The organism is Marinobacter sp. EN3, from assembly GCF_000475315.1.
GTDB classification, from domain to species: domain Bacteria; phylum Pseudomonadota; class Gammaproteobacteria; order Pseudomonadales; family Oleiphilaceae; genus Marinobacter; species Marinobacter nauticus.
On the sequence record NZ_AXCC01000001.1, the window covers coordinates 57672 to 171219 of the forward strand.

114 protein-coding genes and 2 tRNA genes (1 of these 116 running past the window's edge) are annotated in these 113548 nt (G+C 56.4%); 66 read left to right on the plus strand and 50 right to left on the minus strand.

Features of this window, described 5'->3' with window-relative positions; genetic code table 11:
- Together Q675_RS19785 and Q675_RS19790 are read right to left on the minus strand one after the other, a co-directional pair.
- On the minus strand, positions 1-519 hold the 5' portion of the coding sequence (locus Q675_RS19785; protein ID WP_022992373.1) for an alpha-ketoacid dehydrogenase subunit beta. The gene continues 459 nt to the left of window position 1, outside the view; 519 of the gene's 978 nt are visible here — the first part of the coding sequence; the start codon lies at positions 517-519; the stop codon falls past the left edge of the window.
- 1 nt (position 520) lies between these two features.
- Positions 521-1705, minus strand: a complete 1185-nt coding sequence (locus Q675_RS19790; RefSeq protein ID WP_023010242.1) for a thiamine pyrophosphate-dependent dehydrogenase E1 component subunit alpha — start codon at positions 1703-1705, stop codon at positions 521-523.
- A gap of 275 nt (positions 1706-1980) precedes the next feature.
- Here Q675_RS19790 and Q675_RS19795 point away from each other — a divergent pair, with 275 nt between their 5' ends.
- The gene (locus Q675_RS19795; RefSeq protein WP_011784875.1) at positions 1981-3444 is read left to right on the plus strand and encodes a malate:quinone oxidoreductase; all 1464 of its coding nucleotides are present in this window, start codon (positions 1981-1983) and stop codon (positions 3442-3444) included.
- 29 nt (positions 3445-3473) lie between these two features.
- Positions 3474-3935 (plus strand): methyltransferase family protein, encoded by a 462-nt coding sequence (locus Q675_RS19800; RefSeq protein ID WP_023010243.1) that lies wholly within the window; start codon positions 3474-3476, stop codon positions 3933-3935.
- Here Q675_RS19800 and Q675_RS19805 read toward each other — a convergent pair.
- Together Q675_RS19805 and ycaC are read right to left on the minus strand one after the other, a co-directional pair.
- Positions 3932-4846: a pirin family protein gene (locus tag Q675_RS19805; RefSeq protein WP_023010244.1), complete on the minus strand. Its 915-nt coding sequence runs from the start codon at positions 4844-4846 to the stop codon at positions 3932-3934. The two genes, Q675_RS19800 and Q675_RS19805, sit on opposite strands and share 4 nt — an antisense overlap.
- Positions 4847-4972: 126 nt before the next feature.
- Complete coding sequence (gene ycaC / locus Q675_RS19810; RefSeq protein WP_023010245.1) at positions 4973-5593, minus strand: isochorismate family cysteine hydrolase YcaC; 621 nt, start codon at positions 5591-5593, stop codon at positions 4973-4975.
- Between the two features lie 166 nt (positions 5594-5759).
- Between ycaC and Q675_RS19815 the strand changes: the two genes are divergently transcribed.
- The gene (locus tag Q675_RS19815) at positions 5760-6677 is read left to right on the plus strand and encodes a LysR substrate-binding domain-containing protein (protein WP_023010246.1); all 918 of its coding nucleotides are present in this window, start codon (positions 5760-5762) and stop codon (positions 6675-6677) included.
- A gap of 178 nt (positions 6678-6855) precedes the next feature.
- The gene (locus Q675_RS19820; RefSeq protein ID WP_023010247.1) at positions 6856-7161 is read left to right on the plus strand and encodes a hypothetical protein; all 306 of its coding nucleotides are present in this window, start codon (positions 6856-6858) and stop codon (positions 7159-7161) included.
- Between the two features lie 27 nt (positions 7162-7188).
- Here the strand turns inward: Q675_RS19820 and Q675_RS38510 are convergent, their stop codons facing one another.
- Positions 7189-7320 carry a hypothetical protein gene (locus Q675_RS38510; protein WP_264673076.1) on the minus strand — a complete coding sequence of 44 codons (132 nt, stop codon included), beginning with the start codon at positions 7318-7320 and terminating at the stop codon, positions 7189-7191.
- A 432-nt stretch (positions 7321-7752) separates the two neighbouring features.
- Positions 7753-8235 (minus strand): Lrp/AsnC family transcriptional regulator, encoded by a 483-nt coding sequence (locus Q675_RS19825; protein WP_023010248.1) that lies wholly within the window; start codon positions 8233-8235, stop codon positions 7753-7755.
- 136 nt (positions 8236-8371) lie between these two features.
- On the opposite strand from Q675_RS19825, the gene Q675_RS19830 reads away from it, so the two are divergent.
- Together Q675_RS19830 and Q675_RS19835 are read left to right on the plus strand one after the other, a co-directional pair.
- Positions 8372-8998 (plus strand): LysE family translocator, encoded by a 627-nt coding sequence (locus tag Q675_RS19830; RefSeq protein ID WP_023010249.1) that lies wholly within the window; start codon positions 8372-8374, stop codon positions 8996-8998.
- A 147-nt stretch (positions 8999-9145) separates the two neighbouring features.
- Positions 9146-9640, plus strand: coding sequence for an NUDIX hydrolase (locus Q675_RS19835; protein WP_051995569.1), 495 nt, complete (start codon positions 9146-9148; stop codon positions 9638-9640).
- Between the two features lie 95 nt (positions 9641-9735).
- On the opposite strand, the gene Q675_RS19840 is transcribed toward Q675_RS19835, so the two are convergent.
- From Q675_RS19840 to Q675_RS19860, 5 genes are all read right to left on the minus strand, one after another.
- Entirely contained in the window at positions 9736-10488 is a 753-nt protein-coding gene (locus Q675_RS19840) for a VIT1/CCC1 transporter family protein (protein WP_023010251.1), read from the minus strand.
- Between the two features lie 75 nt (positions 10489-10563).
- The gene (locus tag Q675_RS19845) at positions 10564-12783 is read right to left on the minus strand and encodes a PepSY domain-containing protein (protein WP_023010252.1); all 2220 of its coding nucleotides are present in this window, start codon (positions 12781-12783) and stop codon (positions 10564-10566) included.
- A 22-nt stretch (positions 12784-12805) separates the two neighbouring features.
- Positions 12806-13279 (minus strand): DUF2271 domain-containing protein, encoded by a 474-nt coding sequence (locus Q675_RS19850; protein ID WP_011784788.1) that lies wholly within the window; start codon positions 13277-13279, stop codon positions 12806-12808.
- A 54-nt stretch (positions 13280-13333) separates the two neighbouring features.
- Complete coding sequence (locus Q675_RS19855) at positions 13334-13714, minus strand: PepSY domain-containing protein (protein WP_011784787.1); 381 nt, start codon at positions 13712-13714, stop codon at positions 13334-13336.
- A gap of 76 nt (positions 13715-13790) precedes the next feature.
- Positions 13791-15212 carry a ferric reductase-like transmembrane domain-containing protein gene (locus Q675_RS19860; RefSeq protein WP_227499476.1) on the minus strand — a complete coding sequence of 474 codons (1422 nt, stop codon included), beginning with the start codon at positions 15210-15212 and terminating at the stop codon, positions 13791-13793.
- 62 nt (positions 15213-15274) lie between these two features.
- Between Q675_RS19860 and Q675_RS19865 the strand changes: the two genes are divergently transcribed.
- From Q675_RS19865 to Q675_RS19880, 4 genes are all read left to right on the plus strand, one after another.
- Positions 15275-15940 carry a response regulator transcription factor gene (locus Q675_RS19865; RefSeq protein ID WP_023010253.1) on the plus strand — a complete coding sequence of 222 codons (666 nt, stop codon included), beginning with the start codon at positions 15275-15277 and terminating at the stop codon, positions 15938-15940.
- Entirely contained in the window at positions 15930-17255 is a 1326-nt protein-coding gene (locus Q675_RS19870) for a sensor histidine kinase (protein ID WP_023010254.1), read from the plus strand. Before Q675_RS19865 ends, Q675_RS19870 begins: the two co-directional genes overlap by 11 nt.
- Positions 17246-18397, plus strand: coding sequence for a helix-turn-helix domain-containing protein (locus tag Q675_RS19875; protein ID WP_023010255.1), 1152 nt, complete (start codon positions 17246-17248; stop codon positions 18395-18397). The genes Q675_RS19870 and Q675_RS19875 overlap by 10 nt, the downstream gene beginning before the upstream one ends.
- 204 nt (positions 18398-18601) lie before the next feature.
- The gene (locus tag Q675_RS19880; RefSeq protein WP_023010256.1) at positions 18602-19183 is read left to right on the plus strand and encodes a DUF6448 family protein; all 582 of its coding nucleotides are present in this window, start codon (positions 18602-18604) and stop codon (positions 19181-19183) included.
- Positions 19184-19269: 86 nt separating this feature from the next.
- On the opposite strand, the gene Q675_RS19885 is transcribed toward Q675_RS19880, so the two are convergent.
- Positions 19270-20094: a MipA/OmpV family protein gene (locus Q675_RS19885; RefSeq protein ID WP_023010257.1), complete on the minus strand. Its 825-nt coding sequence runs from the start codon at positions 20092-20094 to the stop codon at positions 19270-19272.
- Between the two features lie 205 nt (positions 20095-20299).
- Here Q675_RS19885 and Q675_RS19890 point away from each other — a divergent pair, with 205 nt between their 5' ends.
- Positions 20300-21511, plus strand: coding sequence for an MFS transporter (locus Q675_RS19890; RefSeq protein ID WP_023010258.1), 1212 nt, complete (start codon positions 20300-20302; stop codon positions 21509-21511).
- A gap of 25 nt (positions 21512-21536) precedes the next feature.
- Here the strand turns inward: Q675_RS19890 and Q675_RS19895 are convergent, their stop codons facing one another.
- Complete coding sequence (locus Q675_RS19895; RefSeq protein ID WP_022991266.1) at positions 21537-22064, minus strand: hypothetical protein; 528 nt, start codon at positions 22062-22064, stop codon at positions 21537-21539.
- 171 nt (positions 22065-22235) lie between these two features.
- Here Q675_RS19895 and nhaD point away from each other — a divergent pair, with 171 nt between their 5' ends.
- On the plus strand, positions 22236-23489 hold the full coding sequence (gene nhaD, locus Q675_RS19900; protein WP_022991265.1) for a sodium:proton antiporter NhaD: 1254 nt from the start codon (positions 22236-22238) through the stop codon (positions 23487-23489).
- 49 nt (positions 23490-23538) lie between these two features.
- On the opposite strand, the gene Q675_RS19905 is transcribed toward nhaD, so the two are convergent.
- Positions 23539-24078 carry a porin family protein gene (locus Q675_RS19905; protein ID WP_022991264.1) on the minus strand — a complete coding sequence of 180 codons (540 nt, stop codon included), beginning with the start codon at positions 24076-24078 and terminating at the stop codon, positions 23539-23541.
- A 251-nt stretch (positions 24079-24329) separates the two neighbouring features.
- On the opposite strand from Q675_RS19905, the gene Q675_RS19910 reads away from it, so the two are divergent.
- Complete coding sequence (locus tag Q675_RS19910) at positions 24330-25748, plus strand: TrkH family potassium uptake protein (RefSeq protein ID WP_011784915.1); 1419 nt, start codon at positions 24330-24332, stop codon at positions 25746-25748.
- Here the strand turns inward: Q675_RS19910 and glgP (Q675_RS19915) are convergent, their stop codons facing one another.
- The 6 genes from glgP (Q675_RS19915) to glgC all read right to left on the minus strand — a co-directional run bounded on the left by glgP (Q675_RS19915) (position 25749) and on the right by glgC (position 33982).
- Positions 25749-28253, minus strand: coding sequence for an alpha-glucan family phosphorylase (gene glgP, locus Q675_RS19915; protein WP_023010259.1), 2505 nt, complete (start codon positions 28251-28253; stop codon positions 25749-25751). It abuts the gene before it with no gap.
- 13 nt (positions 28254-28266) lie between these two features.
- Entirely contained in the window at positions 28267-29037 is a 771-nt protein-coding gene (locus Q675_RS19920; protein ID WP_023010260.1) for an SDR family NAD(P)-dependent oxidoreductase, read from the minus strand.
- Between the two features lie 40 nt (positions 29038-29077).
- Positions 29078-29440 carry a PilZ domain-containing protein gene (locus tag Q675_RS19925; RefSeq protein ID WP_023010261.1) on the minus strand — a complete coding sequence of 121 codons (363 nt, stop codon included), beginning with the start codon at positions 29438-29440 and terminating at the stop codon, positions 29078-29080.
- Positions 29441-29545: 105 nt separating this feature from the next.
- Positions 29546-31018 carry a 4-alpha-glucanotransferase gene (malQ, locus tag Q675_RS19930; RefSeq protein ID WP_023010262.1) on the minus strand — a complete coding sequence of 491 codons (1473 nt, stop codon included), beginning with the start codon at positions 31016-31018 and terminating at the stop codon, positions 29546-29548.
- A complete protein-coding gene (locus tag Q675_RS19935; RefSeq protein ID WP_023010263.1) occupies positions 31015-32727 on the minus strand; it encodes a glycoside hydrolase family 57 protein in 1713 nt (570 codons plus the stop codon). Before Q675_RS19935 ends, malQ begins: the two co-directional genes overlap by 4 nt.
- On the minus strand, positions 32717-33982 hold the full coding sequence (gene glgC / locus Q675_RS19940; protein WP_023010264.1) for a glucose-1-phosphate adenylyltransferase: 1266 nt from the start codon (positions 33980-33982) through the stop codon (positions 32717-32719). Before glgC ends, Q675_RS19935 begins: the two co-directional genes overlap by 11 nt.
- A 177-nt stretch (positions 33983-34159) precedes the next feature.
- On the opposite strand from glgC, the gene glgB reads away from it, so the two are divergent.
- From glgB to glgP (Q675_RS19955), 3 genes are read left to right on the plus strand one after another with little or no spacing between them, the layout of a single operon-like run.
- Complete coding sequence (gene glgB / locus Q675_RS19945) at positions 34160-36055, plus strand: 1,4-alpha-glucan branching protein GlgB (protein ID WP_023010265.1); 1896 nt, start codon at positions 34160-34162, stop codon at positions 36053-36055.
- A complete protein-coding gene (gene glgA, locus Q675_RS19950; RefSeq protein WP_023010266.1) occupies positions 36052-37518 on the plus strand; it encodes a glycogen synthase GlgA in 1467 nt (488 codons plus the stop codon). The genes glgB and glgA overlap by 4 nt, the downstream gene beginning before the upstream one ends.
- A 32-nt stretch (positions 37519-37550) precedes the next feature.
- Positions 37551-40103 carry an alpha-glucan family phosphorylase gene (glgP, locus tag Q675_RS19955; protein ID WP_023010267.1) on the plus strand — a complete coding sequence of 851 codons (2553 nt, stop codon included), beginning with the start codon at positions 37551-37553 and terminating at the stop codon, positions 40101-40103.
- A 3-nt stretch (positions 40104-40106) separates the two neighbouring features.
- Here the strand turns inward: glgP (Q675_RS19955) and Q675_RS19960 are convergent, their stop codons facing one another.
- On the minus strand, positions 40107-41312 hold the full coding sequence (locus Q675_RS19960) for a 1-acyl-sn-glycerol-3-phosphate acyltransferase (RefSeq protein ID WP_023010268.1): 1206 nt from the start codon (positions 41310-41312) through the stop codon (positions 40107-40109).
- A 173-nt stretch (positions 41313-41485) separates the two neighbouring features.
- Here Q675_RS19960 and recQ point away from each other — a divergent pair, with 173 nt between their 5' ends.
- Positions 41486-43357 (plus strand): DNA helicase RecQ, encoded by a 1872-nt coding sequence (gene recQ, locus Q675_RS19965; protein WP_023010269.1) that lies wholly within the window; start codon positions 41486-41488, stop codon positions 43355-43357.
- On the opposite strand, the gene Q675_RS19970 is transcribed toward recQ, so the two are convergent.
- Positions 43341-43895, minus strand: coding sequence for a YiiD C-terminal domain-containing protein (locus Q675_RS19970; protein ID WP_023010197.1), 555 nt, complete (start codon positions 43893-43895; stop codon positions 43341-43343). The two genes, recQ and Q675_RS19970, sit on opposite strands and share 17 nt — an antisense overlap.
- 198 nt (positions 43896-44093) lie before the next feature.
- Between Q675_RS19970 and Q675_RS19975 the strand changes: the two genes are divergently transcribed.
- The gene (locus Q675_RS19975; RefSeq protein ID WP_022991251.1) at positions 44094-45002 is read left to right on the plus strand and encodes a transporter substrate-binding domain-containing protein; all 909 of its coding nucleotides are present in this window, start codon (positions 44094-44096) and stop codon (positions 45000-45002) included.
- A gap of 24 nt (positions 45003-45026) precedes the next feature.
- Here Q675_RS19975 and Q675_RS19980 read toward each other — a convergent pair whose 3' ends face one another.
- On the minus strand, positions 45027-46913 hold the full coding sequence (locus tag Q675_RS19980) for a methyl-accepting chemotaxis protein (protein WP_031210916.1): 1887 nt from the start codon (positions 46911-46913) through the stop codon (positions 45027-45029).
- Positions 46914-47069: 156 nt separating this feature from the next.
- Here Q675_RS19980 and Q675_RS19985 point away from each other — a divergent pair, with 156 nt between their 5' ends.
- The 3 genes from Q675_RS19985 (at position 47070) to Q675_RS19995 (ending at position 49828) form a co-directional block, all read left to right on the plus strand.
- Complete coding sequence (locus Q675_RS19985; RefSeq protein ID WP_011784929.1) at positions 47070-48590, plus strand: bifunctional GNAT family N-acetyltransferase/carbon-nitrogen hydrolase family protein; 1521 nt, start codon at positions 47070-47072, stop codon at positions 48588-48590.
- A gap of 160 nt (positions 48591-48750) precedes the next feature.
- Complete coding sequence (locus tag Q675_RS19990; RefSeq protein WP_014421463.1) at positions 48751-49149, plus strand: hypothetical protein; 399 nt, start codon at positions 48751-48753, stop codon at positions 49147-49149.
- A 46-nt stretch (positions 49150-49195) separates the two neighbouring features.
- Positions 49196-49828: a helix-hairpin-helix domain-containing protein gene (locus Q675_RS19995; RefSeq protein ID WP_023010270.1), complete on the plus strand. Its 633-nt coding sequence runs from the start codon at positions 49196-49198 to the stop codon at positions 49826-49828.
- A gap of 49 nt (positions 49829-49877) precedes the next feature.
- On the opposite strand, the gene senB is transcribed toward Q675_RS19995, so the two are convergent.
- A complete protein-coding gene (gene senB / locus Q675_RS20000; protein ID WP_031210917.1) occupies positions 49878-50843 on the minus strand; it encodes a selenoneine biosynthesis selenosugar synthase SenB in 966 nt (321 codons plus the stop codon).
- 167 nt (positions 50844-51010) lie between these two features.
- On the opposite strand from senB, the gene Q675_RS20005 reads away from it, so the two are divergent.
- From Q675_RS20005 to Q675_RS20020, 4 genes are all read left to right on the plus strand, one after another.
- Complete coding sequence (locus Q675_RS20005; protein WP_014421460.1) at positions 51011-51892, plus strand: putative selenate ABC transporter substrate-binding protein; 882 nt, start codon at positions 51011-51013, stop codon at positions 51890-51892.
- A complete protein-coding gene (locus Q675_RS20010) occupies positions 51892-52542 on the plus strand; it encodes an ATP-binding cassette domain-containing protein (RefSeq protein ID WP_014421459.1) in 651 nt (216 codons plus the stop codon). The genes Q675_RS20005 and Q675_RS20010 overlap by 1 nt, the downstream gene beginning before the upstream one ends.
- Before the next feature lie 18 nt (positions 52543-52560).
- Positions 52561-54027 carry a PhnE/PtxC family ABC transporter permease gene (locus Q675_RS20015; protein WP_014421458.1) on the plus strand — a complete coding sequence of 489 codons (1467 nt, stop codon included), beginning with the start codon at positions 52561-52563 and terminating at the stop codon, positions 54025-54027.
- A gap of 165 nt (positions 54028-54192) precedes the next feature.
- Positions 54193-54771 carry a hypothetical protein gene (locus Q675_RS20020; protein ID WP_227499478.1) on the plus strand — a complete coding sequence of 193 codons (579 nt, stop codon included), beginning with the start codon at positions 54193-54195 and terminating at the stop codon, positions 54769-54771.
- Here Q675_RS20020 and Q675_RS20025 read toward each other — a convergent pair.
- Together Q675_RS20025 and Q675_RS20030 are read right to left on the minus strand one after the other, a co-directional pair.
- Positions 54764-55060 (minus strand): hypothetical protein, encoded by a 297-nt coding sequence (locus Q675_RS20025; RefSeq protein ID WP_022991245.1) that lies wholly within the window; start codon positions 55058-55060, stop codon positions 54764-54766. The two genes, Q675_RS20020 and Q675_RS20025, sit on opposite strands and share 8 nt — an antisense overlap.
- Before the next feature lie 40 nt (positions 55061-55100).
- On the minus strand, positions 55101-55583 hold the full coding sequence (locus Q675_RS20030) for a hypothetical protein (protein WP_023010273.1): 483 nt from the start codon (positions 55581-55583) through the stop codon (positions 55101-55103).
- A gap of 100 nt (positions 55584-55683) precedes the next feature.
- Here Q675_RS20030 and Q675_RS20035 point away from each other — a divergent pair, with 100 nt between their 5' ends.
- The 3 genes from Q675_RS20035 to Q675_RS20045 are packed head-to-tail and all read left to right on the plus strand — an operon-like array spanning position 55684 to position 57890.
- On the plus strand, positions 55684-56604 hold the full coding sequence (locus Q675_RS20035; RefSeq protein ID WP_023010274.1) for an ABC transporter ATP-binding protein: 921 nt from the start codon (positions 55684-55686) through the stop codon (positions 56602-56604).
- Positions 56605-56637: 33 nt separating this feature from the next.
- Positions 56638-57399: an ABC transporter permease gene (locus Q675_RS20040; protein ID WP_022991243.1), complete on the plus strand. Its 762-nt coding sequence runs from the start codon at positions 56638-56640 to the stop codon at positions 57397-57399.
- Complete coding sequence (locus Q675_RS20045; RefSeq protein WP_022991242.1) at positions 57396-57890, plus strand: DUF192 domain-containing protein; 495 nt, start codon at positions 57396-57398, stop codon at positions 57888-57890. The genes Q675_RS20040 and Q675_RS20045 overlap by 4 nt, the downstream gene beginning before the upstream one ends.
- Here Q675_RS20045 and Q675_RS20050 read toward each other — a convergent pair whose 3' ends face one another.
- On the minus strand, positions 57891-58682 hold the full coding sequence (locus Q675_RS20050; RefSeq protein WP_022991241.1) for an enoyl-CoA hydratase: 792 nt from the start codon (positions 58680-58682) through the stop codon (positions 57891-57893).
- A 148-nt stretch (positions 58683-58830) separates the two neighbouring features.
- Here Q675_RS20050 and Q675_RS38260 point away from each other — a divergent pair, with 148 nt between their 5' ends.
- Entirely contained in the window at positions 58831-58980 is a 150-nt protein-coding gene (locus Q675_RS38260) for a hypothetical protein (protein ID WP_014421453.1), read from the plus strand.
- A 196-nt stretch (positions 58981-59176) separates the two neighbouring features.
- Entirely contained in the window at positions 59177-59911 is a 735-nt protein-coding gene (locus Q675_RS20055; RefSeq protein ID WP_023010275.1) for a THxN family PEP-CTERM protein, read from the plus strand.
- A 107-nt stretch (positions 59912-60018) separates the two neighbouring features.
- On the opposite strand, the gene Q675_RS20060 is transcribed toward Q675_RS20055, so the two are convergent.
- Together Q675_RS20060 and Q675_RS20065 are read right to left on the minus strand one after the other, a co-directional pair.
- Positions 60019-60105, minus strand: a tRNA-Leu gene (locus tag Q675_RS20060).
- Positions 60106-60194: 89 nt separating this feature from the next.
- The gene (locus Q675_RS20065; RefSeq protein ID WP_031210921.1) at positions 60195-60824 is read right to left on the minus strand and encodes a class I SAM-dependent methyltransferase; all 630 of its coding nucleotides are present in this window, start codon (positions 60822-60824) and stop codon (positions 60195-60197) included.
- Between the two features lie 184 nt (positions 60825-61008).
- On the opposite strand from Q675_RS20065, the gene Q675_RS20070 reads away from it, so the two are divergent.
- The 4 genes from Q675_RS20070 to cydC are packed head-to-tail and all read left to right on the plus strand — an operon-like array spanning position 61009 to position 66738.
- Positions 61009-62448, plus strand: a complete 1440-nt coding sequence (locus Q675_RS20070; RefSeq protein WP_023010277.1) for a cytochrome ubiquinol oxidase subunit I — start codon at positions 61009-61011, stop codon at positions 62446-62448.
- A 2-nt stretch (positions 62449-62450) separates the two neighbouring features.
- Positions 62451-63452: a cytochrome d ubiquinol oxidase subunit II gene (cydB, locus tag Q675_RS20075; RefSeq protein WP_014421447.1), complete on the plus strand. Its 1002-nt coding sequence runs from the start codon at positions 62451-62453 to the stop codon at positions 63450-63452.
- Positions 63453-65126, plus strand: a complete 1674-nt coding sequence (gene cydD, locus Q675_RS20080; RefSeq protein ID WP_023010278.1) for a thiol reductant ABC exporter subunit CydD — start codon at positions 63453-63455, stop codon at positions 65124-65126.
- Positions 65119-66738, plus strand: a complete 1620-nt coding sequence (cydC, locus tag Q675_RS20085) for a thiol reductant ABC exporter subunit CydC (protein ID WP_023010279.1) — start codon at positions 65119-65121, stop codon at positions 66736-66738. Before cydD ends, cydC begins: the two co-directional genes overlap by 8 nt.
- Here cydC and Q675_RS20090 read toward each other — a convergent pair whose 3' ends face one another.
- Positions 66739-67980 carry a saccharopine dehydrogenase family protein gene (locus Q675_RS20090; RefSeq protein ID WP_023010280.1) on the minus strand — a complete coding sequence of 414 codons (1242 nt, stop codon included), beginning with the start codon at positions 67978-67980 and terminating at the stop codon, positions 66739-66741. It lies immediately after the preceding gene.
- 158 nt (positions 67981-68138) lie between these two features.
- Between Q675_RS20090 and Q675_RS20095 the strand changes: the two genes are divergently transcribed.
- Complete coding sequence (locus Q675_RS20095; RefSeq protein ID WP_023010281.1) at positions 68139-68468, plus strand: hypothetical protein; 330 nt, start codon at positions 68139-68141, stop codon at positions 68466-68468.
- 24 nt (positions 68469-68492) lie between these two features.
- Positions 68493-68948: a hypothetical protein gene (locus tag Q675_RS20100; protein WP_023010282.1), complete on the plus strand. Its 456-nt coding sequence runs from the start codon at positions 68493-68495 to the stop codon at positions 68946-68948.
- A gap of 30 nt (positions 68949-68978) precedes the next feature.
- Here Q675_RS20100 and Q675_RS20105 read toward each other — a convergent pair whose 3' ends face one another.
- Both Q675_RS20105 and Q675_RS20110 read right to left on the minus strand, forming a co-directional pair.
- Positions 68979-69920, minus strand: coding sequence for an electron transfer flavoprotein subunit alpha/FixB family protein (locus Q675_RS20105; protein WP_023010283.1), 942 nt, complete (start codon positions 69918-69920; stop codon positions 68979-68981).
- Positions 69921-70670, minus strand: a complete 750-nt coding sequence (locus tag Q675_RS20110) for an electron transfer flavoprotein subunit beta/FixA family protein (RefSeq protein ID WP_011784958.1) — start codon at positions 70668-70670, stop codon at positions 69921-69923.
- A gap of 318 nt (positions 70671-70988) precedes the next feature.
- Between Q675_RS20110 and Q675_RS20115 the strand changes: the two genes are divergently transcribed.
- A complete protein-coding gene (locus Q675_RS20115) occupies positions 70989-72641 on the plus strand; it encodes an electron transfer flavoprotein-ubiquinone oxidoreductase (protein WP_023010284.1) in 1653 nt (550 codons plus the stop codon).
- Positions 72642-72763: 122 nt separating this feature from the next.
- Here the strand turns inward: Q675_RS20115 and Q675_RS20120 are convergent, their stop codons facing one another.
- The 7 genes from Q675_RS20120 to Q675_RS20150 all read right to left on the minus strand — a co-directional run bounded on the left by Q675_RS20120 (position 72764) and on the right by Q675_RS20150 (position 78254).
- Positions 72764-73225, minus strand: a complete 462-nt coding sequence (locus tag Q675_RS20120) for an FKBP-type peptidyl-prolyl cis-trans isomerase (RefSeq protein ID WP_011784960.1) — start codon at positions 73223-73225, stop codon at positions 72764-72766.
- Between the two features lie 201 nt (positions 73226-73426).
- On the minus strand, positions 73427-73993 hold the full coding sequence (locus Q675_RS20125; RefSeq protein WP_031210922.1) for a DUF1285 domain-containing protein: 567 nt from the start codon (positions 73991-73993) through the stop codon (positions 73427-73429).
- A gap of 14 nt (positions 73994-74007) precedes the next feature.
- The gene (locus tag Q675_RS20130; RefSeq protein ID WP_023010286.1) at positions 74008-74904 is read right to left on the minus strand and encodes a radical SAM protein; all 897 of its coding nucleotides are present in this window, start codon (positions 74902-74904) and stop codon (positions 74008-74010) included.
- 41 nt (positions 74905-74945) lie between these two features.
- Positions 74946-75395 carry a SixA phosphatase family protein gene (locus tag Q675_RS20135; RefSeq protein WP_023010287.1) on the minus strand — a complete coding sequence of 150 codons (450 nt, stop codon included), beginning with the start codon at positions 75393-75395 and terminating at the stop codon, positions 74946-74948.
- A gap of 30 nt (positions 75396-75425) precedes the next feature.
- Positions 75426-76487 (minus strand): NAD(P)H-dependent glycerol-3-phosphate dehydrogenase, encoded by a 1062-nt coding sequence (locus tag Q675_RS20140; protein ID WP_023010288.1) that lies wholly within the window; start codon positions 76485-76487, stop codon positions 75426-75428.
- Between the two features lie 52 nt (positions 76488-76539).
- Entirely contained in the window at positions 76540-77031 is a 492-nt protein-coding gene (locus Q675_RS20145; protein WP_011784965.1) for an STAS domain-containing protein, read from the minus strand.
- A gap of 14 nt (positions 77032-77045) precedes the next feature.
- The gene (locus tag Q675_RS20150) at positions 77046-78254 is read right to left on the minus strand and encodes a PP2C family protein-serine/threonine phosphatase (protein WP_023010289.1); all 1209 of its coding nucleotides are present in this window, start codon (positions 78252-78254) and stop codon (positions 77046-77048) included.
- A gap of 112 nt (positions 78255-78366) precedes the next feature.
- Here Q675_RS20150 and Q675_RS20155 point away from each other — a divergent pair, with 112 nt between their 5' ends.
- Positions 78367-79851 (plus strand): HD domain-containing protein, encoded by a 1485-nt coding sequence (locus Q675_RS20155; protein ID WP_023010290.1) that lies wholly within the window; start codon positions 78367-78369, stop codon positions 79849-79851.
- A 6-nt stretch (positions 79852-79857) separates the two neighbouring features.
- Here Q675_RS20155 and Q675_RS20160 read toward each other — a convergent pair whose 3' ends face one another.
- Positions 79858-80883: an NAD(P)/FAD-dependent oxidoreductase gene (locus tag Q675_RS20160; protein WP_023010291.1), complete on the minus strand. Its 1026-nt coding sequence runs from the start codon at positions 80881-80883 to the stop codon at positions 79858-79860.
- Positions 80884-80891: 8 nt separating this feature from the next.
- On the opposite strand from Q675_RS20160, the gene Q675_RS20165 reads away from it, so the two are divergent.
- From Q675_RS20165 to Q675_RS20210, 10 genes are all read left to right on the plus strand, one after another.
- Positions 80892-81848, plus strand: coding sequence for an acyl-CoA desaturase (locus Q675_RS20165; protein WP_023010292.1), 957 nt, complete (start codon positions 80892-80894; stop codon positions 81846-81848).
- Positions 81845-82315, plus strand: a complete 471-nt coding sequence (locus tag Q675_RS20170; RefSeq protein ID WP_023010293.1) for a nuclear transport factor 2 family protein — start codon at positions 81845-81847, stop codon at positions 82313-82315. Before Q675_RS20165 ends, Q675_RS20170 begins: the two co-directional genes overlap by 4 nt.
- The gene (locus tag Q675_RS20175) at positions 82312-83094 is read left to right on the plus strand and encodes an SDR family NAD(P)-dependent oxidoreductase (RefSeq protein ID WP_023010294.1); all 783 of its coding nucleotides are present in this window, start codon (positions 82312-82314) and stop codon (positions 83092-83094) included. The genes Q675_RS20170 and Q675_RS20175 overlap by 4 nt, the downstream gene beginning before the upstream one ends.
- A 25-nt stretch (positions 83095-83119) precedes the next feature.
- Positions 83120-84385: an NAD(P)/FAD-dependent oxidoreductase gene (locus Q675_RS20180; RefSeq protein ID WP_023010295.1), complete on the plus strand. Its 1266-nt coding sequence runs from the start codon at positions 83120-83122 to the stop codon at positions 84383-84385.
- Positions 84386-84387: 2 nt separating this feature from the next.
- Positions 84388-85290, plus strand: a complete 903-nt coding sequence (locus tag Q675_RS20185) for a DUF1365 domain-containing protein (RefSeq protein WP_023010296.1) — start codon at positions 84388-84390, stop codon at positions 85288-85290.
- Positions 85278-86552: an SAM-dependent methyltransferase gene (locus Q675_RS20190; RefSeq protein WP_023010297.1), complete on the plus strand. Its 1275-nt coding sequence runs from the start codon at positions 85278-85280 to the stop codon at positions 86550-86552. Before Q675_RS20185 ends, Q675_RS20190 begins: the two co-directional genes overlap by 13 nt.
- Complete coding sequence (locus Q675_RS20195; RefSeq protein ID WP_023010298.1) at positions 86549-87073, plus strand: DUF2878 domain-containing protein; 525 nt, start codon at positions 86549-86551, stop codon at positions 87071-87073. Before Q675_RS20190 ends, Q675_RS20195 begins: the two co-directional genes overlap by 4 nt.
- Complete coding sequence (locus tag Q675_RS20200; RefSeq protein WP_023010299.1) at positions 87070-87810, plus strand: hypothetical protein; 741 nt, start codon at positions 87070-87072, stop codon at positions 87808-87810. Before Q675_RS20195 ends, Q675_RS20200 begins: the two co-directional genes overlap by 4 nt.
- 78 nt (positions 87811-87888) lie before the next feature.
- Positions 87889-88701 (plus strand): exodeoxyribonuclease III, encoded by an 813-nt coding sequence (gene xthA, locus Q675_RS20205; protein WP_023010300.1) that lies wholly within the window; start codon positions 87889-87891, stop codon positions 88699-88701.
- An 18-nt stretch (positions 88702-88719) separates the two neighbouring features.
- On the plus strand, positions 88720-89349 hold the full coding sequence (locus tag Q675_RS20210) for a TetR/AcrR family transcriptional regulator (protein ID WP_023010301.1): 630 nt from the start codon (positions 88720-88722) through the stop codon (positions 89347-89349).
- Positions 89350-89352: 3 nt separating this feature from the next.
- On the opposite strand, the gene Q675_RS20215 is transcribed toward Q675_RS20210, so the two are convergent.
- Entirely contained in the window at positions 89353-89772 is a 420-nt protein-coding gene (locus Q675_RS20215) for a phasin family protein (protein ID WP_011784979.1), read from the minus strand.
- A 343-nt stretch (positions 89773-90115) separates the two neighbouring features.
- Between Q675_RS20215 and Q675_RS20220 the strand changes: the two genes are divergently transcribed.
- Genes Q675_RS20220 through Q675_RS20250 form a run of 7 tightly spaced genes read left to right on the plus strand, consistent with a single transcriptional unit; the run spans position 90116 to position 94947 of the window.
- Positions 90116-90553, plus strand: a complete 438-nt coding sequence (locus Q675_RS20220) for a YeeE/YedE family protein (protein WP_023010302.1) — start codon at positions 90116-90118, stop codon at positions 90551-90553.
- Between the two features lie 3 nt (positions 90554-90556).
- The gene (locus Q675_RS20225) at positions 90557-91012 is read left to right on the plus strand and encodes a YeeE/YedE family protein (RefSeq protein ID WP_031210549.1); all 456 of its coding nucleotides are present in this window, start codon (positions 90557-90559) and stop codon (positions 91010-91012) included.
- Positions 90993-91421: a TIGR01244 family sulfur transferase gene (locus Q675_RS20230; RefSeq protein ID WP_014421421.1), complete on the plus strand. Its 429-nt coding sequence runs from the start codon at positions 90993-90995 to the stop codon at positions 91419-91421. Before Q675_RS20225 ends, Q675_RS20230 begins: the two co-directional genes overlap by 20 nt.
- A gap of 23 nt (positions 91422-91444) precedes the next feature.
- Positions 91445-92557, plus strand: a complete 1113-nt coding sequence (hemH, locus tag Q675_RS20235) for a ferrochelatase (protein ID WP_023010303.1) — start codon at positions 91445-91447, stop codon at positions 92555-92557.
- Between the two features lie 19 nt (positions 92558-92576).
- Positions 92577-93317 (plus strand): 5-oxoprolinase subunit PxpA, encoded by a 741-nt coding sequence (locus tag Q675_RS20240; RefSeq protein WP_023010304.1) that lies wholly within the window; start codon positions 92577-92579, stop codon positions 93315-93317.
- On the plus strand, positions 93314-93997 hold the full coding sequence (gene pxpB / locus Q675_RS20245; protein WP_023010305.1) for a 5-oxoprolinase subunit PxpB: 684 nt from the start codon (positions 93314-93316) through the stop codon (positions 93995-93997). Before Q675_RS20240 ends, pxpB begins: the two co-directional genes overlap by 4 nt.
- Positions 93994-94947 (plus strand): biotin-dependent carboxyltransferase family protein, encoded by a 954-nt coding sequence (locus tag Q675_RS20250; RefSeq protein WP_023010306.1) that lies wholly within the window; start codon positions 93994-93996, stop codon positions 94945-94947. The genes pxpB and Q675_RS20250 overlap by 4 nt, the downstream gene beginning before the upstream one ends.
- 281 nt (positions 94948-95228) lie before the next feature.
- Here Q675_RS20250 and Q675_RS20255 read toward each other — a convergent pair.
- A tRNA-Ser gene (locus Q675_RS20255) sits at positions 95229-95319 on the minus strand.
- Between the two features lie 263 nt (positions 95320-95582).
- Between Q675_RS20255 and Q675_RS20260 the strand changes: the two genes are divergently transcribed.
- The 5 genes from Q675_RS20260 (at position 95583) to Q675_RS20280 (ending at position 97775) form a co-directional block, all read left to right on the plus strand.
- Positions 95583-96284 (plus strand): Bax inhibitor-1/YccA family protein, encoded by a 702-nt coding sequence (locus tag Q675_RS20260; protein ID WP_022991209.1) that lies wholly within the window; start codon positions 95583-95585, stop codon positions 96282-96284.
- 100 nt (positions 96285-96384) lie between these two features.
- Positions 96385-96795, plus strand: coding sequence for a sulfurtransferase complex subunit TusD (gene tusD / locus Q675_RS20265; protein ID WP_014421414.1), 411 nt, complete (start codon positions 96385-96387; stop codon positions 96793-96795).
- 2 nt (positions 96796-96797) lie between these two features.
- The gene (locus tag Q675_RS20270; RefSeq protein WP_022991208.1) at positions 96798-97148 is read left to right on the plus strand and encodes a DsrE family protein; all 351 of its coding nucleotides are present in this window, start codon (positions 96798-96800) and stop codon (positions 97146-97148) included.
- Between the two features lie 9 nt (positions 97149-97157).
- Positions 97158-97445: a sulfurtransferase complex subunit TusB gene (gene tusB / locus Q675_RS20275; RefSeq protein WP_022991207.1), complete on the plus strand. Its 288-nt coding sequence runs from the start codon at positions 97158-97160 to the stop codon at positions 97443-97445.
- Positions 97446-97448: 3 nt separating this feature from the next.
- The gene (locus tag Q675_RS20280; protein ID WP_031210926.1) at positions 97449-97775 is read left to right on the plus strand and encodes a TusE/DsrC/DsvC family sulfur relay protein; all 327 of its coding nucleotides are present in this window, start codon (positions 97449-97451) and stop codon (positions 97773-97775) included.
- Positions 97776-97798: 23 nt separating this feature from the next.
- Here Q675_RS20280 and Q675_RS20285 read toward each other — a convergent pair whose 3' ends face one another.
- From Q675_RS20285 to nfuA, 3 genes are all read right to left on the minus strand, one after another.
- The gene (locus tag Q675_RS20285; protein WP_022991205.1) at positions 97799-98158 is read right to left on the minus strand and encodes a hypothetical protein; all 360 of its coding nucleotides are present in this window, start codon (positions 98156-98158) and stop codon (positions 97799-97801) included.
- A gap of 21 nt (positions 98159-98179) precedes the next feature.
- Entirely contained in the window at positions 98180-99391 is a 1212-nt protein-coding gene (locus Q675_RS20290; RefSeq protein ID WP_200861785.1) for a DUF445 domain-containing protein, read from the minus strand.
- Between the two features lie 183 nt (positions 99392-99574).
- Positions 99575-100162 (minus strand): Fe-S biogenesis protein NfuA, encoded by a 588-nt coding sequence (gene nfuA / locus Q675_RS20295; RefSeq protein ID WP_011785011.1) that lies wholly within the window; start codon positions 100160-100162, stop codon positions 99575-99577.
- Positions 100163-100400: 238 nt separating this feature from the next.
- Here nfuA and metH point away from each other — a divergent pair, with 238 nt between their 5' ends.
- From metH to Q675_RS20315, 4 genes are all read left to right on the plus strand, one after another.
- Positions 100401-104099 (plus strand): methionine synthase, encoded by a 3699-nt coding sequence (gene metH / locus Q675_RS20300; RefSeq protein ID WP_023010308.1) that lies wholly within the window; start codon positions 100401-100403, stop codon positions 104097-104099.
- A gap of 15 nt (positions 104100-104114) precedes the next feature.
- Positions 104115-104348 carry a DUF2970 domain-containing protein gene (locus tag Q675_RS20305; protein WP_022991201.1) on the plus strand — a complete coding sequence of 78 codons (234 nt, stop codon included), beginning with the start codon at positions 104115-104117 and terminating at the stop codon, positions 104346-104348.
- A gap of 351 nt (positions 104349-104699) precedes the next feature.
- Complete coding sequence (locus tag Q675_RS20310) at positions 104700-106352, plus strand: nitrite/sulfite reductase (protein ID WP_023010309.1); 1653 nt, start codon at positions 104700-104702, stop codon at positions 106350-106352.
- The gene (locus Q675_RS20315; protein ID WP_022991198.1) at positions 106345-106851 is read left to right on the plus strand and encodes a DUF934 domain-containing protein; all 507 of its coding nucleotides are present in this window, start codon (positions 106345-106347) and stop codon (positions 106849-106851) included. The genes Q675_RS20310 and Q675_RS20315 overlap by 8 nt, the downstream gene beginning before the upstream one ends.
- Positions 106852-106900: 49 nt before the next feature.
- Here the strand turns inward: Q675_RS20315 and sohB are convergent, their stop codons facing one another.
- Positions 106901-107962, minus strand: coding sequence for a protease SohB (gene sohB / locus Q675_RS20320; protein ID WP_023010310.1), 1062 nt, complete (start codon positions 107960-107962; stop codon positions 106901-106903).
- Between the two features lie 232 nt (positions 107963-108194).
- Between sohB and Q675_RS20325 the strand changes: the two genes are divergently transcribed.
- A complete protein-coding gene (locus Q675_RS20325; RefSeq protein WP_011785017.1) occupies positions 108195-108509 on the plus strand; it encodes an SCP2 sterol-binding domain-containing protein in 315 nt (104 codons plus the stop codon).
- Positions 108510-108593: 84 nt separating this feature from the next.
- Here Q675_RS20325 and Q675_RS20330 read toward each other — a convergent pair whose 3' ends face one another.
- From Q675_RS20330 to Q675_RS37775, 4 genes are all read right to left on the minus strand, one after another.
- Positions 108594-110300 carry a hypothetical protein gene (locus Q675_RS20330; RefSeq protein WP_023010311.1) on the minus strand — a complete coding sequence of 569 codons (1707 nt, stop codon included), beginning with the start codon at positions 110298-110300 and terminating at the stop codon, positions 108594-108596.
- Positions 110301-110510: 210 nt separating this feature from the next.
- A complete protein-coding gene (dnaQ, locus tag Q675_RS20335) occupies positions 110511-111221 on the minus strand; it encodes a DNA polymerase III subunit epsilon (protein WP_023010312.1) in 711 nt (236 codons plus the stop codon).
- A gap of 53 nt (positions 111222-111274) precedes the next feature.
- Positions 111275-111718, minus strand: a complete 444-nt coding sequence (rnhA, locus tag Q675_RS20340; protein ID WP_011785020.1) for a ribonuclease HI — start codon at positions 111716-111718, stop codon at positions 111275-111277.
- Positions 111718-112527, minus strand: coding sequence for a class I SAM-dependent methyltransferase (locus Q675_RS37775; protein ID WP_081698823.1), 810 nt, complete (start codon positions 112525-112527; stop codon positions 111718-111720). The genes rnhA and Q675_RS37775 overlap by 1 nt, the downstream gene beginning before the upstream one ends.
- A gap of 122 nt (positions 112528-112649) precedes the next feature.
- Between Q675_RS37775 and gloB the strand changes: the two genes are divergently transcribed.
- Positions 112650-113441 carry a hydroxyacylglutathione hydrolase gene (gene gloB, locus Q675_RS20350; RefSeq protein ID WP_031210927.1) on the plus strand — a complete coding sequence of 264 codons (792 nt, stop codon included), beginning with the start codon at positions 112650-112652 and terminating at the stop codon, positions 113439-113441.
- The last annotated feature ends 107 nt before the right edge of the window (positions 113442-113548 follow it).

Here is a 113548-nt window from a genome sequence, read left to right on the forward strand (position 1 = left end):
TTCAAAGAACAGTACCGGGTTGGGGTCGTGGATGGCAGCCAACAGCAAGCCCTTGGCCTGATGGGGGTTGCGGGGCACCACGATTTTGAGGCCCGGGGTATGGGCAAAATAAGCTTCCGGAGATTGCGAATGGTAAAGGCCGCCGGCAATGCCACCACCGTAGGGTGCACGAATGGTCAGACCACCAACGTTAAAGAGGTTGCCGGAGCGATAGCGGTATTTCGCCGATTCGTTCACGATCTGATCGAAGGCCGGGAAGATGTAGTCGGCAAACTGGATTTCCGCCACCGGCACAGAGCCCTGGGCGGCCAGACCGTTGGCAAAACCGATGATGCCCTGTTCCACCAGCGGTGTGTTGAAACAGCGGGACTTGCCGTATTTCTGTTGAAGATTACTGGTAGCGCGGAACACGCCGCCAAAAACGCCCACGTCCTCGCCGAAACACAACACTTTGTCATCGGCCGCCATGGCGGTATCCAGGGCATTGTTGATGGCCTGGAGCATATTCATCTTGGTCATCTCACGCTCCTCCCTTAACGTGTTCGGCGCTCTTTGGGTACTCATCCGGATATCGACGTATGTGAGCCTTCAGTTTCTCAAACTGCTCGGCCAGCATGGGAGGTACTTCGTTGTAGACATCGGTAACCAGAGTTCCGAGGGCTGGTGGCGGACGCTTCTGCGCCCGCTTCATGGTTTCCAGCACTTCCCGGCGCATGTTTTCCTGGAACTGTTTTTCGTCGTCCTCACTCCACCATTTCTTGCTTTCCAGCCACAGGCGCATGCGCAGGATCGGGTCTTTCTCGCGCCATACCGCTTCCTCGTCTTTGCTGCGATAACCGGACGGGTCGTCGGAGGAGGAGTGGGCCGCAAGGCGGTAGCTCATGGCCTCGATCAATACCGGGCGATTGTGTTTGACGGCCAGCTCCCGGGCTGCTCTGGTGGCTTCATACATGGCCAGTACGTCGTTACCGTCTACCCGGATAACGTCCATCTTGTAGCCATAGGCTCTGGGTGCTACGCCGTCGGCTGCGAACTGTTCGGCTGCGGGGGTGGAAATGGCATAACCGTTGTTCCGGCACAGGAAGATGACGGGTACGCGATGGACTGCAGCCATGTTCAGGGCCGCGTGAAAGTCACCCTCGGACGCGGCGCCTTCGCCAAAATAGGTGATGGTGCAGTGGCCGTCTCCCGCCAGCTTCTGGCCATAGGCATAGCCGGTGGCCTGGGGAATCTGGGTGGCCAGGGGCGAAGAGATGGTCATGTAATTCAGCTTTTTCGAGCCGTAGTGCACGGGCATTTGCCGGCCCTTACCGTAATCAAGCTCATTGCCGAAAAGCTGGTTCATGAATTCGTCGATGGAAAAACCGCGGTAGGCGAGGGCGCCTTGCTCCCGGTACTGCGCCATGATCATGTCGTTATCATCCAGCGCGGCGGCGCTGCCGATCACGGCGGCTTCTTCACCGGTACACTGCATGTAGAAGCTCAGACGCCCCTGGCGCTGGGCAGCAAGCATACGCTCATCGAGAATCCGGGTGGTGACCATGGCCCGGTAGATGCGAAGGGCTTTCTCTTTTTCAAGATCCGGCGCTTTGGCGCTCTTATAGAGCTTGCCATCCTGCTTCAGGAGCTTGAACGTGGGAATACGGAATTCCGCACCATCGGTGAACGAGGGGGAATACACAACTTTCGATTTTGTTGTTGTCATAGTCCTCTTCCTGGGGTATTGGCCTGAGGAAACAAAACACGCCTTGTGGGCGTGTCGTTAATGTCATTGTAGACAACCTGGGGAAATCTGATGTGGATCATTCCAGGCTTACCTTTACCTTAACGTAAACTGCATCCATCGGGTAGACCCAGAATGCGGATTTTTATTTAACTGAGCCAAACCGATGAATTTTCCGTGTTGGCCGCAAGCATGCTAACGTCAATACAGGTACTCTATTGAATAGCTTCATTAAACGGACTCTGGTGGGCAGGCATATGAATGTGATCGTGATCGGCGCAGGGATAATGGGAACCACTTTTGCCACCCTGGCGAAGGAACTGGCGCCCGAACTGGATATCACCATTCTGGAGCGACTGGACAGCCCGGGCGCAGGCAACTCCTGGTCTTTCAACAATGCCGGCACGGGCCACGAGGCCAACTGCGAGCTTAACTATACGCCGGTGGATGGCGAGGTAATCTCGGTGGAGAAAGCCTTGAAAATCCATGCCCAGTTCAACGTTGCCAAGCAGTTCTGGGCCTACCTTGTTCGAAAAGGTGCGATAAAAGAGCCCACTAGCTTCATCAACCAGACCCGCCATTGCACCCTGGTCTCCGAGCCGTCCATCGAGGAACTCAAGCTACGCTTCAAGGAAATGTCCGCCCACCACTTTTTTGAGCACATGCGCTTTTCCGAGGAATTTGACGAGATCAAGAGCTGGATTCCCTACACCATGGACGGCCGTCCCCATCACGAGAAAATGGCAGCGACCGTTGTGGAAACGGGAACCGATGTGAATTTTGGTTCCCTGACTGAACAGATGGCGGAATATGCGACGAAGCAGTTGGGCGTAAAAGTCGAGTATGGCGTCCATGTAAAGCGGGTGCACCGAAACCCAGCGGGGAGCTGGTTGGTAGAAACGCAAACCCGGGGCGCTGCCGTTCAGCATCGGGCCGACATACTGTTTGTTGGCGCGGGCGGGGGTGCCTTCCCCATTCTCAAGAAAAGTCATTTACCGTTTGCCCGGAGGTTCACCGGTTTTCCGGTGGGCGGGCGTTTTCTGCAGGCGGAAATTACCGAAGAGCAGGCCCGTCAATACCGCGCAAAAACCTACGGCAAGGCGGAAGTTGGTGCACCTCCAATGTCTGTACCGCATCTGGACCTGCGGGTGGCTGATGGCAGGCATTATTTGCTGTTCGGCCCATTTGCCTCATTCAAGCCCGTTCTGGAAAAAGGGCGCGGATTCATTGATTATCTGAAGGCCATGCGCCTGCACGATATCCCCGGGTTGCTGAGCGTCGCGATAGAGCATTTCGCTCTCGTGAAATATCTGGTTTCTGAGACCTTCAAAGGCGAGAAAAGCATGCTGGAGTCGCTGGAGAAATTTGCTCCGGGCCTGAGCTCCAGGTTTGACTGGAAGCCTATTGAGGCTGGCCAGCGGGTACAGATCATCAAGGATGGGGATCTGCAGATGGGTACAGAGATTATCGTTTCGAAGGATAAAACCTACGGCACAATACTTGGGGCGTCGCCTGGCGCCTCGGTGTCACCTGAGGTGATGCTGCGTGCCCTGGAGCAATTGTTCCCGGCGGTATTTGCTGGAGAATCCGCCAGATCCAAGCTGAAAGAGATGTTCCCTGAGGACAATCTGGATACACTGATCAGCAATCCGGAGCGGTATCGCGAGATTCGGGACGCCGTAAACTCAGCCTTGGGCATCCAGTCAGAGATACCAGCGTAGCCAGGCGTTCTCAGGGACGAACACAAATAGTGAAAGCACTTGAACTCAAGGTTCCACCCGTTGTTCTGGTTATCCTTTTCGGGGCGGCCATGTGGGCTATTTCGAGGCTGTTGCCGTCTGGCTATTTTACCGTTCCGGGCAGGCTGATTCTGTGCACCCTCATGGTCCTGGCTGGCGCAGGTATTGCCCTGGCCGGCGTTCTGGCATTTCGTGCAGGAGGCACCACCGTGGATCCTCGTACGCCCCATCAGTCTGCCAGCCTGGTGGTTGACGGGGTTTACCGTTACACCAGAAACCCCATGTACCTCGGCTTTCTGCTGATGCTGATTGCCTGGAGCCTGTACCTGGGCAGTGTATTTGCCGCTCTGTTACTGCCACTGTTCATGCTGTACATGAATCGCTTCCAGATCAAACCCGAGGAACGACACATGCGGGCGTTATTCGGTGACGACTACACCCGGTACGCCTCACGGGTTGGGCGATGGTTCTAGCCAGGTAACGGGATATAGTCTTCTTTATCGCCAGGCACGATGGGAAAACGCCGGTTCTGCCAGTCATCCTTGGCCTGTTCGATACGCTCCTTACGGCTGGACACAAAATTCCATTCAATAAACCGTCGCCCCAGTGGTTCGCCGCCAACAAGGGCGAGCCGGGTATCTTCAATCGCCTCAACCGTAACGCCCTCGTGAGCCGCCAAAACGGCCATGGAATATTCAGGCACCTCCGTTCCGCCTGCCCGCAGCTTTCCTTTGGCAACGTACAACCCTCGTTCCTCGGCATCAGGCAGAGTAAGCTTTTGCCCCTGTTTCAGCCATGCCTCAATGTATAGGGTATCGGCAAAGGTCTTGACCGGCGACGCGGCACCGAAAGCGGTTCCCATCATTACCCGTACCTGAACGCCATCCACGGAAACTGATGGCACTGTGTCGCCGGGATAGTGATAGAACGCCGGTTCTGTTTCTTCGTCTGCCTCGGGCAGCGCCAGCCACAATTGCAATCCGTGGAGCGTGTGGTCGGAGGCTGTGATTTCCGGGCGCTCCCGCTCCGAATGAACAATCCCGCGCCCGGCCACCATCAGGTTGATATCCCCGGGGCGGATCGGTTGCTGGCTGCCCAGCGAATCACGGTGCAGGATTTCACCTTGAAACAGGTAGGTAACGGTCGCAATGCCAATATGGGGGTGAGGGCGCACGTTAATGCCATCCCCGGCCGCAAAATGGGCCGGCCCCATATGGTCAAAAAAGATCCACGGCCCGATCATTTTCTGGCCAACCACCGGCAGAACCCGCCTTACCGAAAAGCCCCCGAGGTCACGGTTTCTGGGCTGAAGGAGCTGAACTATGGCGCCACATTCTTCGGTGATGGGGCAATCCATTTCAGTGTCGGGCGCGAGATTGCTCATTGTCAGCTCCGGGTGCGGGTGCGAGTGAGAGGATCTGGTGTGTTTGAAGCTTGGTGCCAGTCTGAATGGGTGTCAAATGAGACGTCCCGCACCGGACCAGCTCCGGGTTGCGGGACGCCTTGGCTGTCAACCTTGCTGCGCACCGAAGCTCTGCATCAGATTGGCATAGTGAGGCAAGTGCTTGGCCAGAATACCACCGAAACCCTCAATGTCGTTGCGCCAGTCACGATGCAGCTCACAACCAACGCTGAACCAGTTCATCAACTGGGCGCCGGCTTGCTCCATACGGCTCCAGGCTGCATCTCGAGTGGTCTGATTGAACGTGCCGGAGGCATCCGTAACCACGAACACCTCAAACCCTTCTTCCAGCGCAGACAATGTTGGGAACGCGACGCACACATCGGTCACCACGCTCGCGATCAACAACTGTTTCTTCCCGGTGGCCTTCACGGCCTTTACGAAGTCTTCGTTGTCCCAGGCATTGATCTGACCAGGACGGGCGAAGTAGGGCGCATCCGGGAACATGTCTTTGAGCTCAGGAACCAGGGGTCCGTTAGGCCCATTTTCAAAGCTGGTGGTAAGAATGGTCGGGATGTTAAAGAACTTCGCGATGTCAGCCAGGGCAAGGACGTTGTTTTTGAAATCGTCCGGCGAGAAATCACGGACCAAGGACAGCAGCCCGGACTGATGGTCGACCATCAGCAGGGCCACATCATCTTTATTCAGCCGATTGTATTTAAATGCCATAGCTTTTTACTCCTTCTGATTAGCGGCTTAAATCACTGGAGGTGATGACCGGTTCACGCAATTCGATGCTTTTGTGAAACGATAGCTAAAGCATAGGTCCCGTTTTCTGGCCTGTGTAGGCCCCAAAATTTATACTCATCGTTCCATAATCAGAACGCTAACCACCATGCAGGACCTCAACGACCTCTATTACTTCGTTAAAGTCGTCGATCACGGCGGCTTCGCCCCCGCGGGCCGGGCGCTCGGCGTGCCAAAATCGAAATTGAGCCGGCGGATTGCCATGCTGGAAGATCGCCTGGATACCCGGCTGATCAATCGCTCCACGCGCCGATTCACCATTACCGAACTGGGCCAGGAATATTATCGCCATTGCGTGGCAATGCTTGTGGAAGCAGAGGCTGCGCAGGAGGTGATTGACCGGTCCAGGGCCGAGCCCCGGGGCGTAATCCGGATGAGCTGCCCGCCAGGGTTAATCTACTTTCACGTGGGACAACTGCTGGTTCGTTTTATGGCGAGGTATCCCGATGTGAAGGTGGAGATTGATGCCACCAGCCGACGGGTTGATGTTCTGAAAGAAGGGCTGGACCTGGCGCTGCGGGTCCGTTTTCCACCGCTGGAGGACAGCGGGCTGACCATGAAAGTGCTGTCAAAGAGCCCTCAGTTCCTGATGGCCTCAAAGGATTTTTTCGAACACCATCAGCAGCCTGAAACCCCGGACGATCTGGCCAACCTGCCCAGTCTGGATTTTGAGCCGTCCGATGGCAAACACATCTGGTGTCTGGATGGGCCGGATAAGGCCTCGGCACAGGTGCGCCACTCGCCCAGACTGGTGACGGATGATGTGTTCACCCTCCGGCAAGCGGCGTTGGAAGGCCTGGGCGTGGTGCGCATGCCGCTGATTGTTGGTGGGCGAGACCTGGTTGAGGGGCGATTGATCGACGTTCTGCCGGGCTGGAAGCCTCGGGGAGGCGTTCTGCATGCGGTTTTTCCCTCAAGGCGTGGCCTGATGCCGGCGGTGAGAGCTTTGCTGGACTTTCTGGGGGAATCCATGGAAGACGTGGATTGGGCAATGGCACAGGAGTAATAAGTATGCCAAAAGTTGGCTCGACTCATTGCTTGTGCCGCAACCTGGCATCGCTATAATTGACCGCCCCGAACCGTCGGGATCTTGTCCGCTAAATCGTCATGGTCTGACTATGTGCCGAAAACTGGCGTGGGGAGTTGCCCGCGCCAGTAACTGGCATACCATCTTTAGAGTAATTATGTACCGCGACTTCAAAACCACACTCGAACTCATTCTTGCTGTCCTTGAAAATGACAATCTCACCTCAGAACAGCTTCGTGAACGATTTGCCGGCATGCCTGACCGCACGTTCAAGCGCCACATGGCCACCGCCCGAAAACATGGAGCCCAAATGGAATGTGTCGCCGACAGTCGGGGACGCTACACGTGGATTTGCCGAAACCGCCGGCAGATTGAAACTCGGGTGAGAACCTGGGTGATATTCGAGCGGGAGCGAACACTCGTTGGTGAATCTCAGTTAGATCTGTTGCATCAGGCTTTGTAACAAGACAGCAGATCTATCTGCGCTATTTCACCTAAGCAGAGTCCAGTACAGCCAGAAGCTGGTCGATTTCATACTGACTGAAGATTTGAATTCCATGCTGGCGAAGTAGGGCGACCGTGCACCCAGCTCCGGCAAGGCACTTACCAGAATCTTTGCCAAAAGGTTTTCTCCCGATACCTGGGGCTAAAGTTGTTCGGAAGTCTGAACAGAAGGTGTGTTGAGTTGAAGCGCTTGTCTTCGGGACTAAATGCGAGCTTACCGAGATTCGATGAGGTAAGGTCAGCCCCCCCAAAAGTGACACGTACCGAAATCGCCACCAATGCTCCGGTTTTGCTAGGCTTTCAGAGAGCAGGGAGAAGATGCAATGGCCTTCCATAACCCGGATCCGAAAATGCGCGAAATAGAGCGTGATAATGCCAGGCTACGTGCCAGGTTCTTTGCTGAACTGTTTGGTGGCGCCTTGCGTGTATTTCGCAGGACTTTGTTGCGCCGTCGAGTTAGGCAACCGTGTGGCCCGTGTATGGAGGCTGATGGGGCATCCCATGATGCTTCTAATCAGCGAAATACAAACATCTGAATCTCGCGCAGGTATCACCTCGGCAAATGAATGAGCGGCAGTGGTGACTGGGGTTTGACGGTCTGGATCGCAAAGTTGCTACGAATGTCCCGGACCCCGGGCAACTTGAGCAAAGTATTGGTCAAGAATTCCTTATAGGCGCGGAGATCGGGCACCACGACGTGTAATAGAAAATCCGACTCCCCGGACACGAGATGGGCCATCACTACTTCTGGCAGAACGCTCACCGCCTCGCAAAAAGCCTCGGCCTCCTTCTCCTGGTGGCGTTCTACTTTTATATCAACGAATACGGTTAGCCCCAAGCCCACTTTTTCCTGATCCAGGATTGCGCGGTAGCCCTTGATCACCCCGGATTCCTCAAGTAAACGTACCCGCCGAGAGCAGGGTGACGGAGACAGGCCGATTCCCTCGGCCAAATCTGTGTTTGGCATACGGCCATCTGTTTGTAGTGTCTCAAGAAGCTTTCTGTCAAACCGGTCAAATCTAAAATCTGGCATAAGTATCACCTGAAGAGAGAAACGTTAGCGGATAACACCAATTTTCCGCTCCATCATAGGTTATAAAGCAATCGTTCACTACCGGGCGGCAGGTATACTCAAGGATTCACTCACTACCACCCGGGAGACGTAGCCAATGGCTGATTTTCTCGTGTTCCTGGCTGCGCTCGCGGCGATCTACCTTGCACCGGGGCCAGACATGATATTGGTGCTCGGCACCTCTGTGAGCGGCGGCACCAGAAAGGCCATGGCCGTCGCTCTCGGCCTTGCCATTGCCAGGGGATGCCATGTTCTGCTCGCCGCGGTGGGGCTTGCAACCTTGCTGGCCACGTATCCCTGGACCTACCATACGATACGAATACTGGGCGCAGCTTATCTGCTTTATCTGGGCTGGCAGTTTTTCCGGACAGCGCACACGCTCCAGAGCAACCCCCATTCAATCGCAGGTACTCAGCCGTCAGCGGGGTATCTGGCCAGTTTCCGGAGAGGGTTGGCAACTAACCTGTTTAATCCCAAATCTCTGATCTTCTGTTCGGTACTGCTTCCGCAGTTTATCCATTCGGAAGACTCTGGCATCGTGGGACAATTTGCCATTTTGGCCTTGATCCTGGTGCTCACAGGACTGGTCTTTGATTTTGCCTACGCTCTTCTGGGGCGATTACTCTGGGCGCTTACCAATAGCAATGCTCGATACCGTAGAGCTCAGAACAACCTATTTGGTTTTCTGCTTACAGGTATCGCGCTGAAGGTTGCTCTTGATTGACTTCGCCATCCGTTCAGTGCCCTAGAGGCTGACGAGTCGGTAAATCCTCCTGTATGCTGGATAACCAGAGGTTGTTTGCGGTTCATTCAAAGGGGTGGTCAAGCACGTTTGGCTATATTTGACGAACAACGGTGAGTTGAGTGTTTTATGGCGACGGCAACCGTAAGCGGGTTTCGAAGTGATAGATACAGGCACCCGGTGGCGGCAACCATTGCGGTGCTCTTCAGAAATGATGAAATCTTGTTGGTACGCCGCGCCAACCCGCCAGACGCAGGTCGCTGGGGGTTTCCGGGAGGGAAGATGGAGTTCGGGGAGACGGTTGAAGCCGCCGCTGTAAGAGAGTTGTACGAAGAGACAGGAGTTCGTGCTACCGCCAGCAAAGTTTTCAATGCCGTGAATGCGTACGACGTTGATGATGAGGGATATCTTCGATCCCATTTTGTCCTGATAGCGGTGCTGTGTTACTGGGATTCTGGTGAGCCAGTAGCTGCCGATGATGCGCTGGATGCGGCGTTCGTTCCGATGGTGGCGCTAGGCTCAAGCGACCTCGCTCTGAGTCTGGATGTTGAAGATATCGTTTGGGAGGCCTATGAGTTGGTGTTGGTGTCGGGGCAGAAGCGGAGCATTAGTAAATCGAGTTAAGGGGCTTTCTGGGTCTGGTGTTAATTCTTTTGTGATGCCATCCGTGACTGCGCATAATGTATATTATGTTAAATACGGTATTCACTGCTGAAGACCTAACCTCCCAATAACCTCTGCGCAAAATGCCCAGCACCAAATGCCAGCCCCGCAGCGGCCGTACCCATGCTCAATGTTCGGAGTCCTGATCGCACTACCGGTAAGCCATATACGATACTCTTAAGCATTCCGATACCGAGGAAGACGACTCCTGCCAATCCAAGACTGATCATGAACTGAATCCGACTCTCCAACCCCGGGATCGCATAAGGAAGCAACGGTAAAGCACCGACCGACAAAAATGCAGCGAACGTTGTCAGCGCAGCTCGACGTGGGCTAATTCCGGCACCCGAAAGTCCGTACTCTTCCCGCAACATGGTTGCCACCCAAACATCGGGATTACGACTAATGACATCTACAACTTGCTCCAGCAATTCACCGTCAAAGCCCTTCGCCTGAAAGAGCTGGCGAATTTCCTCGCGTTCACCTTCTGGCACAGCAGTTATATGTTCCCGTTCTGTGCGCTCAGCAAACTTGATTTGATTCAACTGCACCTGACCCGCTTCATAATTACTCACGGCCATGCTGAACCCGTCTGCAATCAGATTTGCAAAACCAAGCACCAGCGCGACCTGGGGCGAGAAGCCAGCACCGAAGGCCCCCGATACAACCGCAAACGTTGTGACGCAGCCATCGATGCCGCCAAGCACAGCATCTGGTAGCGTCGAGGCCTTAACGGGACCAGCAAGCCGTGCACGAACGGCATTAGGCTGGTGCTCGCTGAGCAGTCTTTCATTTTCTGTGGATGGCATCTTTCAGCTTCCTGTTCAGGACGCGATTTGGTGCTTTGGGATTATAGGCTCAGTTCGACTTTGTCACTTTATCTGTCAATATACATCTTCAAGATAACGTCCCTGGCCTCTCAGAGTTTCAATATCGATGTGCAAGGGTTTGAGAATGTCTTCTATAACCTGCCGCACAGCCGCCGCCATATCCCGGCCACCACAGACCAGTATCTGCGCACCGGTGTTAACCATCTGTCGCACGGCTAATTCATCCTGTTTGAGCTTATCCTGCACGTAGGCGCGCTCGTCTGTTCTTGAGAAGGCTGTGTTCAGCCCGCTCAGTCGATGATCCTCAAGATAGCGCCCAAGCTCAGGTTGGTAGAGAAAATCTGACCTGGCATCGCGACCGCCCCAGTACAGATACATAGGGTTGCATCTGGTATTGTTTCTGATGAAACCGGTTAACGGACCAATCCCGGCACCTGCACCGACAAGAATCACTGGTCGGTTATCGGTAGCTGGCCGAAAGCCTGGATTGGGGCGGATGAAGCCATCGATACAATCACCCGGCTTGAGGCCATGCAAATAACCGGAGCAAAGACCGCCGGCCTGCTTACGGACGCATATCTCAACAATTTCGTCATTTGCCGAGGACGCGAGCGAGTAGAACCGCGGGGGTTGACCGTGTGGGGGAATAACCCCCAAAAGGTCTCCCGCCTCGAACGGTGGCAGCGCTTTAAATCTTCTTGGAGAAGCCGTTAGCCATCCGCCCTGCTCCGCCGGTTTGAACCGGAAGATACTGGTGGGCGCCTGAACCGCAATCCCGTAATCCGCCCTTTCTACCAGTTCCAGTTTGACCGTTGCTGGCTGCAATGCACAGTAGTTCAAGAAAAGCGGAGTACCGATAACCTCACCAACCCGGTTTCCCCACTCACTGAATTGCGAGGCAGAACACCGATCAATCAGTTCAATGGCGTGCAAACGGCTGACGCCTTTACCGGCGAGCGCAGCATCCACCGACAAGGCAAACTGACAGAAGTTCGGAAACTGCCGGTCACCAAAACCCAGTACCGTGTATCGCAGGTTCTTCTCAGCCCGGAATTCTTTGAGCCTGGCCATAAACTGCCGGGCCGATGCGGGTGCATCACCATCGCCGTATGTCGAAGTCAGCACGAACAGCCTGGAAGCCTGCGGATACTGCTTAGCCAGGGCATTCATCTCGCTGCAATGCACGCGGAAACCGGCCTTATTCAGGCTGCTATGGAGTTCCCGGGCAAATCCCCAGGTGGCATTACCTTCGGAGCCGACCAGAATAATTGTATCCGCCTGAGCGGCATCGGCGTTGTCAGGAAGCTGCCCTGAAGACCGGCGACGCTGCCACCAGATGGTTGCACCTGTTATCGAGAGAGCTGGCACAGTCAGTGCCGCAGCGCCAAGAATCAGGCCAAGCCACCATAGGCCTTCACCGGTGTGCAAACGTACAATCCAGTCCTGTAATACGCCGCTGTCAGAGCGCGGCTGGAACTGCAGCAACTCGCCCGTAGCCTGGTCCACGAATCCGGAGCCGCCGGCGGTTGACAGCGAATAGACGTCCTGCGGATCACCGGGATAGGGAAACACCAGTTCCCGGAGTTCGCCAAGATCGAAATTGCCTAGCGCTTTTAAGGTGCCCACAGGCGATGGTTGCCCGCCCGAGACCTCAGCCGGAAACCCTGGCCCTGTGTCAGGCGCTTCCGGCAGCAAACCAAAGCGCTGTGCCGACATATAGCTACCGGTCAGTGCGGATAACAGTAGGCCGAGCACGGCAAACCGGGCCAGCTCGGCATGGATTCGTTTCCCGCCTGAGCCGGAAAGCGGTCTTAGTATATTCTTCCAACCCCCGGTACGCCGGGCTATCAACAATATTCCCGAAAGACACAGAAGTACCATCAAAGCAGCTAATACGCCGGCCAGCGCTCTACCGGCATCATCCAGCATAAACGCACGGTGCAGGTCCTTGACCCAGCCAAAAAATGCGGAAGGTTCGTAGGGTGCGGTGCCCTCACCTGTTACCGGATTCACCAGATCCGCACCGGCCTGGCCGTCACGGCTGTAATAGACAATGACCTTGCCAGAAGGCTCTCGCACGATCTGCTCAGTCCCGGGATAGTGAGCAACGACCCGGTCTGCCAGCTCGGCAATACTGACTTCACCGGAAGCCGGAATGACCGCTGACACTCTATCCAGCGTCGGAGCCAAAGCCAACACAGCTCCCGTGACCGAGAGAACGATCAGGAACACGCCTGCAAGCAAACCCGGTAAACTGTGGAACTTGCGCAACATAATAGTCGATGCTCCTGGTGAATTATTGAAGCTCGTAGGTCAGAGCGCGCACGTAACCACGTCCTGAAACCGGCTTTCCGGACCCTTCGGTGGTCAGGGGGGCTATCACATCGGCTCTGATATCGCGCATATCTTCAACAGCAGAGTCGACTCGAACCTCATAGCCGTTGTCGATCAGCGAATCATCGAGGTTCAGAGTCACTTTCAGCGTGCGGCCACTGGTAACACTGGCGCCAGTCAAGCCGTCATACTCTGCAGGATCAAGCCCACTGCCCCGGGCCCAGCCTCCCAGGTGTTTGTAGTATTTAGATTTCTTCCCGGAAACCCAAAGGGTACCCTGATACTCTCCGGCGGCATCGGTAAGATACAGCGCCAGATAGGCTCCATCGCCGCCGTAATTCTGTAGTTCCGTAGTGAAGGTCACGTCACGGGCCTGGGCGAATACCGGTAAAGCCAAGGCGGCGAAAAGGCTGCAAGTGAGAACAAACGTTTTCATAAATGGTCTCCAAAAACCTGATGAACGTTAAAGGAACAGGGCAAATTCGCTGAGTTACTCAACGGTAACCGTGGGACGCCCCTTGACGATGCCGTTGCGTGGCGCCTGACTTTTGGGATTGTCCTGTCCATTTTTCCTGTTGCCGCGGTCCCTCTCCTCATCGTCACTGTCTTCACGCTCCCATTTCATCATGGTCAATGAAGCGGGCGCGAAAGAGGCTTCTGCCCTGACCCCATCGGCATCGAGGCCCCGGACTTCATAACAACCGTCGTCAACCTTTATTCGGTGAACTGTCCAGCCTTCGGCTTCCAGCTTTTCACGCAGATTTTCACGGGGCTGCCAACTCGCCACCGGATCATCGCAGTCGTCATCGGCCACTGCGGTACCGCTCAGAAGTAACAAAGACAGGCTCAGAATAATGGGTTTGGTCTTCATGGTGTCTCTCCTGCTGGTTGTGTTAAATCCACTCTAAGGCGCTAACCTGACAACGACCTGAACAAACGAGGCCATTTCAGCGGAACTGAAAAGCTTCTTTATGGAAGCGAGTCAGGCGGAAGGGTGCTGCCCGCAAGCCGTTTCTAATGGCTTCCCCCAGCCCTGCCGGGCCGCAGAACCAGACCTCTGCGCCTGCTGCCGAGCGTCCGTTGGTAGACAACGTCTCGGCAGACAACCTCTGCCCCTTGCTGCTGTCATGAATCTCGAGGTGTATCCCGGGAAAGCCATCGCAAAGCGCCCGAAGTCGATCCACCATGGGATCCTGGCCGGCGTTGCGCGTGCAGTAATGCAGATCGGCTTCAGGCACGGTGGCGTCGGTGGCGCTGCTTAGAGCTTCGAGCCAGGCCAGAAACGGCGTGATCCCGATGCCACCGGCTATCCAGATCTGGTGGGATTTGCGGTTGCGGCGATCGAAGTTAAAACAGCCGTAAGGGCCTTCTATATTTACGGTTTGCCCCACGCTGATTTTTTGGCTCAGATTGCGGGTGAAGTCGCCGAGCGATTTAATGATGAACGTAACCGTGCCATTTTCCCTATCGGCACTGGCAATCGTGAACGGGTGCGCGCCCTCTAGTCGGTCGAAGGTCACAAAGGCGAATTGCCCCGCACGGTGACCGGGCCATGCCGGCCCCATGTGGCAGGTAACTTCGGTGACGTCCCGGTCTGGTGTTTTGATCGCGGTGACCATGCCGCGAACCTGGCGACGACGACCAACTCTGCCGGTCAGGGATAGCCCGCTGGCGATGCTGCCGCCAAAGAGCAAAATGGCCATCAGCACACCGATTGGCTGCTGCCACCATTGCAGCGGAGTAAGCCACGCCGCGTGGAAAGCGAGCAACAGATAAAGCACCGGCATGCCGCGATGCAAATAGCGCCAGTATTTGTAGGGGAACTTGCGCAACAAGGTGATCAGCAGCATGGCGAACAGCAGATAGATGGCGAACTCCCCTACCTCTTCCGCCGCATCGCGCATGGTGTCGATGAACCCGGAATAATCCTGATCGTGCAGCTTGCCGGCTTTTCCGAACACCGACTCTATTACATCGTCACCCATTTCAATCAGCCAATGGGCGGCGGCGAATACCACTGCCAGAATGCCCGCCCATTTGTGGGTGCGATAGATCTGATCCAACCCGCCCAGCGGTCTCTCCAACCAGGCTGGGCGCAGTGCCAACATCATGGCTAGTGACATCAGAGCAATGGATAACAGCCCACTGAGCAGCAGGCTCTGGTCATAGACTGCCCAGGGAGAACCGGCCCCAGGACCTGCAAAGAGGTTCCAGGCCCATAGGCCCAAAACCAACACAACGAAAGGAAAAATCATCCGCATCATCACATCTCCTGCGATCGGTACCTGGAATATTCCCCCGAAGGCTAGCGCCCAAACCTGACAGCCAGCTGAAGGTCGGTGAAGAGAGATCGAAGCGTTATTGACCATTCAGGCTGTTGTCAGGTTCGAGCTGTAGTATCTTGATTTCAGGGCTGGGTCAGAGGTGAACGATGCGGGTACTTTTGGTGGAGGATACGGCGGGATTGGGCGAGGCGGTCCGGGATCAGATTGCGGACGACGGCCACGCTGTGGACTGGGTGCAAACGCTGGGCTTTGCCGAGGCGAGTGTCAGGACCACACCCTACGACTTGATTCTGCTGGACCTGATGCTCCCCGACGGCCATGGCTTCGGCTTTTTGCGAACGATCCGGGCTACCGGAATAACAACACCGGTGATCATTCTGACCGCCAGGGATCAGGTGTCTGACCGGATTGAAGGATTGAATGCCGGTGCTGACGACTACCTGGTCAAACCCTTTGATCTTTCGGAGTTGTCGGCCCGCGTGGCCGCGGTGGCTCGCCGATATCGCGGCAATCCAAGCCCGATCATACAAGTGGGCGAGCTGATGATTGATCTTGGCGATCACCGCATCAGTCGCAACGGCCTGCCGGTAGAACTTACGGCACGGGAGTGGGCATTGTTTGAGGGCTTTATCCAGCGACCCGGAATGCTGTTATCGCGATCGCAACTGGAGGATCGTCTATACGCTTTCGGGGCCGAAATCGAAAGTAACACCATCGAAGTTTATGTCAGCCGTCTGCGTAAAAAGCTGGGGCGGGACGCTATCGTAACCGTCAGGGGAATGGGCTATCGCCTGGAAACACATGACCACTAGAACCAGCCTGCAAAAAACACTCGGTATCGGCCTGACACTCGGTGTCACCCTACTCTGGCTGTTGGGCGTGACCGCTTCGGGACTGGTGGCGCAGCACGAAATGAACGAGGTCTTCGACAGTGCCCTGGAAGAAACCGCCCAGAGAATACTGCCACTGGCGGTCACCGACATCCTGAACCGGGAGAACGGAGCGGGCAATCAAAAGGCCCCGGCCCTGAAAGACCATGACGAATATCTGACTTATCTGGTACGGGATGAATACGGAAATATTCTGCTCCAGTCCCACGATGCAGACTCTGGCGTGTTTAGCAGAACCCCCGCGGAAGGGTTTTCAGATACGCTGACCCACCGGCTATACGGCGTATCTGCAGTCAGCAATACCATCTATCTTGAAGTGGCCGAACCCCTGGCGCACCGGCGTGAATCCGCTCTGGAGGCGGGGTTAGCCTTACTGTTGCCTTTACTGGTGCTGATTCCAGTCAGCCTGTTGAGTGTCTGGTGGATTGTCCGGCTTTCCCTTCGCAAGGTGGTCGATTTTCAGCAAGACATTGAATCCCGAGGTGCAGGAGACCTTACCCCTGTTGCAGAGGGCCAGCTACCCAATGAATTTGAACCAATCGCTGTTGCCGTCAACCGGCTGCTTGAGCGATTACACCGTGCGCTTGAATCGGAACGGAGCTTTACGGCCAACAGTGCCCATGAACTGCGGACACCTCTCGCAACAGCACTGGCTAAAGTGCAGCGGCTTAAAACCAGAGTGCCCTATGATCACCTGAAGAACGATATTGCGGAAATTGAAGAAGCGTTACGCAGTCTGTCAGTGCTGTCCGGAAAACTGCTCGAATTGGCAAAAGCCGAAGGCGGCGGTGCACTTTCACAAAGCCAGAAGGATCTTGCCCCCATCCTCGCGATGATAGTCCGGGATTTTGAGGCCCATGCGCCCGGGCGATTTGTTTTATCGCTGCCGGAGAACGACGTGAACTCCTTTCTTGATCCGGACGCCTTCGCCATCCTGGTGCGTAACCTGATCGAGAATGCGCTTAAGCATGGCTCCCGTAGCGAGCCAGTGGAGATCAACCTGAACGATAATGGCGTTCTAAGAATCTCCAATGGTGGTGAAAGGGTGCCACCTGAACAGCTCGCTCTTTTAAGAAACCGGTTTGCAAGGGCCAAAACAGAGGCAGCAGGTTCTGGCCTGGGCCTCGCAATTGCCGATGCGATTGCTGAAGGTGCCGGCATGACCTTGCATCTCAGATCGCCGGCAACAGGACGGCAGGATGGTTTTGAAGCGGAGCTGAATCTGGCATGTATCTGACACTCACCGACATTGTGCTGCTGACGAGCATCATTCAATCACTGGCTCTTGCTGTTTTTCTCCTACTTCCATCCAACATTGGGCTGATTTCTAACCGGCTCCTGGTTGCCACTCTTGTTTTCTTCGCCGCCGGGCTGGGAGAGATCTTCCTCTATGGCAGCGGGCTTGCGCTCCAGCACCCAAACTTCGCCTACCTCGGAACACTCATCGGGCTTTTGCAAGCAGGCACGCTCTATCTATATGCGCAATCGCTGATGTATCAGAATTTCCAGTTGCGCGGGAAACATCTCGTGCACACGTTGCTATTCTGGGTTGTCGGTGCAATTTTCCTGGTTGAATATTATTTGCAGCCGAGCGAGACCAAAGTTCAGATTCTGCTTGAACGGGACCACCCGGGCGTACTTACCTCTCCCCTTCTTGCAGTCGCTATTCACGCGGTCTTTCTGGGCTACCTGTGCACGACGATTCGAGCGATCAACCGTTTCGGCCTTGGTATTCGACAGATTTTCTCGAGTATTGAAAACAAACAACTTGCCTGGTTACGGGCGCTTCTGATCGGCTATGCAGTGGCCTGGACCGTCAGCATGTTGTACTGCCTTACGGCGCATGTGTTCAGAAGCGCGCCCGGAACCGAGTGGGTGGCCGGCGCTGGCGCTGTAACGGGCTTCATTTTCATCAATTTTCTGATGATAAATTCTCTTCGCCAACCCGTTGTTTTCTCTGGATTGGCAGCAGACCAGGCCGCCTTGCTGGAAGAAGAGCCCGCACCGCAGTTTGATCACGCATTAAAGGTCAGGCTCGAACAGTTAGTGCACCAGGAAAAGCCTCACTTGCACCCCAACCTCACTCTGGAACAACTTTCACGGAAATTGGACGCCCCTTCAAGAGAGGTTTCACGAGCCATTAACCAAGGCTTTGGCTGCAATTTCTTTGAGTTCGTCAGTCGCTATCGCATCGACGAGGCGAAATCGCGACTGGCCGATGCAGCCAATCAGGAAAATATTCTGCAGATTATGTATGAATCTGGTTTCAACTCGAAGTCCGTATTCAATACTGCTTTCAAGAAAGAGACAGGATTTACCCCCAGTGAATATCGCCGACGAGCCCTGCAGGGCGATATTCGCCCCGAGCCTCAATCCTGAACCTGGCAATCAGACGTTCGAGTACGCTCCCACCCGATACTGAAACCTCTAACTAACTGAATCGTTTATTTTTATTTCTAAACCATGGAATTGGTTCGGTTTCGTACTTGCGAACGATTCTTTGGCCTGCCTTCCGTACTCTGGTTGCCAAGCGTCACCAAACCCGGTGCTCGTGAAGCTCAACGCAATATGAGGAGGTTATGTATGAAAACCAAATTAAGCAAAACCGCTGTTCCTGCAGTGGCCGCAGCAATCTTAAGCCTGATATTTGCCGGTAGCGCCCAAGCTCATTGTGATGCTCTGGACGGTCCCGTGATTACCGAAGCCCGTGCGGCGCTGGAGTCAGGCTATGTTAAACCCTTGCTCAAATGGGTGCCGGCAAAGGATGAGGCAGAAATCAAAAGGGTATTCGCCGATGTGCGCCAAGTCCGCGGGCAAAGCGAAACTGCGAAACACATTGCCGATCAGCATTTGTTCTCGACGCTCGTTGAGGTTCATCGTGCCTCCGAAGGCGCACCCTTTGCGGGCATAAAGCCTTCGGGACAGATTGATCCGGGTTTAATGGCGGCGGATGCAGCGTTGGAAAACGGGCAAATTGATCGCCTCGTGGCAAATATAACCCGCAAGATCGAGGATGGCATTCGTGAGCGTTATCATGAGGCTCAGCGTGCAAGGGCCATGGTTGATCAAAGCGTTGATATGGGGCGTGACTTTGTCGCTGACTACGTCAATTACATTCACTATATAGAGGGAGTGCATGGCGCCGCTGGAGCGCAGGGCCACTGATTTTTATTTGGGAGCAGATGCAAAGCAGGCTGACGGCCTGCTTTGCCGTGGTCTTCAGTGAGCATCCCTAGTCACGCCAGCCAAACCTAAAAAACATAAATGAAGCCAACGCCTACTTCCGCCTCGTAATCGTTCCTGGAGATCGGGCTGTCTGAAACGTCACTGCCGTAGATTTCGTAAAGAGCTTCGCCGAATACCTGCCAGTTCTCGCCCAAGTAATTTCGGTAGCTGACATTAACGCCCGTTGATCTATACCCACTATCAACATCAGTTTCCGGTAGCCCCGAATCAATGGATTGTTGTGTGGTTATGCCAAAGTCCCGGTTGGCGAGCTTGCTATCGTGGAAAGTCGCGGCAGCGCCCACTTCCCAGCCAGTACCATCAGCCTGGCACGCCAAACACGTTCCTGCACCGAAAATTCCGAGCGTACCAATTTCTCCTGTTGATACGCGTCCATCCAAAAAGTAACGCCAGTCCTCTGTAAGCGAGTAACGTGCTTCCAGCAATACCGCCACGCCGGAATCCGACTCGCCTAAACCATCCAGCCTTCCATCTTCTGAGTCACCCTCTTCCCGGCCTTCTTCATACCCTATAGATGTCTGAAATAACCAGGAATCCTTCACCAACGTTCGCCACCCAACGGCTTCGCCGGCCCAGAAAAAGATGTTTTCACCGGTTCGCCACTGAACACCACCTGCGGGGTCGGCCTCAAGCTCGAACTCATCCGAACCCTCGTAAGCCGTCTCATATTCAACGCTCAGCCCAAGACCAAATCCCCAGCCATCACCGTTGGTGAAATCGTCAATAGAAGGAAGTGGAACGAGAGGCGTTCTGCTCTCTGTTGCACCTACCGGTCCCAGGCATGAGAAAGCGCCAACAAATGTGGCGACTTTAAGGGCTGCCTTTTTCATGGTTTTTCCTCTGACAAACAGTCATCGGTAATACGACTTACTCATCACAATGGATGATTATTTCTCTCCGACGATAATGCTCTCGCTAACGCGCTTTCGGGACCTTTAGCGCTCACTCATTTTGCTCCTTTCTATTTCATTCCAGAGGAATAACCTTAGAATATAAAGCTCTCGCCATCGCCAGCCATTCAACCAAGGCAGCCCAATGACAACCAGTCCAGCCGTGTACCACCTGGAAAAGCGCAACGTTGCCATTCTGGTGATCTGTCAGGTGATGTTTATGATTGCTGCGATCACCGTAATGACCCTGAGCGGCGTGGTTGGGCAGCAACTGAGTCCCGATCCAGGTCTGGCGACACTGCCGATCGCCATCATGATGCTCGGCACAGTGTTTTCCACCCTGCCCGCTTCGTTGTTCATGAAAAAAGTTGGTCGCCGTCGCGGCTTTATTATGGGCGCAGCTATCGGGGGTGCCGGCGGTGGCGGGCTGAGTTTTCTCGGCATTGCCGTTCAGTCCTTCAGCGTATTCTGCCTGGGCAGTCTTTTACTTGGGTTATACCAAGGCTTTGCGATGTATTACCGGTTCGCGGCACTGGATGTGGCCAGCCCGTCGTTCCGTAGCCGTGCGATTTCCTTTGTTCTGGCGGGCGGTGTTGTCGCCGCGTTTCTCGGACCTTGGAATGCCAGTGCCATGGGCAACCTGGTTTCAGAGGTGCCATCCGGTGGTCCGTATCTGGTCATCGCGATTCTGGCTTTGGTCGCAATCGCACTGCTAAGCCAGCTCAAAGTGCCTTATGTCGGCGAACCCCATGAAGGTGAAAGTACCCGCTCCTTGAGCGCCATTGCCCGCAGTCCTGCTTTTACCGTGGCGGTGGCCTCGGGCGCCATTGGATACGCCATTATGGTTCTGGTGATGACGGCAACGCCACTGGCAATGCGTGGTCAGTCGTTCGGAATGGATCAGGTCGCCTTTATCATGCAGTGGCATGTTCTGGGCATGTACGCGCCCTCTTTTTTTACCGGCAGTCTGATTGCCCGGTTTGGTCTAGGGCGCATTCTGGTGACCGGCTGCCTGATTCTGGTGGGCACTGCGGTCACCACGATACTGGGCACATCGCTTGTCCACTTCTGGGTTGCGCTGGTTTTGTTGGGAGTAGGATGGAACTTCCTGTTTATTGGCGGCAGCACCCTGCTCTCAACCCTGCATACGGAGGCTGAGCGAGGCAAAGTTCAGGGTATAAACGACCTGGTGATTTTTGTTTTGGTCACCATCGGTTCGCTGATGTCTGGCACCTTGCTGCATCATCTGGGTTGGGAAACTATGAATCTGCTAATGCTGGCGCCCATCGGTTGCATCGCACTTTCAGTGCTTTGGATGCGCGCCAGCAGTAAACGTAATCTCGCTTCGGCCACTTAAGGCAGGGTTTGATTCGTTTTCGGCGTTACTGGTTTCCCTGGCGCTGATTCTGAAGCATTTGTTCCATCATCAACTGCATCTGGTCCATCCGTTGTTCCATGCGCTGCAGCCGCTGATCTTCGCTCATGGCCGGGTTACCTTGCCGCATTCCCTGTCCGCTGTTGCCAGGCCCCTGATTCTTCATCTGGCCCTGACCGGGGTTTCGGTTGCCCATGCCGGGGCCCTGGCCGTTCATTCCCATGCCTTGCCCCATCATTCCCGCGCCCTGGCCCATCATGCCTGGCCCCATTCCGGACTCTCGCATTATCTGCAGGTGTTCCTGCATGTGCTCCATATGTTCCTGCCGCAGGCGTTGGCGTTCTTCTCTGGTCGTCGCATTCTGCATCTGCTGCATGGTCTGGTTCATTCGATCCATGTTCTGCTGCATTTGCTGAATCCGTTCCTGGTTCATCATTCCTGCCTGACTGCCCTGCCCGGATCCACCCTGGGCAAAGGTAGCGAGTGGCAGCGAAATCAGGCTGGCACAGACCAGTGTTCTCAAACTGTGTTTCATGACTTTCTCTCCCCATTGTGACCTTTCCATCAATAACAGAAAGAGCGAATGCCCTTTTGATGTGCGTCAGATTTGAGTATAGCCAGTGCCCAGTAGTTTACTAACCTTGGAGGCTGCGACTAATGGGTTTAGAATCGCTGCCTTATCTCCCCAGGTGTTCAGGGTTCCAAAATGCCGATTCTTGAAGCTGTTCTGATTGCTGTTGCCATTTTGGCGCTGCTCGGCGTCATCTTTGAAGAAGTCATTCACGTCAACAAGGCGAAAACCACACTGTTCTTTGGTACGTTCAGCTGGGTTCTCCTGTTTCTGTTCAGTTCCGGTGTAGACGAAACCGCTGCAGTTTCCTCTGGCCTTTCGGAGAGCATTGCCGAGATCGCCGGGTTATGGCTGTTTCTGGTGGCGGCGATGACATTTGTGGCCTACCTGAACAAGAAAGGTATGATCGAAAACATGATCTACCTGATCATGCCTCGTCAGGTCACCGAGCGGCGATTACTGTTTCTGACCGGTCTGTTCTGCTTCGTATTTTCTTCCCTGGCCGATAACATCACAGCAACGCTGGTTTCGTGCTCTCTGATTCTCTCTTTAAACCTGGATCTTAAGAAGCGTTTGCAATTCATTGTTTTGGTTGTGTTTGCAGTGAACTCCGGCGGCGTTTCACTGATCACCGGCGATGTCACCACGCTGATGATCTTCCTGGCAGACAAAGTGGAAATCCTGACGCTGCTGACACTGGCCATTCCCGCTTCAATCACGGTGTTTTTGCTGGCCGTGCTTCTTTCTGGGGGTCTGTCCGGCACCGTTACCCTGAAAGCCAGTTCCAATGAAGTCCGAACCGTAGACGCGGTAATCGCGGGCCTGTTTCTGGTTACAATCATTGCCACCATTACTGGCAACGCGTTATTCAGTATTCCGCCAGTGCTGACCTTCCTTTTTGGTCTTTCCATCATGTTCCTGGTGTCCCGCTTCATGAGCGACGACTCGGATCTGGACCCGATTCTCGAATACATCCGGGTTATCGAGTTTGAAACCCTGCTGTTCTTCCTGGGGATCCTGCTTCTGGTGGGTATGCTAAAAGAAATTCATGCTCTGGATTCACTGGTGGCAATCTATGATGTCATGCCGCCGGTGTACGCCAACTATCTGATGGGCATTTTCTCCGCGGTCATCGATAACGTGCCTTTAACGGCCGCACTGCTGAAGTCCGGTATCGACATGAGCCCCGGGGAATGGATGGGGCTAACCTATGCCGTTGGCGTCGGTGGTTCGTTGCTGGTAATCGGTTCTGCGGCGGGAATTGTAGCCATGAGCAAAATTGAGGGGCTCACGTTTGTGGCTTACCTGAAGTACGCGCTACACCTTCTGGCCGCGTACACAGTGGGCTATGCCGGGGTGATTCTGCTTGGCTCTGTGATGAACGGCTAAAGTCGAAAGCCTGCGAGGTTCCGCCCCGCAGGCATTGGTTATCTCATCGTCAGAAGTTGACCTGAACGCCCAGGCCGATGCCATCTACGGTAATATCATCGTCATCGTAGTAACGCATGTATTCGAGGTTGCCTGACAGGTTCTTGGCGAACTTTACGTTCACGCCGGCACCGTACGAGAAATCGGAATCATCGTCTTCCACTGAGCCTGCCTCAGCTTCAATACGAGTGAAACCGAAAACAGCGTAGGGTGTTACCGGGCTCTCGTTCACCACGTTTACCGTGCCGTAACCACCGAAGAAGTTGTCGATTTTAACGTCAACGCCGGCAATCCGATCGTCATCCACACCAAAGCCCGCTCGGGCCTCAACACCGAAATAGTCCGTGGCCATAACGCCGACCTTGCCAGACAAGGTGCTGGTGTCGGCTTCTGCCAGGCCATCGAAATCGGTTTCCATGAAGGTGTAATTCAGGCCGGCGTAGAGCCCGCCAACACCGGATTTATACATATCCTGGGCAGAAGCAAGCCCAGTCAGGGCCAGCCCGGCAAAGGCAGTTGATGCAACAAGAACCTTTCTTGTGGTCTTCATAGTCTTTCTCCCTGTTCATACAGGCCTTCACGGCCTGACAGTAAACGTGCATCAGTCCGACGATTCCCGCCATAGGTGCGTTCCGTATTTACCCATTTTTTACGCCGATTTAATTCCGGGTTAATACTTCTGTCCGGGGCCTGTTTCCTTGCGGTTAAGCAAGCCCGCGGGTATGCTGACGCCGTCTTTTTGTCAGCTGGCTTGAGCGTGCCTTGAGAAACCTAGCCCCTGTCGTCTTCATTGTCAGCGTCATGTTTATACTTCTGAGTGTTTTCATGACGTTACCGGTACTGCTGTTGGCTGCCACCCCTTCCGGTGCACCCAATGCCATCGCGTTTGCCGAATCGGCGGCTATTGTTTGCGTGCTTGGTGTTCTGGGGCTGTTGCTGACCTACCGTGAACCCCGCGAACTGAAACCTCGCTATATGTTCGTGCTCACCGTCTCCAGCTGGTTTGTCATCGCCCTTCTATCTGCCCTTCCCTTTTACCTGAGCGATAACGACATCTCGGCGGCGGATGCGTTTTTTGAGGGCACTTCCGGTATCACCACCACGGGGGCTACTGTGTTCACCGGCCTGGACACGATGGACAAGGATCTGCTGCTCTGGCGCTCGATCCTTCAGTGGCTGGGCGGTATCGGGATTATCGGCATGTTCGTTGCCGTACTGCCTTTCCTGCGAGTGGGCGGGATGCGCCTGTTCGCTACCGAATCGTCTGAGTGGACGGAAAAGGCTCTGCCACGCATGAAGACTCTCAGCCGGGGCCTGCTGTTGGTGTATCTGGTGTTTTCCGTGGTTGCGGTTGTCACCTACTGGCTGTCCGGGATGTCTCTGTTTGACGCGTTCAACCATGGCCTGACCAGCATTGCCACAGGCGGCTTTTCAACCTCAGACCTGTCCATGGGTAAGTTCAGCGACCTTATCCTGCTGGAAGCCACCTTTTTCATGATCATCGGCAGCCTGCCGTTTTTCCTGTTTGTGCGGGAAATGCACGGCCAGCATGGGGTTCTGTTCCGTGATCAGCAGGTTCGTCTGTTCCTGGGGATTCTGTTCGCGGTGCCGGCCATGCTCACGCTCTATCGCTGGTGGGTATCCCCGGTACCCTTCGACCCGATTCACAATTACGCAGCCACACTTTTTAATGTGACTTCCGTTGTTACGACCACGGGCTACGCGTCTGAAGATTACTCCGCCTGGGGGCCCCTGGCCTTTGTGGTGTTCTTCTTCCTCATGTTTGTGGGCGGCTGCTCAGGCTCAACCGCCGGTGGCATGAAAATCTTCCGGTTCCAGCTATCGCTGATCATTCTGCGAGAGCAGTTAATGCGGCTGTTGCACCCACGGGCCGTATTTACCCGTAACTACAACGGCCGTGCCGTCAGCGACGAAATCATCTCCTCGATGATTGCCTATACCTTTATCTTCCTGTTGTGTCTGCTGGTGATCACCGTGTTGCTGGCATCCCTTCAGCTCGACTTTGTCACTGCCCTTTCTGGCGCCCTCACCTCACTGACCAACGTTGGTCCCGGCCTTGGCGATATCATTGGCCCCGCCGGGAACTTCTCGCCTCTGCCCGACGCCGCCAAGTGGATTCTGTCAGTGGGCATGCTGATGGGGCGTCTGGAAATCCTGAGCGTGGTGATCGTGCTCTCACCGGGCTTCTGGCGCGGCTGATCAGCGTAGCCAGAGAATGTGAGCGTCTTCCAGGGGCAGGTTTAGCCTGGGTTCATGAATGCGGATGCGCGGAGTGAAATGCTCTAGCGGGCGTGGTGGCACCGTGCAGTAATATCGGTACGTCTGTTCGGCTTCCTGTAGTGGCCCGCTGAACGCCATAGACTGCACCAGGCGTGGGCCGGAGTTTGAGGATTCTGCCACCAACTCTACGGCGACCAGTTCCGGGCTCAGGCCATCCAGATACACATCCAGATCGAAACGCAGTTTTTGGCCTTCCTCCCGGGCGTCCATTGCGCCAAACCTAAGGCGTGGCCAGTGTCGGGCTATGGTTTCTTTCACTGAAACTAGTTCGTCAGCACCTACTGCACTGCGCTCCGCGCCTTGGGCCACCATGGGCAGGTAGAAATCCGTGACATATTCCCGCACCATGCGGTTGGCCGAGTATCGTGCAGTTAATTCGTTCATGCTGGCTCGGATTCTGGCCAGCCAGTTGGCCGGTAATCCCTGTTCATTGCGCTGGTAGAACTCCGGTACAACCTGATTTTCCAGCAACTGATAGAGTTCTTCGGCATCCGCCTCGTCGTGTTTGTCAGTCTGGCTCAACTCCTCAAAGGTGGCGCCCGGCCGAATGGCCCAGCCCAGCTCCGGCTGCCAGGCTTCGGCCCACCAGCCATCGTATTGCGACAGGTTCAAACCACCATTAACCAGCACCTTCATGCCGCTGGTACCGCAGGCTTCCCAGGGATGGCGCGGGCAATTTAGCCACACATCCACGCCCTGAATCAGTTCACTGGCAACGGCCATATCGTAGTCTTCAATGAACACCACGCGCCCTTCCACCTCTGGCAGCCGTGTAAACTGCTTCCAACGCTTGATGATGGCCTTGCCTTCGCTGTCGTGGGGGTGGGCCTTGCCTGCTAATACAATCTGCAGGGGCCGGTCCCGGTTGCTGAGGAGCCGAATCAGTCGTTCCGGATCTGTCAGCAGCAAGTCCGGGCGTTTGTAATCGGTAAAGCGGCGGGCAAAACCTAGCGTCAGAGACTCAGTATCCAGAAGCAGACCACACGCCGCTTCCTCGCTGTTGCCGTAGTTGTGCTCACAATGCTGGCTCTGCAGTCGCGCTCGCAGGTAATACACCAATCGATGTCGCTGGTTTCTGCGCATCTGCCAGAGATCATGGTCAGTAGTCTCTTTCAGCGGGCAAAGGTCCGTCATAGGCTGTCGCCAGCGGTCCTTGCCACAGGCCGACGTCCATAATTCGTCCGCCTCCGGAGAATCCCAGCTTGGGGTATGCACGCCGTTGGTAACATATTCTGCTGGCACATCGGCCGCCGGCCAGCGCCCGAACCAGGGTTGGAAAATGGATTGAGTGACCTGTTTGTGAATCTGGCTGACACCGTTAAAACGCCCGCTCATACCCAGCGCAAGCCCCGACATGTTCAAATCGCTTGAACCACCATTGGCAACGGTCAGTATGGTCTCCAACGGCTGGCCGATTTCCTGCAACCAGGGCTCCAGGTACAATCGGGCAAGTTTCGCCGGGAACCGGTCAAAACCAGCAGCTACTGAAGTGTGGGTGGTAAAAAGGTTGGTGGCTCTGGTTGCCAGCCGCGCCACTTCAAAACTGGTCTCATTCTGCTGTTGCCAGTGCACCGCGCGCTCAACCAACGCCAATGCGCTGTGGCCTTCGTTAATGTGGCACAAAGCAGGTTTGCGCCCCAATTGTGCCAACAAGCGCCAGCCGCCAATTCCAAGCACCATTTCCTGTTGCAGGCGTTTTTCCGGATCGCCGCTGTATAGCTCGCTGGTAATACCCCTGTCGCCGGGCTCATTCCGGGGGTCATTACTGTCGAGCAGCAACAATTCACAGCGCCCCACCTGTCCTTTCCAGGCCCTCAGGCGAACCGTACGGCCGGGAAAAGGTACGTTTACCCTTGCCCATTCTCCGTTGCTGTCCCGTAACGGAGTAACCGGGAGCATGGTCGGATCGTTATACGGGTGAAACTCCAGCTGTTCCCCCTCAGCGTTCAGGGCCTGCCGGAAATAGCCCTGCTGGTAGAGCAAGCCCACGGCTGTGACCGGCACACCGAGATCGCTGGAAGCCTTCAGGAAATCCCCGGCCAGAACGCCCAGGCCGCCGCTGTATAACGGCAGGGATTCCGACACCCCATACTCCATGCAGAACCAGGCGACGCCAGTGGCCAGCTGGTTTCCGCAGTTTTCAGAATACCAGGTCGGGCACTGGTTGAATGCCTCATGGCGGTTCAGCTGCTGCTGGTATTGGGTCAGAAACTCCGGGTCTTCGGCCAGTTGTTGCAGCCGTTCTGCCGAGGCGCTGTTCAACACCAGCCAGGCATTATGCGTTGCCTCCCAGATTTCTTCATCCAGCTGTCGCCACAACTGATCACATCCATGGTGCCAGCTCCACTGCAAATCCAGTGCAATGGCCATCAGCCCTGACAGCTGTGCTGGCAGGGCCCTCATGGTATACGCGGCCAGAGTCATGGGGCGTCAGCCGTTAATGCGCGGTATAACCGCCGTCGATAACCAGTTCGCTCCCGGTCATGAATTTGGATTCATCGGATGCGAGGAAGACAATGCCCCAGGCAATGTCGTCCGGCTCACCCAGGTGGCCCAGAGGATGCATTGCCGCGGTTGCCTGTTTCGCTGCCTCAAGATCCTGCCCGGTGGTTTTCAGGTGGTTCTCGACCATCGGGGTCCAGATAAAACCGGGATGAACGGAATTCACCCGTATGTTATCCGGAGCATAGATCATCGCATCAGTCTTGGTCATCAGCCGGACCGCACCCTTGGATGCATGGTACGGAGGTGCGTCTGGCGCACCTACCAAGCCGTAAATGGACGACAGATTGATGATGCTGCCGCCACCGGCCTTTTTCATATGGGGAATGGCGTGCTTGGTGCAAAAGAACACCCCTTTTACGTTAACGGCCTGTACCTTGTCCCATTCTTCCTCGGTCACCTCGTGGGTTGGCTTGTTGGCGCCGGAAATGCCGGCATTGCTTACCACTACGTGTAGTGCTCCGAAGTGCCCGGCCACGCCATCCAGAGCCGATTTCACCTGCTGCTCATTGGTCACATCGCAATGCCAGTAACCAACCTTGAAGCCTTTGGCAGTGAGAGATTTGGCGAGGGCTTCACCTTCGCTATCCAGACAGTCGATTATGCCAACGGCTGCGCCCTCTTCTGCCATCCGTTCAACCGCCGCTTTGCCAATGCCCAGTGCGCCGCCAGTTACCGCAGCTACTTTTCCTTTAAGTCGTGCCATGACAGTTTTCCTTTCCAAAGTCCGTTTTATTCACTTGTGATCAGTGCATATGTTCGCGAAATCGCCCCGCCAGGAAGTCAGTCGACGCCTGTTCCTGCAAGTACGCAATCAGTTCAGCAATGGTAGGCCCGTCATTCTCAACACCCTCAAAGTCCACACCCAGACCGCCATCATCGGTCCGCACAACATGGGCGCTGAGGGTGCAGTGGCCCTTCTGGGAGCGCTCCGGAAACCGGAACGCAAGTTCAATGGTCTGGTTAAGCCGCACATCCGAATAATCAGTGGCGATGAAAAGGCCACGTCTGGATGCGTCCCGGATCATGCCTGTCGCTACTGGCATGCCGCGTTTATAAACGAGAATGGGCAACCCGCCTTCTACTCGTTGGCTCAGCCGATGCTCCATGCCGCTTCCTCCTGTGAGCTTGCCGAATGGATATCAGTACTCCCTCACTTTACACCTGATCAAATAGTGATCATCTTGATTCTGATCAAGAGGGTGACCACTCGGCTATCGACCGTATAGATTCACAATAGTTCGCAGCCCCGGTATGTCGATCCTGGCTCGATAATCCTCGGGCAAGGTCCATATCCAGTTCCCCTGAATCGTGCCGGGCGTGTTGAAGCGCGCCTCTGAGCCCAGGCCCAGAAGATCCTGTATTGGCACGATCACCAGTCGTGATACCGACCCCATGGCAGCCTGTATCACAGGCCATGGCAGATCCGGGCTGTTAATCCTCAGGTACCGGTTAACATGCTCCCTCGTTCGTTCATCCAGACTCTGATACCAGCCCAGCGTGGTGTCGTTGTCGTGGGTGCCGGTATAGACCAGATCCCATTCCTTGTGGTTATGCAAAAGATGGGGGTTGGTGGCGCTGCCATCAAAACCGAACTGCATCACCGTCATACCCGGCAGCCGGAAGCGGTGTCGGAGGGCCTCCACATCCTCTCCAATAATGCCCAGGTTTTCGGCAACCAGCGGCAAACGGGGCAAGGCCCGGAAGCAGGTTTCCAGGAAATCATCAGCCGGGCCCGGTACCCAGTAGCCGTGGGCCGGGCGCGGGTTGTCCGCCGGAATCTCCCAATACGCCTGCAGCCCCCGGAAATGATCAATTCTCAGCAAATCAAACCGTTCCTGCTGGCTTGCCAAGCGCTGCACCCACCAACGGTATCCATCCTCCGCCATTCGCTGCCAGTCGAATAGTGGGTTCCCCCAGTGCTGACCCTCCGGCGAGAAATAATCCGGTGGCACTCCGGCAATCACCCTTGGCTTGCCCTCACTATCCAGCTTGTAGAGATGGGGCGCCGCCCAGACATCGGCGCTGTCGTGGGCCACAAAAATGGGAATGTCGCCAAACAGCCAGATTCCCCGCTCGGCCGCATAATGGCGCAATGCTGTCCATTGTTCGAAAAACAGGTACTGCTCCAGGCATACCCGTTCCAGTGTACTTTGGTGGGATTCTCTCAGGGCTTCCAGGGCGGTCGGCTTGTGATCCCGCAGGTCGTCGGGCCAGTCCAGCCAGTTCACGCCTGGAAACGCCTCTCTGGCAGTCATGAACAGGGCAAAATCATCCAGCCACTGGTGGTGCTCCAGAAAATCCTGGTAGGCCTGTGGGTTGAAGACTTCAGTCTCACGATAGCGGCCGGCGTGGAATCGCTGGCTGGCATGTTCCAGGGCCTCGGTACGGGTGAACGTAGCGAGCTCCTGACTATCAAGCAGCCCGGGCGCCACCAGTTCCGCCAGATCGATCAGTACCGGACTGCCGGCATGGGCCGAGAGCGACTGATACGGCGAAAGGTCTGCATGAGTGGGGCCCAATGGCAGGGTTTGCCATACCGTGATGCCCGCCTCTGCAAGAACATCCACAAACTGCCTGGCGGCGGCGCCGAGCTTGCCAGAAGTACCGGGTAATGCAGTGGGGTGTAGCAATACACCGGCACGGCGCCGTGCTAAAACCGGATTGGGTGGCATATCCACAGTCATGAGCCGGCCTCATGTCCCGGCCTCATGGCGCCGCCCTTGGCGGGCTCCCCACCACCCTGGCTCAGGGGCTGGAACAGGCTGGACGGCGCCGGGTAGCCAATGCGTTCATACAGATTGGCCAGGTGCCGCCGATACAGCTGCTCAAAATCCCGAACCACAGACGCCGGGTTGTAATCGCCAAACCACCAGAACCAGTCCGAGCCTTCACACAAACCGAGTTGGTGTGTGGCCGCCGTTTTCTGGTCGGTGCTGAGGGAGCCATTATCCATTGCCCGGTCAAAATGCTGCTTGGCCTCACACAGCAAATCCCAGGCGCGGTTTTTGTCGGGGTCGCCAATCCAGGTGGAAAAGGTTCCATAAATCCAGCTTCCAGCCACCAGTTCCGGGAGTTGCACAGGCTCTGTGTAATGCTCTTCCTGAAGGGTCGAATAAGTGGTCAGCCGCAGTTTCGGGTGTTTCTCAAGTGTCCGGTACAGCTCGTCCAGAAAATGGAAGCCGTTCTCCGGGTAATACTCCCAGGCGTTCTCGCCGTCCAGAATTACCGAGATCACCGGGTTCTTGCCTTCTCTGGCAATGTTTTCCATGTGATGCACCAGGTCGCCAACCGCGTCCCTGGCGTGCCAGTCGGCATAGGTAAAACCAATCAGATCGGATAACCCATCGTCACGAAAAAAAGCCGTTACATTGGCATCAGTAAACCGGTACGGCTGATGGATGCTGGCACCTTCAGGCAAGGATTTGTTCGCCCTGGCCTTGTTGATGCAGTTATTGATGACTGAATCACCGGAAGCAGTCCAGCGAAAGCCCTGCTCGCCAAGCAACACCAGTGTGGCCTGGCTCAACCCGCCTTCAGAGGCCCAGCAACCCGCCGGTTCGGTGCCAAAAAATCGCTTGAAAGAGCGCCTGCCCTCGGCCAGATGCCAGATGGCCCGCTCTTTCCCGCCCGGATAGTGATCATGCTCCGGAAGCGCGATCTCCGGCATCGCTTCTCTGGCGGAACTGAAACTCAGCAACAAGGGCACGATGGGATGGGCCCAGGGGCTCATGGCCAGCTCCACCTGCCCGGTATGCGCGAGGTGCCGATAGCGCGGGCCAATGCTGGCCATCAATTCCGCAATAACCCCCAGCAATGCCTTACGGTCGTCCAGTGTGTACTGATGCGCCTTTTCCTGAAGGCTTTGCACCACACCATGCTTGCGACGCACGGTTTCTGCCATCCAACCCAGGTGATACCACACCAGCAGATCAGCGAGGAACTGGGTGGAAAGATAACGCTGTAGGTCTGGCCGGGTTCGGTACAGATGGGCCACTTCCGCCAACCGGTCATATGCGGGAAAACGTTTGATAATGCGTTCGGCATTGGCTCTCAGGCACTTTTCCATCAAATCCAGGAATGCCGGTGAGCCGGGTTCCGGCAGTGCCGGATTAACCAAAGCCGCAAGCAGAGGATCGCCGATGGTTTGCCCGCCATGGCGCCAGCGCTCGATGTGATACAGGTAGGTTTCAATCTGTTCCAGCAGCACGGGGGCAAAATTCACCACCGCCCGGGCATCCGGGTGGGCTTCCAGGTGGGCGGCCATGTCCACGTAGTCTTTAATGCAGTGGAGGTAGACCCAGGGAAAAAGAAACTGCCCGTTGCCGTGATCCTGATAGTCCGGTTGGTGCATGTGCCAGCACAGCACCACCGGCGTACGGTTGTCAGAGGCCATGGGGATAATCCTGCCCGAGCATCTCGGGGGTAACCAGCACTACACCTTTTGACGACACGTGAAAGCGTTTCTCGTCTGCCTTCCGGTCGAAGCCGATCCGGGTGCCTTCCGGAATACGGCATCCGCGATCAATCACTGCTTTTCGAATATGGCAATCCCGACCGATGTCTACATCCGGAAAAACCACCGTATCCTGGATATCGCTGAATGAATGCACCCTGACCTGGGAGAATAACAACGAGTGGCGAACGCGGGCGCCGGAAACGATGCAACCGCCGGCCACCATGGAATCCACCGCTGTGCCCCGGCGATTGTCGTCGTCGAAGACAAATTTGGCAGGAGGCAGCTGCTCCTGATAAGTCCAGATAGGCCAGTCCGAATCGTAAAGGTTCAGTTCCGGGCTGATGTCGATCAGCTCCAGATTTGCCTGCCACAGAGAGTCGATGGTGCCGACATCGCGCCAGTAAGCAACCTTGTTGTTGATCGGATCCCGGAATGGGAAAGCAGCAACCCGGTGGCGCTTGATTACCGAGGGAATAATATCCTTGCCGAAGTCGTGGGAGGAATTGCCGTCCATCTTATGATCCCGCAGCAGCTCGTCAAACAGAACCGCCGTGCTGAATACGTAAATACCCATCGAGACCAATGCTGTACCGGGTTTACCCGGCATGGCCTTGGGATTGGCCGGCTTTTCCTCGAATTCGGTAATGCGTAAATCTTCATCCACCGACATCACCCCGAACGCCGAAGCTTCTTCGACGGGCACCTCAATACAGCCCACGGTAATATCCGCCTCCTGTTCCACGTGGGCAGCCAGCATGGTGCCGTAATCCATTTTGTAGACATGGTCACCTGCCAGAATCAACACGTACTCCGGCTGGTGGCTGCGAATGATGTCCAGGTTCTGCAGTACGGCGTCTGCTGTGCCCTCGTACCAGGAGGTCTCAATGCGCTGCTGGGCTGGCAACAGTTCCACAAATTCGTCCAGTTCCCCCCGCAGGAATCCCCAGCCGCGCTGAATGTGACGGATCAGTGAGTGGGATTTGTACTGGGTAATGACGCCTACCTGGCCAATGCCGGAGTTGATGCAGTTGGACAACGGGAAATCGATAATCCTGAACTTACCCCCGAAGGGAACGGCGGGCTTGGCTCGCCATTTGGTGAGGTCGTGAAGCCGTGAGCCCCTGCCGCCAGCCAGCACCAGGGCCAGGGTTTGACGAGTAAGACGACTGACGAAACGCTTGGCGGTTTGCATAGCAGCTTCCCTGTTTAAACCGGATACGCGCCGACACAAATTTGACGTTTGCTCTTGCAGAAAAACACTATCATTGAATTATGACGTACAATTGTCTTAGGTCATATTTTGTACAAACGCAAAAACGATTGATGGTCTAACCTCTGGTTTCCACTTTTGTTCAGGAATCTGTGGTCTATGGAAAGCCCCGCCCTGAGTGAGTTCGACCTGCACCTGTTTGCCGAAGGCAGGCACTGGCATATCTACAATGTGCTGGGTGCCCACCTTGGGAATCAGCGAGGAATCGAAGGCGCGCGTTTTGCCGTTTGGGCACCCAACGCCCAGGCCGTGAGTGTGATCGGCGACTTCAACGACTGGGACAGCGGCCGTCATCCCATGGCGGTTAACAAAGATTATGGTGTCTGGTCGGTATTCATTGGGGGAGTAAAGCCGGGAGACCTTTACAAGTTTGCCATCACAACCCGAAACGGCCACGACATCACCAAAACCGATCCCTACGGTCAGGCCTTTGAGCACCGGCCTTCCAATGCCGCAGTGGTGACCGAGCGGGGGAAATACGCCTGGGGCGACGGCGACTGGCTTGAGGGCAGAAACCGGTTCGACTGGCAGCGGAGCCCTGTTTCTGTCTATGAGGTACACCCTGGCTCCTGGCGCCATCACGGTTCCGGGCGCTGGCTGACCTATCGGGAGCTGGCCGATCAGTTGGTGCCCTACGTGTTGGAAACCGGCTTTACGCATATTGAGCTACTCCCGATTACCGAGCACCCGCTGGACGAATCCTGGGGTTACCAGACTACCGGCTATTACGCCCCCACCAGCCGTTATGGCAGCCCGGATGATCTTCGATATCTGGTCGACCTGTGTCATCAGAACAACATCGGCGTGATTCTCGATTGGGTGCCGGGGCATTTCCCCGATGACGACTTCGCCCTCGCCGAATTTGATGGCACGGCACTCTATGAACATGAAGATCCCCGCCGCGGGCGTCACCAGGATTGGGGCACGCTCATCTACAACTACGGTCGCCACGAAGTCCGGAACTTTCTCATAGGCAGTGCGCTTTTCTGGCTGGATACCTTTCACATGGACGGGCTACGGGTGGATGCCGTTGCCTCCATGCTGTACCTGAACTACTCCCGGAATGAGGGTGAATGGCTGCCGAACGAACATGGCGGCCATGAGAATCTGGAGGCGATCCGTTTCCTCCAGGATCTGAACCGGGTGTGCCAGAGCAGGTTTCCGGGTGTACTGATGATGGCGGAAGAGTCCACGTCCTGGCCCAGGGTGACCCGGCCTCCGGAAATTGGCGGGCTCGGTTTCAACCTGAAATGGAACATGGGATGGATGCACGACACCCTGCATTACCTGCAACAGGATCCGGTGTATCGCCAGTATCACCATGACAAGCTCACCTTTGGTTTGCTTTACGCTTTTTCGGAAAATTTCGTGCTGCCGCTATCCCACGACGAAGTCGTACACGGCAAATCCAGCCTGATTCAGAAAATGCCGGGAGATGACTGGCAGCAGAGGGCCTCGCTGCGCCTGCTGTTCAGCTACATGTTTGCCTACCCCGGCGCGAAGCTGCTGTTCATGGGGGGTGAATTCGGCCAGCGCCAGGAGTGGAGCGAACGCCGTGAGCTGGACTGGTATCTATTGCAATACCCGGAGCACCAGGGGCTGCGAAAACTGATCCAGGACCTTAACGGCCTCTATCGGCTATACCCGGCCCTGTATCGAAAAAGTTTTACCGGTGAAGGATTCGAGTGGATTGACTGCCACGATTCCACCCAATCCGTGATCAGTTTTCTACGGATTGCCGGCTCACCGGAGCATGGGGCGCTGGTGGTTGTTGCCAACTTTACACCCGTGCCCAGGCATCACTACCGTATAGGCCTGCCTGGCGGAGGCAACTGGCAGGAAGTTTTTAATTCAGACTCCACCTGGTATGGCGGCAGCAACCTCGGCAACCCCCTGCCCTTGCAAGCTGAGCCCACACCCTGGATGGCCCGACCGTGCTCCCTGGAGTTAACACTCCCGCCCCTGGGGCTGGTTATGTTGAGGCCCGCGCCATGACCCGGGTGCTGTTTGCTACCAGTGAGGTTTTTCCTCTCGTGAAAACCGGGGGGCTGGCCGATGTTTCCGCCAGCCTTCCTGAGGCACTCTGCCGTCTGGGCTACGACTGTCAGGTTCTGCTACCCGGCTATCCTGCTGCACTGAAGGCAGCGCGAGAGGGTGGCGCCCGCAGGAAAACCCGGTTCCGGTATGGTCAGTATGATGTCTCCCTGTGGCAAACCCGTCTGCCGGGTACGGCGGTAACTCTGTGGTTGGTGGATTGCCCGGCTCTTTTCGATCGTGCTGGCGACAGCCCCTATCAGAATGAAAATGGTGAAGACTGGTGGGACAATGCTCACCGGTTTCACTTGTTCGGGCGAATTGGAGCTATGTTGGCACTTGGGCAACTGGGTCTGGCGTGGCGCCCGGACATCGTTCACTGCAACGACTGGCAATCCGCACTGATTCCGGTGTTCCTGGCGGACAGTCAGGATGCCCCGAAAACCGTGTTCACCATCCACAATCTTGCTTACCAGGGGCTGTTTTCCCATGAGACCTTTCGGGCCCTGGGCCTGCCCGATTCCCTGTGGCGCTACGAGTTCCTGGAATTCCACGGCCAACTTTCCTTTATCAAAGGTGGGCTGGTGTTCAGCGATGCCATCACCACCGTGAGCCCCAGCTACGCCGATGAAATCCAGACACCCTGGTTCGGTAATGGCCTGGACGGCTTGTTGCGCCACAAATCCGCCAGGCTGAAGGGCATTCTCAATGGCATTGATACCCGCCAATGGAACCCGGAAGACGACCCGCACCTGGAGTTTCACTACGGCGCGGACTACCCCGCCAACAAATCACAATGCCAGGCAAGGCTGCAGCAGGAACTCGGGCTGGAGGTTTGCGGGGCTCCATTGCTGGGGTTCGTCGGGCGCCTGGTGGAACAGAAAGGGCTCGACTGGCTGCTCGGGGTCATCAAGCCATTACTGGAACGAGGATGTCAGTTTGCCCTGCTCGGCTCCGGCGAACACCACTACCAGGAAAGCCTGAAAGCCATGGTTCGTGAATGGCCCGGGCAATGTTCACTCACGCTCGGTTACAACGAAGGCCTGGCACACCGGATAACCGCCGGGGCCGATATTTTCCTGATGCCTTCCCGGTTTGAACCCTGCGGCCTGAACCAGATGTACAGCCTGAGATACGGCACCGTACCTGTGGTGCACGGCGTCGGCGGCCTTAACGATACGGTGTTTGACCCCAATGAGGAAACACCGGAACAAGCCAATGGTTTTGTGTTTCGTGAGGCGACGCCAGACGCATTACATGCCGCCATTACCCGTGCGCTGGCAGCGCGGGAGGACCGGAAAACCTGGCGCAAATTGCAGGAAAACGGCATGAAAGGCGACTATTCCTGGAAGAACCGGGCCGGCGAATACGCGGCCCTTTACCGGAACCTCATTGCCGGCAACGACCGGATACATGAAGACTGACACGGTGCCCCTGGCCCAAGGAGGTCATCACCATGCACACCGCAACTGAATTCCGGCTGGAAGCCCGCCCCAGACTACCAGAAGCACTGGAACGACTTGATACGCTGGCCAATGACCTGTTCTACAGCTGGGATCATGGCGTGCGCAGCCTGTTCGCGCGGATTGATCTCCGTCTCTGGCAAAAAGTGGAGCACAACCCGAAACTGTTCCTGCGACGGGTGGCCCAGGCCCGGCTCGATCAGGCATCGGAAGACCGCGCCTTTCTCGCCGAATACCGTCGAGTATTATCCGCTTACGACGCTTATCTTGAATCCGAACCCGGCACCGAAGTGCTGGAGGCACTGAACCCTGAAGATAGCCTTGTCGCCTACTTTTGCGCCGAGTTCGGGTTTCACGAGAGTTTCCCGATCTACTCCGGGGGCCTTGGCATACTGGCTGGTGACCATTGCAAGGCGGCCAGTGACCTGGGGTTACCCTTTGTCGCCGTCGGGCTACTGTATCAGCAGGGTTATTTCATTCAGACCATTGATGCCCAGGGGCACCAGATTGCCCGTTATCAGTGCCACTCCAGCGATGAGCTGCCAATCACGCCGGTAGAGGTAGATGACAAGGCACTGACCGTCTCTGTGCCCTTCCCGGGGCGCGAAGTGCATGCACGGGTTTGGCTGGCCAGGGTCGGGCATATTTCCCTGTACCTGCTGGACACCAACACCGCGGAAAATACAGATGAAGACCGGGAACTTACCTTACAGCTTTATGGTGGCGACTCCGCTACCCGCATCAGCCAGGAAATGTTGCTTGGCATTGGGGGCACCCGGGCACTGGCCGCCCTGGGTATTCAGCCTACGGTGTGGCATATCAACGAGGGCCACGCAGCCTTCCAGATACTGGAACGTTGCCGTATGGCCATGGCCGAAGGGCTGTCTTTTGGTGCCGCCCTTGAGTCGGTAGCCGGATGCACCTTGTTTACCACCCATACTCCAGTGCCGGCGGGCCACGATATCTTCCCCCGCGACCTGGTGGAGCACTTCCTGTCGCCTTTCCTGGACCACTCCGGGCTGGAATTCGATGCCGTTTTCGGGCTCGGCAGCAAAAATGGTGATCAAAGCTTCAATATGACGAGTCTCGGCCTTCGGGGCTCCCGGTTTCATAACGGCGTAAGCCGGATTCACGGCGGTGTAGCCGCTCGGATGGAAGGCGATATCTGGCCACAGATACCGGCGGCCGAGAATCCCCTTGGCTATATCACCAATGGTGTTCACGTGCCAACGTTCCTGGCGCCGGAATGGGCAAGTCTGTTCGATATCCAGGCGCCGACCTGGAAAAGTGAACTGCGAAACCCGACGTTCTGGCAGTTCATCGACAAGATCCCGGACTACCATTACTGGAGCGTTCACAAGGCCCTGAAACAGCAGATGGCCGAGTTCATCGTGCGGCGCCTGAAACGCCAGCACAAGCGCAATGGCACGGGCCATTCAGTCACTGAGCGAATGGCCCGCAAGCTGGTGTCGCCGGAAAATGACGCGCTGGTGGTCGGCTTCGCCCGCCGCTTTGCTACCTATAAGCGAGCTACGCTGATTTTCTCCGATCTGGCCCGCCTGGAACGGCTGCTCACCAATCCGGAGCAGCCGGTTGTGCTGGTATTTGCCGGCAAGGCCCATCCCCAGGACAAACCCGGGCAACAACTGATCAAGGTCATACACGACCTCTCCATGCAGCCCAACCTGATGGGGCACATTATCCTGTTGGAGGATTATGATCAGGCCATGGCGCGCCGGTTATTGAGCGGTGTTGATGTCTGGCTCAACACGCCGGAATACCCCAAGGAAGCCAGCGGCACCTCTGGCGAAAAAGCGGCCGTTAATGGTGCCCTGAATCTGAGCGTGCTGGACGGCTGGTGGGGTGAAGGCTATGACGAAACCAATGGCTGGGCGATTACGCCGCGGGACATCGAACTGGATGTGGAGTTTCGCAACCGCGAGGAAGCCCGGGACCTGTTGGACCTGTTGGAGCAGGAAGTCATTCCGCTCTATTACAACCGAGCCTCTCAGGGCTACTCGCAGGGCTGGGTAACGCGCTCGAAAGCGTCCATGAAAACCATTACGCCCAGGTTCAACGCCCAGCGCATGGTGATGGACTATGTTCGCAACTATTATCAGCCAGCCACCCGGCAGGGCGCGCGGTTGAGAGACAACAATGCCGCACTGGCGCAGGAGCTGGCAGAGTGGAAAGCCCGGGTGCAAGAGGCCTGGAGCGGCGTGTCCATCCATGTGGACGGCTGCGTGTCAGATCGCTGTCACTGGGATGAATCCGTGGAGCTGAAAGTGTCGGTGGCTCTGAATGGTCTGGCGCCCGATGATGTACGGGTGGAATGCCTGGTTGAGCCTGAATGCACCGGCACTCACACTGGCCCCGGGCCAGACGCATTTGTGCTGGAAGCCAGCGGAGAGAAAGACGGTAAAACCCTGTTCAAAACCCGGGTCCAGCCTCCCTACCCGGGGTTACAAACGCTGCGATTGCGCATCTATCCGCACCACACGGCGTTATCCCACCCGCTGGAGATGGGGGCCATGCTCTGGGCATGACACTTAGTCGGTAGTCGGGTTCAGCGGTTGCTCGTGGTTATTCGCGGCCAGTGCGTTGACCACCGGGTTGGCATACATATCCAGCAAATAAGGGCGGATCGCCGGGTCACAGGCCTCCAGCCGGCGCTCCATTTCTGCCGTGGCAGCGTCCATATCGGCCGGAGACCAGGTCTCGGCGGTTACCACGCTCTCACTCACGCTGCCCGGAGTCTCATGGGCATCCGGGTGAACTCCCCGCATCTGGTACGCCACCAGATTGGAGGCGTGCAGGTGGTAATTGGCGTGCATTTCATGGTCAATGCGTGCGGCCAGTGCTTTCGGGTTGTCCGGTGAATCGGCAATCGGGGCCCCGAAATGGACATGAACGTGGCCTTTAAAGCCCGTCAGCCCTTTAACGATCTGGTCTGTGTCTTCGCCTTCCGTCTTCTGATAGGCGCCGGTCCGGCCCCGCACTTCCAGTTCTTTGGCCTTGTCGGCATCGCAGGGGTCGTATTCGTAGGCAATGGATACCGGCACGATGTGAAGGCGGTTCATGGCTTCATCGAACGCCAGCCCCGATTTTTTCCGGCTCATGTAGAACATCTTGATGATCGCCGGGTCGGTAGCGTCAATGCCGTCTTTCGCGCGGCCTTCGCGCTGAGCAATCCAGATGCTGTGATTGGTATCAATGCTGTGATTGATAAAGCCGGAAAGCGTGAGGTAGGCATCACGCATTTCCCTTGGGCTGGTCATGTTACGGCGCACCACAAAACTCTTGTTCAGCCGCATCATTTCCGCAAACACCCGATTGGAGAGCAGGTTGTCGCCAATGGCAATCCGGGTTGTGTGGAAGCCGTTCTGGAACAGCAGGTAGTTGACCACCATCGGGTCAAAAACAATGTCCCGGTGATTGGAAATAAACAGATGGGCGCTGTTCTTGCTGAGATTTTCCAGGCCACTGTGGGTGACGCGGGTGGTGGTATTTTCCACCAGTTCTCCGACGTATTTCGAAACCCCGGCCTGCATATCATCTACCCGGGTGTAATGCCCGAAATGGCTGACCAGCCAGCGGCGAATGAACATCCTCAGAACGCCCGGCGCCCATTTTGCAACGGTTGGCGACTTGAACCGCCCAACCATATCCAGGAATTCCCGGTCGTTAACCAACCTCTGGATGGTTGGCGCGGTTTCTTCATCCGAATAGGGACGGATTGCGTCAAATTCCTGCATGCAAGCCCTGTTGTTGTTCGCAGCGTTGATCACAGTGTACGAAAGGGGCGCTATTGTATCCTTTCTCTTGCCGGTTTGCCTCCACCCGAATGGCCAGTTGACCAAACATCCGGAAGGATCTGGTAGAATCGCGCTGCTTAATCACTCCGCCACGGGCCGACCACTGAATGTACATGGACCAGGACTTCGACCAACTCGCCACTGAACCACCCACCGCTGCGGGCCGAAATCCGGAGCAGGTTCTGCACGAGGTCTTTGGTTACGAGAGTTTTCGGCCCCTGCAGGGGGATATTGTCCGGGAAGTGGTCAACGGCGGTGATGCCCTTGTGTTGATGCCCACCGGGGGCGGTAAATCCCTGTGTTACCAGGTGCCCGCTCTGGTCCGGCCCGGCACCGCCATTGTGATCTCACCGCTGATCGCGCTTATGCAGGATCAGGTGGCGGCGCTACGCGAGCTTGGAGTGAGAGCGGCGTTCCTGAATTCCACCATGGATTTCGAACAGGCCCGTGCCACCGAATACGCCCTGGCGACCGGCGAGCTGGACCTGCTCTATTGCGCGCCGGAACGGCTGATTCAGCCGCGAACCATTGAGCTGCTGCATAACGCGTCCCTGTCGTTGTTTGCCATAGACGAGGCTCACTGCGTCTCCCAGTGGGGGCACGATTTCCGGTCCGACTACCTTCAACTGAGCATGCTGGCCCAGGAATTTCCCGGCATCCCCCGTATCGCACTGACAGCGACCGCTGATGAGCGCACGCGAAAAGAGATTGCTGAACGGCTGTCGCTGACAAACGCCCGGCATTTCATCAGTGGCTTTGATCGCCCGAACATTCAGTATCGGATTACACCAAAGACCAACGCAAACAAACAGTTGTTGGATTTTATTAAAGCAGAGCATGAAGGTGATTGCGGTATTGTCTATTGCTTGTCCCGAAACAAGGTCGATGCCACCGCCCGATTACTGAGCAGCAAGGGCTATACCGCACTGCCCTACCATGCCGGGCTGAGCGCCGAAGACCGCGCCCGCAATCAGGAGCGCTTTCTCAGGGAAGACGGCGTTATTGTGGTGGCAACCATTGCCTTTGGCATGGGCATCGATAAACCTGATGTGCGTTTTGTCGCCCATATGGACCTTCCCAAAAGCCTGGAAGCCTATTACCAGGAAACGGGCCGGGCGGGCCGGGATGGCAAGCCGTCCACCGCGTGGATGGTGTATGGCCTGCAGGATGTCATCAAACTCCGGCAGATGCTGGAGGCCTCTCAGGGTAACGATCAGTTCAAGCGGGTTGAGCGACAGAAACTGGATGCCATGCTTGGGCTGTGCGAAGTGACCCAGTGCCGGCGACAAGTTTTGTTGCATTATTTCGGAGACAATCTGGAGACTCCCTGCGGAAACTGCGATACCTGCCTGAACCCTCCGGAAACCTGGGATGGCACGGTGGCGGTGCAGAAGGCCCTCTCCTGCGTGTACCGCACCGGCCAGCGTTTTGGCGTTAACTACGTCATTGATGTACTTCGCGGGTCAGAGAATGAACGAATCCTGCAATCCGGCCACCAGGCGATCACCACCTATGGCATCGGTCAGGAACTGTCAGCGAACGAATGGAAGTCGGTATTCCGGCAACTGGTGGCGAACGGATACCTGCGGGCAGACCCTGAGGGCTATGGCGCGCTTCAGCTAACCGAGCGCTGCCGCCCCCTGCTCAAGGGCGCACAGGCGATTGAACTCCGGAAAGACCCGGTGGTCCGCAACACCGCTGGTGGTAAGTCATCAACGAGCCGCCGTAGCGGCCAGAACGTGCGGGACCAGATTACCGACCACGCCGGGTGGGATGCGTTGCGGGCCTGCCGCAAAGAGCTGGCGGACAAGCAGGGCGTGCCGCCCTACGTGATCTTCCACGACACAACCCTGTTCGACATGCTTGAACGCCGCCCTTCCACCCTGGAGGAGCTGGCCGAGGTCAGCGGCGTGGGCGCCGCCAAGCTGGAAAAGTATGGCGATGTTTTCCTGCAGGCGCTACGCTCTATCAATCCTGAGGCTTGAACCCCTTCTTGCGCACCCGGTAATGGGCGATGGAGGTGGCAACGTGGTTGCCTTCTTCATCTCTCAGAATGCCTTCCAGAGTAAATTTAGCCCTACCGGTGGCGTCTGCATCGGCAAGGATGGCAGCCACCGCCTCTGGTGGTAGTTCAAATTCCACGGTCACATCTGAATTGGCCGGCTGCAGAAACTCCAGAGTCATTTCCTTCAGAATTGGCGTATAGGCAGGGCCAAGGTCGAAGAGGGTCAACACCCCACCGGGAATCTCCGCCACCAGGAAATAGGCGCCAGCATACAGGCTACCAAAGTGGTTTTTATTGCCCTTGAGGCGCACGCGGGCTTTGACGTAGCCCGGGCGAAGCTCCTCAACGCTGAAGTGATTACGTGGCGCGAACGGTATCGCCATACCAATAATGCGGTTAACCGCAGCATAACTGCCGGTCTTCTTGAGCCATTCCAGCGGTTGCAGCAGCGTCGCCTTGGGGTCACTGGAGCTTACCCATTGGCCGGCGGTGCCAATCAGAGAATCAATAAGAGCCATAAAGCCATATCCTGAAGTACAGAAAAGGCGATCTTTACAGTCAGATACGGCTACTTCAAGAATCTTTTACAGTTTTTTTGAAACCTGTACGTTTCGAATAACGCTTTCTGATCTAAGCTGTAGCCAATGTCTGTAACGTTACCGTTGCTTGCAGCCGGATAACAGGGAAAGGGCACGCAGTTGTACACATTCAATAAAATGATAACGCGCCTCTGGCCAGTTCTGGCGCTTGCGGCGTGCATTCACGTTCAGCAAACGGCTGCGTCCGAATCCAAATCGGCTCCCACACGAGACTACATACTCTGGTACCGCAACTACGATAACCCGGCCATTCGCAATCTGGTTGAACTCGCATTGCGCAAAACCTCGGAGTACGGTGAGTTCCAGATTATCCGCAGCGAAGAAATAAGCCAGGGGCGCGCCCTTCGGGAATTGGCTAACCCTCGGAGCCGGATTCTGGATATTGCGAACGTGGCGACGTCAGAAGAGCGGGAAACATTTCTGAACGCCATTCCGGTACCTGTGGACGGCGGACTGCTCGGATTCAGGGTATGCCTAGTGTTGCCGGAACAGCTCAATCTGTTTGAGGGGGTATCCAGCCTGGACGACCTGCGCCAGCGAGATATCCGTATTGGCCAGGGCGCACACTGGCCAGACACCCCGATTCTCGAAGCTAACGGCATTACCGTGATCACCCACACCCGCTATGAAATACTCTTTGGTATGCTTCGCAATAAACGCTTCGACTGTTACGCCCGCGGTGTGAGCGAAGTGCTGTTCGACCTCGAACATAACAAAGCCGACGACCTGGTAATCGAGCCAAACATCCTGCTGGCCTACGCCATGCCATCCTACCTTTTTGTGGCCCCGGACGATCACGAAACCGCGCAACGCCTGCAACTGGGTCTGGAGCGAGCGATCCTGGACGGCAGCTTCGCGGTGTATCTGAAAAACTGGTTTGGCAGAGCGGTATCATCACTGGGCCTTGATCGGCGCACAGTAATCACGTTGGAGAATCCGTATCTTAGTGAAGAATCCAGATATGTCGGGCGTCGAACCCTGGAAAACCTGGAGCGCCGCGTTGAGCTACTGAGTGTCGGAGACTAGCGGGCCATCCCTGGCCGCCACGAATTACACCCGGAAACGGGTTACCTTGTCATTCAGCACACTGCCGATAGTCTCGATGTGGCCACTGTAAACATCGTTCTCGCTGGCCGCCTTGGCCGCTTCCTGGCCCTGGTCAGCAATGCGGGTGATGGACGCATTCAACTCTTCGGTCACCGATGTCTGCTCCTCGGAGGCCGTGGCGATCTGTGAGGTCATCTGACTGATGGCGGTAATCGCCTCCACAATCCGGTTCAGAGACTCCATCGCATCCTGCGCTTTCTCCATACTCACGTTGGATACCGCCGTAGAGGCTTTCATAACGTCTACCGCATCGTTGGCGCCTTTCTGCAGCCGCTCGATCATGTTGTTGATTTCTTCGGTGGAAGACTGGGTACGCTGAGCGAGATTCCGAACCTCATCAGCCACCACCGCAAATCCGCGTCCCGCATCCCCTGCCCGCGCCGCTTCAATGGCCGCGTTCAGTGCCAGCAGATTGGTTTGTTCCGCAATGCCCTGAATGACTTCAAGTACAGTCGTAATCGACGAAACATCCTTACCAAGGGTGTCGATAACCTCGGCGGCGGCGTTTATTTCACCCACCAGCTTCTGCACCGCATCCCGCGAGGCGGTGACGGTCTCCAGGGAACCCCGGCTTTCCTGGTCTGCATTCTCTGCAGCTTCCGCAGTTTGCTGGGCATTCTGGGCAATCTCACCCGCCGCCGCGGACATTTCGTTAATTGCCGTCGCGATCATGTCGATCTCATGCTGCTGGTTTTCAACACTGGAGCGACTGTCGCTGGACGTCTGTCGGAGCGACTTTACGTTCTCCTCCAGTTCGTCGCTGCCCTCTTTTACTTCTTTTACAACCTGCTGGATGTTCTCAACAAAGCTATTAAAGCTGCGCGCCAACTGCCCAAACTCATCAGACGCAGAGTCATCAAGACGCTTGGTAAGATCCGCATCTCCGGAAGCGATGCGAGACATGGCGCCATTAAGCCTGCGAACCGGCGCAAGAAGGAAGCTTATCGCAAAGTAGAGCAAGACAAGCGCAACAATCAGCCCTACCCCGGCGATGATCAGGCCCATAGTCCGAGCCTCGACGATGGGAGCACTGATCAGGTTTTCATTCACGAACGTAACCAGGTACCAGTCCACGGCCCGGGCTTCGCTGATGGGGTGAAAGCTGACACTCCACTCGGCACCCTCGCTCTCAAATCCCTGCAGAGAACCGTCCAGAACCGGCTGCTGACCGATCATGCCGCTGATGTTCTTGCCAACAATCTCGCTGTTGGGGTGAAACAGGACCGTGCCGGAATTGTTGATTAACGCCGCATAGCCCGTCTCTGCCAGGGTAATGGTCGATAGCATCTGATCGATTGTGTTGAGACTGATATCCATACCGGCCACGCCAACATAATTGCCCCGCTTGATTGGCGCCATGGCGGAAATAATGGTCTCGTCCGAGGTTGCATCCAGGTACGGATCGGTAAACGACGCCTGCCCCAAACGCTGGGCTTTCTGGTACCAGGGGCGTACCCGGGGGTCATAATCGGGTGGAAGCGTGGCTTCTACTTCGGCACTTCGCATCAGCATGCGGCCATCTTCGGTGCCGGCGTACACGTCCTTGATGTTGCCACCTTCGGTCATGGCTTCCATGAGAACGCGGGCGTTATCGTCGTTGCGAGTCCGTTCCAGCGCCTTCGCCGTCGCTTCCGCCATATCCAGGCGCGTATTGAGCCAATCGGCAATACTCGACGTACTCTGGGCCACTGCATCGCTCATCAGCGCGCTAACGTAGCGATCGGTCGTTGAGCGGAGCCGAATATCGTTGGAAATTGTCAGGGCGCCCATAATCAACACGATCAGGGAGCCAATTGCGATCAGCAATTTCTGGGCGAATGATAGGTTCAAGCTGACGGTCTCCAATCAGGGTCAAAAACAAATTGCATTTATCATTTAGTGTAGTCGAAACATACTTACTAACGGCAGATCCTGCGAAGTCTTGAACACTCTTTGCTAGAATGCTGAGATCACAGCACATTCGCCAGACACGACAGGGAGAACCCTATGGCCCATGAAGAGCTCCACCTGAATCTGCGTAACCTGACCCTTGATGACTACGGCCAGTTGCAAGAGTTGATGGATCGGGTTTACGACGACATTGGTGGCGCGTGGCCAAAAGAAACCATCAAGGCTCTGGTAGAACAGTTTCCGGATGGCCAGATCTGTATCGAAGACAACGGCCAGTTGGTGGCGGTGGCGCTCACGGTATGCGTGAAATACGAAAGATTCAGCAACCCTCACGCCTACGACGACCTGATTCTGCGTAACGAGAAAATCTGGCACAACCCCAACGGCGATTCGCTTTACGGCCTGGATGTGTTTATAGACCCCGAATACCGGGGCTATCGACTGGGGCGTCGCCTGTATGAAGCACGAAAAGAGCTCTGTCGTTCCATGAACCTGCGGGCCATCCTCGCCGGAGGGCGGATTCCCAGCTACTTCAAGTACGCCGAGCAATACACTCCGGAAGAATACATTCAGCGCGTTGATCGCAAGGAAATCTACGACCCGATCCTGACGTTCCAGCTTTCCAACGATTTCCAGGTTACCCGGCTGATGCACAAATACCTGCCGGAAGACCAGAAATCCCTCGGATATGCAACGTTGCTGGAGTGGAGAAACATTCTCTATACGCCTCCCTCATCGGTACTCAACGTCAAAAAAACCCAGGTGCGCATGGGGGCGGTGCAGTGGCAGATGCGGGAATTCACCTCGGTGGAGGAGGTGCTCAAGCAGGTTGAGTACTTCGTGGACGCACTGTCGGATTATAAAAGCGACTTTGCCCTGTTCCCGGAATTTTTCAACGCGCCGCTGATGGGGCTGACCGACCAGATGGATCAGACCCGTGCCATTCGGTTCCTCGCCGGCTTTACCGAACAGTTCCGCAACGAAATGTCGGAAATGGCCGTCAGTTACAACATCAACATTATCACCGGCTCCATGCCGCTGATTGAAGATGACCGGGTCTACAACGTCTCATACCTGTGCCACCGTGACGGTCGTGTAGACGAGCAGCGCAAGGTCCACATCACCCCTCACGAACGTCGCGACTGGGTTATTGAGGGTGGTGATAAATTCCAGGTATTCGATACCGATGCCGGCCGTGTCGCCATCATGATCTGCTACGACATTGAGTTTCCGGAACTGGGCCGTATCGCCGCCAGTCAGGATGTGGACATTATCTGTGTCCCCTTCTGGACCGATACCAAGAACGGCTATTTGCGCGTGCGCCATTGTGCCCAGGCCCGGGCCATAGAAAACGAGTGCTACGTGGTGATTACCGGCAGCGTGGGCAACCTGCCGAAAGTGGAAAACCTGGATGTTCAGTACGCCCAGTCTTCGGTATTCTCGCCGTCGGATTTCGCATTCCCTCATGATGCAGTGATGGCAGAAACCACACCGAACACCGAAATGATCATGTTTTCAGATATGGATCTGGAAAAGCTCAAACTGGTCAGAAACGAAGGTTCTGTCACCAATCTGAAAGATCGACGTGTTGACCTTTACGAGCTGAAAACCCGGTAATGGGCAGATTTGGCCCCGCACAGGGGGCCAAATCCTGATTATTTCCATGAACGGGCTGCGGTAGATAGCTGACGGCATTGCCAAAAGTTTCTGGCCCGTCTATTGTTTAATTAATGTTCAGTATATATCTGGCCGACCTCAATAGCAGAGCAAGCGTTCCATGAACGAAGAACTACCGGACCTGGTCGCGCGTTTCCGAATCCGACACGGCATTTTTCGCAAGGAAACCGTGGAAGCGCGACTTTATGAACTCGACAGTTACGGCTGCGTGATGAAAACGGACAAACTGTTTGAACCCGGGGATACCGTGGTTCTCGACCTTGTTATGGATATGCCGTTTGAAGAAATCCGTGCCGAAGGCCTGACCGGCCTGGTTACCGAAAAGAGAAAACACTGTAGCAACTTCTTCTACTCACTTGATTTTGTTGAGCTAAATGCTCGAGACGAATCGCCGCTCTCTGACAAACTGCGGCGCATAAGAGAAGTTGTTCTCAAGAAACAGAGCCTGAAATCCCGGCGTGGGTCGAGTCCCGCTTCCGGTATGCGACAAATGGCCTGATGCCCGTTCACTTCACCCGCACTTCCCTTCCGTAAGGAGACACTCCATGGCAAAGAAAGCCAAGCCAAGCGTTGATAAGATCGTCAAGAAAGTAAACAAAGAGTTCGAGAAAACATCCGCCCAGATCGAAGGGCTGATTAACGACGCACTGAAGCAGTTCGACAACCTGCAGAACCAGGTTCAGGAGCCGGTACGCAAGCTCCTGAAAGACATGGATGAGCTGCGTGATCGTGAAATGAAGCGCTTTAACGACGAATTTGAGCGCCGCATGAATGAATTCCACGAACTGCAGTCGGCATTGCTGGAGCGCCTGGGTATCGCTTCAAAGGAAACTGGCAAGTCAGTGTCCAAGTCCGGCGAATCAACCTCGAAGGCCAGTGGTACCAAGAAAGCGGCTCCGGCCAAGAAAACCGCCGCTGCCAAGCCGGCCGCCAAGAAAACGAGCACTGCCAAGCCCAAGGCCGCAGCTCCGAAGAAATCGGCCAAGCCGGCAGACAAGTCTGACCTTACCCGCGTGAAGGGCATTGGCCCGGCAACCGCAAAGAAAATGAAAGAGGCTGGCATTACCTCCATCGACCAGATTGCCAACCCCAGCGATGCGGACAAGCAGAAGCTGGAAGCATTCAAGAGCCTGAAAGGGTTCAGCGAGTTGTCTGCCGAAGCGAAAAAGGTACTCTGAAACCTATCTCGCAACCCCATGGCTTGAAATAAGGGGTAGGCCCGTCGGCCTACCCTTTTTTGCATCTGACCAGGGCGAGTTCCAGGCTTTCCAGTTCGCTCTCCGGGGTAAATCCAGACGCAAGGGCATTTACCTTCGCTCGCAGTTCCGCCAGGAATTCCGCGTCGGTTTCCGCACGTAACATCAGGCTCGCCAGTGCTTTATCGTCTTTAACCGGAAAACAGCCGGGATAGTCATCGCCCAGCAAACCACGGTTGCCGGGAATATCAGAGGCAAGAATCGGCAAGCCCGCCCGACAGGCTTCCGACACCACATTCGCCCCACCCTCCATGATGGAACTGATCACCATAAGATTACTCACGGCCATCAGGTGCTCCAGCTTTGGCTTGTCCAACTCACCCAGATAATGAAACCGGGGATTGGACCGGCTTTCTTCCAGCGCCTTTTCCCGCCACGCCTCGTTGTGGGCCTTGCCGGCGCAGGAAACCACAATGCGGGATTGCTCAGGAAGGTGGTAGCAGGCCCAGGCAGCACGCAGAGAATCCTTTTCGTCACGCAGATGGCCAATAACGCAAACGTGGAACTGGTCCTTTTCTGCCCGGGCGCTACCCGCCACTGACGGCTTGGGCGCGGATTGCCGCAGGCACAGCAATTTGTCGTGGTAGCGTTCGGGAATATCCTCGGCCACCAGATCATGCAGCCCGATCAACAGATCAGCGGCGTCCATGGAGGCCCATGTGATGTCCGGAAACTCGTGCTGAAAGCGGTATATGTCTGTGCCGGTAAGTACCACGATCAAAGGTTTCTCGGGCCATGTTTCCCGGTACCGCTTAACCGCGTCAGCACTTCGCCAGGCGTGCAGGGCAATCAGGCAGTCCGTTTCCTGGCGCTGGTATTCTGTCACCACTTCCACCTGATGACTGGCTGCTTCCAGCAGACTCTGCCAACGCAGTGCGGTGGCCCGATTACCTGCTTTCGAATCCGGGCCGGCTGGAGTTACTATGGTCAATCGCATGGCGTTCACTTGTTCTGTTTTTGAAAAATTCTGCCTGTGGCACTGCGCCAGGTAAAGCCTTCCCTCGTATACCGGTTCAGACTTGATGGAAATCACGTTATCCTGACTGGGTTTTCAAGTAGATGGCAACGTTTTTCACCAAACCCCACCTCGCAAAGGAATGATTCATGATGGCAATCAGCAACCTCAGAAAATGGCTGGCGACGGGCCTGCTTTCGCTGGCAGCGGCAACCACCGTTCAGGCAGACACTTTCGTATTCACCGCCATTCCGGATGAAGATGAAACCAAACTGGTCGAGCGCTTTCGTGGCGTGGCTGACTATCTTCAGGAGCAACTGGATGTTGAGGTGCGTTACATCCCGGTGAAATCCTACGCCGCTGCGGTATCGGCCTTCCGCAACAACCAGGTACAACTGGCGTGGTTTGGGGGCTTGTCTGGTGTTCAGGCCCGTCGACTGGTTCCGGGTTCCGAAGCCATTGCTCAAGGCGTTGAAGACGAAGCCTTCGAGACCTACTTTATCGCCAACACGAGCACTGGAATTCAGCCGGCCGACAGCCTGGATGAGCTGGAAGACGAACTGCGCGGCAAAACCTTTACCTTCGGTTCAAAAGGTTCGACCTCGGGCCGCCTGATGCCGGAGTTCTACATTCGGGATGTCTTCAATGAAGCGCCGGATTCCCTGTTCTCCCGGGTTGGTTTCAGTGGCAACCATACCCGTACCCTTCGCCTGGTCGAGGCCGGAACCTATGAAGTGGGCGCCCTGAACTTCCAGGTTTGGGAAAAAGAACTGGAAAACGGCAACATCGATACTGATTCCGTTCAGGTAATCTGGAAAACACCTTCCTACCCGGATTATCAGTGGACCATCCGTGGCGATGTCGACGAGCGTTTTGGTGATGGCTTCAAGCAGAAGGTCACCGAAGCCCTGCTGAAGCTGGACGATCCTGCCTTGCTGGAGAGCTTCCCCCGCTCCGGCTTCATTCCGGCGTCCAATGACGACTACGAGCCCATTCGTGCAACAGCGGAAAACATCGGAATTCTCGATTGATGTCAGGCTTTGATTTCCATGGCCTGACCGCCAGTTTCGATGGAGAGCGGGTTATCGGCCCGCTCTCCTTCCGAATCAATGAAGGGGAACACGTTGGTCTGGTTGGCAAAAGTGGTGCCGGCAAATCCACGCTTATCCGCTTGCTTTATGACCGGCTCGAAGGCAAGGCTTCACTCGTTCCCCAGGGCCTGGGATTGGTCAATGCCCTTCCTGTCTTCCACAATGTGTTTATGGGGCAACTGGACCAGCATGCCACCTGGTACAACACGCTTACGCTGATCCGTCCGTTCCGGCGGGACAAAGACGCCATCCGGGCGTTACTGACCAAACTGGGTATACCAGAAAAACTCTGGATTCCCGCGGCAGCACTGTCTGGCGGCCAACGGCAACGAGTGGCCATTGCGCGGGCACTCTATCGGCAGGCGCCAACTCTGTTGGCCGATGAGCCCATTTCCGCCCTGGACGGGCCAATGGCCCAGCAGGTGATGACCATGCTTACCAATCAATTCACCACCAGTATTGTTGCCCTGCACGATGTGGAGATGGCTCTGGCACACTGTACCCGCATCATCGGTATTCAGGACGGCCAGATTGCCCTGGACCAGCCGGCCAGTGAGCTGACCGCCGCTGACATTTCCGTTCTCTACTGACAGGCACCGACTCTCAGCATGTTCGCCTATCCGACCGTACGAGCCAGCCTTATCTTTCTTGCCGTTGCGTTGCTCGGGCTGTTGGTTGCGGACATTGCCATCACCACTGCCAACCCCTGGCAGGACCTTGGCCGGTTCTTCCTGGGCGTAGCCACACCCAATTTTTTCAGTACCGAAGGCTTGCTCACTGCCCTGCTGCGGACCGTAGCTTTTGCCTTTGTGGGTGTAACCCTCGGGAGTATCTGCGGCTTCCTGCTGGCGCTGGTGTACCGCTTTCTGCCAGTACGAATCTTCTGCGCTTTTATCCGCGCCATCCATGAGCTGTTCTGGGCGCTGATCTTTCTCCAGTTTTTCGGTTTCCACCCGCTCACGGGTGTGCTGGCCATTGCCATTCCCTATTCCGGCATCTTCGCCAAGGTCTATTCGGAAATCCTGGAAGAGGCAGACCAGGAACCGGGCCGTCTGCTGCCACCGGGAACCTCATCCATTGCCGCCTTTCTGTATGCCCGTATCCCTGATTGCTGGGTTCAGATGCGCACCTATACGGCCTACCGACTCGAGTGTGGCCTGCGTTCCTCTGCCATCCTGGGCTTTGTGGGGCTACCGACTCTGGGTTTCTACCTGGAATCCTCGTTCTCCCAGGGTCTGTACTCAGATGCCGGCGCCATGCTGATTCTGTTCTATGTACTGATCGCCACCATGCCCTTATGGGTTCGCCCCAAACTACTGCCGATCTATATTCTTGCAGCGCCCTTTTTTCTTGGGGACGGTCTGCCCATTGTCTGGGGCAACGTGGAGCGCTTCTTTACGGAGGATATCATTCCTTCACCGATCCGGGATGGCGAAGGGCTTGCGGCTATCTGGGCGTGGTTATCCGATGTAATGATAACTGAAGCGCTGCCAGGCATCTGGAACACCGTGGTCTTAACCCAGATAGCGCTGGTAGCCACCGGCATTCTGTCCCTGCTGGCCTTCCCCCTGATCTCGAATCATTTCGGTGGCCCGGTGCGGCGTACCTCCGGCCATGTGTTTCTGGTGATCGCCCGATCCACACCGGAATACATTCTTGCCTATATTCTGCTGCAGCTGTGGGGGCCTTCCATGCTGCCGGCCGTGGTGGCTCTGGCCCTGCACAACGGTGGCATTATCGGCCACCTGATAGGCCGGCAGACCAACACCATTCACCTGCGCCCGGACGCTCCGGTGGGTTTTTCCCGCTACAGCTGGGAACTGGTGCCCCGCATCTACCGCTCATTCCTGGCATTCCTGTTCTACCGCTGGGAAATCATCATGCGCGAAACGGCGATACTGGGCATCCTTGGCATCTACACTCTCGGCTTTTACGTCGACAGTGCCATTCAGAATATTCGTTTTGATCGTGCCATGGTGCTGATTTTGATTACCGCTCTGCTGAACATTGGTGTCGACGCCCTGGGCCGTTTCATTCGTCGCAAACTGGCCCTTCAGACCATGCCCACCTGCTGATCCCCTGGGACTGGCATCACATTTTTCAAAGCTAAACCGGTCTTCAGTGCCATTTTCGGGGTTTGCCCACTGCCCTACCGGTTACACAACGTTACAATCACTCGATGATTCAGCTTGTCGCTCCGTTTTCAGAGGAATACCACGATGGTCAATGGATTGGTTACAATGACAGAACTGGGGCTGATTGCCCTGCTGGCGCTGTTAGCCGCGCGGGTGCTTACCCTGTCCCGGACAGAATCCTTTGTTCCAGCCGGTGCCGCAGGCGCCGATCCGCAAGCCGATAATTCCGGGAGTTCCGCGCGCAGGGTCGCCAGTTCGGGCAATGAAGCGCGTCGCTACAAAGGCATGACGGCACCGGATCGAACTGAACTCTTTACCCAATTGCACATTTTGGCGGGATTGCAGGAGCGGGATTGCCGGGTGAAAGGCCTGGTACTGTCAGAATCGCCAGAGGCGGTTCGTACTTATGCTGCAGCCTGGCTCTACGGTGCCAGCTGCGCCCTGAGCCCGAAACCCGTTCGCCACTCTGAGGCGCTGGCAGGTATGGTTGCGGGCATTGTCAGCCGAAAGACGGGTATTCGGCAGCCAGAGGCGCTGCAGGCTATTTCGACGCTTACCGGTAGCAGCGTGCTGATGGCGTGTTACCGTGCCGGGCTGGAAGGTGCGGAATTCTGGCAAGCCAACCATTATGTGCCTGCCAACTCGAGCCTCTACGAGGCGGTGACCAGGAACGCGTTTATTTAGCGGTTTCGAGAGTCCAGTCGCTGCCCAGGTTAACGGCCTCCCGGCAGGAATCATCGTTGGCAGGTGACCCGGTAATTGCTGGTTTGGTGAATTCGCCATCATCGGTGTAAGTCATGGATTCCACATCCACCGCCCGCACTACCCAGGACTGGCCATTGGCTGACACTGTAGCCCGGTGGGTCAGCCCGAACACGAAGCGACAGTAATCCAGCTTGAGCTGAACGAGATCCTGCTCGGCCTTGCGAATTTTCCGCAATAGCACCTTCTGAACGCTTTCCCCGTAATCCATCACTGTTCCCTGGAAGTCATCGAAATTTGACGGGATTTAACTATTTCTCAGCCCGGAACACCAGTGCCCAGGGCACATTTTCCAATACTTTCTGGCCATCCTGCAGGTCAATGCGCCAGATCATCTCCGCGCCCGTCGTGCAAAACGGAGCCGTAAAGGTTGCCTGATAGCTCAGGGGCTCCTGGCGCTCCATGGGTACCGGATATTCGCCCATATACATGGACTGCCCTCTCAGTACCGCCAGAAAGCGGTCCGGCGCTTCCGGTACGGTAATCGCCAGCCGGTATTCCATGCCCTGATCGCCTTCTTCGAGCGTGCTGAGTTCCACTCGCCAGGCGCCTTCGTCGGTCTCCCAGGTGCAGGCACGGGAAAGCAGGTCGCATTCTGGCCGTTCCTCGGCGGTGCCGGCGGTTTCCAGCCACTGTGGGCCAAACGCCAGAGCCCCAATTGCAGCCAACACTAAACCCGGAACCACGATGGTTCGTACCATACCCTGCCTCACAACCAGATCTGAAACCGGCATTATGGGGATAATTCCCGACATAGCAAAGGTTTCTAAACTGCTGCCAGCATGAGAAAATGTGCGGCTTTCTGGTCTACCACCAACAGAACAGGACACGCCCGTGCAACCGGACATATCCGTTAAGCACCTGAACAAGATCTACGAAGATGGCTTCCAGGCCCTCAAAGACGTCAACCTGGAAATCTACCCCGGCGAGATCTTCGCGCTGCTCGGCCCCAACGGTGCTGGTAAAACCACCCTGATCTCTATCATCTGCGGCATCGTCAACAAGAGCGATGGCGAGGTCAAAGCCGCCGGCCACGACATCGTCAAGCAATACCGCAAAGCCCGGGAGGCCATCGGCCTGGTACCGCAGGAGCTTAATACCGACTCCTTTGAAACCGTTTGGGATGCGGTATCCTTCAGTCGCGGTCTGTTCGGCAAGGCACCCAGGCCTGCCCATATCGAAAAGGTTCTGAAAGACCTGTCCCTCTGGGACAAGCGCAACAACCGCATCATGTCACTGTCTGGCGGTATGAAACGCCGGGTGATGATCGCCAAGGCGCTGTCCCACGAACCGCGCATTCTGTTCCTGGATGAACCTACCGCCGGAGTGGATGTGGAGCTACGGCGTGACATGTGGGAGATGGTGCGCAAACTCCGCGAGAACGGCACCACCATCATTCTGACCACCCACTATATTGAAGAAGCGGAAGAAATGGCTGACCGCATTGGCGTTATCCGCCAGGGCGAGATCATCTTGGTGGAAGACAAGAACCGCCTGATGTCCAAGCTGGGCAAGAAAGAACTTCGCCTGCAGCTTCAGCAAAAACTGGATAAGCTGCCCGGGGAACTCACCCTGGAGCCAATCGAGCTTTCAGAAGACGGCTACGAGCTAATCTACACCTTCGACTCTCAGCAACAACAGGCCGGCGTGGCCCGACTGCTTCGTACCCTGGGTGATCTGGACATTGAGTACCGTGATCTGCAAACCCGGGAGAGTTCCCTGGAAGAGATATTCGTGGGCCTGGTGCACGAGTAACCACCCGCCCGAACGGTCCTCACGGAGAGAACAATGAATCTTTACGGTGTTAAAGCAATCTACAAGTTCGAGATGGCACGCATGAAACGTACGGTCATGCAAAGCGTGCTATCGCCCGTTATCTCCACCTGCCTGTACTTTGTGGTATTCGGCTCAGCCATCGGATCCCGCATGGGCGATATCGACAACATCAGCTACGGGGCCTACATCATTCCCGGCCTGGTGATGCTGTCACTGCTGATGCAGAGCATCTCCAACGCCTCCTTCGGCATCTACATGCCGAAATTCTCCGGTACCATCTATGAGGTGCTGTCTGCACCGGTATCCTACGTGGAAATCGTGCTGGGTTATGTGGGTGCCGCGACCACCAAGGCCGTGATACTGGGCCTGATTATCCTGGCCACCGCGAAGCTGTTCGTGGACTACTCAATACTGCATCCGTTCTGGATGTTCTCGTTTCTGGTGCTCACGGCCATGACCTTCAGCCTGTTCGGCTTCATTATTGGCATCTGGGCCGATGGCTTCGAGAAGCTGCAGATTGTGCCGATGATGATTGTGACCCCACTGGTGTTTCTGGGCGGCACCTTCTATTCCATCGACATGCTGCCCGAGATCTGGCAAACCATCAGCCTGTTCAACCCGGTGGTGTACCTGATCAGTGGCTTCCGCTGGGCCTTTTACGGGGTTTCCGATGTGCACGTGGGCATCAGTGTAGGTATGACCATGGTGTTCCTGACCATGTGCATGACCGCCGTCTGGTGGATCTTCAAAACCGGCTACCGTCTGCGCTCATGATCGCTCGCCATCTTGCCCTGCTGGTTTTAAGCGCCCTGCTTGCAGGCTGCGGCTCGGCAGACGCCAAAGATTCCTCGCACCTGCCGGTGGCCCAGGCCTGTTTCGTCACTGATACAACGCAACACCCGGTGGTGCTGGAAGTGGCCAGCAACAGCCAGGACCGCCAGAAAGGCCTGATGGGCCGGGAAGCCCTGGCAGAAAACGCCGGCATGCTGTTCAGCTATGATTATGAGCGCAGCCCGGAGCAAGGCTTCTGGATGTACCAGACTCTCCTGCCCCTGGACATTGCCTTTCTGGATAACCAGGGCGTTATCGTCAGCATTCGCCAGATGCACCCCTGTGCATCATCTCGCAGCAACGATTGTCCCAGCTACCCCGCTGGCGCCTCCTACTGGCACGCCGTGGAAATGAACGCCGGTTATTTCAGCAGCCGGCAAATTGAAGCCGGAGACCGTCTGATCTGGGATCAGGCCAGCCCCTGCAAACCCTGATTACTTGTGCTGCCAGTCTGGGTCCCGCTTATCCAGAAACGCGGAAATACCCTCCTGGGCATCATTCGCCTGCATGTTTTCCGCCATCACCTTGGCCGTGTAGTCATAGGCCTGAGCCAGCGGCATTTCCAGCTGTTTGTAGAACGCCTCTTTACCAATTTTCAGGGTATGCCCGGATTTTCCGGCAATGGTGGCGGCCATGCCGTACACCGTCTCATCCAGGGCTCCCGGTTCTACTGCACGGTTAATCAGCCCGACTTGTTCTGCCCGGGCCGCATCAATCAACTTACCGGTCAGCAGCATCTCCATCGCGTGTTTGCGGCTGACATTGCGGGACAGGGCCACCATGGGCGTGGAGCAGAACAGGCCAATGTTCACGCCGGGCGTGGCAAAACGGGCGCCCTTCTCTGCCACCGCCAGATCGCAACTGGCCACCAGCTGACAACCCGCGGCGGTCGCCACACCGGCAACCCGGGCAATCACCGGTTTGGGCAGGTTCACAATCTGCTGCATCACCCTGCTGCACTGCTGAAACAGCCGCAGTTGGAAATCGTGACTGTCGAACTGATCCCGCATTTCCCGAAGATCGTGCCCCGCACAAAACACCTTGCCGGCTGCGGCAAGTACCACCACGCGCACGCTGCCATCCCCGGCGATCTGCTCAAGTACCTCTGAAAGCGCTTCCAGCAAGGCCATCGAAAGACTGTTACGCCGCTCCGGTTGGTTCAGGGTTACTGTGGCCACGCCGTTTTCAGCGTGCAGTCGCACCAGTTCATCAGATGCCGCCGTCATACAACACTCCCCTTGGTTTTTATCGGATATTTCTTGGTGTCAGTATTCCCAAGGCCGCCGCCTATGTCGAACCGACCTTCGGCGTATGGTTGCAATGCCAGGAAATGCCCTCAGGGTAATAACATGTACCCGACACAGGAGGTGATGCATGTCTCGCTCAACATTGCTCAAAGCCGTTGTTGGTCTTGCCATTATCGTTGGCGGTATCGTCGTGATTATCAAGGATGAACCGGCCGCCCCCACCGGCGACATCAACAGCATTGAGCCCCTGCCAGAACAGGACAGCCCGGATCGTTAGCCTCTGGGTATGTCCGTTTTTTTTACAATGCAGCTGATCAAATATCACCCAGCCGCAAAGGTGACACTCCTTTCATATTGTTAAACGGGCAGTTTTTAAGATCAGGCACCCCTGTTGCTGATTGTCTACCGGAGCTCAGGAATTACACCTTCGAGCGACGGTAAACAAATGACGAAGCCCACAGGGAGTGTCACCCATGAATAAGAAACTATTGATCGCCAGCGCCGCCGTGGCCTTGTTTGCCGCAGGATCCGCCCACGCCGCGGTGATTCAGCTGACCAGCGTTAGCGGGATCTGGACCGCCACTAACCCCGGAAGCCCTGCCGTAACCGGTGGTGGAACCAGTGAAATCCGTTGGGGCAATCCGGCCAACCAGCAAGACCAACAAAGCGGATACCGTTTCGACGGCTACACCCCTCTTCCGGCAAACATCAATGAAAACACAGACTTTGACTTGGGTACCTTTACCCATTTCAACTGGCCCATCTACGAACCCTCACTGAATACCGCCCAGCTGACCGTCGAAACCAACCTGACCATAGATGGTATGGCGGAAACCGTATATTCCGTGTTTGAGTTCGAACATTGGGAAACACCCAACAATGATTGGCGCTGTGCAGATGGCGGCAGAAATGGTCTAGGTGTTAACGCGAATGGCTGCGCAGACAGAGTGACCTTCGCGCTCAACGTCGGCGCCTCTGATTCCTTCCTGATTGATGGCGTTAACTACTTTGTAGATATCTCAGGTTTCTTCTACAGCGGTGCATTGGCCAGTGAATTCTGGACCATGGAGCGGATGGACAATGACGCTACACTCAAAGGTGTCATTACCTCACGGCCGGTTTCCGTGCCAGAACCCTCTACCCTCGCCTTGCTGGGCCTGGGCCTGCTGGGATTTGGTGTGAGGAAGCGGATGGCTAAGGCTGCTTGATAGCCACGCAAACGATTAGGAAACCGCGGCTGGAAACGGGCGCGGTTTTCTTCTTTCTGGAGAACCAAAAAGGCTAGCGCTAAAACTACGTTTTTCACTCGAAAGAATGGTGCCCGGAGCCGGAATCGAACCGGCACGGCCTTGTGGCCGAGAGATTTTAAGTCTCTTGTGTCTACCAATTTCACCATCCGGGCATCGGAGGGGAGATTCTTGAAGGGCGGAATTGTATAAGGGCCGGTGGCGTAACGCAATTCTGTTTCCCGGCGGCTCTTCAATACGCTTTCTATGCCTCCACCGGCTTGGTCGCCCTGCCCTTGTAGATGTAGCCCGCGATTTTGGGCGCTTTGGGGATGTAGAGGTTTTCTAGCTCCTGGATTTCGAAGCCCGCTTCCTTGATCAGATCCGCTATATGGCGATTCAGGTGGCAGCCACCGGCCAGTTTGCGCCAGCCGGGTGTGATTCGGTGTTGCCATTTGCGGATGGCGTCTTGGGGGGATTCGCCGTGCTCCAGGAACAACAGGTTACCGCCCGGCCGGAGTACCCGTTTCATTTGCTGCAGCGCGGCGTGCCAGTCCGGGATGGTGCAGAGGGTGAAGGTCAGCAGCACGGTGTCTACGCTGTTGTCTTCCAGCGGTATTTTCTCCCCCGGCAGGTCCAGCCATTCCACTTTTATGGGGGAACGTTGCAGGTTGGGTAGCGCTTTTCGGCGCATGCCTTCTGAGGGTTCCAGGCCGTAAACCAGCTCAACCTGGTCCTGGTTGTAGAACTCCAGATTGATGCCAGAGCCCATGCCCACTTCCAGTACCCGGCCCCGGGCCTGCGGAACCACCTGGCTGCGCAGCTTCATCACCTGGCCCATGGAACAGGCCTTGTCTATGATGTGGGGGAGAATTCGTTCCTCGTAAAAGCTCATCTGGCTCACCATAATTGTTTTATATCAAGGGGTGCGACAAACTGCCCTATCGAAATCTGCTACGATTTGCGTAGCATCGTAATCATCTGCCGGTAATAACAACATAACAAAATAAACTATGGCAGCGGCTGAACGGGTTCGCTGACCCGTTTGTTATGACTTGTGCGAGTTACCGGAGGTTCCTATGGAACTAGATCCTCTCATCCTATCGCGAATCCAGTTCGCGTTTGTGGTGTCATTTCACGCCATTTTTCCGGTGTTTACCATCGGGCTAGCCTCCTACATCGCGGTACTTGAGGGCCTCGCCTTCAAAACCCGTAATCCGGTGTGGACCAAACTGTCGAGCTTCTGGACCAAGGTCTTCGCTGTGGTCTTTGGCATGGGCGTGGTCTCGGGCATTGTGATGTCATTCCAGTTCGGAACCAACTGGAGCGCGTTCTCTCAGGCCTCGGCCAACTTCCTCGGCCCCATCCTGAGTTATGAGGTGATCACCGCATTCTTCCTGGAGGCGGCGTTCCTGGGGGTGCTGCTGTTTGGCCGCGACAAGGTACCCGCCGGGGTTCATCTGTTCGCCGCCATCATGGTCGCTACCGGCACCTTTATCTCGTCCTTCTGGATTCTCGCAGCCAACAGCTGGATGCAGACACCGGCCGGTGTCGAATTCCGTGAGGGCGTGTTCCATGTGGTCTCCTGGAGCGAGGCTATCTTCAACCCGTCCTTCCCGTATCGCTTTATGCATATGGCCCTGGCGTCATTCCTTACCGGTGGGTTTGTGGTGGCGGGTGTCAGTGCCTGGTATCTGTTGCGGGGGCGTGAGGTCGAAGCCAATCGCAAGGCGCTATCCATGTGCCTGTGGTTGTTGCTGTTCATTGCCCCGGCCCAGGCGGTTGTAGGCGACTTCCATGGTCTGAACACTCTGGAGCACCAGCCCGCGAAGGTCGCGGCCATGGAAGGCAACTGGGAAACTTCCCGCAATGTGCCGCTGTTGCTGTTTGCCATTCCCGACCAGGAAAACCAGACCAACCATTTCGAGATTGGCATTCCCAGTCTGGCGAGCCTGATTCTTACCCACGAGTGGGATGGCGAAGTGCCGGGTCTGAATGAAGTGGCGGTCGAAGAGCAACCACCGGTGGCGATTGTGTTCTGGTCCTTCCGGATTATGGTCGGCATTGGTGTGCTGATGATTCTGTTTGCGGTCGCAGGCCTGGTTCTGCGCGCCGGTGGCCGCCTCTACAAAACCCGCTGGTATCTGCAGGGAATGCGCTTTATGAGTATTGCGCCCTTCTTTGCCGTGCTCACCGGCTGGTTTGTGACCGAGGTAGGTCGGGCGCCCTGGCTGGTGTACGGCATGATGACCCAGGCCGAATCGGTAACACCTTCGCTTACCGGTGGCATGGCGCTGTTCACGTTGATCGGCTATATCGTTGTCTATGCCCTGGTGTTCAGTGCCGGCGTGTATTACCTCATGCGGGTGCTTTACGTTGGTCTTGAAGATGCTGACGATGAAGAGCATGCCTCTGATCGCCCTGCCCGTCCGTTCTCTGCGGCCCATGTGCCGTTCGAGATTGAATCCGGCTCACACGGCGTTCATCAGGCAAAACCGGCTAACGAAGGGGGGCACTGACCATGGAACTGTTTGATCTCGCCCTCATCTGGGCATTCATTATCGGCTTCGGCATCATCATGTATGTGCTGATGGACGGCTTTGACCTGGGCGTGGGTATCCTGTTCCCGTTCGCTCCGTCGGAAGAGGACCGGGACACCATGATGAATTCGGTGGCTCCGGTCTGGGACGGCAACGAAACCTGGCTGGTGCTGGGCGGAGCCGGCCTGTTGGCCGCCTTCCCGATGGTGTATTCCATCTTCCTGCCGGCACTCTACATTGGTGTGTTCCTGCTGCTGGCAGGGCTCATCTTCCGGGGTGTGGCGTTTGAATTCCGATTCAAGGCTCGTACCTCAAGGTACCTGTGGAACTGGTCGTTTGCCGGTGGCTCTACCATTGCCGCATTCGCTCAGGGTGCTGTGGTCGGGGCTTACATCCAGGGTTTCAATACCGTGAATGGCGCCTACGTTGGCGGCGCGCTGGACTGGCTGACACCGTTCACCGTGCTGACAGGCCTGGGGATGCTGGCCGGTTATGCCCTGCTGGGTTCTACCTGGCTGATCATGAAAACCGAAGGGCGCCTGCAAGAGTGGGCCTACCGGGTAAGTGCACCACTGCTGATTGCCGTGTTGGTGGTGTTCGGCATTATCAGCGTATGGACGCCCTTTGTTGACGACATGGTGCGGGAGCGCTGGTTCTCCAATCTGAGCGTGATCTGGATTCTGCCGGCCCTGACCCTGCTGTGTGCCTTCCAGATCTGGCGTTCGGTACGCAACCGGTTTGAAGGTATGCCATTCGTCGCCACCATGGGCCTGTTCATCACCACCTATCTCGGACTTGTGGTGAGCAAGTGGCCCTATGTGGTTCCGCCCAACTACACCCTGTGGGATGCGGCTTCCGCCTATGAGTCCCAGTTGTTCCTGCTGCTCGGCCTGCTGTTCGTGATTCCCATCGTGCTGGCCTATACCGCCTGGACCTACTGGGTATTCCGCGGCAAGGTGCGTGCGGGCGAAGGGTACCACTGAGTGGCAGATCCGGCCCGGTCAAAGGTCCGCGCCTGGCTATCGGGTCTGGCCCGCAATAGCCAGCGCTGGATCACCGCAACCGTTCTGGCCGGTGTTCTTGCCGGGCTGGCCACCATCGTACAAATGGTGTTGCTGGCCTGGCTGATTCACCAGGGTGTGATTGAAAAAACGCCGGTTTCCGAACTCACGCCCGTATTTCTGGCCCTGATTACGGTTCTGGTGATTCGGTCCGCAGGCCAGGGGCTGCAAACCCGCTTTGCAGCCCGCTGCAGCGAGCAGGTGCGGCGCGATGCCCGCCGGCAACTGCATCATCACTGGAAAGCCACCGGTCCGGTTAATCTGGCGGATACGTCCGCTGCGTCCCTGGCTCGCGAGTGGTTGGACCACGTGGAGGCGCTTCACGGCTATTTCGCGCGTTTTCTGCCGCAGATGACCCTCTCCGTGGTGATTCCCCTGGCCATCCTTGTTCTGGTGTTCTGGCTGGACTGGCTGGCTGGTATTTTCCTGGTGCTCTCTGCTCCGCTCATTCCGCTGTTCATGGCCCTGGTGGGCATGGGCGCAGAAAAGCTGAACCAGCAACATTTCGAAACGGTCAGCCGGTTGTCCGGCCAGTTTCTGGATAAGGTACGAGGGCTAACGACGCTTCAGCTGTTCGGGCAAACCGAGGCGGCCAGCCGCACGCTGGAAGCCCGTTCCGACCAGTACCGCAAGATCACCATGAAAACGCTGAAAGTGGCATTTTTGTCGTCAGCGGTACTGGAATTCTTTGCCTCTGTGGCGATTGCGGTATTGGCCATCTATATCGGCTTCGGATTGCTGGGTTATATCGAATTTGGCCCCAGCGACGAACTTACGCTGTTCAGTGGTTTGCTGATTCTGCTGCTGGCTCCGGAGTTCTTTCAGCCACTGCGCACCCTGTCTCAACACTATCACGACCGGGCGGCCGCCCTGGGTGCCGGTGCGGAGATCCTGGCCCGGCTGGAACAGTCTGTCGACAACGCAGAGCCGATCCGGCCAGACAACGGCATTAGCAATCAAGGCATTCAGATGTCCGAGGTCACGCTCCGTTACGGCGAGGGCCCGGTCATCTTCAATAACCTGGATATCCGCATCAAGGCCGGTCAGGTGATCGCCCTTACCGGACCCTCCGGTGGCGGCAAGTCGACCCTTTTGCATCTGCTGGCTGGCTTTATTAGGCCCGAGGCGGGTGCTGTGTCAGTATTCGGCGAGGCTCCGGGCAATCAGCCGTTTGGATGGCTCGGCCAGCGGGGCTTCCGGATTCAGGGTACCTGGGCCGAAAACCTTCGGCTAACCACCCCGGATGCGACGGATATTGCCATCGACTATGCATTACGACAGGTGGGCCTGGGTGAGCTGGTGGACAGCCGGGCTGACGGCATTCACAGCCGCATTACCGAGGATGGTCTGGGGCTGTCCGGTGGTCAGGCCCGCCGTTTAAGCCTGGCCCGTATCTTCCTGGCGGACTATCCCCTGATTCTGCTGGATGAACCGACGGCCGGGCTGGATGCCACCAGCGAGGTGTTCATTCTGGAGGCCCTGCACAAACTCAGCGAATCCGGCAAAACACTGGTGTTCTCCACCCATCATCAGGCGCTGCTGACATTGGCAGACCGCGTATTGATCGTAAATGACGGCGAGGTGCGCGATGCCTGAACTGAAGCCCTGGCTGGCGCTGATTTTCCGTCGCAAAAGTCGCCTTACGGTTGGTGCCGGCTTGCTACTGGGCACCCTGCTTTCCGGTATCGGTCTGCTAGCGTTGTCTGGCTGGTTTCTGACCGAAACCGCGCTGGTTGGCCTGTTGCTGGCGGCAGGGATACAGGCCTACATCAATCTTTATGTGCCGGGCGGTGGTATCCGTTTTTTTGCGGTGTCCCGAACGGTGTTCCGGTATCTGGAACGCGTGTACAACCACAACACGGTACTGCAGCTACTCACCGATATTCGGGTGGCCCTGTTTGACCGATTGGCGGCCCGGCCACGAACAGAGCGCAGTTCCCGTTCCGGCGCGCAGTGGCTTTCCCGGCTCACAGCCGATGTCGATGCGCTGGACACGCTTTATCTCAGGCTGATTGCCCCCGCCGCCCTGGCAGCCGTGGTTACCCTACTGCTTGCCGCAATGGCGTGGTTACTGTTTGATGGTGTTGTGGCGCTGATTCTGGTGGTGATTCTGTCGCTTTCGTTCCTACTGTCCACCTGGCTGGTGTATCTACGAACTTACGCTGCCTCCGGACAGTTGAGCGATCAGCAGGAGAGCCTGCGAGGCGAACTGGTTGAGCATCTTGAAGGCTTTGCGGAACTTACCGCCGCTGGCCGCACGGGTAAGCACACGGCCCGGCTGATGCGTCGAAGCGTAGAACTTTCCAGGGATCAGGCCCGGATCGACAGCCGAACCGGCTGGCATCAGGCTGGCTCTCATCTGCTGATCAATGTCGCGGCGGTGGCAGCCTTGTGGCTGGGCTTCCGCCTGTTCGAGCAAGGCACTCTGAGCGGCCCGGTACTGGTTCTCCTGCCCATTGCCCTGCTGGGCCTGGCCGAAGTCTACGCCATGCTCCCGGATGCCTTTGGCAAACTGGGAGCGACTCGTGCTGCTGCGCGCCGCCTGAACTCCGACCACGGTCTGGAAAGGGCCGCGGCATCACCCGCTGGTTCTGCTGGCGAACTGCCGGAGGGCTTCTCTCTTCAGGCCTGCGATATCACCTTGGGTTACGCGGGTTATTCGCCCTTACTCAGTCACTTCACGCTGACGCTTCGCCCGGGCGACACCGTGGGTATCGTTGGCGTCTCCGGCAGTGGCAAATCCACCCTGGCAGATACCCTGGCCGGGCTGGCAGAGCCATGCCGGGGAGAACGTCATTCCCTGCCCTGCGCCTACCTCACGCAAGCGACCGTGGTGTTTGAAGACACCGTGAAAGCGAACCTTCAGTTGGCAAACCCCAACGCCGGGGACGGTGATATGTGGCGGGTACTGGAGATAGTCGAACTGGCGGAACGGTTCGCCCAGGACGCTGAAGGATTGGGTACCTGGCTGGGCAGCGCCGGCAACCGTTTATCTGGCGGGGAGGCCCGGCGCCTGGTGCTGGCCAGGGTGTTACTGAGTCAGGCACCCGTGGTGATTCTGGATGAGCCTTTCACTGGTGTGGACGAGGCAACCCGTAAACGGATTTCGCCCCAGATCAGCCGTTGGCTGCAGGGGCGAACCGTGGTGTGTCTCGGCCATGGGCCGGACGCCCTGCTGGCCTCCGACCGCATTCTACACCTGGGTTGATCAGCGGGTTTCGACCACTTCAAACGTCAGACCGGCATTGGCCTGCAGGCGCTCGAGCAATTTGCCATCGAGCGCCGAGGCCGGTGTCCAGAAGCCACCTTTGACGTCCTCTTTCACATCAAAGGCCAGACACAGACCGGCTTCACCAAGCATTTTTGATGTCGAGCCGTAACCCGGGTCGCGATCGCCCGTCACCTTGGTGATCATGGTCTTGCCATCGGTGGTTTTGCCCACGAAACGCAGGTCGTAGAAACCTTTCTCCTGATCGTCCGGGCTCGGGCCCTCACCCGGCTTAGGTACCAGCTTTTCCACCACCCAACGTGTTGGCTTGATGGCGGACGCGGTGAAGAACGCACCCAGCGCACCCACCATACCGTAAGCGGTCAGGCGGCCTTTGGTGCCCTTGCCCGTCATGATGGCTTCGTCGTAGGTGAACTCTTTGCCGTAGCGGGCACCCTGCAACGCATTGGAGCGGTGCACCACACGGGTGTTGATGGCACCCATCACAAACGGGGCCAGCCAGGCGTTGAAGTTCTTGTCAAACTCAGCAGATTTCAGGCTGGGCTGGCGTTTCTCGGAGCGATGCTCCGGCGGGCAGATGGAGAACGGATTGGCCAGTTCCTTGCGCAACTTGGGGTCGGCTCCGGCTTCCTTGGCCACGTTGATCATGGAAGCCACCGTGCCGCCAGAAAGACCGCCCTTGGCGACTTTCACCCTCATGCGCACGTCCTGGCAGGGTTTGCCAAAGGTTGCTTCCGATTGCTGCTGCAGGAACCAAACGCCCATATCGGAAGGAATCGAGTCAAAGCCGCAGCAATGCACAATCCGTGCACCGCTCTTTTTAGCCTTGGCCTCGTATCGCTCGATCATCCGGCGGATCCATTGTACTTCACCAGTGAGGTCGCAATAGTCCGTACCTGTCTCGGCGCAGACTTTTACCAGAGTCTCGCCGAAAAGAGCGTAAGGGCCCACGGTTGAGATGACCACTCGGGTCTGGCCGCACAGATCGCGCAGCGCAGGCTCGTCTGCTGCATCCGCCAGAATTACCGGTAGTGATGCGGCGCCTGCCCCCAGATCCGACTTGAGCTGGTTCAGCTTTCCTTCGGAGCGGCCGGCAATGGCCCATTTGACCTCCTTGTCTGCACCATAGTTTTCCAGAAGGTAGCGAGCCAGAATCTGGCCGACGAAACTGGTGGCACCGAACACGACAAGGTCATAGTTCGCAGCGGTGGTGTCTGTCATGGTCTGTCCTTGTTCAAACGAATGTATGAATGGATGGTAACAGGTTTATTCTGTGGTGCTACTTTCCCGTGAACTCGTGAACCGGCGTCGGGCCGGCCAATCGTTTGTCCTGTGGACTGCGGCACACTCTGCCCAGTCATTGAAGGAGGAGAGCCCCTTTGAGCGTCTTTCTGATTATTATCAGCCTGTTTCTTCTGGCTTTCAGCGCCCCGCTGGTCTGGCAAGTGCTTGAGCAGCGAAAGATGATCAAGCAAATGCTGGAAAGCGAGGATATCAGCGACACACATCAGGATCCTGAGCTGGTGCTTACGTTACGGGTACGGGATCCGATTGCCTTGGCCAAACGCGAATCCCGCACCGGACGGGTGCTGGCCGACCGCCTGCCAGTAATGACCCGGAAAATGGTCTATCAGGAAGTGATGAAAGAGCTGGAGCGGGAGCTGGACGAGCGGGACATTGAGGTAGATATGCACATTGAGTATCGCTAGTACAAGAGCAACAGGAGCCCTGCCATGCTGTTACTGATCGTTAGCCTGATGTGTCTGGCCGGCAGCTCAATACTGTTGTTTGCTGCATTCCAGCTGTCCAATGGTAACCGGCGCGACCTGAGAATCCTGAATGCCCATCGTATAGGTGCCCTGAGCGCTATTCAAAAAAGCCGGATGGACCTGATGGAGGTTCGCAACCGCGCCCGGTTGCTGGAAGAAACGGTGTCCGGCGGTGCAACGGCGGTCGAGAAAGTCCACAAAGCCATCGCCAACACCACGTTTGGCCTGATTGACCTGTTTTCCAGGGACGATGAGTTTCGGGACAGCGCCCGCCGGATAAAACAATCCCACCATCAAAAGAGCGAGCAGGTTTACAAAGCGGTGAGAACCTCTAACCGGGCACTGCATATCCTCGCGGATACACTGATCATCGGCAAAGCGGAAAAACGCATTGTTTCAAAAACAAAGAAGGCGCCCTGAGGCGCCTTCTTTTTCTGCAACTTCAGAAAGTTACATAACTTTCTTCAGTTCCTCTTCCAGCTGCGGAACTGCTTCGAACAGGTCTGCAACCAGGCCGTAGTCGGCCACCTGGAAGATCGGGGCTTCTTCGTCCTTGTTGATCGCAACGATCACCTTGGAATCAGACATACCCGCCAGATGCTGGATGGCACCGGAGATACCAACCGCAACGTACAGCTGCGGAGCAACGATCTTGCCGGTCTGACCAACCTGCATGTCGTTCGGCACGAAGCCGGCATCAACGGCGGCACGGGAAGCACCAACCGCAGCGCCCAGCAGATCAGCAACCTGCTCCAGCATCTTGAAGTTGTCGCCGTTCTGCATGCCACGGCCACCGGAGATAACGATACCGGCGGAAGCCAGGTCCGGGCGGTCAGACTGGGCTTTCTCTTCACCAACGAAGGAAGACAGGCCGGCATCTTTTACCACGTCCAGCTGCTCAACAGAGGCAGAACCACCTTCAGCGGCTACCGGGTCGAAGGCGGTCGGACGAACCGTCACAACCTTGATGCTGTCGCTTGCCTTAACGGTCGCAATGGCGTTACCAGCGTAGATCGGACGCACGAAGGTGTCTTCGGATTCAACGCGGATAATGTCAGAAACCTGGGCAACGTCCAGCAGCGCAGCAACACGCGGCATGAAGTCTTTACCAGTGGTGCCGGCAGAGGTCAGGATGTGGCTGTAGCCCTTGCCTACTTCAGCAACCAGCTCAGACAGGTTTTCTGCCAGGAAGTGACCGTAAGCGGCGTTGTCGGCAACCAGTACCTTGTTCACGCCTTCTGCCTTGGCAGCGGCTTCAGCGACGGCGCCTACGTTCTCACCGGCAACCAGCACGTCGATGTCGCCACCGATGGCCTTGGCAGCCGCTACAACGTTCAGAGTAGCCTGTTTCAGGCTGCTGTTGTCGTGTTCAGCAATTACCAGGATGCTCATTTAGATCACCTTCGCTTCGTTCTTCAGTTTATCCACCAGCTCAGCTACGTCAGCCACCTTGATACCAGCCTGGCGTGCAGCCGGGGCTTCGACTTTCAGGGTGGACAGGCGAGCGGCAACGTCAACGCCCAGGTCAGCCGGAGACATGGAGTCCAGCGGCTTCTTCTTGGCTTTCATGATGTTCGGCAGAGAAGCATAGCGCGGCTCGTTCAGACGCAGGTCTGTGGTAACAACCGCCGGCAGGTTCAGAGCAACTGTCATCAGACCGCCGTCTACTTCGCGGGTTACGTTAACCTTGTCACCGTCAACAACCACTTCAGAGGCGAAGGTGCCCTGGCCCATGCCAGTCAGAGCAGCCAGCATCTGGCCAGTCTGGTTGTTGTCGGAATCGATGGACTGCTTGCCAAGAATAACCAGCTTGGGCTCTTCTTTCTCAACAACAGCCTTCAGCAGCTTGGCCGCTTCGAGGGACTGAACTTCTTCGTCAGTCTCGATGTGGATACCGCGGTCAGCACCCAGAGCCAGGGCAGTACGGATCTGTTCCTGAGAAGCCTTCGGGCCAATGGATACAACAACGATTTCACTGGCAACGCCCTTCTCTTTCAGACGAACCGCTTCTTCAACTGCGATTTCGCAGAACGGGTTCATTGCCATCTTGACGTTGGCGAGATCAACGCCGGTGTTGTCCGGCTTGACGCGCACCTTCACGTTGTAGTCGATAACTCGTTTTACAGCGACCAGAACCTTCATAGATTCCTCGTTCTTCTACGATGGATTTAATGAGTCTTCACAGTCAAAGGACCGGGTTGACCCGACCTGACAATGAGACGATACTAAAAATCGACTCAAAACACACGATATTTCGGTGTATACGTACAATGCCAAAGGTTAGTGCAGATTTCAAACAAACGTTTGTTTGATTCTTCAAATGCGTTATCCTTTCGGGACAAATAGCCGTTTTGAGCGGTTTTGGGCTGTCGTCTATACGCATTTTTACCGGTATGATGGCGCCCCTGATGAGGCCTGCGGGCAAACAATATCCATTAAAAGCTGTTTGAGGAGACCAACGTGGAACGCGAATCGATGGAATTTGATGTTCTGATCGTCGGCGGCGGCCCTGCGGGCCTGTCGGCAGCCTGCCGCGTCATGCAACTGGCGCAGGAAGCCGGCGAAGAACTAACCGTTTGTGTGGTTGAAAAAGGTTCTGAGATCGGCGCGCACATCCTCGCCGGCACCGTATTCGAGCCCACGGCCCTGAACGAACTCTTCCCGGACTGGAAAGAGAAAGGCGCCCCCCTGAATACCCCGGTTACCCGGGATGACATTTTCCTGCTGAAGAATCAGGAAAAGGCCACCAAAGTACCCAATGCCTTTGTGCCCAAGAACATGCACAACCACGGCAACTACATCATCAGCCTGGGCAACCTTTGCCGCTGGCTGGCTGAGCAGGCCGAACAGCTGGGTGTTGAAGTGTATCCGGGCTTTGCCGCTTCAGAAACCATCGTTGAAGATGGCCAGGTAAAAGGCATTATCACCGGTGATATGGGCGTTGCCCGTGACGGTTCCGAGAAAGACGGCTATATGCCGGGTATGGAACTGCGCGCCAAGTACACCCTGTTTACTGAAGGCTGTCGCGGTCATCTGGGCAAGCGCCTGATCAACGACTTCAAGCTGGACGAAGGCAAGGATCCGCAGCACTACGGCATCGGCATCAAAGAACTGTGGGACATCGACCCGGCCAAACACGAGCCAGGCCTGGTTGTTCACACCACCGGCTGGCCGCTGAACGAATCCGGCTCCACCGGCGGCTCTTTCCTGTATCACCTGGAAAATGGTCAGGTTTATGTTGGTCTGATCACCGATCTTTCCTACAGCAACCCGCACCTGAGCCCGTTCGAAGAGTTCCAGCGTCTCAAGTACCATCCGGAAATCAAGAAGTATCTGGAAGGTGGCAAGCGTGTTGCCTACGGCGCCCGTGCAATCGCCAAGGGTGGCTACAACGCCCTGCCGAAGATGAGCTTCCCGGGCGGCCTGCTGCTGGGCTGTGATGCCGGCACCCTGAACAGCTCCAAGATCAAAGGCTCCCACACCGCCATGAAATCCGGCCTGTTGGGCGCTGAAGCCGTATTCGAGGCCCTGAAGGAAGGTAAAACCGGTGAGGAAATCACCAGCTTCCAGAAGCGTTTCGAAGACAGCTGGCTGTACAAGGAACTTTACGCCGAGCGTAACTTCGGCCCGGCCATGCACAAGTTCGGCAATATCGTCGGCGGTGCCATCGCATTCTTCGAGCAGAACATTCTGCGCGGCAGCCTGCCTATCACCTTCCACGACACGACTCCGGACTACGCCACCCTGAAGCCGGCGTCTGAGTGCAAGAAGATCGACTATCCGAAGCCGGATAACAAGCTGACGTTTGACCGCCTGTCCTCGGTGTTCATTTCCAACACCAACCATGAGGAAGATCAGCCGGTTCACCTGAAGCTGACCGACCCGGAAATTCCGCTGAAAGAAAACCTGCCAAAGTACGACGAGCCAGCGCAACGTTACTGCCCGGCCGGCGTATACGAAGTGGTCGAGAAAGACGACGGCAGCGGCAAGAAGTTCCAGATCAACGCCCAGAACTGTGTTCACTGCAAGACCTGTGACATCAAGGATCCTGCCCAGAACATCACCTGGGTAACGCCGGAAGGCGGCGGTGGTCCGAACTACCCGAACATGTGATCCACGATCACTGTTTCAGAAAACCGGGGCTTGCCCCGGTTTTTTTATGCTCGCAGATTATTCCGGGCATAAAAAAACGGCCCCCGAAGGTGCCGTTTTCTGATCAACCATCAGAAGGCATATCAGTGCACGTGGCCGTGCTCTTGCTCTTCGTCGGTTGCTTCGCGGGTTTCTACCACTTCAACGTCGAAGTGCAGAGTCTGGCCCGCCAGCGGGTGGTTGGCATCGATGGTAACGGTTTCGTCGCCAACTTCTACTACACGAACGACCTGGGGGCCGCCCGGAGTTTGTGCCTGGAACTGCATGCCTGGCTCGATGGTGTCTACGCCCTCGAAAGCAGAGCGCGGAACCGGCTGGATGAGCTCTTCGTTTACTTCACCGTAGCCTTCAGCTGGCTCTACGGAAACTTTAACCTGGTCGCCAGCGTTCTTCTCGGTCAGCGCACTTTCCAGTCCGCCGATGATGTTCTGTGCACCTTCCAGGTATGCCAGGGGCTCACGGCCTTCTACGCGGGAGGAATCGAGTTGCTCTCCCTGGTCGTTAGTGAGCGTGTAATGGATGGTGACAACACGAGGTTGGGCCATGTGATCTCCTTGCGTGTCGCAATGACTGTGTATTTAGATTGTAGGCAATCGAAAGTGATCGTGAACAGCCAGACTGCACAGAGGGACTAACGACCACCGGGCCTCGTTAGAGAGCCAGGCTCGATAACAAGTAAGAAACCACAGTTTAACAAGTGACAGACTGCGTTTTCTACCTTATTCATTGGGGTGGTCAGGCGCTTTTCAACCGCCTCGCCCGATTTCCCAGAATTTTCCGTGACTAAGCACCCCGTACACGGTTTTTCCCGCCGCTTCGGTTTCCTCGGCCAGTTCGGCGAGGTCATAGAACGCCGAGGTAACCAGCCGGGCTTCAACACCGTGGCGTACCTGAATAACTGGCCGAGGTTCGCCAGTCTCGGAGTAGGAACCCACATGTAACGGGTGCTGCTCGCCAATCTCCAGGGTTTCGCCCATGTTGGTGGCCAGGGTGATAACCTGCTCCGCGCCCTCGCCTTTCACCTCCAGACCATGGGCCAGCAGTGGTGCGTCCTCAACCTGGATACGCCATTTCTCGACCGGCGTAACCAGGTAGTACTCTCCATCGCTTTCCCGCCTGAGAATGGTAGAGAACAGCTTTACCGTGGCCTCCCGGACGATGGGCTCACCTTTGAAGACCCACTGGCCGTCGCGGGTGATCACCAGATCCATATCGCCGGAAAGTTCGGGGTGCCATTTATCCAGCGGTGGCAGATCCCTGCTCTTGCCGGCGTCTTCGAGGGATTTGGCAATGTCATCGGGTGTCCGGTTCATGTTTTTCTCCCTGATCAGAGCCCACGCATCCATTCTGCCCGCAGAGGCACAGCGCCAGGCTGGGTAATGGCCATGTTTACCTGCTGCAGCAGGCGGTCTTTATCGCGGCCCAGCGTACCTTTGAGCACAAGGTAATTGGAGGCGTGATCGCTGCGGAAAATGGTGTTGTCCAGTTCCAGGTGCTCCAGGAACACACGGATTTCCTCGAACAGGGCCTGCTGGCCCAGGGGCACGAAATCCGCCCCGAAACCCTCGCGGAATCGCTCTTCACCCTGCGGGAAGCTGACCACCAGGGTAGACAGATAATCGGGCTGGGTTTCATTGCACAGTGTGGCAGTGTTAATGGCATGCTGCCGTGAAAGAGCTTCACCGCCCAGACCATTGAGCACCATCACCGAGCTCACCAGGCCCGCTTCCCGGATCTTCACCAGGGCAGACCGGGTGGATTCCCAGGTTTCACCTTTGTTAACGCGCCGAAGAATCTCGTCGTCGCCGGATTCCATGCCCACATAGAGGATTTGCAGGCCGGCTTCCCGGAGCTGCGCCAACTCTTCAACCGATTTTTTCGCCAGGTTTCGTGGCAGGCAGTAGCTGGAAACGCGTTCCAGGCCGGGAAAAGCTCGCTTCAAGTCAGCGATTATTTCCAGCAAGCGCCGGGTGGGCAGCACCATGGCGTCTCCATCGGCCAGGAAAACCCGGCGCACGTCGCTAAATGCCGCTGCTGCTTTCTCGATGTCTGCCCTGATGTCTTCGGGCTTTCGAGCCCGGAATTTCTTCTGGGGCTGAGTATACATCTCACAGAAGGTGCACTGGTTCCAGGAACAGCCATTAGTCACCGGCAGAATCAGCGATTTGGCCTCGCTGGGCGGCCGGAAGACCGGCTCAATGTAATCAATGGGAAAACTGTACATAGGTTCGTTCAGTATCAGAAATGAGTGATGTACTGATTAAATCAGGGCAGAAACTGGGCTTTCAAGTCGGCGCAGCCTGGCCCCACTACAGGCATATCCAGCAGTACAGCCTGAGAAGTCATAAAGGGAATGCCCTGCCGATGGCCATCCACCAACAGAGTGGAGAAGCTACCCACAAATGGCATGTGGGAAACCAGCATCAATGGTGAAACCTGGTTGTCCAGAAACTCATCCAGACAACGGCCAGGGTCATCATCGGGTGTGATAAAGGCTTTTTCCTGGACCGGGCAATTCAGCACTTCCGCCACAATCGCGGCGGTTTGCCGGGCCCGAACATAGGGGCTGGACCAGATCTGGGCGGGACGCCACGGGGAAGAGGCAATTTGCGCCGCCACGGCTGCCACGCCGCGGCGACCCGCCTCGGTCAGCTCACGCTCCTGATCCAGCGAATGCCAGCCGGCCTCACCATGGCGCATAACAATCAGATGCACGTGCCTCTCCTTCAGGATGACAATCCCGGGTCACTGGGTAATGGTGCGCGGCAGAATGAACTCCACATCAGAGTTCTGCACGGCCATCATCAGGCTGTTGATCACTGCATTGATGGAAGCGCTTTCATAGAGAATCTCGTAAAGCCCCCGTACCAGAGGCATGTAGATGCCAATAGCCTCAGATTTTTCCCGTACCAGTTTCAGGGTATAGATACCTTCGGCCACCTGCCCCAGCTCCTGCACGGCTTCTTCCAGCTTCTGGCCCTTGCCAATGGCGTAACCAACCCGGAAATTCCGGCTTTTGCTGGAGGTACAGGTGGCAATCAGGTCGCCAACACCTGCAAGGCCCATAAAGGTCATCGGGTTGGCGCCAAGGCTAACCGCAAAACGGCTCATTTCGGCCAGGCCACGGGTAATCAGCATGGCTTTCGCATTCTCGCCCATGTTCAGGGCCGATGCCAGGCCGGCAACAATGGCGTAGATATTCTTAAGTGCGCCGGCCAGTTCCACACCGTAGACATCAACATTGGCGTAAACCCGAAAGTATTCGCAGCCCAGCAGTTCCTGCACTGTGCGGCGCACATCCGGGTCTTTTGCTGCGATCACGGTGGCGGTCAGTTCCCGGTTGACGATCTCGCCAGCCAGGTTCGGCCCGCTCAGAACGCCGGAGCGGCATCTGGGGAGTTCCTCCAGCAGAATTTCGCTCATCAACTTGAAACCATGCTCTTCAATGCCTTTGGTCAGGCTGACGACGATCTGGCCATCGCGGAACGCGCTGCTGTGTTCGCGAATGACCGACCGGAACGCTTTTGACGGGATGGCAACCAGCACGATCTCCGCCTTGCGCACGGCTTCGGCCAGGTCTGTTGTCGGCTGAATATCGCCCTCTAGGGTAACGGCAGGCATATACCGGCGGTTAATGCGGGTACTGCGGATTTCCTCTGCCTGGGCTTCATCGCGCATCCAGAAGTGCACAACGTGGCCGTTTTCGCCCAGTACTTTTGCCATGGCAGTGCCGAAGCTGCCGCCGCCAAGTACTGCCACATCGTAGGAATTCGCCCCGTGATTACCGGGCGTCGGGTTATCAGGCATAAACGTTCCGTTCTGTTTCTGTCAGGGTCAGGCCCGGTGCAGGACTGGCGTTTCAGCCAGTTTCCTCGCATTCCAGCGCCCGTACCAGATTCTTGAATTCTTCCCTGTTCCGGCTATTCATGCCCATCAGTACTTTATGGGCATCAAGAACTTTATCGCGAACCTGCTGTTCGCTCGCCTTGAGCACGGGGATTTCTTCGAGTTCTTCAATTCGGGAAGCTGGCTCACGGACAATAATGAAAATCTTGTCGAAGCCCATGGACGTAATAATGCGGGTGATATCGGGGTTGGTGGAAATCAGCGTTGGCAGAAAATGACTTTGTTTCTGCGCCGCCAGCGCAATCTTGGCCAGCAGGCCAAGCGTTGTGCTGTCGATGATTTCCGTCTCGGTGAGATCGATAACCACGGTTTTGAATGCCGGATCACGGGTTATGGACTCAACCAGATTGTCCAGCGTCGAACACAGGTTCAGCCGGATTTCCCCAATAAACTTCAGGACGTATATTCCCTGCTGTTCTGCTTGCAGGATTTTATAACCAGCCATTTTTCACACTGCCACTAAGTCGACGACGTGTTATCTGACCCGTTTATGGTATCAGTTACCGATACTATCGCGATATCGTCAGGCAGCTCCGAGATCTTATCCAGCCCCAGAGCGTCGCTCAGCGATGCGATAGTGTGACTACCTCCTGAAACGAGTTCAAGTAGTCTGTTCTCCTTTTCATCCAGAGATTTGGCCGGGATCACTTCCAACAGGCCATCGGAGAACAACAACAGCCTGAATGGTCGGTCCAGCTTCACCTGGTAAAGTTCCCATTCCGGCGTTTCAAACAGCCCTACCGGCAGCCCGCTGCCTTCCAGAAAACGGGTTTCACCGTCTTCAAAAGACAGAATGGGCATCGGGAAATGCGCCCCAACCGCATAACTCAATGTACGTTCAGTCGTTGAAATGATGCCAACAAACACGGTGACATGCTTGCCAAGCCCTGTATCCAACAGCTCTGAGTTGATGCGCTCCAGGAAACGTTCCGGGTGCAGGATGTCTTCACTGGACTGACGCCGAAGATTCCGCTGCAAACGATTGGTGAGGTTTCGCAGTAACACGGTAACGAATGCGGAACTGGCGCCATGGCCAGAAACGTCGGCGATATAAACGAGGACCTTGTCTTCACTGATGCGAAAATAGTCGAGAAAATCGCCACTGAGATACAGGGACGGCTTGATGAGGTAATCAACGCTGAGCCCGGAAAGCGTGAGCTGATGGTCTGGCAGCATTTTTAGCTGCACCTTGCGACCGGCATTCTGATCGGCCCTTAGCTCGGCAATACCGTTGCGCAGGTCCCGGTTGGCTTCTTCCAGTTCCTGCCGGTACAACTGGTTCAGGCGGTTTACCCTGACCCGGTCAAACAACTTGCCGATAACGTCGTCCAGTGCATTGCGGTCGTCATTGCAGGGTTTGAGCACGACATCGGCGGCTCCGGCCCGCATGGCCTGGACCACATCGGCGCTGGACTGGCTGCTGGTGCAGGCCACTATCGGCGTGAAACTTTCTGTTTCATCAAGGCGCCGGGACAGGTCTCTGATCGCCTCTGGAGGGAGATCTGCAAAGATCACATCCGGGATATTGTCGTCGAACAATCCTCGGGCAGCGTTTACCCCCGCTGCACCAGTTACGTAAAACCCCCGCGCCTCCAGGTAACGGGACAGATCGGCTCGGGCCTGTTCATCGGCGTCAATTATCAGAATGCGCTCGGTGCGCGAGGTCATGTTGGCTGCCCTAAACTACCAGCGGTAAAGAAAAAAGGCTTTATATGGCCTATTCTGGCATGCCCCTGTGATATAACAAGGCCGCAATCATCATTTTGGGAGAATTGTAACCATGAGACGTGCCGTTAATGATCTGCTCGGAGCCTATGACAAACTGATCATGGACCCGGTGCATGGCGGTATCCCGCTCTACCGGCACGAAATCCAGGTGATTGACCACCCTCTGTTCCAGCGCTTGCGCAACATCTGCCAGAACGACATTCTGAGCCTGGTTTTCCCCGGCGCCACGCATTCCCGTTTCCTGCACAGCATCGGGGTGATGCATGTGGGCACGCGGATGTTCCGGGCCATGATCGATGCTTACCTTCGGGAACGACAGCTGAGTGAGCAGACCGATCTCAGCCTGAGCCAGCTCGATGCCATTGATTACCTCGCCAAAACCATCCGGCTTGGCTGCTTGCTGCACGACAGCGGCCACTCCAGTTTCTCCCATCAGTTCACCCAGGCCCGGAAGATTCGCGACCTGATGTCTCGTCCTGAACGGTTCCGGGATTTGTGGGAAGGCGTCGACTATTCCGCCTACCACGCCAGTGAACCGGAAGAGCTGGAGCATGAACACTACTCTGTTCGAGTCGCCCATGACGTACTCTCGTCTGTGGATCTGGAGAGCGCCGGGCTGGCTGCCATCGATGTCATCGGCATTATGGAAACCACCGATGTTACGCCCAGCGAAACCTTCTGCCGCCACGCCCAGACCTTCTGGGAATTTATCGCTGGTGATGATGCCATTGCCGGCAATATTCCGCCCCGGGATGTACCGCAGCTGGTGATGGGCCTGCTGTCATCCATCGTATCGGGGGAGATTGATGCGGACCGGGCCGATTACATGTTGCGGGACGGCTTCCACAGCTCGGTCACCATCGGCGGTTTCAATCTCGATCACCTGCTGAGCAACCTGCGGTTCGGCTGGGACGTTTCTGAACCCTGGATGGGGCTTGCGATTACACAGAAAGGCCTGGGCGCCCTGGAAGACTTCGTGTACAGCCGCCACCAGATGTATCGCAAGGTATATGCGCACAAGACCGCTCTGGGCTTCGACTGGTTGCTGCGTGAGGCCATTAACGAAGTGCTGGAGGACCCGGAAAGCTTCGACTGGGTGGATACCTGCCTGAGCAACATGAAATGGTTTGCCGAGCTGACCGATAACTTTTTCTGGGAAGCCTTCCGCAAGGTGGCCCGCCGGGAGCCCAGGAGCTACTCGTTCTGCATTGTGAACCGCGTGAAGCTGGACCATATCGACACACGAGAGAATCTGGGCAAGACCGAAATCCTGAACCACAGCCGCTGGCTGGCATCGGAGCTGGGCATTAACCCGGACAACGTGGTGACCTGCTCCATGAAGGCCCGCTTCTCGAACATTCAGGACAACTTCAACGGCATCAAGGTGCTGGTGAAGAACCCGATCACCCGGGAGCGCAGCCTGAGGAATATCACCGAAGTGAGTGCGTTCTTCTCAAAGTTCGGCGACGGCACCATCACCCATTTCTACCGGCGGCCGGAAGTGGCAGAAAAAGCTCCCTCCGACCTGACCGAGTAACGCAGATTACTGTTCAGGGCTGTCGGCCATCACCTGCACCAGTTGCGAGGCACTTTCCCAGGCGCCTTCAACCCGGCCGCCCGCCAGCCAGTCGCCTGCCAGACCAATGCCAGTATTCTGGTCGAAAAGATAGCCGGGGTTATCGGCGGCTTCCGACCGTGCGTACAGCCAACGATGAGGTACCCAGTCATCCGGAGCCTCTTCATGCCCGGCCAGTGCCTTGAATTCCGCCAGCAGAGCTTCAGCAATGCTTTCCGGAGCGTCATCCACGTGCTGATGTGTCCACTCGGGGTTAGCGTGCAGCACCCACCACTGGCCCTCGTCTTCGCGGCCGGGTTTGGAGGAGTTGTTGGCCACCCAGAACAACACGTCCGAGTTGGGGCGCGCAGCATCGAACGGGAAATCAACGGAGCGATTAAAATGGGCAGCTACCGCCCAGCACGGCAGGATATTACCCACGTGTCCAGCCAGCCCTTCCGCCATCGCATCAAGCCCGCTGTCCCGCAATAGTTCCTGAGCCTGCGCCGGTGGCGCCGTGATCACGACCTGATCAAAGCCGTCGTAGTGCTGCCCATCGCTACCGGTGAGCTGCCATTTCGAATCTTCTTTCGACAATCGGACGATTCGAACACCGGATGCCAGCGTAATGTGTTCAGAAAGAGCCCGGGAAATGGCCGTCATTCGCGGAGTACCAACAAACCGGTGTTCCTCCGGAAACGCCTGCCAGCTGCCCCCTTCCGTCTGATAGCCGAACCGGGCATTCCAGCTCTGGTAGCTCTGGGGCCCGGCCCAGCGATCCAGAAACCGGGTGAAGCCGGGATTGCGGGAAGTGAAGTATTGCGCGCCGATATCGGCGGAGCCGTTCGCTACGCGCTTGGACGCCAGACGACCACCGGGGCCGCGACTTTTCTCGAATACTCGGACATTATGGCCCGAATCGCCAAGAAGAATTGCAGCCGTCAGCCCCGCCAGCCCTGAACCAATAACCGCGATGCTGCGTATTGATGTGGTGTCTGATGTTACTTCACGCATGGTTGTATATGACCCGAGTAAATAGTTGGTTAACAAACATTCTGAGATGGTTCGATTCCGAAGCTGGATCAGATCACCTGGATACGGACTCCCGCACCTTTAACTGGGTACGAGTCCTTCCCTTCATCGCTCTCCACCTTGCCTGTTTGCTGGCACTTTACACCGGTGTCAGTACCTTCGCAGTGGTTTTTGCCGTTGCATTCTTCCTGGTAAGGATGTTCGCGATCACGGGCTTCTACCATCGCTATTTCTCCCACAAAACCTTCAAAACCAGCCGGCCTGCACAGTTCGCGTTTGCCATTCTGGGGGCCAGCGCGGCCCAGCGGGGTCCTTTGTGGTGGGCCGCGCACCACCGGCATCATCACCAGCACTCGGACAATGAGCAGGATCTGCACTCACCACACCAGGGCGGGTTCTGGTGGTCCCATATGGGATGGTTCACCTGTGATGCGGGCTTTGCGATGGATGAACGCAGGGTGCGCGACTGGCTGAAATTCCCGGAACTCAGGTTCATCAACCGTTTTGACTCTCTAATACCCGCTGCGTTCGCGGTTGCTATTTACCTGTTTGGCGAGGCACTGGCCCTGTGGGCGCCCGAGCTCGGCACCAACGGGCTTCAGCTCCTGGTATGGGGTTTCTTCATATCAACCGTGGTGCTTTTTCACGCAACGGTTTCGATCAACTCCCTGTCACACGTCTGGGGTAAAAGACGGTTTGAGACCGATGACGACAGCCGCAACAATTTCTGGCTGGCTCTGATCACCCTGGGCGAGGGCTGGCACAATAACCACCACCGCTGGCCGCAATCGGTACGCCAGGGTTTCCGCTGGTACGAAATTGATGTGACTTGGTATGGCCTGTGGTTGCTTTCCAAGCTGGGCATTATCTGGGATCTTAATCCGATTCCGGCTCATATCCAGAAAGAAACCCGGGAACTGGACAACAAGAGGAGGAACCGCTCATGACGACGTCTGCCTCTGCCATTGAAGTCGGGGCACCGGATTCAGGATTGCCCGTGGTACTGGACCGTTTCTGTTCGCTGTATAACGCGCTCGACAAAGGCAATCTCAACAAGCTCCAGCAGGTATACGGCGAGGATATCGAGTTTCAGGATCCTTTTGGTCGGGTACATGGCCTTGATCAGCTGACCGAATACATGGCGAGCGCCTACGGCAACGTTATCCGCTGCCAGTTCCGTTTCCATGAACCCGTCATTCAGGAATGCTGGTGCAGCCTGCCCTGGGTGATGGAACTTCAACACAAGCGTGTTCGCGGCGGCAAGCCGGTGTTTGTAGAAGGCATCAGCCACCTGGAAATCCGGGACGGGAAAGTGCGGTATCACCGGGACTATTTCGACGCCGGCCAGCTATTGTATGAAAACCTGCCCGTATTGGGCCGGATGATTCGTTGGGTAAAGGAGCAGGCGGGATGAGCCAATTGCTGTCATCACCCAGCAACATCTGGTTAACCGGCGCCTCATCCGGTATTGGCGAAGCGCTGGTTCACGAACTCGCCGGTGCCGGTCACAAACTGATTGTGACCGGCCGCCGGCAGGAGCCATTGGATGAGCTGTTGCAAACCTTCCCGAACCAGATAGCCGCCGCCGCTGCGGACACCACCAGCAAGAATGACTTGCAGGGGGTCAAGTCGCAGCTTGACCACTTTGGCGACCTGGACATGGTCATTCTGAACGCCGGTACCTGTGAGTATCTGGAAGTGGCGGAATACAACAGCGATGTCATTGCCAACAACGTGACCACCAACGTGATCGGCACGGCGCGCTGCCTGGATATTGCCCTGCCGGCTCTGCGTGCGACCCGCGCCAAAGGCAAGCCGGCTACTCTGGTGATTGTGAGTTCTTCGGCCTGGTGGTTTCCGTTCGGGCGGGCCGAGGGCTATGGCGCCTCCAAGGCGGCGCTTACCTATTTTGCACAGTCACTGAGAGCCGATCTGGCGGCCGAGGGGATTCGGGTGGTGGTGGTATCCCCGGGGTTTGTCAAAACGCCATTGACGGACCGAAACGATTTTCCCATGCCGTTCATCATCTCAGCCGGGGATGCGGCTCGACGAATTCGCACCGGGCTTGAGAAAGGCCGGAACGAAATCGCGTTCCCGAAACGCTTTACCTGGTCCCTGAAGCTGCTAGCCGCCCTGCCCCAGGGAGTCATCGACCGCATGGCCGCCTCCATGGCCCGTAAAACCGATCATTGAAGTTTGACCACAGGAAATACCTTGCATGAATCAGGAACGTCAGCGAATTGCCGTGATTGGCGCTGGAGTATCAGGTTTAACAGCCGCCTGGCTGCTGGCCGACAAGCACGATGTGCATGTGTTTGAAGCCGGCGACTATGCCGGAGGCCACACCAACACGGAACAGGTTGAAGCTGGTGGTCGCACCTGGCCGGTGAATACCGGTTTTATTGTGTTCAACGACTGGACCTACCCCAACTTCATCAAGTTGATGGATCGGCTCGGGGTGGCCTCTGAAGTGAGCAACATGAGTTTCAGCGTGGACTGCCATGCCAGTGGACTGCAGTACAACGGCACCAGTCTGAACACCCTGTTCGCCCAGCGCCGGAATCTGTTTAATCTGAATTTCCTGAAAATGATCCGGGAGATTCTCCGGTTCAACAAGGAAACCCGGGCCGACCTGGCCGCAGGCACCATTCCGGATGGCGAGACACTCGGGGAATACCTGAACCGCAACGGCTACAGCCGGTACTTCCGAAACTACTACATTGTCCCCATGGGTGCGGCTATCTGGTCTGCGCCGGAGATTGTGCTGGAACAGTTCCCAATCCGGTTTTTCCTGCAGTTCTTTAACAACCACGGCATGTTATCCGTGGATGACCGGCCCACCTGGCGAGTGATTTCCGGAGGTTCGGCTACCTACGTAAACCGGATGATGGACAAGCTGGGCGAACGTATCCATCTGAACAGCCCGGTAACTTCGGTAAAACGGGATGACGAGGGCGTTACCCTAACGGCCAACGGACAGGAACATCGTTTTGACCAGGTCATTTTCGGCTGCCACAGTGACCAGGCCCTGGCCATGCTGGACGACGCCACTGACGATGAGAGAAGCATCCTCGGAGCCATCGCATATCAGAAGAACGACGTGGTTCTGCACACGGACGCCAGCGTACTGCCCTCGAACCGTCTGGCCTGGGCCGCCTGGAATTACATGATCCCGGAACACAGCACGCAACCGGTTTCCGTAACCTACAACATGAACGTTCTTCAGAACTTCGACGACGCTCCGGAAACCTTTTGCGTCACCCTGAACCGCAGTCGGGATATTAATCCGGAAAAAGTGATCAAACGGTTTGAATACGATCACCCCGTCTTCACACTGGACGCCGTTGCCGCACAGGAGCGTTACGATGACATCGGTAACCGGAACCGCACCCACTTTTGCGGTGCCTACTGGTTCAATGGCTTTCACGAAGACGGTGTGCGCAGCGCACTGAGGGTTACCCGGGCGTTCGGGGTGGAGCTCTGATTATGGCCAGTGAATGGCTCGAAGGCACCATAAGGCATCGGCGCAAGCTACCGGTCCAGCATGAATTCAGCTACAGCATCGGAATGCTCGCCCTCGACCTTGACGACTGGTCCACGGTAACCAGAACCAGCCCGTTTTTTTCCCTCGAACGTTTTAACTGGCTGGGGCTCTACCGGCGGGATTACCTTGACCCGGAAGTGCCCAGCCTGCGCCAGGCCGTATTCAACCGCGTTAAAAGCGCCACTGGTTGGGCACCGGACGGGCCAATAGAACTGGTTACCCACCCACGCTATCTTGGCTACATTTTCAATCCGGTCAGCTTTTACCTTTGCTATGAAAGGGGCTGCAGGCCGGAAGCAGGCGCCATACCCAGAGTGATCGTCGCCCAGATAACCAATACACCCTGGAAGCAGCGCCATGTGTACTGCATGGAGTGCATCCAGCCAGGGCCAGGCTCCGATAGCGCCTGGCATACCGAGCGTTTTGCCTTCAGCAAACGCTTCCACGTGTCGCCATTTAACGGCATGAACCAGCACTACCAGTGGCTGTTCAGTTTTCGCGGCAAGGACATGCGCGTTCACATGAATGTGGAAGAGGAAGGCCGCAAGCATTTTGATGCCACGCTGGTAGTCCAACGCACCCCTCTTGATCGTAAAACCCTGCACAGGAGCCTGAGACGGTTTCCCCTGGAAACCATCAAAGGCATTGCCGGTATTTACTGGAATGCCCTGAAGCTGAAACTCAAAGGGGCACCCTTTTACACCCACCCGGACAAACTCGATGCAACCGACAGCGCCTACCAGCGCGGTATCGAAGATCTGGGGCTGGACGTAACGGAAAAAGCACCGGCGCAACAAGACAACGCATTTGATTCGGCAGGAAGGGTAAGCTCATGGAGAACCTGAACACCTCGGTTGAACACCAGCGCACTGGAAACACGGGGCTTTCGTTGATCAGCCGTGTCGCAAAGAGCCTGGTTTGCCAGCAGCTGGCGCAGCTTGGTCATGGCAAGCTTGTGATCAGGGAGGCAGGTGCACAGGACCTTGTATTCGGTGATGGCGATGAACGCTATCCCCAGGCCGAGTTGGTAATCCACAATCACAGCACCTGGCGGGATCTGGTGACCGGTGGCAGCATCGGTGCTGCTGAATCCTACGTGGCAGGTGACTGGAGCTCACCAGACCTGACCGCCCTGCTCCGGTTTTTTACCCGTAATATCGACACCATGAACCGGTTCGAAGACCGCTTTGCCTGGATCAGCAAACCTGCGCTCAAGGCGCTGCACTGGCTGAACCGCAACACCCCGGAAGGCTCCCGCAAGAACATCAGCGCCCACTACGATCTGGGCAATGACCTGTTCCGCCTGTTCCTGGACCCGACCATGATGTATTCCTCCGCCATTTACCCCCGCGAGGATGCAACCCTGGAAGAAGCGGCCGTTCACAAGCTGGATACCATCTGCCGGAAGCTGGATTTGAGGCCGGAGGACCGGGTGGTGGAAATCGGTACTGGCTGGGGTGGCTTTGCCATTCACGCCGCCAAACACTTTGGCTGCCATGTCACCACAACCACCATTTCCAGGGAGCAGCTGGAGCTGGCCCAGGCGCGAGTGAAAGCGGAAGGTCTGGAAGACAGGATTACGCTGTTGTTTGACGACTACCGCGATCTGCAGGGACAGTTCGACAAACTGGTGTCCATCGAGATGATCGAAGCCGTTGGCCCCCAGTTCCTGGACAGCTACCTGTCCCAAATCAGCCACCTGCTGAAGCCGGATGGCCTGGCGCTGATTCAGGCCATTAACATGCCGGAACAGCGTTACCACCGGGCATTGAAGAATGTGGATTTCATCCAGCGTTACATTTTCCCCGGCAGCTTTATCCCATCGTTTGGCGCTATTCTTGGCTCTATGAACCGGGGCTCAGACCTGGTACTGACCCATGCCGAAGACTTCGGCTTTCACTACGCCCGAACGCTGAGGGACTGGTGTGATCGGTTCATGGTGTGCCGTCAGGAACTGGAACAGCTGGGATACGACCAGGCCTTCCAGCGCCTGTGGCATTTCTATTTCGCGTACTGCGAAGCTGGCTTCAGCGAGCGGGCAATTGGCGTTGCCCATCTGGTCATGGCCAAGCCGGCCAACAAACGCGCGAACATTCTGAGTGTATGATCACTTCAAAAACAGCCCGTAACCTGCTGAACTTTATACTGTTCCAGGCAGGCTGGCTGGCCTGCGTGCTGTACCCCGGGCTAGCTACGGTGGGGCTGATCCTGGTGTTCCTGGGCCTGCATCTTGCTCTGGTCAGTCAACGGCGGTTTTCCGAACTGCAGTTTATTGGCTTTGGCGTGGTGCTCGGCGGATTGATGGATACACTCTGGTTCCGAACCGGGGTGCTGGCCCTGGATTCCGGAAAAGAGGTGCTGGCTGCCCCGCCCTGGCTCATCGCGATCTGGACCATCTTCATGACCACCCTGTGCCATTCCCTGGGCTGGATCAGCCAGCGCCAGTGGCTGCCGTGGGCTCTGGCCCCCATTGCCGGCCCCTTTGCCTATTGGTCCGCCAGCCAGCTCGGTATAGTGGCGCTGCCGGACCTGACACTTTCCCTGGTCGCCATGGCCGTCGGCTGGTTCGTCCTGTTTCCTTTGCTGCTGTTCATTCGCAAGGCCCTGTACGCGGAGCTGGAAACATGAAACTCGCTGGTTCGACGTTCCTTACCCTACTCCTGACAGCAGCCGCATCCCCCGTGTCTGGCCAGGTATTTGAATTTTCAGGTACGGCCAAACAGGATGGGAAGGTGCTTTACCAGGAGGATCATCGAATCGAAGGCACGTGTTCCGAAGGCGTCTTTGACCCGGTTGACCACCAGGTTTCCTACCGGAATCCGGAAAGCGGAGACGCATTCGCCAGTAAATCGCTGTCTTACAATAACTCCGCGTTTCGGCCCCGGGTAGAGTTCCGCCAGCCAGCATTCGGTGAAGCGTTAACCATCACCTACCCGCAGGAGCAGGCTCTCAGTATTGCCTGGCAGGAGCCAACGGGCGAGACTCGAGAATTCACGGTGCCGTTCGACCAGCAGCTGGTGGTGGATTCAGGGTTTGACTACTTTGTCCGGGCCAACTGGGAACGTATCCGGCAAGGCGAATCAGTGGAGTTCCGGTTTCTGGCGCCCACCCGGGGGGAGCACTACGGTTTTGTTCTCGAGCCAGCCACCTCCGTCAAGGTGGACGCAGACCTGACCGTGCAGATCCGCCCCACCAGCCTGTTGTTACGGGTTCTCGTTGACCCTATCGTGCTGGGGTACAACTCAGACGGTGCATTGACCGACTATCTGGGGTTAACCAACATCCGGCAAGATGCCGAATCCAACCACATCGCCCACATTCGCTATCAGGTTGCCCGCTTACCGGATTGTGAACTGACACGGTAATCTGGTCGCAGCTGCCAGACGGCACCCGCCCTGGGGTGTGTTAAACTCCGAAAAAATTTTTCCGGAGATTCTGCGCCCATGATGTTTGTGTCGTTCAATGTGAACAGTATCCGCACCCGCCTGCATCAGCTCAAAGCCGTGATTCAGCAGCTTAATCCGGATGTCATCGGTCTTCAGGAAACCAAGGTCACTGATGAGGAATTCCCGGTCGGGGCCATTCGCGAGCTCGGTTATCACGTTCACTTTCATGGCCAGAAAACCCACTACGGTGTTGCCCTGTTATCCCGCGCGGAGCCGGAAGAGGTTCTCAAAGGCTACCCCTCCGATGGTGAAGACTCCCAGCGGCGCCTGATTACCGGCCATTTCACCGTTAACGGCGAGCCCCTGACCGTCATCAACGGTTATTTCCCCCAGGGGGAAAGCCGGGACCACCCTGTAAAGTTTCCTGCCAAGGAAAAGTTCTACGCCGACCTGATGGCCTACCTGGACGAATTGGCCAAGAAACCCGGCCATATTATGGTAATGGGCGACATGAACATATCGCCCACAGACCGCGACATCGGCATTGGCGCCGACAATGCAAAACGCTGGTTGCGTTCGGGAAAATGCAGTTTCCTGCCGGAAGAGCGGGAATGGCTTGGGCAGGTTGAACAACGGGGCTTTACCGATGTATTCCGCCATCTGCACCCGGACGAAGCCAACACCTTCAGCTGGTTTGACTATCGCAGCAAAGGCTTTGAGCGTGACCCGAGGCGAGGCCTGCGCATTGACCTGATCATGGCCAGTGACAGCCTCCTGCCCAAGGCAAAAGCAGCAGGAGTGTCCTACGATATCCGGGCCATGGAGCGACCATCCGATCACTGCCCGGTGTGGGCCTCATTCGACCTCTGATTGACCAGGCCATTACGGATGAAGAAAGTCAAAACCAGGGATCGGATCCTCGACACCAGCCTGCTGCTGTTCAACAGCCTTGGGGAGCCCAACGTCACCACTCTGCTGATCTCTGATGAGCTGGAGATCAGCCCTGGCAACCTGTATTACCACTTCAAAAGCAAAGGCGATATCGTTGAGGAATTGTTCCGGGCCTATGAGGCAGAGATGCTGGATCTTCTGGCGGTGCCCGAGGAAGCAGACGTGTCCATGGACCAGTTCAGCTTCTTCCTGCATCTGCTGTTTGAAGCCGTGGCCCGCTACCGTTTCCTGTACCAGGATCTGGTCAATGTCCTGTCCCGTTACGATCAGCTTCAGGTTCGATTTCGCAGGATTCTCAAAAAGAAGGAATTGGCGTTCAACACGCTGTGTGAGAGTTTTCGCCGGCAAGGCATCATGAACATCGGTTCGGATGAACTGGCTTCGGTGTGTGAGCAGCTTACCCTGACGGTGTGTTACTGGAGTAGCTTCGACACGCTTTCGCATCTGGATGACCGGGAGTCAGTGGACCCGGGCCGCGGTGTCTATCAGATGTTGCACCTGTTGCTTCCCTACCTGAACGAAGAAGAACAGGAACAGATCCGGCTCACCAGCCGGACCTATCTCTAGAGCTTATTCTTCCTCGTCGCGCGCAGTGTTCTGACCGCGCAGCCTGGACAGCTCACTTTCCAATGCCTCGATACGGCGCTCCATAGCTTCGATTTCTTCCCGACGATGGATGCCGAGGCGACGGAGCGCGCCCGAAACCCGCTGGTCGAACATATGCTCGAGTTTGTCCCAGGTCCCGGTGGCCCGCTCACGAACCTCGCCTACCCGATCTTCCACGGTCCGGATCTGTTTCTCGACCACACCCCGGGTTTTGCTCTCCAGCTGTTCGCCTTCCTGAACCAGACGATCAAAGAACTTGCCGGCGTCCTCTTCCGCTTTGGTGTAGGCGCCAAGCCCAGCCAGCCAGATTTGCCGGGCGGAATCCTTGATCTTGCCCGCCAGCTGCGGATCATTTTCAGGATTTTTGTCGTCGTGCTCAGACATGCATACCTCATGGGAGTCGGGCATTAGCGGTAGGTGTCATTGTATTACAGCCGGGGCCGGATTGCAGTGGTGGCCCTGAGAACCGCATAACGAAAGGCCGCAGTATAACCACTGATGCAATATGAAAAAATGTTTTCAAACGAAAGCGCCTCTCACTTGAACTGTTCAAATTATGGTCAATACTTCCCAATACCGGCATCCCTGTTGATGTCGGTTTGTCTGGAAGTCTTTCATGGATACTACTCGCACGCCTCTGCCCGGCATTCCCTGCCGGGCTTTTTTTGTTATTATTTCTCCCCATTATATGTTTATTCCAAAACCGATATCTCGCAGGAGTCTATGAATGATTGATATTGCCTGGAGCCAGTTTACCCCTGGCGCTGCACTGACCGGCGGCCTGCTGATCGGCCTCGCCGCTGCAAGCTTCCTGCTTTTGAACGGCCGCATTGCAGGAATAAGTGGAATACTGGGTGGCCTGTTGGTGCCTGCTCGCCGCGATATACTCTGGCGGGTGGCTTTTCTCGCCGGGCTTGTAGGCACCCCAAGCCTGTGGCTGCTGTTTTCTGAACTTCCACCCATTCAGGTTGACGCAGGTTATCCAGCCCTGATCGTTGCCGGATTGCTGGTGGGTATAGGCACTCGCTACGGCTCAGGCTGCACCAGCGGGCATGGTGTCTGTGGATTGTCTCGTCTGTCGCCTCGCTCACTGGTCGCAACCCTGAGTTTTATGGCAACAGGATTTTTAACGGTGTTCGTAATTCGCCACCTGATGGGAGTCTGAATGATGAAGTACTCTGTCACCTCACTTCTGGCAGGACTGATTTTCGGGTTGGGGCTCATGGTATCGGGTATGGCCAATCCGGAAAAAGTGCTTGGTTTTCTCGATATCGCCGGGCTTTGGGACCCTTCACTGGCTTTCGTGATGGGAGGCGCAATCATCGTCGGACTGGTCGCTTTCGCCGTGGCGCGCAGGCGTACCCTGTCGTTCCTCGGATTCACCATGAAAATGCCGGCGAACAACCGTATTGAGCCCAGACTTGTTATTGGCAGCATGATGTTCGGTATTGGCTGGGGCATTGCCGGTTTTTGTCCAGGGCCCGCCCTGGTGGCTCTTGGTGCCGGAGAAATCAAGGCCGTGGTCTTTGTTGCGTCCATGGTGGCCGGTATGATGGCATTCGAAGTGATCGAGCGGATTAAACGACCGTCGTTGGGAGACACGCGTGGATATCAGAAAAATTGATGACAGTATTTCCGTAGCGCCACAAATCGCTATTGAGGACGTCGCCGAAATTGCGCGGCTGGGGTTTCGGACCCTGGTCGCCAATCGGCCCGACCATGAAGAATACGGCCAACCGGCCATGGCCGACATTGAGGCCGCAGCGAAAGCAGAGGGCCTTGAATGGGTCTACATGCCGGTTGAGTCTGGCAATATTACCGACCAGGACGTCGAACGTTTCGCGCCCATGATCCGTGATGCCGAGAAACCCGTACTAGCCTTCTGTCGTTCCGGCACCCGCTGTACGGTACTATGGGCCCTGAGCAGTGCCCGCGACCACCAGCCTGAGGAAATCCTGTCCCGGGCACGGAATGCAGGTTACGACATTACCGGGCTTATTCCCCGCCTGATGCAGCAGGCCGGCAAGCGTTAATTTTCACCTCACGGAACGTCTCAATGCCTTACAACGGGATCGATAACTACCGCCACAATGAGCCGGACCGGCTCGGTGTGCTGATCACCAACCTTGGAACCCCCGACGCACCTACTACTCCCGCCCTGAGGAAATACCTCGCGGAATTCCTCTGGGATCCGCGGGTTGTCGAGGTACCGCGCCCCCTGTGGTGGCTGATTCTGCACGGCGTCATTCTCCGCATCCGCCCCCGGAAAAGTGCGGAAGCCTATGCCAGTGTGTGGGAAAAGGAGGGTTCTCCCCTGCTGATTCACACGGCGAAACAGGCTGAGGGTATCCGTGAGGCCATGAAACAGCGCTTCGGCACCAATGTGGTGGTAGGTTTCGCCATGCGTTATGGCAACCCTTCCATCCCCCGGGTACTGGAGGAGATGCAACAACAGGGCGTGCGCAAGCTGCTGGTGCTTCCGCTTTATCCTCAGTATTCGGCCTCAACCACGGCCTCAACGTTTGATGCAATTTCAAAAGACTTTACCCGGCGGCGCTGGCTGCCCGATTTCCGGTTTGTTTCCCATTACCACGATTTCCCGCCGTACATCGAAGCTATGGCGCGGCATATTGAAGCGCACTGGGCTGAGCATGGCCGCAAGGAAAAACTGATTCTCTCCTACCACGGCGTGCCGCTGAAATACCTGCTGAAGGGCGACCCGTACCACTGCGAGTGCCACAAGACATCGCGGTTACTGGCGGAGCGCCTTGGCCTTGGTAAAGACCAGTACATGACTACCTTTCAGTCCCGGTTCGGGCGGGAGGAATGGCTGCAACCCTATACCGACGAAACCCTTAAAGCACTGCCCGGAAAAGGGGTAAAGTCGATCGATGTGTTCTGTCCTGGTTTCTCCGCCGATTGTCTGGAAACCATCGAGGAGATTAACGAGGAAAACCGCGAATACTTTATGGAGTCCGGCGGCGAAGGCTTTAGCTATATTCCCTGCCTGAACGCGACTCCGGGGCACATCGATGCCCTCGTGAAACTGGTTGAGGAAAATCTGCAGGGATGGGGTATTTCCGAGAATTCGCCGGAGTCCCTGGAACAGCGGGCCAGACTGGCGGAAGAGCGCAAACAGGCCACCTTCCCTGGCCGCAGTGACATCTGAGGAGAGACAGGACAGCGCCATGAAACTGAATTGCGATCTGGGGGAAAGCTACGGCGTCTGGCAAATGGGCCAGGATGACCTGGTTATGCCTCTGATCGACATGGCCAACGTGGCCTGTGGCTTTCACGCCGCAGACCCTATGGTGATTCGCAAAACACTGGCACTGGCAGCTGCCCATGACGTTGCGGTTGGCGCTCACCCGTCCTATCACGACCTGCCCGGCTTCGGCCGGCGCTCGATTCACCACACGCCGGAAGAAATCGAAGCCCTGATGCTTTATCAGCTCGGGGCGCTCGAAGGCATGTGCCGCAGTGAAAGCCTGACGCTAAGCTACGTCAAACCCCATGGCGCCCTGAATAACGACATGATGCGGGACAATAGATTGCTTCGCGCCGTGATGGAGGCCGTACGCACCTTCCGGACCGATCTGGCACTGATGATTCCGGTCACCAGTAATTACCGCGAACATCAGCAGATGGCGGCCGACGTTGGCCTGCCCCTGCTGCTGGAAGCCTTTGCAGACCGCGCCTACGATGACGAAGGCCAGTTGGTTTCCCGGCGCCAGGCCGGCGCCGTACACGAGAATCCGGACATCATCGTTGGCCAGGCGCAGTCCTTTGCGGAAAAGGGCGGCGTATTCAGTACCACCGGCAACTGGCTTGAGCTTCCGGCCGACAGCCTGTGTGTACATGGCGACAATGACGCCGCGCTCGACGCAATCAAAGCCATCCGCCAGGCGCTCGGTAAATCCGGCCGATGATCGAGGCGGTTTCGGAAGATGCCATCCTGATTACCCTGGCCCAGGCCATCGATGACGCCCTGCCTGCCCGCATTGCCAACCTCGTCGACAACATTTGGCGTGCGGGTTTTCACTGGCTGGTGGATATGGTGCCCTCATACACCACATTGATGGTGGTGTACGACCCCATGCTCATCGATTTCCGGCAGGTAACCGCCGAACTCAGGCTCATCATTCACAGGCTGAGCACACAGGCGCACACGGCGGAATTGAAAAGCCGCCTGGTGGAACTGCCGGTGTATTACAGTGCCGAGACCGGGCCTGACCTGCAGTGGCTGGCCTCGGAAAGCGGCCTGGATTGCGAGGAAGTGATTCGTCGACACAGCTCGGTTGAATACCGGGTGCATGCGCTTGGATTTGCCCCCGGCTTCGCCTTTATGGGGCAGGTTGACCCCAGCATCGCCGCACCCCGGAAAACCACTCCTCGCAAACAGGTACCCGCCGGAAGCGTTGGCATTGCCAATCGGCAGACAGCAGTTTACCCGCAGGTTTCTCCGGGCGGCTGGCAGCTGATTGGCCGCTGCCCGACACGCTTTTTTGATCCAACGAACCTGTCGCTCCTCAAGGTGGGCGATCGGGTGCGCTTTACCCCCATCAGCCGGGAGGCCTTTCTGGCCGCCGGTGGGGAGCTCATTTCATGAGCTGGCTGGAGGTCATTCATCCCGGCGTGCAAAGTTCTGTGCAGGACAGTGGTCGCCGAGGTTATCGCCACCACGGGCTGGCCGCAGGCGGCGCCCTTGATATGATCAGCTTTACCTGGGCCAACAAACTGCTGGACAATCCTCGCCATGCGGCCTGCCTGGAAATCATGTTAGGGGGATTCCGCGCCATTGCCCACGGTGCGCTCCAGATTGCCATCACCGGCGCCAGAACCAGCGTCACCGTGAACGGTGAACCGGTTGAACTGTGGCGAACCTTGAACCTGAATGACGGCGACGAGCTGACCATCAGCCACTCGGCTCATAACCGGCTTATCTACCTGGCCGTGGCGGGAGGATTGGATTCACCGGAGCAGTTCGGCAGTCGCACCGTGGTTGTTCGGGAAAAGCTCGCGGGCCGGGGCCCGATAAAGCGCGGAGATAACCTGTTACCACGGGAAGCGCAACGAAAAGTGCAGAGCCGGGAAGTGCCTGTACACCAGCGCCCTGATTTCAGTTCAGAGGTGGTTATCGGCCTGATACCGGGCTATCAGTACGCTCAGTTTCAGCGTTCAGATATCCTGCGACTGACAACCAGCAGCTACACCGTTAGTGATCAATCCGACCGTATGGGTTTCAGGCTTCAGGGCGCGGCCATGGACTCCCCTCCTCCCGGCATCATCTCCGAAGGTATTACACACGGATCCGTTCAGATTCCCGGCGACGGTCAGCCTATCGTACTGCTGAGCGATGGCCAGACGATTGGAGGGTACCCCAAGCCCGGTGTCGTACCAACGCTGGATTGCAGCCGCCTGGCTCAGCAACTACCCGGTGACCGTATCTGGTTTGAATTATGCGATCTGGCTACGGCGCAGAATCAGCGTCGGCTTTTTGAGCTTCACTACCAGAACACTCGCTGGTGTCAGAATGGCCAGGCACTTGAGTGGCTTTAATTCCCCCGGCATGTGCAAGGTCGGGAACGGTCTGACAAAAGGTGCACTCTTCCGTATCCACGGCCGCGCCACCCGTCTCGACATAACGCACGCGATGGCTCGCCCTGCCTCGATTGGCTGACACGGCGAAGCGGCGGTTTTTGCGATCTGACTGTTCCTGACTTTCGGGTTCTTCAGCCATGGATGAAATCTCCCGGATATGAAGCGTGGCGTTTGGAATCCAACGGGGGATTGGTGTAACCAGGATATTGGGGTATCGAGAGGAAAAACAAGAAGAAAAATGGCGGTGGGCCAGGGATTCGAACCCCGGGACGGCTATTAACCGTCGGCGGTTTTCAAGACCGCTGCATTCAGCCACTCTGCCAGCCCACCGTCTTGTCGAAGCATCAGGAAACGCTTCGGCTTGCTGCCTTGTCGACAGCGGGAGGAATGATACCGGATTTGCCCCCTCTGTCAACGCCCTGCAAGAAAAACAAAGCAAATTCCGTGGCTTCTGGTCAGAGCTTAGACAAGATTACCGCGTTTTAATGGAATCCATTTGGTGTTTCTCTGTCGTAAATGATTGAAAGTTGCGGTTTCGACATTATGATGGTCTACAGTATCCAGTTGCACTAAAGCACTAAACGGAGATGACAATGGAAGACAGACGTTTCGGCGTTCAGAACAACCAGGCGGCCTACTCGCCGGCCAGCGAGACCAGTCGCGCTACGGCAGGTATCAGCGACGACGCCATGAAGGTGTTGCGTAACACCTACATGCTGCTCGGTATGACCCTGGCGTTTTCAGCCGTGACTGCGTTCCTGAACATGAATGGCACGCACCCGGGCTTCCTGATTACCATCGTGGGCTACATCGGCCTGCTGTTCGCCACCTATAAACTGAAGAACAGCCCCTGGGGCATCGTCACCACCTTTGCACTGACCGGCTTTATGGGTTACACCCTTGGCCCGATCATCGGTGCGTTTGTTGCTGCCGGCGCCTCGCAGATTGTTGCTCAGGCACTGACGCTGACGGCCGTCGCGTTCGTGGGCCTGTCCGCAACCGCTATCATCACCAAGAAGGACTTCAGCTTCCTGTCCAGCTTCCTGACCGCTGGCGCATTCGTGCTGATTGGCGCCATGCTGCTGGCGTTCTTCATGGAGAGTTCTGCTCTGCACCTGGCCGTTTCCGCAGGCTTCACGATCTTCGCTTCGATCATGATCCTTTTCGAAACCAGCCAGATCATCAAGGGTGGCGAGCGTAACTACATCATCGCTACTGTGGGCCTGTATGTGTCCATCTACAACCTGTTCGTCAGCCTGCTGCACCTGCTGTCTGCGTTCAGCGGCGAAGACTGATCAGTACACTCAGTCCAATGCCTTGAGAAAACCCCGGCCTATGCCGGGGTTTTTGCTTTAGGTACACTTGCAGGGTTTCCATCAGTCAGCATCCAGTTCCATGCCTCAGCCACTCAGTTACACACTCGTGATTACCGGTGCCCCCTGGGCAACACAGGCGCCCCAGACTGCCCTGTCATTCGCTCAGGCCCTGCTGAAAGCGGGCCACCGTATCGACCGGGTGTTCCTGTATGGTGATGGCGTACACCTGGCGTCGGCCCTGAGCGCTCCTCCCTCCGATGAGCAACACTGGCCGCGACTGTGGTCTGAATTTCTTTCCGGGAACAACATCGCAGCGGTCGCCTGCATTGCTTCAGCCCTGCGCCGTGGCATTGTCGATAAGACCGAACAGGCCCGTTACGAACTGACCGCCAGCAATCTCAGGGCACCCTTCGAGATTGCCGGTCTTGGCGAATGGGTAGAGGGTAACCTGAAGTCCAACCGGGTTCTTTATTTTCACGGGGCACACTGACCATGACCACCCTGATTGTGATCGATCAGCCACCCTATGGCTCGTGGACTGGACGAGAAGCGCTGGACATGACCTTCTCCCTGGCAGCCTTCGACCAGCCCGCCGCCATGCTGTTTCTGGGGGCTGGCGTCAACTGGCTGTGCAAAGGCCAGGCCGCCGACGCCGTCGGCCAGAAATCTGTGGAGAAGAATCTCGCTGCGGCCGCCCTGTTCGGCGTTGAACAGATACTGGTGGATTCCCGGGCTTGCGCGAAGTACGGGCTGGAGACCAGCGATTTACTGCCAGGGACTACGGCAGCGGAGTCAATTTCCGAAACCCTGGGCCAGTATAGCCGCGTCGTTTTTGCCGGATAGGACCCTGTCATGCCTGAGAACGTCAACACTACCCTGCACATCATCAACAAGGCTCCGGAACACGCCAGGTTCCGGCATTGTCTGGCATCTGTTCAGCAGGGTGACACGCTACTGCTGATTGAGGATGCGGTGCTCGCACTGCTTGATCGGGAAAGACAGCTGCCAGGGGCGTCTTATGGCCTGGAGACAGACGCGAATGCGCGCGCCGTGGCTAACCGCGTCCCCGCGGAGCAACTGGTCGACTACGCCGGTTTTGTGCAGCTGACCGTCAATCATTCACGAATCATCAACTGGTAAACCATGAGTGCTTCTAATTCGCCTGTGAGAAACAACGAAGGTTTTCTGGAGGACGCGGCCACCTGGACCAATGAGGTAGCCCAGGAAATCGCTCAGGAAGACGACATTGAGTTAACGGAAAAACACTGGGAAATCATATACTTTTTAAGGGATTTTTATAAACAGCATGAGATGTCGCCACCGTCGAACCGGTTGTTCGTAAAGGCCGTAAGAGAAGCGCTGGGGGACGAGAAAGGCGACAGTATCTACCTGATGACACTGTTCCCCGGAACACCCGCCAAAACGGCCTGCCGGATAGCTGGTCTGCCTCGCCCTACGAACTGCCTCTGAACCCGAGGCTGATAGAGCCGCGGTTATCTGTCCCGCTTTTCGGCTGACCGTGCCCGGGCCGCTTGCTGCTCTTCGGCAGCGGCACCCAGAAAGGTGCTCAGCCCATTTTCAAACAGGTTCGAGCCAAACTTGAGGAACTGGCGAGTGGATTCACGGGTTGCACCGTCCCAGGCGCTTTGGGGTATCTGCCGGATAGATTCTGCAACGCCCTTCTGAACGCCACTCGTGACCTTCGGCTCAATCTCATTGGCGGTGTCGATCAATTCCTGGATGCGCTCAGCCAGCCATGGTTTTACCACCCAGAACCAGAAACCGAAGAGAACGGCCGTTACGGTGGCCGCTGTCAGCAAAACCTGTGTGAGTATCTGTGCCCAAACTGGCATACGCTATTCTCCCTGGTGTACTCAGCCCAGAATGGCCTGGGGCAAGCCGGTCATGGCAAGAAACTGAACGAGCCCGGCCACGGCACCAAACAAGCCACCCACGAACATCAGCTGAATTTCTTCCTCCCGGAACGCCGGCCTAAGTATGTCCTGGAATTCTTCCGGACGCAGGGCCTTCATCTGGCTGGCCAGCACCCCCGCGACGACTGGTGCACGCTCACGATTGAAAGCGGGATCACTGAATACATCCCGCGTGGCCAGCACCGCTTTCTGATTCATCACGCGCTTGAGCTCGGTGTAACCGGTCATGCCCACAGACACCTGGGCCGCCAGCTTCATGACCATGGAATTGTCGAGCATGGGGCGCAGGTGTTTCTGGATGATGGCGCGGGTACGGTCACCATGCTGACCGTTGATCATGGCATCGGCGACTTTCTCCACCGTGATCAATTCCTCCGCCACCAGGCGCGCCCAGATATCGCTGATTTCATCCTGCCGACGCAGGAACAGCCCCTGCAACTGCCAGAACAATACCCGGCGCGGGCGCACCGGTGCAAAGATCAGGTTTATGGCAATCCAGTTAGTGATAAAGCCAATGAAAAAACCGCCCACCGGCAGTAACCAGGGCTGGGGGTAGAACACCGAAACCGGCGCCAGCACTGCGCCCATCAAGGCACCGATAATCGCGCCCCGATTGATGACGGATCTGAGTTCAACCGCGCCGGCCTGCTGGAAGATACGATTCATCAAATCCGGGTGGCTCTGAAGCTCCCGACTCAACAGCGCCTTGAGGTCGACCAGCTCATCCAGATCGTCACCAAAATCCTCAACCAGCTCCTCTACCCGATTCGGTAACTGTTGCCGCGCCCACTGATAAATCCGGGCACGAACAAACAATGGCAGGTTATCCCAGAGTACCGGCTGGATTTCGTACATGACCTCGTCAATGTACTCATCCATGCGGGGCGTCACCTGAGCCACCACCTGTTCCACAATGCGGTTGGGCTCCAGCTTCTGGTACACAGAATTCAGGTCGCCAAACTTCTGCAGGGTGCGATCAATACAGATGTGGGCCATTTTCTCGGCCTTGCGCGGAATCACCCCTTGCCAACCAATAACCCCAACGCCGATGAACCGGACAGGATGAAAGGACATCTGAATGGCGAGCCAGTTAGTGAACCATCCCACCACGGCAGCCATTACAGGCACGGACACAAGAGCAAGGTCAGTCAAGCGTTACCCCGAAATAGAAAAAGCATTCGCTCACACGGCACGGATAATACCCGGGCTTTGATTCTGTTTATGTGACCGATAATGAAGTATCGCGCTTAACAGGCCATTGGCCGTGTAGCCAGGCAAGGCGGGTGTTTCTGGCAGCCGCCAGAGAAGGGGCGACTGCCGGAGGAAGGGTGCAACTTACTGATAGTAAGCGTTTTCGGTATTCGAGTGGTCTGTCACATCACGCACCGCGGAGATTTCTGGTACGCGTTCCTTCAGAGTCTTCTCGACACCCTGCTTCAGCGTCAGGCTGACCGCAGAGCAGCCCTGGCACCCGCCACCAAAGCGCAACACCGCAACCGATTCGTCAACAATCTCAACCAGCGAAACATCACCGCCATGAGCTGCCAGGTTGGGATTGATTTCAGAGGCCAGCACGTAGTTCACACGCTCCGGCAGGGGCGCATCATCAGCCACCTGCGGCACCTTGGCATTAGGCGCCTTGATGGTCAGTTGTCCGCCCATCTGATCCTTGGAGTAATCGACATAGGCGTCTTCCAGGAACGGCACCGAATTATGGTCCAGATACAGAGTAAACTTCTCCAGGTTGACCTGCTCATCGGTTGGCACAACTTCATTGGGCGGACAGTATGCCAGACAGGTCTCTGCGTTGCGGGTGCCGGGCTGGGTCACGAAAATGCGTACGCCCATACCTTCAACGTCCTGCTTTTCAATCAGTTGCGCAAGATAATCCCTTGCGGAATCAGTCACAGTTACCAGAGCCATGCTTCCTACCTGTTATCAAGTGTGACTGACATTTTATGAGAGATCGCCGGAACATAAAAGACCAAGTAAAATAGTCGGGCATTAATGGGGTAATCAATTTCCCTTATCCCAACGGCGGACAGGCAAAACGGAACTTGATAATGATCATCCGTACTAAGACGCCTTTCAGCATTTTTGCTATGATCCCGCGCCAAAACGTAAAACACAACGTTAATAACGACACCCGGAAGAGTTTTCTATGACCGATCGCAATACACGCCTGGAACAGATGCACCAAGCCCTCAAGGAGCGGATTGTCATTCTTGATGGTGGCATGGGCACCATGATCCAGAACCAGAAACTGGATGAGGCCGCATTCCGGGGCGATCGATTCAAGGATTACGAACGGGAAGTTCAGGGCAACAATGACCTGCTGAACCTTACCCAGCCTGCCCTGCTCCGCAACATCCATGCAGAGTACCTGGACGCGGGCGCCGACATTATCGAGACCAACACCTTCAACTCCACCAAGCTGTCGCAGGCCGACTATGGCCTGGAATCGCTGGCACGGGAGTTGAACGTAGCTGCGGCAAAGCTGGCACGGGAAATCGCCGACGAGTTCACCGCGAGGAATCCCCAAAAGCCACGTTTTGTAGCCGGTGCCGTGGGTCCCACCTCACGCACCGCTTCTATTTCACCGGATGTGAACAATCCCGGTTACCGGAACGTGGATTTCCAGACTCTGGTCGACAATTACTACGAGGCAGTTTCCGGCCTGGTTGAAGGTGGTTCAGACCTTATTCTCATTGAAACTGTTTTCGACACCCTGAACGCCAAAGCAGCAATCTACGCAACTCAGCAGTTCTTTATAGACAGTGGTATTGAGCTGCCGATCATGATTTCCGGCACCATCACCGACGCCTCTGGCCGAACCCTGTCCGGCCAAACCACTGAAGCCTTCTACAACTCGGTTGCCCACGCTAAACCGATTTCCGTGGGCCTGAACTGTGCACTGGGCGCGGACGCGCTGCGGCCTTATGTGGAAGAACTGTCGAACAAGGCCGAAACCTATGTATCAGCCCACCCCAACGCCGGGCTGCCCAACGAGTTTGGTGAATACGACCAGACCCCGGAGGAAATGGCCGAGATCATTGAAGGCTTTGCCAAAGACGGCTTTCTGAACATCATCGGCGGCTGTTGCGGCTCGCGCCCGGATCATATTGAAGCCATCGCCAAGGCAGTGGCCAAGTATCCGCCCCGACAGATTCCTGAACGCCCGAAAGCACTCAGACTCTCCGGCCTGGAACCGTTTACCGGTGACGAAAACACTCTGTTCATCAACGTGGGTGAACGCACCAACGTAACCGGCTCCAAGCGCTTCCTGCGGCTGATCAAGGAAGAACAGTATGAGGAAGCCCTGAGCGTTGCCCGGGATCAGGTTGAGAACGGTGCGCAGATCATCGATATCAACATGGACGAGGGCATGTTGGATTCCAGGGAGGTGATGGTTACGTTCCTGAACCTGGTGGCCTCTGAACCGGACATTTCCCGCGTACCCGTCATGATCGACTCGTCCAAGTGGGATGTGATCGAAGCAGGTCTGCGCTGTATTCAGGGCAAGGCCGTGGTGAACTCCATCAGCCTGAAAGAAGGTGAAGAGGAGTTCATCAAACGTGCCAGGGACTGCATGCGCTACGGCGCTGCGGTGGTGGTGATGGCCTTTGACGAAGACGGCCAGGCCGATACCTTCGAACGCAAGACTGAAATCTGCAAACGCTCCTATGATGTGCTGACCGGCATCGGCTTCAACCCGGCCGACATTATCTTTGACCCCAACATCTTTGCCATTGCCACCGGCATTGAAGAGCATAACAACTACGCGGTGGACTTTATCAACGCCACACGCTGGATCCGGGAGCATTGCCCCCACGCCTCTATCTCCGGGGGCGTCAGTAACGTGTCGTTCTCGTTCCGCGGCAACGATGCGGTACGTGAGGCCATTCACTCTGTCTTCCTGTATCACGCGGTCAAGGCCGGCATGAATATGGGCATCGTGAATCCCGGCCAACTGGTGATCTACGACGAGATCGAGCCGGATCTGAAGGAACTGGTGGAAGACGTGGTTCTGAACCGCCGGGATGACTCCACCGATCGCCTGCTTGAAGCCGCCGAAAAGTTCAAAGGTAAAGGCGGCCAGGCCAAAGAAGAAGATCTTGCCTGGCGTGAGTGGCCCGTTGAGAAGCGCCTGGAGCATGCCCTGGTTAAAGGCATTACCAGTTACATTATTGACGACACGGAAGCCTGCCGGCAGAACGCCAGCCATCCCATTGAAGTGATCGAAGGTCCGCTGATGGCTGGCATGAACGTGGTCGGCGATCTGTTCGGTGACGGCAAGATGTTCCTGCCCCAGGTGGTCAAGAGCGCCCGGGTAATGAAGCAGGCCGTGGCGCACCTGATTCCCTACATCGAAGCAGAGAAGACTGAAGACCAGCAGGCCAAGGGCAAGATCCTGATGGCCACGGTCAAGGGCGACGTACACGACATTGGCAAAAACATTGTTGGCGTTGTCCTGCAGTGCAACAACTACGAGGTGATCGACCTTGGAGTGATGGTGCCCTGTGAAAAAATCCTGGAAACGGCCCGAAAAGAAAATGTCGACATGATCGGCCTGAGCGGCCTGATCACACCGTCACTCGATGAGATGGTGCACGTGGCCCGGGAAATGCAGCGGCTGGACTTCAATATCCCGCTGATGATTGGCGGCGCCACCACCTCCAAAGCCCACACCGCCGTAAAAATCGAGCCCCAGTACAAGAATGACATTGCCCTCTACGTGTCTGATGCCTCCCGCTGTGTGAACGTGGCTTCCCAGCTGTTGAGCAAAACCGCCAAGCCGGCTTTCGTGGAAGCAGCCCGCACCGAATATGATGAAATCCGTGAACGCCGGAAGAACCGTGGCGACCGCACCAAACTGGTGTCGCTGAAAGAAGCCCGTGCTCGTGCACCGGAAATCGATTTCGAGAACTACCAGCCACCCAAGCCGGCTTTTACCGGTGTCCGGGTATTCGAAGACTATGATCTGAACGAACTGGTGGACTACATCGACTGGACACCGTTCTTTATTTCCTGGGACATCGCCGGCAAATACCCGGCTATTTTTGACGACCCGAAGCGTGGCGAAGCCGCCCGCACCCTGTTTGACGATGCCCAGAAACTGCTGAAACAGATGATCGGGGACAAGCGGATCTCGGCAAGAGGCGTTATCGGGTTCTGGCCCGCCAATCGCCGGGGTGATGACATTGTGGTGTACACCGATGAGTCCCGAACCGAAGAGCTGACCACCCTGCACCACCTGCGCCAGCAGGATGAGAAGGCTCCGGGCAAGCCAATGATGGCACTGTCCGACTTCGTGGCGCCGGAGAGTCTGCATCTGGGCGATTACGTGGGCGGCTTTGCGGTGACCACTGGCATCGGCGTTGACGAACTGACCACAGAGTTCAAGAACGCCCACGATGACTACAGCGCCATTATGGTCCAGGCCCTGGCAGACCGACTGGCCGAAGCCTTTGCCGAGCGCATGCATGAGCGAGTGCGCAAGGAGTTCTGGGGTTATGCCACCGACGAGCAGATGGCCAACGAGGACCTGATCAAGGAACGCTATCGTGGTATCCGTCCGGCCCCCGGCTATCCCGCCTGCCCGGACCACACTGAAAAGGCCACCCTGTTCAAATTGCTGGACGCCACCGCCAACACCAGCCTGCAGCTAACGGAGCATTTTGCTATGTATCCAACCGCAGCAGTCTCCGGTTGGTACTTCGCCCACCCGGAAGCCAAGTACTTTGCCGTTGGCAAAATTGGCGTTGATCAGGTTGAGGACTATGCTGAACGCAAAGGCCTGACCAAAGCCGAGGCCGAACGCTGGTTGATGCCAAGCCTGGCGTACGATCCGGCGGAATAACCTGAGGCGGATTCCATGAATGACGTGACCGATAACAACAATAACGACCAACGCCCCCGCAGCCCGGGGGTTCTGAAAATCATGCAGAGCATTCTGGCAGGCGCATTCGGTGTGCAGTCCGACAAGCGCCGCCAGGAAGACTTTTCACACCACAGCCCACTGCCCTACATCATTGCCGGCGTTCTGTTTACCGTCGCGTTTGTAGGCGGGCTGATCATCGTGGTTAAACTGGTGCTGGCCGGGCAATAAGCTACTGCCCGGACACCCAAACCACCGCAAAGGCAACTGCCAGTAACACGAGCAATACCGCGGCCACCGCGTCGGCCTGGCTGTCTGATCGCACGGACTTTTTCATGGCATTTCCTCCTTCGTATTCGAAGTTGTTGTTTTTCTGACTTTCCCGTTCAAGTAAAGCAGCAAATTGACATTCGTCCAGTCCCGGGTTCGATCACTTATCACCTGAATCGATAATGTTATGTTGAAATAATCATTTTGAGAATAAAAACACGATGGTATCCTGCCTCGCAGGAATAAGGCCCGGTCCATGAAACCCGGCCGGAAATTTGAGCTCTTCTGATGTAGCAGGCAGGACGTTCCACTATGTACGTTTATGATGAGCACGACCGGCAGATAGCCGCAGAGCGTGTTGCCCAATTCCGCGACCAGACCGAGCGCGCCCTTGCCGGCGAGCTGGCTGAAGAGGAATTTCTTCCACTTCGACTGCAGAACGGGCTTTATGTTCAGCGTCTCGCACCCATGCTCCGTATCTGTATCCCTTACGGCATGCTTCGCTCCGAGCAGCTTCGCCGCTTGGCACGCGTAACCCGGGACTATGATAAAGGCTACGCCCATTTCACCACCCGCACCAACATCCAGCTGAACTGGCCGAACCTGGAAGACGTGCCCGATATTCTGGCTGAGCTGGCGGAAGTGGAAATGCACGCAAATCAGACCAGCGGTAACTGCATCCGGAACACCACCACGGACCCGTTCTCCGGTGTCCAGGTGGACGAAATCGCTGATCCACGCACCTATTGCGAGATTATTCGCCAGTGGTCGACGTTCCATCCGGAGTTTGCGTTTTTACCACGTAAATTCAAGATTGCCGTGAATGCCTCCGAACACACGGATCGCGCAGCTATCCGGGTGCATGACATTGGCTTGCAGCTGGTACGCAATGACCAGGGAGAACTTGGCTTCCGGGTTCACGTTGGCGGCGGACTTGGTCGTACCCCCATGGTTGGCCCGGTCATCCGCGATTTCCTGCCGGAACTGGATCTGCTGACTTACCTGGAAGCCATTGTCCGGGTTTACAACCGTTACGGCCGCCGGGACAACAAGTTCAAGGCGCGCATCAAGATTCTGGTCAAGGCGCTGAGCCCCGAGGGCTTTGCCGAAAAAGTTGAAGCGGAGTGGGCCCACATCAAAGACTCACCTTCCCGGCTGACACCGGAGGTGGTGAGCAAATTCCAGGGCTACTTTACCGAGCCGGCGTATGATGCACTGGACAATGCTACCGACCTGCTGGCGACGCAGCGCTTCGAGAACCGTGAATTTGACAAGTGGTTGACCCACAACGTCAACAGTCACAAAAAGCCGGGCTACGCCATTGTAACCCTGACGCTCAAGAAGACCGGCACGCCCCCGGGGGATGTCACCGACTTCCAGTTGGAGCAGATTGCCGACCTTGCGGATGAGTACAGCTACGGTGAAGCCCGGGCCACTCACGAGCAGAATGTGGTACTGGCAGACGTCCGCCAGGATCGACTGTTTGAGCTCTGGCAAAAGCTTGTGCCTTTGGGCTTCGCAACGGCGAACCTGAACACACTGAACGACGTTATCTGCTGCCCCGGCGGCGATTTCTGCGCCCTGGCCAACGCCAAGTCGATTCCTGTGGCGGAAGCAATCCAGCGTCGTTTTGATGACCTGGACTTCCTGTACGACCTCGGCCCCATCGACCTGAACATTTCAGGCTGCATGAACGCCTGTGGCCACCACCACGTGGGCAATATTGGTGTTCTGGGCGTCGACAAGAAAGGCGAAGAGTTCTATCAGATCAGCCTGGGTGGATCGTCACACCACGACGCCACCATCGGCAAGATTCTTGGGCCGTCCTTCGCTCGTGAGGAAATGCCAGAGGTCATCGCCAAGCTGATCAATGTTTACGTAGAAAACCGGACGGAAGAGGAAACCTTCCTGGACACCTATCGCCGGGTCGGTCTGGATCCTTTCAAGGAGCGGGTATATGCCTGATGTAATTGCCGCTGACGGCACGATTCGTAATGACGACTGGGTTGTGGTGCCCCGCCCTGCGGCGGGTGAATCCATGGATATTCCTGAAGATAAGCCGGTCTTGATTCCGGCAGATCTGTGGCTGGCCGGCCATGAGCACTTTGCCGCAAAGCCCTCAGTGGGTGTCTGGTTTGACAGCCACGATGAGCCGGAATTGCTTGGCGAGAAAGTGAATGAATTGCCACTGATCGCGGTGAATTTCCCGCGCTTTGTCGATGGCCGTGGTTACAGCATTGGCCGTTTGCTACGTGAACGGTTCGGGTACCGCGGCGAGCTGCGAGCCATTGGCGATGTGCTGCTTGACCAGCTTCAGTTCATGAAGCGCTGTGGCTTTGACAGCTACGTACTGCGCGCTGACAAGGACATTGCAAAGGCACCGAAGTGCCTGAGCTTCTTCACCCAGACCTACCAGGCTGCGACCGACACGGACCAGCCCCTGTTCCGCCGCCGGGCCTCCTGAGACCAATCACCAGCGCATGAGTCGTCATGCGCTGGTGTTCAGTTCTGGTTTACTGCATTTTTTGATTCCGAAACGCACTCAACACTTTCCAGACGGTATGTTCGAGCGCCGCGCTGGTAGCCAAACCGAGCTTTTCCGGCAGTGTACGTTTGCGCTGGAAAGACACTGAGATCACGTCTCCCCGCTCACAAGCCTCAATCAGGTATTCGTCAGACGTTTTGATCTCATCGATCAGCTTCACGTCCAGAGCGCGCTTGCCGAACCAGATATCTCCATTGGCAACCGCCTGAATATCCAGATCCGGACGCCGCTCACTCACATACTCCTTGAACAGGACATGGGTATCCTCCAGGTCCTCGAGGAATTTCTGGCGTCCCTTATCGGTATTCTCACCAAAGATTGTCAGCGTTCGCTTGTGTTCACCCGCGGTGAGCACCTCAAAGTCAACGTCGTTCTTTTTCAGGAACCGGTGGAAGTTCGGGAGTTGCGCCACCACCCCGATGGAACCGAGCACGGCAAACGGCGAAGCAATAATGCGATCAGCCACGCAGGCCATCATATAGCCGCCGCTGGCCGCAACCTTGTCGACGCAGGCGGTCAACTTGATGCCCTTGCTGCGAATCCGGTCCAGCTGGGCTGCCGCCAGCCCATAGGCATGAACCAGACCACCGCCGCTCTCCAGGCGGATAACCACTTCGTCCGTTTCCGGATTGGCAACACTCAGAACCGCCGACACTGAACGCCGCAGGGTATCGGTATCGCTGGCTTTAATGTCACCATCGAAATCAAGCACGTAAACACGCGCCGTTTTCTCTTCGGTAGCGTCAGGTTCTGGCTGCTTTTTCGTCGCTTTCTTTTCAGCCTTGTCCTCTTTTTTCTTTTTCTTCTGCCAGGCCTTTCGTTCCTGGTCTGTCATCAACCTGGCCTGGATTGACTCTCTGAGCCGGCGATACTGATCGTTCAGCTTGCGTATTTTCAGCTCACCCTCACCTTCGTGATCGTCCCGGTCTTTCTGGGTTGCCGAGACAATGATGGACACGAGCACAATCGCCGCCACCACGAAAGTCGCCACCTTGGCGAGGAACAGGCCGTATTCGGTCAGAAATTCCAAAATGCAGTCTCCACACGTATTTGCAAACCCCGAAGTGTACCGCCTCGGCACAGGCCTGATAAGCCCGCGATAAAATTAAAACAAGCGTTCGATCAAGCTTGACACGAACCGGCTCTAACCATAAAGTCGGATTGCGAGGTTGGCGCTACCCCGGCTGCTGTACAGGCTGCCTCTGCCAGGGATCACTAGTCGTCACCACCATGACAAGACAACCATCAAAAAGGGTAAAACAATGTCTGTAGCTCAGGTATTTGAAAAACTCGAACAGAACTTCAACGCAGACGCAGCACAGGGCCTGGACCTGGTATTCCAGTTCGACATCGAAGACGACAAGACTTACCACCTCGTGATCAATGACGGCACCTGCAAGCTGCACGAAGGCGCACACGACGATCCTTCTGTTACCCTGATCATGAACTCTGAAACCCTGCAGGGTATTGTCTCTGGCGAGACTGACGGCATGCAGGCGTTCATGGCTGGCCAGCTGCGCGCCGAAGGCGACATGATGCTGGCAACCAAGCTGGGTGAACTGTTCAACATGGGCTGAGCCCGGTTAAACACCAGCTATAAAAAAACCTGCGCAAACCGCAGGTTTTTTTATGCCATTCAGAAACTCAGGCCACCCTGGCGTCTACAGACCGACGTCATCCAGCGAACTCTGAGCCAGCTTGAGCAGGTCTACATTCCGGTCTTCCCGCCGACCGACGCCTTCAATGTAGTACTCGAGTGAGGTGAGAGCATCCGCCAGCGCTTCCAGAACCTGTGACGCAGGGGCTTCGCGCGCATCCAGCAGGCGCTCCTGAATAGACGTCGCGACCCTGGCAATGACGTCCGCTGCGATGGGGTCGTCCACCATTTGCAAGCCACCCCAGATACTGCGCAGTGTCCCCGGCAGGTTGGCCAGATGAAGCTTGTCGTAATCGGATTCGATAAATGCTGTAATCGCTCGCTTGGCAAGGGTCAACGCACTACGGGCCTCATCCGCCACAACCCAGATGGCTTCCTGCAGGTACACGGATTCGTCCCGGCTCCGGTCTGCACCAGCAAGGGCATCGGTCTCTGAGGTAATGCCGCGGGTCACGATCTGCATGACGGCATCCTCTACCCCCAGCACGGAATCCGCCAGACGATAGAGCTCTTCCTCCGCTGGCAGGCGGTTTTCCTCTTCCCATTTACGCAGTTTGGCAGCTTCTTCACGGGAAATACCGGCCAGGCGGTTCAGATCGAGCATCACCAGCGTATTGGCCAGGCGCTCCAGAGTGTCGGCAATCGAGGCAAGTTCGGCCAGATCCGGTTCTATTCCGCGCTCGATGATGTCCAGCTTGTCTTTCAGCTGATTAAGCTCTTCCTGCAAGGCTTCAGACAGGGATTTGAGCACGTCCGTGCCAGGGCCATAGAGGCGCCGGGAATGAGCCTCAAGAAGTGCGTCCGGGAATTCGGCAGGACCGAGCTGATAAGCAGAGAGTACCCGCGTCACCTCAGGGTTGGCTGAGCCACTGCGGTAAAGCAGATAGACCAGATCTTTGATCAGCGATTCGGGGGCGTCCTTGGCGGTAGCTACCTTGCCGACATACACCACTTCCCGCGCGTATTTCTCGATTCGCATCAGCAGACGTTTGCGGGCCTTGCTAAAGCCCATGGCACGATCCAGCATGGTATCGGAGACCAACGCCAGCAGGCACCACATCTGCCCCATAGGCGCCCCCTGACACAGCCGTGCGAGACCACGGGCAGCCCTGGCAATGAGCTTCTTGCTAACCGCTTCGTTGCGCTCGCGGAGAATGCCGAGCAGTGCCACCTGGAAGGTCAGGCGCATGCGACGGGCCAGGATTTCATATTCAGACTCTGCATCATCCATGGGCCTCAGCCCCAGATCGCTGCAAAAGTCCGGGCGCTCCTTGATGTCGATATCAAAGAAGCAGGATTCGGGATAAGGTTTCTCACGACGGGCTTCACGCAGATCATTGATCACGGGCAGCAGCAGCTCGGGATGATCTTCACGTTGCTGATGGTAGTACTCGACGTAACGGCGGAGAATGAATAGCGCGCTGTTAAGTGCTGTCAGCAGTATATTCTTGTCGTCGTTGGCACCAACCGGCACATCATTGGCGAGATTAACCGCCTCCTGGCAAAGCAGGGTTCCGCCCCGGAGCTCCACCAGAATGAAGATTCCCCGAAGCTGGTTCAGGTAATCAACACAGTTCTGCAGATCTTCCCCGCTCTCGCGGTTTTCCTGAAAGCGCTCAAGGCTGGATTCTGCCTGCTTGATGGTCTGTTCGATTTCACTTTTGACCAGATCAAACGACTGCGATTTCGTCGCCAGAGACGATTGAACCATAAACGCTTCCTGTTAATTTGCGGAGACTACCGCATCCTGTTCATGAACTGCAGCCTGCATACGGGCAGGTCCTTCCTGTTCAGCGAGGCAGCCCTTGCCCAGACCTGAACGGTTCGCAAAAAACTGGCGAACTTATCATTACTTATAACACAAAACTCAAGTAGCTCAAGAAAGCCGGAATGTAACAAATGGTACAGCTGAACGTGGTTCTCATTCTGTTGCCTGCAACCGGGACCACACCGTTTCGCCGGCCTGCTTCTCCATCATCGCCATGAACTCATCATGGGCAGAGGCTTCATCACTGGTGGCCCGAACCACCGCCAACGGCGCGCGCTCACCGGAGATCCGGCGAATACCGCCACCGCCACCTTCATCGCCGGAGCCGGCATCCAGGGACAGCGCGGTCTGGCCGCCGGTCATCAGCAGATAGACGTCTGCCAGGATCTCGGCGTCCAGCAATGCCCCGTGAAGGTCACGGTTGGAGTTATCCACTCCATAGCGCTTGCACAGGGCGTCGAGATTGTTTTTCTGGCCCGGATGCTTTTTCCTGGCAATGGCCAGTGAATCGACAATACCGCAGTGGTCTGCTGTTTTCCGAACCGGTTTCAGGCGGGCGAATTCGGAGTCCATGAAGCCCACGTCGAACGCGGCGTTATGGATGACCAGCTCTGCGCCCTTGATGAACTCAAAGAACTCGTCGGCAACCTCCGCAAACTTTGGCTTGTCGGCCAGAAATTCGTTGGTGATACCGTGAACGGTGATAGCCTCCGCTTCTACCTCCCGCTCAGGGTTAATGTATACGTGATAGTTGCGACCGGTCAGCTCGCGTTCGATCACTTCCACACAACCAATTTCGATAATGCGGTGACCTTCGTTCGGATCAATACCCGTGGTTTCGGTATCCAGTACGATCTGTCTCATGCAACTGCGCTCTCACTCACTGCTCATTAATCGGTTTTCCAGGGGGCCAGGGTTCAGGCCCCGTTCAGTTCGCGGACTCCGCGGTTGGCCAACTCATCCGCCAACTCGTTATCAGGATGCCCTGAATGACCCTTCACCCAATGCCAGTTAACGGTGTGTCTGGCAGTTTCAGCATCGAGCTCCTGCCACAGATCCGCATTCTTGACCGGTTTTTTTGCCGAGGTTTTCCAGCCATTGCGCTTCCAGCCGCTCATCCATTCGGTAATGCCCTTGCGCACGTATTGTGAGTCCGTATACAGCTCCACCTGGCAAGCGCGCTTGAGCTCCCTCAAGCCTCGAATGGCCGCCATCAGTTCCATCCGGTTATTCGTGGTCTGCAGCTCGCCACCGTGCATGGTCTTGCACGCATCGCCATAGCGCAATACGACACCCCACCCCCCGGGCCCAGGGTTACCTTTACAAGCTCCGTCGGTATACATCACTACCTTACCAGCCATTACTGCTCCTGTTCTGTTCTCCGCCTGTCCACCCTGCCTGAGCTATGGCTGGCACAGCCACTGGATACCCCCACCGTTCCGGGCAAAGATATTACCTTGCTCTTGCGCCAGGATGCCCTGGTCCGGATCCGGGCGTATTCGCGTTTGCGCGCAAGGATACAGTAATAGGCGCCCGTGGGCAGTAAATGAGGGCGGCTACTGGCGGCCAAACGCTGCCGTCTTCCGGATGCCCCGTGTTTTCGCTGCAGCGGAAGGGTACAGAAATAGGTGCCACTGTTTTCCAGCTCGAACCCCAGCAACCTGAGCCAGTCCTCCATTCGTGATCGCATCAGGAACCGACCACCCCAGGGGCCAAACCGATGGCGGGAAACCAGCCTGCGTGCGCCCCAGAGACTGAGGGGGTTAAACCCAACCAGAGCGATGCGCCCCTCACCTCGCAATACACGGGCGGACTCGCGAAGTACCTGGTGCGGATCCGGAGAGAAATCGGCCGTATGATGAAGGATCACAAGATCCATGGAATCACCGGGAAACGGCAGCTCGTCGGCGTCACAAACCGCCACGCCCTCTGGCATATGGGCATGCCAGGCCGGGCAGGTAATAATCTTCTGGGCAAAATCGGTACCACTCGCCAAAGGCAATCGGTGACTCAGGCCGACCTGAAGTTGTCTTGCCCCCGTAAGGCCTTGCAGTTCCTTATCAAGTACCGCTCTCTGGCTGGCCAGCAGGGAGCGGCCAAGGTGGGTCTGCACCCAACGCTCAAAACTCTCATGTCGTGCTGAATAGTCAATCACGCCGCTGGTTGTCACGCTGGCTCCCCTACCCGATCCACTAAAGGCTTGATTGCTCGCGCAACCTGCCGCTCCTTGGGCTGTACCCGTTGTTGCATTATCATAACAGGCACATTCATTGAACACATGGGGTGGCCACCTTGCGCATTCATCCGGTTCCGGCATTCTCAGACAACTATATCTGGTGCCTTACCAACCTTGAGTCCGGCAAGACCCTGATAGTCGATCCCGGCCAGGCAAAGCCGGTGCTGGATTATCTCAGTGACAGCGGTTTCTCAGCAGACACCATCCTGATCACCCATCACCACCCGGATCACACCGGCGGCGTGAAAGAGCTTCAGCAACAGTATCCGGGCATCCGTATTGTTGGCCCGACGGATTCGCCCTTCAAGGGTGCTACAAACACGGTTCATGCCGGCGATGAAGTCGTCTGGGAAGGCATCACGTTCAATGTCCTGGCAGTTCCCGGCCATACCCTGGATCATATTGCCTATTACAGCGACACCCAGGTAAATGACAAACCCGTTCTGTTCTGCGGCGACACACTGTTTGTCTGCGGCTGCGGACGACTGTTCGAAGGCACACCGGAGCAGATGCACACCTCGCTCCAGACCCTGCGGGACCTTCCGGATAACACTGCAGTATACTGTGCTCATGAATACACCTTGGCAAACCTTCGCTTCGCCCGTCACTGGCTACCCGAAGATAAGGCGTTGGCCGAGTTTGAGAACGCCTGCAAAGATCTTCGGGAACGGGGTAAGCCAACCGTGCCTACCACGATTGGCCAGGAGAAACAGCTGAACCCATTCCTTCGGTGGGATGATGCCATGGTCATAGAGGCCGCCGAGAATTACAGCACCACACACCGCCTTGCCACCGGCTCGGATTGTGCGGTTTTTGCAGCCGTACGGCACGGCAAGGATAACTTCTGAGCGTGCGGGCGGTCACTGCTTAACAATTTATCTCACAGCCGTAACATGGCTCAGCTTGACCGCCCGGAAAACGCTCCCATAGAATTTCGAGCAATTATCGAACGTAA

Coding starts and splice junctions, on each gene's coding strand:
- Q675_RS20090 (WP_023010280.1), bottom strand. CDS start 67,980: ATGACAGACACCACCGCTGCGAACTATGACCTTGTCGTGTTCGGTGCC.
- cydC (WP_023010279.1), top strand. CDS start 65,119: ATGCCTGAACTGAAGCCCTGGCTGGCGCTGATTTTCCGTCGCAAAAGT.
- glgP (WP_023010267.1), top strand. CDS start 37,551: ATGCACACCGCAACTGAATTCCGGCTGGAAGCCCGCCCCAGACTACCA.
- Q675_RS19805 (WP_023010244.1), bottom strand. CDS start 4,846: ATGAGCAATCTCGCGCCCGACACTGAAATGGATTGCCCCATCACCGAA.
- Q675_RS20175 (WP_023010294.1), top strand. CDS start 82,312: ATGAGCCAATTGCTGTCATCACCCAGCAACATCTGGTTAACCGGCGCC.
- Q675_RS20105 (WP_023010283.1), bottom strand. CDS start 69,920: ATGAGCATCCTGGTAATTGCTGAACACGACAACAGCAGCCTGAAACAG.
- Q675_RS19880 (WP_023010256.1), top strand. CDS start 18,602: ATGAAAACCAAATTAAGCAAAACCGCTGTTCCTGCAGTGGCCGCAGCA.
- Q675_RS20240 (WP_023010304.1), top strand. CDS start 92,577: ATGAAACTGAATTGCGATCTGGGGGAAAGCTACGGCGTCTGGCAAATG.
- Q675_RS19985 (WP_011784929.1), top strand. CDS start 47,070: ATGGCCCATGAAGAGCTCCACCTGAATCTGCGTAACCTGACCCTTGAT.
- Q675_RS19870 (WP_023010254.1), top strand. CDS start 15,930: ATGACCACTAGAACCAGCCTGCAAAAAACACTCGGTATCGGCCTGACA.
- Q675_RS19975 (WP_022991251.1), top strand. CDS start 44,094: ATGATAACGCGCCTCTGGCCAGTTCTGGCGCTTGCGGCGTGCATTCAC.
- Q675_RS20170 (WP_023010293.1), top strand. CDS start 81,845: ATGACGACGTCTGCCTCTGCCATTGAAGTCGGGGCACCGGATTCAGGA.
- Q675_RS20185 (WP_023010296.1), top strand. CDS start 84,388: ATGGCCAGTGAATGGCTCGAAGGCACCATAAGGCATCGGCGCAAGCTA.
- Q675_RS20285 (WP_022991205.1), bottom strand. CDS start 98,158: ATGCCAGTTTGGGCACAGATACTCACACAGGTTTTGCTGACAGCGGCC.
- Q675_RS20200 (WP_023010299.1), top strand. CDS start 87,070: ATGAAACTCGCTGGTTCGACGTTCCTTACCCTACTCCTGACAGCAGCC.
- Q675_RS19855 (WP_011784787.1), bottom strand. CDS start 13,714: ATGAAGACCAAACCCATTATTCTGAGCCTGTCTTTGTTACTTCTGAGC.
- Q675_RS20150 (WP_023010289.1), bottom strand. CDS start 78,254: ATGACCTCGCGCACCGAGCGCATTCTGATAATTGACGCCGATGAACAG.
- Q675_RS19990 (WP_014421463.1), top strand. CDS start 48,751: ATGAACGAAGAACTACCGGACCTGGTCGCGCGTTTCCGAATCCGACAC.
- Q675_RS19795 (WP_011784875.1), top strand. CDS start 1,981: ATGAATGTGATCGTGATCGGCGCAGGGATAATGGGAACCACTTTTGCC.
- Q675_RS20020 (WP_227499478.1), top strand. CDS start 54,193: ATGACAGAACTGGGGCTGATTGCCCTGCTGGCGCTGTTAGCCGCGCGG.
- Q675_RS19845 (WP_023010252.1), bottom strand. CDS start 12,783: ATGTTGCGCAAGTTCCACAGTTTACCGGGTTTGCTTGCAGGCGTGTTC.
- pxpB (WP_023010305.1), top strand. CDS start 93,314: ATGATCGAGGCGGTTTCGGAAGATGCCATCCTGATTACCCTGGCCCAG.
- ycaC (WP_023010245.1), bottom strand. CDS start 5,593: ATGGCATTTAAATACAATCGGCTGAATAAAGATGATGTGGCCCTGCTG.
- Q675_RS20180 (WP_023010295.1), top strand. CDS start 83,120: ATGAATCAGGAACGTCAGCGAATTGCCGTGATTGGCGCTGGAGTATCA.
- Q675_RS20160 (WP_023010291.1), bottom strand. CDS start 80,883: ATGCGTGAAGTAACATCAGACACCACATCAATACGCAGCATCGCGGTT.
- Q675_RS19890 (WP_023010258.1), top strand. CDS start 20,300: ATGACAACCAGTCCAGCCGTGTACCACCTGGAAAAGCGCAACGTTGCC.
- Q675_RS20120 (WP_011784960.1), bottom strand. CDS start 73,225: ATGGCCCAACCTCGTGTTGTCACCATCCATTACACGCTCACTAACGAC.
- Q675_RS20045 (WP_022991242.1), top strand. CDS start 57,396: ATGATCGCTCGCCATCTTGCCCTGCTGGTTTTAAGCGCCCTGCTTGCA.
- nhaD (WP_022991265.1), top strand. CDS start 22,236: ATGCCGATTCTTGAAGCTGTTCTGATTGCTGTTGCCATTTTGGCGCTG.
- Q675_RS19850 (WP_011784788.1), bottom strand. CDS start 13,279: ATGAAAACGTTTGTTCTCACTTGCAGCCTTTTCGCCGCCTTGGCTTTA.
- Q675_RS20280 (WP_031210926.1), top strand. CDS start 97,449: ATGAGTGCTTCTAATTCGCCTGTGAGAAACAACGAAGGTTTTCTGGAG.
- Q675_RS20190 (WP_023010297.1), top strand. CDS start 85,278: ATGGAGAACCTGAACACCTCGGTTGAACACCAGCGCACTGGAAACACG.
- Q675_RS20015 (WP_014421458.1), top strand. CDS start 52,561: ATGTTCGCCTATCCGACCGTACGAGCCAGCCTTATCTTTCTTGCCGTT.
- malQ (WP_023010262.1), bottom strand. CDS start 31,018: ATGACTGTGGATATGCCACCCAATCCGGTTTTAGCACGGCGCCGTGCC.
- recQ (WP_023010269.1), top strand. CDS start 41,486: ATGGACCAGGACTTCGACCAACTCGCCACTGAACCACCCACCGCTGCG.
- Q675_RS20055 (WP_023010275.1), top strand. CDS start 59,177: ATGAATAAGAAACTATTGATCGCCAGCGCCGCCGTGGCCTTGTTTGCC.
- Q675_RS20195 (WP_023010298.1), top strand. CDS start 86,549: ATGATCACTTCAAAAACAGCCCGTAACCTGCTGAACTTTATACTGTTC.
- Q675_RS20210 (WP_023010301.1), top strand. CDS start 88,720: ATGAAGAAAGTCAAAACCAGGGATCGGATCCTCGACACCAGCCTGCTG.
- glgP (WP_023010259.1), bottom strand. CDS start 28,253: ATGACTCTGGCCGCGTATACCATGAGGGCCCTGCCAGCACAGCTGTCA.
- Q675_RS19920 (WP_023010260.1), bottom strand. CDS start 29,037: ATGGCACGACTTAAAGGAAAAGTAGCTGCGGTAACTGGCGGCGCACTG.
- Q675_RS20305 (WP_022991201.1), top strand. CDS start 104,115: ATGAATGACGTGACCGATAACAACAATAACGACCAACGCCCCCGCAGC.
- Q675_RS19970 (WP_023010197.1), bottom strand. CDS start 43,895: ATGGCTCTTATTGATTCTCTGATTGGCACCGCCGGCCAATGGGTAAGC.
- Q675_RS19905 (WP_022991264.1), bottom strand. CDS start 24,078: ATGAAGACCACAAGAAAGGTTCTTGTTGCATCAACTGCCTTTGCCGGG.
- Q675_RS19825 (WP_023010248.1), bottom strand. CDS start 8,235: ATGCCAGATTTTAGATTTGACCGGTTTGACAGAAAGCTTCTTGAGACA.
- Q675_RS19865 (WP_023010253.1), top strand. CDS start 15,275: ATGCGGGTACTTTTGGTGGAGGATACGGCGGGATTGGGCGAGGCGGTC.
- metH (WP_023010308.1), top strand. CDS start 100,401: ATGACCGATCGCAATACACGCCTGGAACAGATGCACCAAGCCCTCAAG.
- Q675_RS19815 (WP_023010246.1), top strand. CDS start 5,760: ATGCAGGACCTCAACGACCTCTATTACTTCGTTAAAGTCGTCGATCAC.
- tusB (WP_022991207.1), top strand. CDS start 97,158: ATGCCTGAGAACGTCAACACTACCCTGCACATCATCAACAAGGCTCCG.
- Q675_RS19995 (WP_023010270.1), top strand. CDS start 49,196: ATGGCAAAGAAAGCCAAGCCAAGCGTTGATAAGATCGTCAAGAAAGTA.
- Q675_RS19835 (WP_051995569.1), top strand. CDS start 9,146: ATGGCGACGGCAACCGTAAGCGGGTTTCGAAGTGATAGATACAGGCAC.
- Q675_RS20070 (WP_023010277.1), top strand. CDS start 61,009: ATGGAACTAGATCCTCTCATCCTATCGCGAATCCAGTTCGCGTTTGTG.
- Q675_RS19820 (WP_023010247.1), top strand. CDS start 6,856: ATGTACCGCGACTTCAAAACCACACTCGAACTCATTCTTGCTGTCCTT.
- Q675_RS20215 (WP_011784979.1), bottom strand. CDS start 89,772: ATGTCTGAGCACGACGACAAAAATCCTGAAAATGATCCGCAGCTGGCG.
- dnaQ (WP_023010312.1), bottom strand. CDS start 111,221: ATGAGACAGATCGTACTGGATACCGAAACCACGGGTATTGATCCGAAC.
- Q675_RS20010 (WP_014421459.1), top strand. CDS start 51,892: ATGTCAGGCTTTGATTTCCATGGCCTGACCGCCAGTTTCGATGGAGAG.
- Q675_RS19875 (WP_023010255.1), top strand. CDS start 17,246: ATGTATCTGACACTCACCGACATTGTGCTGCTGACGAGCATCATTCAA.
- Q675_RS20225 (WP_031210549.1), top strand. CDS start 90,557: ATGAAGTACTCTGTCACCTCACTTCTGGCAGGACTGATTTTCGGGTTG.
- Q675_RS20065 (WP_031210921.1), bottom strand. CDS start 60,824: ATGAGCTTTTACGAGGAACGAATTCTCCCCCACATCATAGACAAGGCC.
- Q675_RS19840 (WP_023010251.1), bottom strand. CDS start 10,488: ATGCCATCCACAGAAAATGAAAGACTGCTCAGCGAGCACCAGCCTAAT.
- glgC (WP_023010264.1), bottom strand. CDS start 33,982: ATGCAAACCGCCAAGCGTTTCGTCAGTCGTCTTACTCGTCAAACCCTG.
- Q675_RS19860 (WP_227499476.1), bottom strand. CDS start 15,212: ATGGTCAATAACGCTTCGATCTCTCTTCACCGACCTTCAGCTGGCTGT.
- Q675_RS38260 (WP_014421453.1), top strand. CDS start 58,831: ATGTCTCGCTCAACATTGCTCAAAGCCGTTGTTGGTCTTGCCATTATC.
- nfuA (WP_011785011.1), bottom strand. CDS start 100,162: ATGGCTCTGGTAACTGTGACTGATTCCGCAAGGGATTATCTTGCGCAA.
- Q675_RS20125 (WP_031210922.1), bottom strand. CDS start 73,993: ATGAACCGGACACCCGATGACATTGCCAAATCCCTCGAAGACGCCGGC.
- Q675_RS20130 (WP_023010286.1), bottom strand. CDS start 74,904: ATGTACAGTTTTCCCATTGATTACATTGAGCCGGTCTTCCGGCCGCCC.
- Q675_RS20030 (WP_023010273.1), bottom strand. CDS start 55,583: ATGCCGGTTTCAGATCTGGTTGTGAGGCAGGGTATGGTACGAACCATC.
- rnhA (WP_011785020.1), bottom strand. CDS start 111,718: ATGGCTGGTAAGGTAGTGATGTATACCGACGGAGCTTGTAAAGGTAAC.
- Q675_RS20025 (WP_022991245.1), bottom strand. CDS start 55,060: ATGGATTACGGGGAAAGCGTTCAGAAGGTGCTATTGCGGAAAATTCGC.
- Q675_RS20325 (WP_011785017.1), top strand. CDS start 108,195: ATGTCTGTAGCTCAGGTATTTGAAAAACTCGAACAGAACTTCAACGCA.
- Q675_RS19935 (WP_023010263.1), bottom strand. CDS start 32,727: ATGGCCTCTGACAACCGTACGCCGGTGGTGCTGTGCTGGCACATGCAC.
- senB (WP_031210917.1), bottom strand. CDS start 50,843: ATGCGATTGACCATAGTAACTCCAGCCGGCCCGGATTCGAAAGCAGGT.
- Q675_RS20165 (WP_023010292.1), top strand. CDS start 80,892: ATGACCCGAGTAAATAGTTGGTTAACAAACATTCTGAGATGGTTCGAT.
- Q675_RS19790 (WP_023010242.1), bottom strand. CDS start 1,705: ATGACAACAACAAAATCGAAAGTTGTGTATTCCCCCTCGTTCACCGAT.
- Q675_RS20330 (WP_023010311.1), bottom strand. CDS start 110,300: ATGGTTCAATCGTCTCTGGCGACGAAATCGCAGTCGTTTGATCTGGTC.
- Q675_RS20310 (WP_023010309.1), top strand. CDS start 104,700: ATGTACGTTTATGATGAGCACGACCGGCAGATAGCCGCAGAGCGTGTT.
- Q675_RS19885 (WP_023010257.1), bottom strand. CDS start 20,094: ATGAAAAAGGCAGCCCTTAAAGTCGCCACATTTGTTGGCGCTTTCTCA.
- Q675_RS20140 (WP_023010288.1), bottom strand. CDS start 76,487: ATGCCTGATAACCCGACGCCCGGTAATCACGGGGCGAATTCCTACGAT.
- Q675_RS19925 (WP_023010261.1), bottom strand. CDS start 29,440: ATGGAGCATCGGCTGAGCCAACGAGTAGAAGGCGGGTTGCCCATTCTC.
- glgB (WP_023010265.1), top strand. CDS start 34,160: ATGGAAAGCCCCGCCCTGAGTGAGTTCGACCTGCACCTGTTTGCCGAA.
- Q675_RS20040 (WP_022991243.1), top strand. CDS start 56,638: ATGAATCTTTACGGTGTTAAAGCAATCTACAAGTTCGAGATGGCACGC.
- Q675_RS19960 (WP_023010268.1), bottom strand. CDS start 41,312: ATGCAGGAATTTGACGCAATCCGTCCCTATTCGGATGAAGAAACCGCG.
- Q675_RS20260 (WP_022991209.1), top strand. CDS start 95,583: ATGGAAGACAGACGTTTCGGCGTTCAGAACAACCAGGCGGCCTACTCG.
- Q675_RS19910 (WP_011784915.1), top strand. CDS start 24,330: ATGTTTATACTTCTGAGTGTTTTCATGACGTTACCGGTACTGCTGTTG.
- Q675_RS20315 (WP_022991198.1), top strand. CDS start 106,345: ATGCCTGATGTAATTGCCGCTGACGGCACGATTCGTAATGACGACTGG.
- Q675_RS20110 (WP_011784958.1), bottom strand. CDS start 70,670: ATGAAGGTTCTGGTCGCTGTAAAACGAGTTATCGACTACAACGTGAAG.
- Q675_RS19895 (WP_022991266.1), bottom strand. CDS start 22,064: ATGAAACACAGTTTGAGAACACTGGTCTGTGCCAGCCTGATTTCGCTG.
- Q675_RS20050 (WP_022991241.1), bottom strand. CDS start 58,682: ATGACGGCGGCATCTGATGAACTGGTGCGACTGCACGCTGAAAACGGC.
- tusD (WP_014421414.1), top strand. CDS start 96,385: ATGCCTCAGCCACTCAGTTACACACTCGTGATTACCGGTGCCCCCTGG.
- Q675_RS20145 (WP_011784965.1), bottom strand. CDS start 77,031: ATGGCTGGTTATAAAATCCTGCAAGCAGAACAGCAGGGAATATACGTC.
- Q675_RS20100 (WP_023010282.1), top strand. CDS start 68,493: ATGCTGTTACTGATCGTTAGCCTGATGTGTCTGGCCGGCAGCTCAATA.
- xthA (WP_023010300.1), top strand. CDS start 87,889: ATGATGTTTGTGTCGTTCAATGTGAACAGTATCCGCACCCGCCTGCAT.
- hemH (WP_023010303.1), top strand. CDS start 91,445: ATGCCTTACAACGGGATCGATAACTACCGCCACAATGAGCCGGACCGG.
- Q675_RS20250 (WP_023010306.1), top strand. CDS start 93,994: ATGAGCTGGCTGGAGGTCATTCATCCCGGCGTGCAAAGTTCTGTGCAG.
- Q675_RS20155 (WP_023010290.1), top strand. CDS start 78,367: ATGAGACGTGCCGTTAATGATCTGCTCGGAGCCTATGACAAACTGATC.
- Q675_RS20005 (WP_014421460.1), top strand. CDS start 51,011: ATGATGGCAATCAGCAACCTCAGAAAATGGCTGGCGACGGGCCTGCTT.
- cydB (WP_014421447.1), top strand. CDS start 62,451: ATGGAACTGTTTGATCTCGCCCTCATCTGGGCATTCATTATCGGCTTC.
- Q675_RS20270 (WP_022991208.1), top strand. CDS start 96,798: ATGACCACCCTGATTGTGATCGATCAGCCACCCTATGGCTCGTGGACT.
- Q675_RS20220 (WP_023010302.1), top strand. CDS start 90,116: ATGATTGATATTGCCTGGAGCCAGTTTACCCCTGGCGCTGCACTGACC.
- Q675_RS19830 (WP_023010249.1), top strand. CDS start 8,372: ATGGCTGATTTTCTCGTGTTCCTGGCTGCGCTCGCGGCGATCTACCTT.
- glgA (WP_023010266.1), top strand. CDS start 36,052: ATGACCCGGGTGCTGTTTGCTACCAGTGAGGTTTTTCCTCTCGTGAAA.